We start from the raw sequence: 115,343 nt of genomic DNA, 5'->3' as shown, positions 1-115,343 counted from the left end.
AGGTCAAACTGGCCACCGAAGAAAATGTACTCGATTTTGGCCTCAAAGAAATAGAATGGGTAAGGGCTTAAACCTCACCCCATTTACCAAGGATCACCATCACCAGGGCGCATATGCCTAATCCCAGTGATTCTCTCGCCAGTTCGATATTCAGGCTGCGCATAGCTGTCTCGCCAAAGAAAATTCCTTCAAATTCCGGGGGCCATTGCAGGATACCTCCTACCAGATAACCGGCTGCCAAGACGTAAAATACCCATGCAGGCCAAAGCCCGCGAATACTCATAAAGCATGCAAGTGCGGCAAAACTATAAATGGCAATCCAAATGCCGGAATCAGGGTCATTGAGCTGCAAGTAGGCAAAAATGACAAATATGATCCCAAAGAATATCTTGAAAAGTCTCATGACAAAGTGGGTTTGAGTTTGAATTGTTCAAGGATACGTTAAAAAGCGGAAACCTGCATTTTATTAACTGTCCTATCGATGCTTTTAGCACACAGTTTACCGACAAAATTGAGCCAGTGCATTGGCTGCGTCACTATATCCCAGATTCAGCGCTTGTTTCAGACTGGTGCATCCGAGCTCTTTTTCGCCATCGTTCCATTGCGCGAGGCCTAATCCGTAAAATGCCTTTCCATACTGCGCATCGAGCTTCACGGTCTGCCGGAAAGCCAGGCTTGCTTTTTTGTAATCCTGCGAGCGGTAATAGGTGTTTCCCAGGTTGTACCAGGCTTGTTTGTTGTCATGGTCCAATTGAGTAGCCTTTTCGAAGTCCTGAATGGCTTCTGGTGTTTTGTCCATTAATACCAACAATTGTCCCCGGTTGAGAAATATATCGGCGGTGTCAGGTGCCAGCTGGGCTGATTTGTTGTAGTCGGCGAATGCGGAATCCAGCTTGTTTTCGTCTGTATAGAGCAATGCGCGATTAAAATAAGGGCGGTATGATGTGGGTTGAAGCCTGATGGCCTGCCCGAAATCCAGCAATGCATTCGGATATTCTTTTAGTTCGTAATAGGCGACACCACGGAGATTGAAGGCGTCTGCATTGGAGGTATTTTTTTCGATGGCCTTGTTGATGAAGTTAATGGCTTCCCGTGTCTTACCCTGTTGCATAAGTTCTTTGCCTTTTTGAAGAAATGCATCGGAGGATTGTGAGCAGGAATAAAGGGAGAAGAGAAAAAATAAAAAAAATAATCGGGGCATACTGGTTCATTTCTAGTTGATTCGCACAAAAGTAAGGCGAAACGTCACAGGAATGTTTTCTTTTTGTTAATAAAATGTCTTTATCTTTGCACCCGGCAAATCGGAACTACCAGCTCCTTCCGAATCCCCCAGGTCCTGACGGAAGCAAGGGTAGGTGGTCGATGCGGTGAGATTCTCGATTTGCCTTTTTTTATTTCTCTCCCCCTTCGATTCCCCCTTTCTTTCTTTTTGCTTTTGTTCAGGGTTTCCTACTTTTGTGGAATATTCTAACCAATAAATTTTCAATATGAAATTTTTCATTGATACTGCCAACCTGAATGAAATTCGGGAAGCGCAGGCACTTGGTGTTTTAGATGGTGTTACCACCAACCCATCATTGATGGCAAAAGAAGGAATTACGGGTAAGGATAATATAATGCGCCACTATAAAGCAATCTGCGATATTGTGGACGGTGATGTAAGTGCAGAAGTAATCTCGGTTGATTTAGAAGGAATGATTCGCGAGGGCGAAGAACTGGTTGAGATCGACGAGAAAATCGTGGTTAAAATCCCGATGATCAAAGAAGGTATCAAAGCGCTTAAGTATTTTTCAAGCAAAGGCGTTCGTACTAACTGTACACTCATCTTCTCTCCTGGACAGGCATTGGTTGCCGCGAAAGCAGGTGCAACGTATGTGTCTCCGTTCGTAGGTCGCCTCGATGATATCTCTACAGACGGTATCGCATTGATCGAGCAAATCCTGACTATTTACAGAAATTACGGATTCGATACGCAAGTGCTGGCAGCGTCTGTTCGTCACCCGATGCACATTATCCAGTGCGCAGAAGTTGGTGCAGATGTAATGACAGGCCCATTGAGCGCCATCGAAGCATTGCTGAAACACCCATTGACCGACATCGGTCTTGAGAAATTCCTGTCGGACTACAAGAAAGGAAATTCTTAATCAGTTTGTCACACTGAGCGAAGTCGAAGTGCAAATGCGATGTCGCAGCAATCCTTCGACTTCGCTCAGGATGACAATACTATGCACACTATCCATATTTGAGTGTTTTCGGCTCAACCCAATCATTACTTTTAGCACAATTATGACCACCGATTCGACGGAGCCAATAATCAGACTGGAAAGGGCAGATATTTATCAGGGTGATAGGCCTGTTTTGAACGACGTTCATTTCGAGATCAGTAAAGGGGAGTTTGTGTACCTCATCGGTCGTACCGGTAGTGGGAAGAGCTCACTTTTGAAAACATTATATGCCGATTTGTGGCTGCATACCGGTTCTGCCAAAGTGGCCGGTTATGAGCTCCACAATATCAAAAGAGCCGATATCCCGTTCCTTCGTCGCAGGATCGGTATCGTTTTTCAGGATTTTCAGCTGCTTTCTGACCGCTCGGTGGAGGACAATCTCGCGTTCGTATTGCGTGCGACGGGATGGGAACAGCAAGGCAAAATTTCCAAACGCATTGCCGAAGTATTGATGCAGGTAGGGCTGGGAACTGCCCAGAAAAGAATGCCGCATCAACTATCGGGTGGCGAGCAGCAGCGTGTCGTAATTGCGCGCGCCATGCTGAATGAACCACAGATCCTGATTGCCGATGAACCAACGGGTAACCTTGACCCGGAAGTGGGCGACCAGATCATGCAGGTTTTCAGGACCATCAACAATGCAGGTACTGCGATATTGATGGCGACGCACAACCACGACTTCCTGAAACGCTTCCCCGCGCGGGTGATCAAGTGTGAAAATGGCGGTATAACAATGAGCTAAGATATTTTTAAGTCAATAAAAAAGGCGCCTGAGTTGATCAGACGCCCTTTTTCGATATCTAAACTTCCTATTTCGCCTTCATGTCGATCACCGGGATGATCATCTCTTCGAGCGACACGCCGCCATGCTGGAATGTATCGCGGTAGAGGTTGACATATTGATTGTAATTGTTCGGATACGCGAAGAAATAATCCTCCTTGGTAAATACGTACGACGTCGATACATGCGGTTTTGGAAGGAATATCCGTTCCGGTTTCCGGCACACCATTAAATGGTTGTCATCGAACCCGAGGTTTTTGCCATGCTTGTACCGGAGGTTTGTGTTGGTTTCACGATAACCGATGATTTTTACCGGTTTCTGAACCCTGATCATACCGTGGTCGGTGGTAAGAATCAAACGGCCTTTCTTCTCGGCTACTTTCCTAATGAAGTCAAGGAGCGGCGAGTGTTGGAACCAAGAGCGCGTGATGGAACGGTAAGCAGCTTCGTCTGGTGCAAGCTCCTTGATCATCTGCACATCTGTGCGCGCATGGGAAAGCATATCCACAAAGTTGTAGACAACTACATTCAGCTGATTGGTCAGCAAATTGTTGAAGGTATCTACCAGTGCTTTTCCCTGGTTGGTGTTCAGGATTTTGGAATATGAAAATTTGATATTCAAATGGTTCATTTCCAGTTGTTTTTGGAGGAAATCCTGTTCGTGGTTGTTCAAGCCTTCTTCCCCTTCGGGCGTATTCTCGTCACTTACCCACCACTGTGGATGTTTGCGTTCCATTTCGCTGGGCATCAGGCCGGAGAAGATCGCGTTACGCGCGTAGCCAGTGGTAGTCGGTAAAATGGAGTAGTAGGACGATTCTTCCTCAATATTAAAATACTCCTGCAAAATAGGCTGGATCATCTTCCATTGATCGTAACGGAAGTTGTCGATCAGGAGGAAGAACAATGGCTCACTCGAACCTTTCAAGTGCGGAAACACCTTCTGTTTCATCAGTTGATGGGACAAAACGGGCTTATCTGAACGCGGATCGTTCAGCCAGTCTTCGTATTCGTCCTCGATGAACTTACAGAAATTGGCATTGGCTTCGCTTTTCTGCATACTAAAAACCTCGGCCATTCCCTGATCGTCGGAGCTTTCGAGTTCCAACTCCCAGTAAATGAGTTTTTTGTAAATATCCGCCCATTCCTCGTGGCCGATCCGGTCCTGGTATTGCATAGCCAGGCTGCGGAATTCTTGCTGGTAGCTGAGGGTCGTTTTTTCTGTTACCAGCCGTTTGTTATCCAGTATCTTCTTAACAGAAAGTAATATCTGATTGGGATTCAGTGGTTTGATGAGGTAGTCGTCGATTTTGGAGCCGATGGCATCTTCCATGATGTGCTCCTCTTCGCTCTTTGTGATCATTACCACAGGCAGGTTGGGCTGCTGCTGCTTGATCTGTGCGAGCGTCTCGAGGCCGGTCATACCGGGCATCATTTCGTCGAGGAAAACAATGTCAAACCTGTCGTTCTCTATGCGGTCCAGTGCATCCGCGCCGCTATTGACGGGCGTAACGTTGTAACCTTTATTGGTGAGGAACATGATATGCGGTTTGAGAAGATCTATTTCGTCATCGGCCCACAGGATGTTATATTGCATAAGACTCGTTTTCAAAAGTGGTAATTAGTTTAAAACAATAAAAGGCTAACGTATCGGAAGAAGCTGGTCGTATACGTAAAACGGTTTTAACGTTTTTTATGAAATATACGGCTAATCCTTATACGTTAACCTTCCTTGTAAAAAATGCATTCCACAAAGCCCTCTTACGGCAAAAATTTTCTGGTAACCCTGTCGAGGTCGTCGGGTGTGTCCACACCGTGTGAATCGTCGGATGTAACTACGGCCTTGATCGCGTAACCGTTTTCGAGCCAGCGCAGTTGTTCCAATGCTTCGGCTTTTTCCAATGACGAAACAGGAAGCTTGGTGATTTCGGCTAAAACGTCGGTTCTGTAAGCGTAAATGCCGATGTGTTTGTAAAAAACATGCGATTTCAGAAACTCCTCCTGGCTCTGGGCATTGCGCAAATAAGGGATCGTTTGCCGACTGAAATACATGACTTCGTTTCGTTTGTTCAAAACCGCCTTCGGTACATTTACATTGAAGAGAATTTCATCATTGTCAATGACTTTTACCAATGTAGCCAGTTCGGTTTCACCATTCAAAACGGAGGCCAGATGATCGATCGGTTCGGGGCTGATGAATGGTTCATCCCCTTGAATATTGATGACATAATCATATTTGCCGTCTGTCACGCCGAGCGCTTCAAAGCAGCGATCGGTGCCGCTTTGATGATCGGGTGAAGTCATAACCGCTTTTCCGCCAAACTCGAGGACGTGGTTCCTTATTCTTTCATCGTCGGTCGCTACAATTACCTGATCGAGTTGAGTAGCTTTGGACGCTTGTTCGTAAACCCGCTGGATCATGCTTTTTCCACCAATATCCACCAAAGCCTTGGCAGGGAAGCGGGTAGAAGCGTAACGGGCCGGTATTATTCCTAGAATGCGCACGAGGTCGTTGTCAGTTAAATTTGATTCAAAATAAAGGTAAAAAATTGCAAAATCTTTTTTCACACCGCTTTTCCGAAAACATCTGGCGCATTTTGCCCGATGCTGACCCCGAGAGCACATTGTGGGTCATTGAGTTACGCGACGCGGAAACGAAATCCGTCTCATTTGCGCTGGTGGACCTGGCCGCTCCGGCATTGGTCTGGATTAAGAAAATCGCGGAGACCGACTGGTGGACATCGCTCACTGCTTTTGCATATGGCCGGATTTACTTTCATCATTACCGGCGCCCCGAATTGCCAGAGCCCACCGATTTACTTGCTGTTGCTGCGGAGACCGGGGAAAAGAAATGGGATTTACCAAATTTCGTTCTCATAAGAACGATCGGTACAGACTGGCTAGAGGTAGCTACGAAGCCCGGCGGAGATCAGCCCAGGAAAATGGTATGCCTGGCCAGTTCCGGGGAGTTCGAAACCACATCGGATTCTGAGGAAGGAGAAAACTCAGGCCGGATAATTTTGAAAGAGCCGGTACGTTACAGGGAAGGTAATGTTTATTTCGACCGGCTATCACTGTTCATTGAAGAAATGGTGCCGGGACATAGGCCGATAGGCATTGATTATTTGGAGAAAAGACCCTATATAATCTTTTCTTACTATATTTACGATCAGGATAAAACTGTGCAATATCTCCTCATAGTGAACGATCAGAGGCAATTAGTCTTGCATGAAAAGCTATCGGATGAGCGTGAAGGAATGGGGCGCTCGACGATGATGCTGAAAGCGTCGACGCTGGTTTATCTGAGGAATAATAATGAATATTCGAGTTTAACGCTTTCATAAATAAATGAAATACATTTTTTGCCTGGCATTTTTGGCAGGATTGATGACAGGAATGGCGAGTGCCCGGGCCAGGGGAGAGAATGCTGTTGACTCCGTTGGGGTAGAGAAAGTAGGCGGGAAAATTTTCGTCCTGCATAAGGTTAACCAGGGGCAGACCATGTTTGCCGTTGTCCGCCAGTATGGTACTACCATCCATGCATTGCGGGAAGCGAACCCGGGAATGAGCGACCAGATTCAGTCGGGACAGACCATCCGTGTTCCCTACACACCCAGAACCAGCAAAAGGGAGGATAAAAAAGACGACAAAAAAGAACTCGTCAAAGCGGAGGTAAAGGAAACAAAACCTGCTCAGACGGCCCCCGTTGCTCCTGCACCTGCAACACCCAGTACATCGGCTCCATCGGCATCTTCGGCCGTGGCGTTACCAGCAAATGGTATTCATAAAGTGGAACCGGGACAAACCCTTTACCGTGTCGCCGTCAAATACGGTGTGCTGATGGCCGATCTCCGCAAATGGAATAACCTGGCGGATGATAATCTCAAAGATGGCCAGGAACTGATCGTTAGTGAAAAAGGGGCCGAAAAACCAGCGCCGACCGTTGCAGCCCCTGCTCCGAAAGTGACAACGACCACCGTTGTAAAAGACTCTGTCAAAGCCAAGGCGGTGGTTCCGGAGAAGGTAGTAAAACCTGTTGAAGAGGTAGCTGCCCCCAAGGTTGTGAAGAGCAAAAAGAAATCAGAATCAGGCTTAGCCGAAGTGATCGAGACGGACGAAAGTACCAGCAAGTTCCTGGGACTGCATCGTACAGCTCCCGTGGGTTCACTTGTTGAGGTTTTGAATGAATACAATCAGGAAAAAATTATCGTCCGCATTATCGGCCGCATTCCTGATACCAGCGTGAACGATGATATCGTCATCAAGTTATCGTCACGGGCATTTGAAAAAGTATCTCCCAATAGCAAACGATTCAGGGCCGTAGTGAGTTATCTTGAATAACAACGGCAATAGATATTATGAAACACTCACCGGAGTTCCGCTCGAAGAGAGAAGAGGAACGGGAAGCCCTCAAAAACACGCCCGGCTACAAGATATGGAGCGTGATGTTTACCTTGCTGTATCCGTTCATTGCGATATTTACCTTCTTGTTTTCCGGAATTGTGATGATTTTTTCGGGTATTTCACGTGTGTTGGCTTACCTGTTCGGAGGTAGTCATGCCAGACATTGAAACATCAGTTGTGCGCCTTTCTCCCTATGTAAGCGATTTATTGGAAGAAAAGTCAGCGCAGTACAACAAGCCCGATTTTATTCCATTCGATCCGATCAGCATTCCGCATCGTTTTTCTGTTAAGCAGGATATTGAAATCATGGGCTTCTGGGCCTCTGTGCTGGCCTGGGGGCAACGGAAAACCATTATCAATAAGTGCCTCGAATTGTCGGCGCTGATGGACCATGCGCCTTATGATTTTGTTAGAAATCACGAGGAAGGTGATTTGAAGCCATTTTTAAACTTCAAACACCGTACATTCAATTCCACGGATACACTTTATTTCCTTCACTTTTTTCAAGAATATTACCGCAAAAACGATTCGCTCGAACACGCTTTCAGCGGAAGTATGCAGCAAAGTGACGTGACGATCGAAAATGGTCTGATCGGGTTTCATGACTTATTCTCTGACTCTGAGAACTTCCCTACGCGTACACGAAAGCACATTGCTACGCCGGTGCGCAAGTCCTCCTGCAAGCGCCTGAACATGTTCTTGCGCTGGATGGTGCGTAAGGATAATAATGGCGTCGATTTCGGTATCTGGAACACGATCCGGCCCGCTCAGCTCGTATGCCCCTGCGACGTACACGTGGATCGTGTGGCGCGTTTGCTGGGCCTCATCAAGCGTCCCGTCACCGACTGGCAAACCGCCGTCGAACTCACCGCCTCATTACGCCTGCTGGACCCGAACGATCCTGTGAAGTATGATTTTGCATTATTTGGACTTGGGATTGAAGGGTTTGCGAAGTAAATGATTGAAATAATTGTACTTGTCAAGGCGCCCCGCTACAAATATTGCCGATTTGGAGTGTGATAACTGGTATTTTGTTTTAGTACAAGTTCATTGCTACGATTTTTCATATACTAAATACTTTGCAGTGTTTTCCTTTGACTAAACCCGGCTGACCCGTAAGTCATTTGTTACCTGTCTCCGTTTTTTTAAAGTTGAAATTGAGTTGGATTTAAATCTGAAAGACAACTTTTTTCACATTAAAAAACGATAACATGAAACAATTTTTCACACAACTTTTTGCTACGGCTGCAATAATAGGGTGCCTCGCTGATAATGTCGGAGCCCAAACTCACTATGGAACCGGTGCCGGAACCAATGGGTTCGGACATACATTCTATGGAACTGATGCGGGAAATGTAAACTCGGCAAATGGGAATGATGGGGCTTTTAACACGTACATCGGACATTTTGCAGGTAAAAATGCTACTACCGGGCAGTGCAATACTTTTCTCGGTAATTCATCTGGTTTGCTGAATGTTACTGGTAGCTTCAACACCCTTATAGGATTTCAGGCAGGAAAAGATAATGGGAATAATAGCTATAACACCTTGGTTGGATCAAGCGCAGGGATGGGAGCGACCGGCAATCAAAATTCCTATTTTGGACAACAAGCGGGTACGTGGAGTAAGGGTTCTAACAATGTTTTCATGGGATTTGGAGCCGGAAATTCCAATAACGGCGGTAGCGACAATGTTTTTTTGGGGGCGAAAGCTGGTTTTTTAAATAAAAACCATCACAACGTTTTCATTGGCGTAGAGGCTGGTTATAACTGCGAAACAAACGACAATGTTTTCGTCGGCTGGAAATCAGGCAATGGTAACACGTTCGGAAGTTTAAATACTTATATTGGCACGAAAGCAGGGTTCACATTGAATGGAGGAGCTGGGAATACCTTCATAGGACATGGAGCCGGTGAAAGTGCCGGTGAAAATAATGATAATACAGATGAAAACACCTTTGTAGGAACCTACAGCGGCAAGAAGGCAAAGGGACAAAATAACTGCTATTTTGGGGTTTCCGCCGGATGGGAGAGTGAAGGAGATAATAATATTATTTTTGGAGTCTCATCAGGTACTTACAATAAGGGGAGCAATAACGTGGTGATGGGATTCGAAGCCGGATTTATCAATAAAGGAAACGAGAATAATTTTATCGGAAAGGCATCAGGCTATTCAAACACGACCGGCGTAGGAAATATGTTCGCGGGTACAACTTCGGGCTTCAACAATGATAGCGGTACCGCAAATGCATTCTTTGGCAACAAGGCAGGATATTCCAATAAAAGCGGAAGCCTTAATACATTCCTGGGGCAAGGGGCTGGTTACGACAATACTACCGGCGAAAAGAACACTTACCTGGGCTATGGCTCGGGAGGAAAGGCCGACATCATCAATGCCACAGCAGTCGGAGCATCGGCGAAGGTAATGGCAAGCAACTGCCTTGTGCTGGGTAATAATGCCAACATAGGAATTGGGGTGTCTGCACCTGTTTATCAACTGCAAATGAGTAAAGGAACGGCCGCCAAAGCTGGCTCCTCAACTTGGATGATTATGTCGGATCGCAGATTGAAAAAGGACATCACCAGCTTCACGGACGGCCTGGATCTTCTCAAACAAATCAAGCCAGTTTGGTTTCAATACAACGGCAAAGCGGGAATTGAGACAGGAGATAAAAAATTCGTAGGTATCATCGCCCAGGACATGCAGAAAATAGCGCCCTACACCATCGGGACATTCAATTATCAGGATTCGCTGGGTAACAAAACCGAGTACCTGGATTATGACGCGAATGCGGTTACTTATATTCTGATCAATTCGGTGAAGGAACAGCAACGGGTGATTGAAGAGAAGGAGACTAAAATTCAGGAATTGTCCCGAATTCAGCAGGAATTGTCCGGCCAATTATTACAGTCCGAGAAAACGCAATTGGAACTGGCGTCACGTTTGGAAAAGCTCGAAAGGCTAATGACCTCTTCACCAGGAATGCTAAATAAAACTGGCGTGCATCCCGAAGGTGCCGTTCTGGAACAGAATGCTCCCAACGGTTTTTCAGATAAAACTTCCATTAAATACTTCATCCCTCAATCTGTGAAAATGGCGGTGATTGACATTTATACAGTTGACGGTGTAAAGGTCGCTACTCACCCGATATCCGAAAGAGGGGCGGGAGAACTGGTTATTTCGGCTGGCAAATATAAGAGCGGATTGCATGTTTATGATCTGGTAACTGACGGCCAAAGCGTGGGCGCGAGGAAGATGTTGGTGGAATGAGATTTTGAAGGTGGATAAATAGGGAAAGGGTTTCGGTTACGAAACCCTTTTTTGTTGGTTAGGTAATGGCAGGTGTTGCTATTTTATTCGATTCAATTCAATACCAAAATCACGGGCCCTGTTATTCCATATTGTAAAAATAGTTGACGATCATTTGTACCGGGTCAGCTGTATTTTCCGCTTAATAACCTTGGTTACACCGTTCCTTCATTGTTTTAGAAATATGGCTTTCGACCTCGCAAGATTTGTACCGGTTACAAAATAAATCGGGGTAAATCCTCTTCACAAGAAAATTTAAGAACATGAAGAAGTGGTACAAGATGGCGGGTACATTGCTGATGACGGCGTGTGCTTTGACGCAATTGAATGCGCAGACGCAGTATGGCGTTGGGGCCGGTATGGCCGGTGTTGGCAGGGCTTTTTTTGGCACAGATGCAGGTAAAATTAACACGGGTGGCAGTAATTCATTCGTCGGACATCAGGCGGGAGCAAATAATGGCTTGGCAACCCAGGGCACCTTCTTAGGTTTTCAGGCAGGGTACTCCAATGAAAGTGGCGGTGGCAATACATTTGTTGGGGCTTTATCGGGTAAGATGAATGTTGATGGAACAAACAATGCTTTTTTTGGTGCTAGGGCTGGGCAACAAAATACTTTAGGCAGTGGAAACATTTTCATTGGAGTTAACACAGGTTTTAGCAACGTTACAGGATCGTCTAACGTGGCGATTGGATATCAGGTACACGAAGAATCGTCGAATGCAATTGGCAACTGCGCTGTCGGATATCAAGCTGCATTCAAAGGAGGCGGTAATTATAATGTAGCGATGGGATATGAAGCGGGATTCAACAATACGACCGGTACTGAAAATGTCTTCATGGGACATTCGGCTGGTTATTTTAGCAACTCGGGAGGGTTTAATACCTTCGTGGGTTCCCAGTCGGGGTATGAAAACACCACCGGGCATCGTAATGCATTTTTTGGAGAAAAGGCGGGATACAACAACAAGGAGGGTTTTTTCAACACATTCCTCGGGGTAGAGTCGGGTTATTCAAGCGAAACTGGTGTTGGCAATGTATTTCTCGGCAATAAATCGGGCTATTCCAACACCAATGGACATAGCAATGCATTTTTGGGCTATGGTACCGGTTTTCATAATACAACGGGAGCGAGAAATACTTATCTTGGATATGCTGCAGAAGGGAATGCAGACCTGGAAAACGCAACAGCAATTGGCGCAGAAGCAAAGGTTACTGCAAGTAATAGTTTGGTGCTCGGGAATAATGCAAATGTTGGCATCGGCATTTCGGCTCCAACTTATCAGTTTCAGCTAAGTACCAACTCCGCCGCCAAACCAGGCTCTGCGGTCTGGGCCATTGCCTCCGACAGCAGAATCAAAAAGAATATCACCAGTTTCACGGACGGCCTGGATCTTCTCAAGCAAATCAATCCCGTCTGGTTCCAGTACAATGGTAGCGCGGGTATTGAAACCGGTGAGAAGAAGTTCGTAGGCATCATCGCACAGGAAATGCAGAAAATAGCACCTTATACGATTGGCACATTTACTCATCAGGATTCACTGGGCAACAAAACCGAATACCTGGATTATGATGCGAACGCGGTTACCTATATTCTGATTAATTCGGTGAAGGAGCAACAGGAGGTAATTGAAGAGAAAGAGGCGAAAATTCAGGAACTGGAAAATCGTCTGGAAAAGCTGGAAATGTTGGTGACTGCATCGCCGGGAATTCTAAATAAGGAATCCAGGGCTGCCAGGTTGGATCAAAATACGCCCAATGGCTTTGCTAACCAGACGACGATCCGATATGCTGTTCCCTTATCCGCAAAAACGGCTGTGATCGATATTTATACGATTGAGGGTATCAAAGTCAAATCCTTCCCGATATCGGAACGAGGTGAGGGAGAGCTGGTAATTTCGGCGCTCGAATATAAAAGTGGTTTACATGTCTACGACCTGGTTGTAGACGGTAAAAGCATGGGCGCGAAGAAAATGCTGGTCGAATGATAACGCGATTCTTTACACATGAATAGGGCTTGCATTTGCAAGCCTTTTATTTTACGGATATGCAAAAAATCGTCTATGCGATGCTTGTTAATTAATGGCCACTAGTATATTTCCTCCACCTGATAAATCAGGCAAAGTGGAGATGATAACTGTTCCATTGGGACATGCGCCGGCCAACACAACACTGGTTCCCGAAATGTGTTTCTGGGATCTTTTTGTGCAGTTAGCAGCTTTTTTACATCTGATAATTCCTTCATTGGCTACAAAGCGGGGTTAGTAAATAGCGGAAGTAGCAACATATTTGTCGGAGGGGAAGCTGGTTGGAAGTCGTTCAGGTTAGTCAAATACTTCCGGAACTTTTAATACATTATTGGGCATCGATGCCGGATATTCGAATACTGTTGGTTTTGAAAATGTGTTTTTAGGAGGTAAGTCAGGCTATTCAAATCTTAATCGACATAGTAACACCTTCCTAGGTTATCAAGCCGGCTTCGACGACATCAACGGTGCCCAGAATACTTATGTAGGTTATGCTGCCGGAGGTGGTCCAATTTTGGCGAACGCCACTGCAGTCGGTGCATTTGATAAGGTTTTATCCAGCAATTCTTTAGTACTGGGGCACAAGGCCAATGTCGGTATTGGAATTTCTGCCCCCGCATTCCAGCTCCACCTCAGTACCGATGCCGCCGCCAAAGCCGGCTCGCAGACCTGGACAGTCGCATCTGACAGCCGTCTCAAAAGAAACATCACCGACTTCACCGACGGGCTGGACCTTCTCAAACAAATCAAACCCGTTTTGCGAACGTGAGCGGGCAAAAGAATACATACCTCGGTACCAATGCCGATGGAAATTCTAATTTGATCAATGCCACCGCAATCGGAGCCAATGCCAAAGTGAAAACTAGCAACAGTCTGATATTGGGAAACAATGCAAATGTGGGAATCGGAACGGCTGCCCCGGTTTATCAATTGCACCTTAGCACTGCAAAATTAGGTTCACCCGATTGGACAGTTATCTCAGACGCACGACTAAAAAAAGACGTTTCTGACTTTACGGAAGGACTAACGGTATTAAAGCAAATACGGCCCGTATGGTTTCGATACAATGGCAAGGCGGATCTTCATTCCGACGACAAATTTGTCGGCATCATCGCCCAGGAAATGCAAAAAATAGCGCCTTACACGATCGGAAAGTTTATCCACCAGGATTCATTGGGTAACAAAACAGAGTACCTGGATTATGACGCCAATGCGGTGTTACATTCTAATCAACTCTGTGAAGGAACAACAGCGAGTCATAGCGGAGAAAGAAGAGAGAATTGCGGCATTGGAGAAGACTCAGCGGGAACTGATAGCCCGGTTGGAAGCTCTTGAGTTGAATAGGCCTTCTTCGACCAGTGGTTTTCAGAAAACAGAGCAAGGTGTGGATGTCCCCCTTCTCGAACAGAATAAGCCCAATGGCTTTTCGAACAAGACTTCCATTAAATATTTCATCCCTCAATCTGTAACCACTGCTGTAATTAACATCTACACCTCAGCTGGTGTGAAGGTTAGTTCGCATGCTATATCTGAGCGTGGAGCAGGTGAACTTGTCATATCGGCAGATAAATATAAGAGCTGGATACATGTCTATGATCTGGTTATGCATGGTAAGAGCATGGGAGCGAAGAAAATGTTGATAGAGTAGTGATCAGCAGGATTCTAGAGGGCTTTGGTAACGAAGCCCTCTCTCGTTTGTGAACGATAATGGGTCCAATCTATTAGTCAAATGCAATTCATGGCTAAACATCCGGTAAGTAACTGTGAATATCCGCTGCTTCATTGCTTTTCCGTTCTCTCGCAGCTTCCAGTCAGTTTTGTACCAGTTACAAAATCAATCGAGGTAAATCCTCACTCACTTAGAACATTATTGATTATGAAAAAATGGTACAGGGCTGTGGCAGCGCTGATGGTAGGTGCGTGTGCTACGATCCACGTGAATGCGCAGACGCATTATGGCGTGGGTGCTGGCACACAAGGTTTACAGCATGCATTTTTTGGAGTAGACGCCGGAAAAGTCAATACGGCTCAGTATAATACCTTTATCGGACAAACTACTGGAGCAAAAAACACTACGGGCACTAGTAATACGTTTGTCGGCAATAACGCTGGCTATTTAAGTAGTACAGGATCGTTAAATACATTTGTTGGAGGCGTCGCTGGTTATCTTAATAATGGGAATGATAATACATTCATCGGTTTTGCTGCTGGCAATGGAAACAAGGGAGGGAACGATAATACGTTTATCGGCGTCTCAGCAGGCAATAAAAACAAGGAAGGAAACCAGAATACATTCCTTGGTACCCTCGCTGCCTCTGCTAATTCTCATGGAAATGAGAATGTCGTAGTCGGATTCAAAAGTGGACAATTCTCAGGAGGAGTGGATACGGGAAATGCTTTCTTTGGCAGTTGGTCGGGATATGAGAGTAAAGGGAATTATAATTGTTTTTTTGGTTATAAAGCCGGGATTTTTAATACTACCGGAAGCCACAATACCTATCTGGGTTATAACAGTGGAGGAAGCGCTGCACTTATAAATGCCACGGCAATAGGGGCGAATGCGCTGGTTACAGCCAGTCATAGTATAGCATTAGGTGCCAATGCAAAAGTTGGCATCGGCTACTCTGCCCCCGCATTCCAGCTCCACCTCAGCACGGATGCCGCCGCCAAAGCCGGATCTCCTGATTGGACGGTAGCCTCCGACAACCGTCTCAAAAAGAACATCAGCGCTTTTACCGATGGATTGGAGCAGCTCAGACAAATCAAACCCGTATGGTTTCAATATAACGGCAAAGCAGGAATTGAGACGGGAGACAAGAAATTCGTTGGCGTCATCGCCCAGGAAATGCAAAAGATTGCGCCTTACACCATCGGTACATTCATCCATCAGGATTCATTGGGTAATAAAACTGAATACCTCGACTATGACGCGAATGCAGTTACTTATATTCTGATCAATTCGGTGAAGGAGCAGCAGCAAGTGATTGAGGAGAAAGATAAAGACCTGAAACAAATGAATGCGCAGATAGCGGAACTGTCGAAGCGGCTTGAACAACTGGAACGTATTATGGCTTCCAATACGGCAAAACCTTTGACAGGTAATGCAGCGCGGACAGAACCCAATGCCTATGGCGCGGTCCTTGAACAAAATGTGCCAAACGGGTTTTCAGGAAGCTCCGCGATCAAATACTTCGTACCGGAGTCGATTAAGGAAGCGGTGATCGATGTGTATACTGTAAATGGTGTCAAAGTAAACTCCTATCCGGTGAAGGAGCGGGGAGATGGGAAACTGACAATTTCAGCGGAAGATTTTCAAAACGGCGTTTTTCTCTATGATCTGGTAACTGATGGGAAAAGCAACGGCGTAAAGAAAATGGTAGTTCAGAAATAATTTATTGTTAATTACTTATATGCAAAAGCGGACCTCTCTCAAGAAGCCCGCTTTTATCATTTTTCAATGTAAACTGCCTTACAACACTGCGTTGTCAAACCGTACCGATTCAATCGAAAACAGTGGCTTATTGCCGGCTTCTGCATTTTTAAATACAAAATACACCTTGTGGAGCTTGCCATCGGCTGAGGCGTTCACAGGAATAGTGATAGTTTCGGATTTGTCGACTTTACCTTCCCCGATCTTCACACCAGCGACGCCGTCGAGACGAACTTCCAATGTTCCACCGGCAGATTGGCCTGCTTTGCTTGCTACGGATACCGACAGTTTTGAAATTTCTGTAAGATCAATGTCGTCAAATGCAATAAAACCGCCGTCTTTCATGCCTATTACCATTTCACTACCATTCTCGCTTTTGTACTTGAATGTATTTCTGGTCGTATCGGCCATGTTTGCCATCAACGTCGAAGGGCGCAGGGCAATGGTTCTCGATCCGGTTAATGGACCCATTTTGCCGTTCCCTTTGTCGGTGTAGCTGGCAGTGAAGATGTACGAACCGTCTTTTTTCTTGGCTTGTGTCACATATGAACTCTTCAATGGCTTTTTGTCCACGGCTTTGTCATTTGCCAGGCCAAGAATGTATTTGACCATTTCTTCCACCTCCTCGGGCTTATGCTGCGGGTGCCCTGGCATTGCCTGCTCACCCCAAACACCGCTGCCACCTTTCAGAACTTTGTCGGTCAGCGTTTTCAAAGAATTGCGTTCGCTCGCATATTTCTTGGCTACTTCGCGATATGCAGGTCCAATTGATTTTTTATCGATTGAATGGCAGGCTTTGCAATCGCTTAGTTCGATCATGCGCTTGCCCGTTTCGAAGCCCGTATTGGCTTGGTGGCCTTGTGCGAGTTGCGTTTTGTCGAAACCTTCCAGGTAATTGATGGTCAATGTGACCTCGTCTTCCGGAATCTTCTTGGTCGCCAGACTGCCATCCTCTTTGTCAGAAACTGACACCTCGTAGTTCACAGGCTTGTCGTTCCAATAGAAGGTCTTGTTGCCTTTAATCGCCACATCCACTTTTGGGACAGCATTACCTACTCGTACGATCACTTCGGAAGTATTCGAGTTGCCTGCATTGTCCGTCACTTTTAATCTCGCAGTATATTCGCCTGGCTTAGCATACGTAAAGCTAGGGTTAGCCAGCGGGCTTTTCGGCAGACCTTTACCAAACGACCATTCATATTTGATCGGATCGCCATCGTGATCCATTGAGCCTTTGGATGAGAAATTTACCTTTAAAGGCGTTGCGCCTGTGGTATTTGTGGCACTAGCCAGGGCTACCGGTACGCGGTTTCCGGCATTAAATGTAATGTGCGAAAGGCTGGCTTCGTCGTTTTGCGCAAACCAATTAGGCCCGTATTCCAATGTGTACAATGAGCCGTCATTCGCAAACTGCATATCGATCGGGTGACTGAATTTAGTACTCGGCATGAAACGCTCGATGTTTTGCAGGTCGCCCTTTTCGTTCATCGTCACGATATTAATGTAATCACGGATCCAGTCGTAAGCAAAAAACTTGCCGCTGTAATAGGTCGGGAATTTGCTTTTGCTGTCCTGGAAATCCGCAGCGTAATAAACCGGGCCAGCCATTGCGTTACGGCCACCTTTGCCCACGATAGGTCCAAATTCAGGCGAGTCCGCATAAGGGTAGTAAATGAATGCCGGCTGAGCAGGGGGCAATTCCTGTAAACCGGTGTTATGCGGCGAATTGTTGATCGGTTTCAAGGGATCAAACGGCTTGCCGGAAGTGCTATCTGCAAAATTGAAGTCGATATAAGGCTTGTTGTCGGCAATGAACAACGGGTAACCAAAATAGCCGGCTTTTCTGGCCTGGTTGACCTCATCGTAACCTCTTGGTCCGCGTTTTGGATTATCCACGGAGGCATCCGGACCCACATCCCCCCAATAGAGGTAACCGGTGTGCTGATCCACGGAAATACGGTAGGGGTTGCGCGTACCCATTACATAAATCTCCGGCCGGGTTTTGTCCGTACCGGGAGGGAATAGGTTGCCCTCCGGAATGTCATACAGGTTGGTGCCGCCAGGCATATCAGCGCGGCGATCGCCGTAACGTGGCTTGATACGCAGTACTTTTCCTCTCAGCGAATTGGTGTTGGAAGAAGAATGCTGACCGTCCCAGCCTTCACGTCCCGGGCGCTCGTCGATGGGGCCGTAGCCGTTGGATTGGAACGGATTTACGTCGTCGCCGGTCGAGAGGTAGAGGTTACCTTTGGCATCCCAGGCAATGGAACCGCCGGTATGGCAGCAGTCTGTTCGTTTCACGGGCACGGTCAAAAGTACTTCTTCGGTGCTCAGAAGCACGGTGTCCTTCACATCGTCATATTTGAATCTCGACAAATGCTGCGCGGTATCCTTTTCCGACGATGGCGGAGAATAGTACATGTATATCAGCTTGTTGGTCTTGAAATTCGGATCGATATTGAGACCCATCAGACCATATTCCTGCTTGGTATAAACGGGCACTTCGCCAACGATTTTTACCTTACCGGTTTTGGGATTGTATAGTTTTACTTTTCCTTTTCTTTCAGTAAAAAGCACGCGCTGATCGTCGAGGACTACCAATTCGGTGGGCTCGTCGAGTTTGGTAGCGAGTACCTTTTTCGTAAAGCGGTTTTCTTCAGGACGTGATTTGGAGTAATCCAGTTTCGTGGACATTACCCAATTAAGGCCTCCCGTAAGGTGTTTTACAAAAACGGGATTAACAAAAGTCGCGTCTTCATGACCGAAATTGGTGTAGAATGCACGGCCTCCGTCAAATTCGTGGTACCAGGACATGGGGTGATTGTCACCCATTTTACCATCCTTATAAGTCTTTTCGTCTATTTTGACGAGCACATTTACCTTCGGATTGAAGTTCTTGAAATCGTAAAATTCGTCCTTAATCTTCCATTTTTTTGGAAAACCATCCATAGAAGGGTGTTGGTCGTCCACAACATATGCTTCGCCTTCCTGCACATTTGGGTTGCCGGGATGGCTCAGGAATTGGGCTCCGGCGAGCTTGTTGTACCATTGCCAGTCGTATTCGGTATCGGTGGCCGCGTGGATGCCCAGATAGCCGCCACCTGCCTGAATATAGCGTTCAAATGCATCCTGCTGCTTATCGTCCAGCACATTACCGGTGGTATTCAGGAAAATTACCGCACTGTATTTTTGCAGGTTTTTATTGGTGAATACACTTGAATTCTCGGTAGTATCCACTGCAAAGCCGGTTTCTTTACCCAGTTTAATGATAGCTGTTCTCCCGGCCGGGATAGACGAGTGCCGGAACCCGGCTGTTTTCGAGAAAACCAGCACGCGTTTTTCCGGCGTTACCGTCTGGGCAGTAGCTATCAGACTGCAACATGACAGGGCCGCAACGCCGGCAATCCTGAAACGTTTCAATACTTTTCGAAAAGGGGATTCACTCATTATGATTGGATTGGTTAACGTAGAAAAAACCTACCTTCCATAAGGAAGATAGGTTTTTAATATACTTGTAGATTCGACAATTATAACCCTAAAACCTTGCGGTTGAATGCTTCATCTGCGCCGGTTCCCGCAAAGTCGTCGAATGCTTTGGTGGTCACTTCAATGATGTGGCTTTCGATGAACGGTGCACCTTCTGCCGCACCTTGCACGGGCGACTTGATACAGCACTCCCACTCGAGAACGGCCCAGCTGTCGTAGTTGTATTGCGACAGTTTGGAGAAAATACCGCCGAAATCAACCTGGCCGTCTCCTAATGAGCGGAAACGTCCTGCACGATCGGCCCAGCCGGCAAAGCCACTGTAAACGCCTTGCTTGCCGCTTGGGTTAAATTCCGCGTCTTTCACGTGGAATGCCTTGATACGATCGTGGTATAGGTCAATGAATTGGAGGTAATCCAATTGCTGCAATACAAAATGACTTGGGTCGTAGTTGATATTCGCACGCGTATGGCCGCCGAGGTAATCTACAAACATTTCGAAAGTAGTACCGTCGAACACATCTTCGCCCGGGTGCAATTCGTAAGCCACGTCTACGCCATTTTCGTCATACACATCCAGAATAGGCTTCCAGCGAGTCGCCAGTTCCTTGAATGCAGTTTCGACTAAACCGGCCGGGCGTTGCGGCCATGGGTAAAGGAATGGCCATGCCAATGCCCCGGAGAAGGTAGCGCTTGCTTTCAGGCCCAGCCGACGGCTTGCCTGCGCTACATATTTCAAATGCTGCGTAGCCCATTCCGCACGTGCCTTAGGATTGTTGCGAACCTCAGGCACCGCAAAACCGTCATACATTTCATCGTAAACCGGATGCGAAGCCACCAGCTGACCTATGATATGTGATGCCAGTTCAGTGATTTCAAGTCCTTTATCAGCCAGTTTGCCTTTCAGCTCATCCGCATAAGTCTGCGACTCGGCTGCCTGCTTCACGTCAATCACGCGCGGGTCCCAGGTGGGAAGTTGCAATCCTTTATAACCCAATCCCGCCATATAGTCGGCAATGGTATCCAATGAGTTGAACGGAGCTTCGTCGCCGAGGAATTGAGCGAGAAAGATGCCGGGCCCTTTTATTGTTTTCATAGATGTAAGTTTTAATGAGTGAATGTGTGAATGAGTGAATGAGTGAATTTTTAGGGTGTGAATTGTGAATATTTTTTAATGAGTGTTTTTTCGTGCTTTGGATAATATTTTGATGATTTCCTCTGCCTTTTGAATCAGTCAGCTGAGTTTTTCTGACGGAATTAATCCAGTCTCCTTGATGATTTCCAACCAGAAAAGTGATTCATCTGCTTCTTGAATGGTGATGCTGAGTTTGGAATAGAACTCTCTTTGACTTCTGGATCGACATGCTGCACGGTAATTAGCGCCCACGGATGACGAAGACCTTAAAAATTGACGTCCAATGATCTTTGCTTCCTCACTTCCGGGAAGTGATCGAAAAACACGAATAGAACGCAAAACAAAGTTCTTAGTCCTATCTCTTAGGGAATTTACAAATACCTCTTTACCAACGGCGTTATCCATTTTACATAGTGTGTTAATCCAAATCCAGCTTCTTTCATTAAAAATTCACTCATTCACTCATTCGCTCATTCAAAATTAAATTTTAACCCAAGCCTCTTTCTTATTGCTTTCAAGGATTTTCTCACAAATCAGCAACTCACGATATCCATCCGCGAACGTTGGGAAAGTTGGATTCTCAGGCTGTTTGCCGGCAGCGATTGCTGCGTAAACCTCCTTGAACATTTGTTTTGAGGTATCGGGGAAGCCTTCGTTGTGGCCGCCGGGGAAAGTGATGGTCGAACGAACATCCTCGTTCACGAGTGAAGGATCACGAAGGAGTACTTCGTTGGCTTTGTCGCGGTTACCGATCCACATTTCGTTAGGCGACTCGGAGCACCAGCTGAATGTTTTCTTCGAACCTGAAATTTCCAGTGACATGCGGTTTTTGCGGCCTGCCGAAACCTGTGAAACAGTGATGACCCCTTTGTTACCATTGTCGAAACGGAGCAGTACGTTAGCATGGTCCTCGGTGTTTATAGGGACATCCGCATAATCTTCCGGTTGAAGCAATTTACCTGAATAGGTTTCTACGGCCTTCAATGGCTTCTTGCGTGTTTTATGAACGGTGTTGAAGTCAGCCATAACCGCAACTGTTTTCAGGCCGGTAATGTATTCCAGAATGTCCATCAGGTGGGAACCAATGTCCGCGATTGCCCGGGAGTCACCGGATTTGTCCGGTTCGAGGCGCCAGTTGTAATCCGTGTTATAAAACAGCCAGTCTTGCAGGTAGGAGCCGATGAAAGAATAGATCTCGCCCAGTTCGCCTTTTTCGCGCATCGATTTCATCTGGCGTGCCAGCGGATAGTAGCGTAGATTGAAATGCACAGCATTGACCAGTCCGGTTTTGGCAGCCAGTTCCACCAGCTCTTCCGCTTCCGCAAGGTCTTTCGCCAATGGTTTTTCGCAAATCACGTGTTTGCCGGCCAGCAATGCGGCTTTGGACTGTGAGTAGTGGAGGAAGTTAGGTGTACAGATATGCACAGCCTGGATATCTTCCTGTTTCAGCAACTCATCGAAAGTATAGGAGCGGGCAATGCCGAGGGCATCTGCCTTTTCTTTGGCCAGTTCAGCGGTTACTTCGCAAAGCGCAGCAACTTCAACATTCGGAAGGCGTCTCAGGGCCTCGATGTGTGCAGGGCCAATGAAGCCTGTACCGACAACGCCAACTTTGATTTTGTTCATAAATGGGTATGGAATGATTGGTGAAAAACAGTCCGCTTTCGCGGGTTAAATTGAGATGTAGATTAATTAAGTTGAGTTAAAATCAGAAATCGGTCCACTTCGTGTCCGTTTTATTCGAAGCTATTACAGCATCGATGAATTTCATGCCCCTGAGGCCGTCCTGCGCACCCGGGAAATCGTAGACCGGGTCGGCTTGCTTTCCTTCCCAGTATGCTCTTACGTGAATCGCGAAGTTGCGGTAGAGATTGGCAAAGGCTTCGAAATAGCCTTCGGGGTGTCCCGCGGGGATGCGGGTGTGTACCTGTGCAGCTTTGGACAGGTTACCCACGCCTGTACGGATCATGCGGGTTCCCTGATTGGTTTTATGGATCAAGGTATTAGGCTCCATTTGCTTCCATTGCAAACCGCCTGTTTCGCCGTAGACGCGGATATTGAGGTCGTTTTCCTCTCCGTTGGCGATCTGGCTGTTTTGCAGGATACCTTTTGCACCGTTGTTGAAGCGGAGTAGAATATTGGCATCATCGTCCAGCAAACGGCCTTCCACAAATATCGTAAGGTCGGCGCAAATCTGTGTGATTTTGAGCCCGGTAATGTATTCGGCCAGGTTTTCGGCATGAGTACCGATATCGCCGAGGCCTCCCGCTGCGCCGGAACGCTTCGGATCTGTACGCCAGGCAGCCTGCTTGTTGCCTGTGACTTCTACCAATGTAGCCAGCCATCCCTGCGGATATTCCACAATTACCTTTCTCACTTCTCCAATGGCGCCAGAGGCGATCATATGGCGGGCCTCCTTTACCATAGGGTAACCAGTGTAGTTGTGGGTAAGGCAGAAAACCAGGCCGGTTTTTTCGACCACGGCCAGAATTTCCTCGGCTTCCTGGGTATTCAGTGTGATGGGTTTGTCACAGACAACATGAAATCCGTTTTCAAGCGCGAGCCTGGTAGGCGCGGCGTGCACGTGGTTGGGGGTCACGATGGCTACGAAGTCCATCCTTTCGCCCTCCGGCAACTGCTTTTCTTGGAGGATCATCTCCTCGAAGTTGTTATAAACCCTGTTTTCAGGGAGATAAAGCGCTTTGCCGGTTTCTTTTGACTTGGCTGGATCGGAGCTGAAAACGCCACAAACCAGTTCAATTTCTCCATCCATGATCGCTGCACGGCGATGGACCCCACCAATAAATGCATCCAGGGAGCCGCCGACCATGCCCATTCTGATCTTTCTTGACATTCCAGTTGGTTTAAGGTTTTGAAAAAGATTTTTACAGTAACAAAGAGTAGTAGGAAAGACTCTTACTACTTACAAATATAAATTTAAGACATAAAAAACACTCCTAAGGGATAATTAAAACCAGTAGAATTACCCTAAGTTTGTTTTTTCTGTGAAAATCTTAAATAAAAGCGTTACCCCTAAGGTTGTCATTCATCTAATTCAAATAATCAAACCCGTTAAGTCACATGACCCAATCAGTTAACAGCGGAAGGCTCTTCAATGCAAGTTGTTTTGCGCTCATAACCACTGCATTCTCATTCAGTATCCGTGCAGGGATCCTGCCCCAGCTGGGCACCGAATTCAACCTTTCAGCTGAACAGCTTGGCTTTATCAACTCGATGTGGTTCTTCGGATTTCCGCTGGCAATGATTATCGGGGGGCTCGTGTATCACACAATCGGTCCGAAAATAATTATGCAGGTGGCATTCGTCTGCCACGCCATTGGTATCATTATGACAATCTATTCGGGTGGCTACACCGGCCTTCTGATTTCTACATTCCTGATCGGGGTAGGTAACGGCTGTACAGAAGCTGCCTGTAATCCTATGATCGCCGACTCTTACGAAGGGCTGCAAATGAGCAAAATGCTGAACCGCTTCCACATGTGGTTTCCCGGCGGGATCGTGGTAGGTAGTTTGATCTCTAAATTTATGACGGATGCCAACCTCGGCTGGCAAGCGCAAATCTGGGTGATCCTCATTCCGACATTCATCTACGCATTCCTTTTCTGGGGACAGGCATTCCCGAAACCGCACGTTGCAGGTGTAACTTCGATCGGTGAAAACGTGAAAGCGATGTTTACACCCTTGTTCATTTTCATCTTCGTTTGTATGGCATTTACCGCTATCAGCGAATTCGGCCCGCAACAATGGACAGGTCTGATCATGAGCAAGAGCGGGGCAAGCCCGATGCTGATCCTGGCATTGGTGACGGGCTTGATGGCGATTGCGCGCTACTTCGCCCACCCGATCGTTGCGGCAATCGGTCAAACCGGTATTCTTTGGGGATCATCGATCCTGGCTGCGGCAGGTATTTACCTGTTCAGCACGGTAACTGGTCCCGCGGCTTATGCGGCAGCTGTGATCTTCGCAATGGGTGTCGCATTGTTCTGGCCTACCATGATTGGTTTCGTGGCTCAGAACGTGCCTTTGAGCGGTGCATTGGGTATGTCTATCGTCGGTGGTATCGGAATGTTCTCGACGGCGATCTGGCAGCCGGTAATCGGTAAGTGGCTGGATGACGCCAAAGCAGAAAAGCTGGCAGCGGGTCTGACAGGAGATGAAATGGAGCTGGCGGCCGGGCAAGCCACGCTGAGCACGATGGTGATGTTTCCCGCGCTCCTGATCGTGGCATTCGGTATCCTGTATTTCTGGATGAAAGGACGTAAAACAGTAACCGCTTCTTCGGCTGCAGTTCACTGATAACTGAGATAAGTCAAAAACGAAAGGGCGCCTCATCGGCGCCCTTTCGTTTTTGATATGGTTTGCCGTTATTTCAGTTTGACGAGTGTCACGCCTGCGCCGCCGCGATCCGCGTGCTCGTCATGCATGCTCGCTACCTGCCGGTATCCACGCAAATGATTACGAACCAACGTACGCAGGATGCCGTCGCCCTTACCATGCACAATCCGCAATTCGTCGTACCCGAGCATGATGGCGTTGTCCATGAACTGATCGACCATTCCGAGAGCTTCTTCACCACGTTTGCCGCGCATGTCGAGGTTGAAGCTGAAATTGAGCATTCGCTCATTCAGGTCGACACCCTTCGCGGCTGTTTTGAGCTTTTTCTCGCCAGTAGCCGCGCGATAGGTTTTTTTTGAAACCTTTTCCAGCCTGTTCAGCTTCACATTCGATTTAAGGTCGCCAATGCGGATCTCTGCATCTTTCCCCTTAAGGGCAAGGACTTCGCCGATAGCGGTTTGGCCGGTGATCCTGACGTAGCTGCCCGGAACAATGTCGCCACTCTCAGGCTCATACACGTCTTCGGGAGGGGTAGTTTCCGACACTTCTTCCAGTGCCAGGTTTTTCTTGCCAAAATCTTCAAGGCTTGTCCGTACGGTTTTGGTCTTTTCCTTTTCCGCCTTGTTTTCCTTGATTTCCCGGATTGTATTTTCGATGAGCTGGTTGGCGTCTGAAAGCAGGTTTTTAGCCTTCTGCTTAGCATCATTGACGATCTTCTTCTCATTGTTTTCGAGCTTTTCCTTCAAGGCAGTATAATCAGCCAACTGTCTGGTTAGCTTTCGCTCCTTGATGCCGATTTCGATGTTTTTCTCCGAGAATACCCTTCTTTCAATGTCGAGTTCTTTCAGGAGTTTTTCAAAGCTTACCTGCTGCGTTCCCAGTTTTTCCTTAGCCCGGTTGATGACCGCATTCGGTAAACCTATTTTGGAAGCGATTTCAAAAGCAAAAGAACTGCCCGGACGACCGATTTCCAGCTGATAGAGCGGTTCGAGGTGTTCGCCGTCGAAGCGCATGGCGCCGTTGACCAGCCCATCGGTTTTGTCCGCCAGTACTTTCAGGTTGGTATAATGTGTGTTGATCATCCCGAATGCGCCCGATTTCGTCAGGTTTTCCAAAATAGCTTCCGCGATAGCCCCACCCAACCCGGGTTCGGTTCCCGTACCGAACTCATCGATGAGGAATAGGGTCCGCTTGTTGGCCATCGAGAGAAAATGCCGCATGTTCGTTAAATGCGAGCTATATGTACTCAGATCGTTCTCCAACGATTGTTCGTCGCCGATGTCGATGAAAATGTTTTGGAAAAATCCCATAGATGACCCTTCTGCCATCGGTACCAGCAACCCGCATTGGAACATGTATTGGATCAGCCCGACGGTTTTCAAGGCCACCGATTTACCACCCGCATTCGGGCCTGAAACAATGAGGATGCGCTGTTTTTCCTGCAATTCAATATGAAGCGGGACAACCTTTTTCCCTTGCTTCTGGAACGATAAATGCAGCAGCGGATGCCGGGCTTCCCGCCAGTCGATAAACTGCCGGTTTTCAAACGGCGGATTGATCGCCCCCATTTCACCTGCCAGCCGCGCCTTGGCGCGGAGGAAATCCATCAGCCCCAGAAACAGGTATGCCTTCTGAAGATCGGGAACAAAGGGTGCCAAATAGGCGGTCAGTTCCAGCAGGATCCTGTTGATCTCGCGACGTTCTTCATATTCGAGCTCCCGGATCTCATTGTTGGATTCGAACACATCGGTAGGCTCTATGAATACGGTCTGTCCGGTAGAGGACTCGTCGTGGATAAATCCGCGGAGCTTACGTTTGTGTTCGGCGGCTACGGGTATCACCATCCGGCCGTTTCTTACGGTGAGCGATACATCATCCCCGATCCAGCCGTTGCTTTTGGCCGATTTCAGGATGGTATCCAGCTTCTTTCGAATCCCGGATTGTTCAGATATCAGTCGTTTGCGAATGCGTGAGAGCTCCGGCGAGGCCGAATCACGGATTTGCCCTCTGTCGTCGATAATGCGGTCGATCCCGTCGGTAATCGCTTTTTCGACACGGATTGTCCTGGCATATTCGCCCAGGATGGGGAAGGATCCGGGTTCCTGGCTTTCAAAGAAGCGCAGGCACAGGCGGATTGTCAGCAATGAGACCTTTAAATCCGAAAATTCGGATTGGGTCAGCAGCATCCCTTCGATGGTCGCGCGTTTAAGGTAGGGCGTAGCATCGATATAGTTTTGGGCCGGGAAATTTTCTCCGAGTTCGAGAATGCGTTGCATTTCGGCGGTCTGGCTGACGAGCTTTTCAACCATGCCGAAATTTTCGGAAAAGCGGATTTTCTCGACATAACTCTGGCCAAGCGTGCTGATGCAGTTTTCTTTTAACCGCTCCCGCAGCTTATCGAAACCCAGTTTTTGTTCGATTGTATTTGGGTAAAGCATTTTCTAATTGGAGCTCGCGGCGTTCGTCCGTAAGCCCTGCGATGTTGTTTATGTTTTAAAAAATATTTCTAACCTCTTCTTTGAGTATCTTCAATGCATGAGTTGAAGGTTGTATCTCCCTTTCGATTACATGGGAAAAGACCTTTTTGGCGAGATCAGCCGGTGCCGCTTCGCCATTCAGTTCGCCGGCAGCCTGGTTGATTACTGCTACCGTTTCATTCATTGCATTGACGATCTGCTCCCAGGCATGTGTGCTGACGTACAATTGCTGCGCCACATTGTGGTTATATTCCTCTCTGATTTCATGCAGCAGAATCTGGTGCAGTTCCAGTGCGCTCATGGCTGAAGGGACCAGCCGAAGCAACAGATTATTAGGTGTAATACGTTCCAAAAACAGGCACATACGCTCGTACGCCTGCAAACGGAGTGGCAATGTGATCTCTATGTTTTTGCTTCTGATATCCCAGCGCTGTTTTTCGAATATTTTATTGGCTATGGTCGTAATGGTCAGATACATGCCAAAAGTAACTATGATGCCAAGTATTAGGACGGTCAGAATGAGGTAATATTCCATGATGTGAAATGTAATTTTGTACCAAAATGCGGCACAAAATTAAACGATTAGCCGCATTTGGCAGATATTTATTTCAAAACGCGAATGGAACTGCACCGGTTTGTGTTAACCCGTTTGTCGTAGTCAGAAAAAATAGCAGGATGGATAACCCGATTCAACTTACCGAGAAAGCGAGGCTGGAAATCAGAACAACGCTCGATGCCAACAAAATCCCCGACACCTATGGGTTACGGGTGGGGCTAAGGGGAGGAGCATGCAGCGGATCTTTCCTGCTGGGCTTTGACACAGCCACAGAGCATGATCAGTCATACCTCATCGAAGGAATTAAGGTACTGATTGACAAGCGCCACCTGATGTACGTGATTGGCGTTTCTGTAGACTTTGAAGATGGTGCGAACGGCAGCGGTTATACGGTTTCCGCGGCAGAAAAACCAAAATAAGTATTTCGATTAGTCCTCAATGGTTACATGCTTCCAGTTCTCTCCTGATCGGATACGGTTGAGCTGTGTATGCGTAATACCGAATTGTTTGGCGATCATCTTCAGACGGTTGTTATCGTTCTTAAGAAGTTTCTTGATGATGCGCACCTTGCTTTCCGTTAGCTTGTAATTTTTGGTCCTGCGAGGAATGACGCGGTTGATAAATGCAGGGTTTTCCCGGTTGTGATCGATCATCTCCGTCTTCGTGACCCATTTGAGGTTCTCGAAGTAATTGTTTTGCTTATCGAAATCCAGGTGAATAACAAAATTGTGATCCTGGCTTGGCTTCTCCGCAAAGTGTTCTGCTACCAGCTTGTGTACATAACGGTTGATGGTCTTACCTCCCGTTACACGGATATTAAGTGATCTATAACCCTGAATTACAGAGCCTTTGATCACGACTCCCTCTTTAGGGTTATTCTGGAAACTTTTCAGTCTGCCATAGTTTGATACTTCATAATGAGGAGCGTTCTCGATTTCGTCGAATATAATCTTTGCCCACTTTTCGTTCCAGAAGCTCCGGCTTACATTTAACTCATTCATTTTGATAAGGATATATAATTAATTTTCAACATCATAATATTCGGATCCATGCATTCCAGCAGTGCTGGTATAGCTGAAACATTTTGGCAAGCTTTTAATGTTTCCATGGGTGTGAGGGGAGAAATTCCCCCGATTGTTCAACAAACCAAAACAAAGATGAAACGTACACTCATCATCGGAGCCACTTCCAATCCATCCAGATACGCTTATCTGGCCGCGCAGAAACTCAGGCAACATGGTCATCCCATTCTACTCATCGGACGCAGGAATGGTTTTGCATTAGGAGAAGAAATCAACAAAGACAAAACTGACTGGAAAGATGTAGATACGGTCACCTTGTATATCAATCCGAGCCATCAGCCCGAGTACTACGATTACATTGTTTCTCTAAGTCCTAAACGCGTTATCTTCAACCCTGGTACAGAGAATCCTGAATTTAAGGATATTTTAATCGATAAAAATATCATACCAATCGAGGGGTGTACATTGGTAATGCTGTCGACCGGACAATTCTAGGCTCGCGAACCTACCATCTGATCAATGCCGATGCCCATGTGAACCCGCTTCCGAATGCAGCAAGGCATATCAGCTTTCCGTGCTGAACTTTTCCATCTTCCCAGGCCTCAGTCAGTGCAATCGGAATGGAAGCTGCAGTTGTGTTTCCGAATCGCTGCAGATTGTTGACAACCTGTGATTCAGACAATCCCATCTGTTGCCGTACGTAATCGCTGATCCTGATATTGGCTTGATGCGGTACCAGTAGGTCGAGGTCGGCGGCCGTATAGCCATTGGCATTGAGTGCTTCCGTAATTACTTCGCCAAATCGGACGATCGCGTGTTTGAAAACGGCATTCCCGTTCATATATACATTATACCCACCTGCGTCGAGCAGTTCCTGGCTAACGGGGCGGCCTGGACGGCTGCTGCCTGGATCTTTTACATAAAGCTCTTCCGCGAAGCGCCCGTCGGCGTGTAAGTGTGTAGATAGTATACAATGTTGTGGATCTTCAGTAGCGGTAACCACAGCGGCTCCCGCGCCGTCCCCGAAGATCACAGCCGTATTGCGCCCTGCCGTACTCTTGTCGATCCATGACGACTGAATTTCCGATCCCACTACCAGTGCGGTTTTGTACATGCCCGATTTGATGAACTGATCGGCAATGGACAGCGCGTAAACAAAGCCCGAACATTGCTCCCGGACATCGATGACCGGTTTACCATCCATCCCGAGTTCACGCTGCATCAGAAACGCGGATCCGGGGAAAAAATAGTCCGGAGTAATGGTAGCGTACACGATCACATCGATATCGTTGGATGTCAGGCCGGCGCGCTCCAGCGCTTGCCGCGAAGCGGCCGCGGCCATGCTGTAATTGGTGTCTTTCCCATATTCGAAATAACGCCGTTCCTGGATCCCTGTACGTTCGCGGATCCATTCATCCGACGTTTCCATCCATTGGGTCAGGTCGTTGTTGGTAACAATGTTTTCTGGGACGTAATAACCTAGGCCTGTAATGCGGGAGAATGTCATGCTATCGGAAAATGTTCAAATGCTGCTGAGGGTTAAGGGGCGGTCTTGAACAGGTTTTTTATTCTAAAATGATAATTATAAGCAACATACGTTGCCGGAACAGATTGTAAAATTGCAATAAAAAGTCCTGCCTACCAATTCATATACTCTTTTTCCTGACATTATCGATCAGCGACAGCAGGATATAGAGGATCAAAAGCGCGGGTACAGCCAATATTTTCAATGTGGCGAGGAGGACAAGCGAAGCTATTATCAATATGAAGCGCGCCTCATTCCCTTTCCAGCCGAAGCTTTTGAATTTAAGCGCTATCAGGGGCATTTCCATCACCAGCAGATAGGACATTACCACGCTCAGGATCAGTAAATTGTTGGTGTTGATGATCAGATCTTTCCAGAAAGTGCCCTCAGTATGCACTATGAGTGGTAATGAGGCGATCAGCATCGCATTGGCCGGTGTGGGAACGCCTATAAAAGAATCGGATTGTCTCGGGTCATTGTTGAATTTCGCAAGCCTGATCGCCGAGAATACCGCAATAATAAACGCCGGATAGGCCTTCCATATCCCAAGCAGATCAGGAATACTCTGCATAAGCAGCTGAAATACGATAATGGAGGGTAAGAGGCCGAATGTGACCATATCGGCAAGCGAATCCAGGTCCCGGCCGATCGGCGATGTTACTTTCAGAAGCCTGGCGACGAAACCGTCGAAAAAATCGAAGATCAGGGCAACGCCAATAAGCAGACAAGAAAGGAGCAGGTTATTGTGGAATGCTTCTACTACGCCAATACAGCCACAAAGGAGGTTTCCGCAAGTCAGGGCATTGGGGATGTTGCGACGGATCATAAGCGCATTTATTTGAAGAAGGGATTGTTTTTCTTTTCAAAACCGATGGTGGTGGGTTCCATGTGGCCGGCGTAGACGGTATAATCGTCCGGAAGTGTAAATAGTTTGGACCTAATGCTGGTCATAAGCGTCGAATGGTCGCCACCCGGCAGGTCGGTCCGGCCAATACTCATCCTGAACAGCACATCGCCACCGATGACAAACTTGTCGTCATCGCTGATGATCGCAATATGCCCGGGCGCATGGCCAGGGACAAAAATGATTCTCAATTTAGTATTTCCGAATGCGATCATATCGCTCTCCGATACAAAACGGTCGATCTGCGGCTCTTCGAAGGACGAGAAACCATAATTCGGCGCATAAGTTTTCACTGCTTTCAGAACCGGTTCATCAAGTTGGTGTAATGCAAACGGTATCCCATATGTTCTTTTCAGTGCAGCAACACCCAGTACATGATCGATGTGTGCGTGGGTGTTTACGATCTGAACCGGTTTTAGCCCGTTCTGCCCTATAAAAGAGGTTAGTTCGTTCAATTCCGACCTGTCGTAACATCCGGGATCAATGATGATCGCCTCACGGGTTTCATCGTACAGTAAATAGGTATTTTCTGAAAACGGGTTGAAAATGAATGCTTGTACCTGTACCATTCCGGTAGGTTTATGTGGGTTGTATAATGGGGTAAATCTACGAAACACTTTGCAAAGGCTTGCCTTTTTGTGTTTCGGGAGCCTTATTGTTCCTTGATCGTTGCGATGATCCGGTCATAGTAAAAAATAGTAGAGTCCCGGTAGGTCGATTCGGTGCCGACAAAGAACCAAATTTCTCCCGCGTTGTTGGCAGTGATCTCAAATGGCTGGCCTGCATTAGAATGTCTTACCGTCGCATATCGGGTGTCCGTACGGCCGCTGGCGACACTTCCTGTCAGCGCCACATCTTTCCCGGCCTGGGAACCCGAGCCTTTGTCCAAATTGAAGGTGTAAATTTTATTAGCCAGCTTGGTGACCGGCTCTGTGCCGGATGCCCCGGCCTTCAATGTAACAGCGCTGGCTGGCGACCCGGTTGCTGTTTCGGGGTAGTTGGTGCCAAGGTCGATGTCGAGTACGAGTTGGTAAGTTCCGTTTGGGGCGAATCCCGTTACTTTCTTTTTCAGGTAATTAAACATATTTTCCTTGGTATTCCGTGCAAATACCCGGACCGCGTACCGGGTAGTATCCAGGCCGCGGGGAAGTCGTGCGAGCGCAGCCAGCGTATCCAGGGATGTACTGTCGGCGGTGGAGGAGTAGCCCGAGAATTCTATGTCCCATCCGTCGAGAGCGGTTTCGAAATTGGAATCCACCGTAATGATGGCATCGAGGCTGTCATCATTACAGCCCCAGAGCGAGGCTATGGACAGTAACGCGACGAGTAATATGTTTTTTTTCAAGTCAAATAGTGATTTTTAGAAAACAACGAAAGGACAGTCGATATCTTTCCTTTCACGGGCGCGCAAAATTAATGCGGTCTGCGTCAAACACCTATCCGATCAGAAAAATTGCGGGCTTTTTATGCAGATCTGGCTTTTGAGCCTTCCATTTTCTGACAGACATTGTCCTGATAAACTCGTCGGCCGCCGTCACATTGGCGGCAATGCACAGGGAAATATCCGGTGAACAACTTTCGATCACAGCATCCAGAAGCTGGTTGTTGCGGAAAGGTGTTTCCATGAATATCTGAGTCTGCTGCAGTTGCCTGGCGTTTCGTTCGAGGTTCTGCAAGGTTTTCTTCCGTTGCATTTTGTCAATCGGCAGGTAGCCGTGGAACACAAACGATTGGCCGCTCATCCCTGAGGCCATCAGTGCCAGCAGAATAGAAGATGGCCCCACGAGCGGTACCACTCTGATACCGGCTTCATGTGCGAATCGTACCGCAACGGCACCGGGATCGGCAACGCCGGGAACTCCGGCCTCCGATATTACACCGGCGCTGCGGGTAAGTCCTTTTATGGCTGCTGCGGTGTCCGCTTCCGGAGTGTCTTTGTCCAACTGAATAAACGTAATTTCATCAATCACCTTACCGAGCCGGAGACCGCTGATGAAACGTCTTGCAGTGCGGATGTTTTCGACAAAGAATATTTGCAGATCCAGAATGGTATCTTTGATCTGAGGCGTGAGTACTATGTCTTGGGTACCTTCCGCCAGAACAGTTGGGATTAAATACAGGGAAATCCCGGAATCATTCATAAGCATTTCATTTTTTTATTCTTTTCCAACCAATAGGCCTGAATGTGAATCTACGGGATAAATAAATTTATTTAATAAGTATGAAAAGACTATTATACATACCCGTGGTCCTGGTGTGGTTATTGTCTTGCCAGAAAGATGCCGACAGCGATCCAACGGCGATGCTATACTTTTCGACGATCTCGGGTCCATGGCACTCCATAGAGGCTGAACGATCGTCCCTGGATAACAAAAGTGTGTGGGAACCTATTCCCGCCACGCAATCCGATACGTTGATTTTCCGCAATGACGGTGTTATCCTGAATGCGGACGGGAAGCCGCGATGCTGCGCTCCCGGTACGCTCACGATCAACGGGACGTTACGGGATGTTAAACCCCAGACCGCCTTACCGGGCAATCCCGAATGCGCGCTCTTAAACTGTGTGACTTGCCCGACCTGGGAAATATCCTGGAATGACGATCAGTTGATCATCAGTACCTGCAATACACCAAGAATCAAATACGTCAGATAGTTTTGTTCAGAAATTCCAGCAGGGTGCTGACGAACGCCTTCGGTTGTTCAGCTTGCACCCAGTGCCCTGCTCCCTCGATGGTCTCGAGCACAGCGTTGGGGAACAAATCCAGGATTCCTTCCAGATCTTCATCCAAAATGTAATTTGAGTTTGCCCCCCGCATAAACAGTGTCGGTGTTTCCACGGGAGTCCCGGATTTGATTTGCGCTCCCACATTGGCCATGTCCGTGATAAGCAAAGGCAGATTGAACCGCCAGGCAAAACCGCCTTCTTCTTTCCTGTACAGATTTTTTAATAAAAACTGCCTTACTCCCAAAAGCGGTTCGTATTCGGCCAGGATTTCATCGGCCTGGTTCCGGTTTTCGATATCGTTTACCGGGACCGCATTCAATCCTTTCAGAATTTTGGTATGATGGATGGGATAGGCCTTAGGGCCGATGTCTACCACCACCAGCGCATCAAAAGTCCCCGGATAGGTGACAGCATATTGCATAACCGTTTTACCGCCCATGGAATGGCCCAGCAATACGGGAGATTCGATACGCTGCTGATCCAGGAAGTCTTTGAGGTCGGTCGCCAGCGTCGGAAAATCAAGCGGCGCTTCGTGAGGTGACCGGCCATGGTTACGTTGATCGACGAGATACACGCGGAAGCCTTGCTCAGAAAGTGATTTGCCGATGCTGAGCCAGTTGTCGAGAAAACCAAAGACGCCATGCAGAATGATCAGCGGCTTCCCTGTTTCTCCTATTTGTTTGAAGTTGAGTTGCATAAATTGGGGTATACCAATAACTACGGATTGAAATATAGAAATACTTTTACGTTCTTAGCTGTGATTGTCTCATGTATGCCGGGTTGCAAAGTTGCGGAGTATTTTTAATACGAAAAAAATGCACAACACCGGAAATTAACAATTTGATCATCCAGTCCGTGCCCAGGTGCGGAAATCTCCTCTCTCAAAAAGCTGAAAAGATCTTTTTTTGCTCCCAAGAACAAAATTAAGAGCCCGGGACAACCCGGTTGGTTTGTTAATGATTTGATAATAATGGAAATATTGAAGTATTGGCACACGAATCTGTATTATTTCAATAAATCAAGTAGTTACGAAGATTAGTATTGTATTTTAGTAGGATTTAGCCTTTTGTTTCTGAATCGAAAAAGGTATTATTTTGCAATAATTATTCATCCTTCTTGGAATGAAACTGCTAGTTTTCTTACAAACCAAATCACCAAATTTATGAACGGGAAAAGTTTACTTTTCAGGGCTTTTACGGCCGCGTTACTACTCTTTTGTTTTTCGATTAGTCTCGATTCATGGGGGCAGGTGACCACTTCATCAATCAGCGGCGTGATCACAGATGCCAGTGGCGAATTTTTGCCGGGAGCGACTGTAACCGCCATTCATGAGCCTTCGGGTACAACCTACGGTACCGTTACAACTGAGGCAGGTCGGTACACTTTTCCTTCCGTTCGAGTGGGAGGGCCTTACAAAATTACGGTAACATATGTTGGTTTCGCTGAGCAGAGCAAAACCAACATCTTTGCTGAATTGGGCCTGGCAGCCAGCGCGAACATTTCACTCAAAGAGGGGGGGACGCAACTGGAAGAGGTCTTGATTAGGTCGGATGCAGCGCAGTTGTTCAATGGAGAGCGAACTGGCGCAGCCACTTCAATCAATACGGAGCAGTTGAGGACATTGCCGACGGTTACCCGCAGCATTTCCGATTTCACACGCCTTAGCCCTCAGTCCAATGGAGGCAACAGTTTCGGTGGGCGCGACGGACGTTACAACAACTTCCAGGTAGATGGTGCCAATTTCAATAATGGTTTTGGATTGAACGACAACCCGCTTCCCGGCGGAGGAGGATTGTCCATTGATGCGATCGAAGAAATACAAGTTAATATCGCTCCGTTCGATGTAAGGCAAAGCGGTTTTTCAGGGGCAGGTATCAATGCGGTCACCAGGAGCGGGACCAATAAATTTACAGGTTCGGTGTACGGATTCTTTAGTAACCAGGATCTCCAGGGAAAGAAAGTGAATGATGACGAAATAATACGTCCCGATGCTACCAGCCAGACGCTCGGTTTCAGATTGGGCGGGCCACTGGTTAAAAACAAACTGTTCTTTTTTGTCAATGCGGAGCACATTAAAAAAACCGGTTCAGGGGTAGGTGCTGTTAATTTGTGGAAGGCCTCGGAAAATGGAGTGGCCGATCCAGGTAAAAACATTTCCAGAACCAAAAGAGCAGACCTGGAAGCGGTACGCAATCACCTGGTCAACCAATGGGGATACGATCCGGGTGCCTATGAGGATTATGCCAATGATAACAGCGAGAAAACAACTTCTTTTCTGGCGCGCATCGACTGGAACATTAATGCAAAAAACAAGCTGGCTGTTCGCTACAACCAGGTAGAAAGTTCAGCCCCTTCACTGGTTAATGCAAACTCGGGAGCCTACCCGCGTACACCGTTCGAGACCGGGCGTGTAAGCTCACTTTCGATGTCGTTCGCCAATACCATGTATACGACGAAAAACATCGTGCGTTCGATTACAGCCGAATTGAATAGTGAAATTACGCCACGACTATCCAACCAGTTCCTGGCAACATACAGCCGTATCCAGGCAACCCGTAGCTCTTCGAGCTCAGAATTTCCGATGATTGATATCGGTTTCGCTGGAGACAGTCTCAGGAAGACGGGTGTAACCACCTATCAAAATTACATCAGCGCAGGTTACGAGCTGTTTACCTATGGGAACGATGTTTTGAATGATAACTTTACTATTACCAACAACCTAAACTATGTGGTAGGCAGACATAATTTTACGGGAGGTGTAAGTTTCGAAATGCAGAAATTCGGAAACAGATACCTTCGCAATGGAACATCTTACTACCGTTATGCTTCCGTGGAGGAGTTTCTGAAAACCGGAACTCCTAACGAAGTAGCGCCCTTGCAGTTTGCGTTGACTTATCCGTACGAAGGCCAGGACCCATATGCACCTATTAAATACGGGTTGCCGTCTATTTACATCCAGGATAAATTTGACATCACCGACCGTTTTACCCTGACGGCAGGTATAAGGGCCGAAATGCCGGTGTTCCTGAATGACCTTACCCCGAATACAACGGTCGATACCTTGAAGTTGCAGGGCGTTGGCGGAGGTGTCCGTACATATGACACTGGCTCATGGCCCAAGACACGCGTGATGCTTTCTCCACGCGTTGGTTTCAGATGGGACGTCAAAGCTGACAATTCCCTTATTCTTCGCGGAGGTACCGGCATTTTTGCGGGACGCGTCCCCTTTGTTTGGTTAACCAATATGCCATCCAACCTGGGCGTGATCCAGAACACCGTAGAACCGGGAAGTTATGCGGCGTCTGCCCCTTGGATTGGTGATATACGTTTCCAGCCCGACAAATACTATTGGCTGAACAACACCCCGGAAAGTGCGAAGAACGTCTTCATTAAAAACCCACGTGCGGGGCTGCCTAGTACGCTCGCGCTTGTGGACCAGGATTTCAAAATGCCGCAGATCTGGAGAACAAGTTTTGGTGTCGACTATAAGATCCCCGGAACGCCATTCGCAATTACAGGTGATGTAATTTATACGAAGGACATTCAGGCCGTGTATCAGTTTGGCGCCAACCGGAAGGCAGCTACGCAAAAAATGAATTATAGCGGTGATGACCGTGAGTTCTATCCTAACACCGGATCTTACCAATACAACAGTAAAATCGGCGCGAACTCCGTGAGCGTATTGACCAACACTTCCAAAGGGCATTCGATCAATGCAACCATTGGTTTGACAATGCAAGCAAGACGTGGATTTTATGGCTCGCTTTATTATTCCCATACTTCGGCCAAAACGACAACGGATAACCTTGGATCCAATGCGAGCTCGGCATGGGGAGCAACACCAAACATCAACAACCCGAATGACCTGAGGCTGTATAGCTCTGAGGGCGCACTTCCAAACAGATTGATCGGTACAGTATCTTATCGTATCGAATACGCAAATCACCTGGCGTCCACCTTCTCCCTTTTCTATAATGGCGCGAATCAGGGACGCCTTTCCTATACCTATAATGGTGATTTGAATGGAGATGCCATTGGAGCCGACATGTTGTATGTTCCTAAGAACGCCTCTGAGCTCAACTTTACCAATTCCACAGTGAGCGGTGTAACATTCAGTGCTGAACAGCAACGTGACGCTTTCGAAGCATATATTCAGGGTAATTCTTATCTTAAAGAGAACCGAGGTAAGTATGCAGCGCGTAACGGTGATCTGATGCCTTGGCTCAATCGCTTCGACTTCAAGTTCTTGCAGGACATTTTTACAAATATTGGAGAGACAAAGCATACGCTACAGTTGAGTGTAGATATTATCAATGCCGGAAACCTTTTGAACTCGAAATGGGGTGTTCGTCAGGAAATCATATCGGGTGCAAACATGCCTCTGCGTCGTGCAAGCGCAACGCCTGATGGTGTTCCCACTTTTACGATGAACGCGGTTCAGGTAGGTGGTAAAACCGTATTGCCTGACAAGGTATTCCGGGATATAACCACTACCGCCACGACCTGGAGTATGTTAGTGGGTGTCAGGTATTTGTTTTAGGCAGTTTTTTAAGATTGCAGATTAATAAGGTGTCTGATTGTGCCATCTTTCAATAGCGTATAGCCTTTGGGAGATACGCAATTCAGGCACTTTTTTTGTTTTTCGACAAAATACTACTAGTTTTTAAATTAATTAGTTGGATAAAAAATGTTTAATATATTTGGTAGTGAATAAATTTTTATTTTAAAACTAACTCAAAAATATGAAGACATTATTTATTCGATTAGTGCTGAGAAGATGTTTTTTGATTGCTTCGGTTATTTTTTTATTTGGTTGTGAACGTGCTCAGGAACTAGCTACTGAAAACACAAACAAAGGAGGTCCGGTATCTAGCCAGCAATCCGGGCAAACTTTTCCAGGAGAAGAAGGGGAAACAGTTAAACTTAAATACAATGGCGAAGATATTCATGTGAGGAAAATTAATAACGAGTATGTTATGATGGGAGACATAACGCTATCGGAGGAGCAAGTAGCTAAGCTAAGGGGAGATGAAAATGCCCGGGCGGCAACTACCGAGTTTACAAAATACTGGCCATCAGGAATAGTGTATTATACTATAAATTCCTCGCTTCCAAACCAACAAAGGGTGACGGAAGCAATTACTCACTGGGAAATTAATACACCCATCGATTTCCAGCTCAGGACCAATCAAAGCAACTATGTAGAATTCGTGGATGCCGGTAGCGGTTTATGTAAATCTGATGTTGGGCTAACAGGAGGTCGTCAGGAAATTAAGGTGGGAAGTAGTTGTGTTAGAGGGGATGTGGTTCATGAAATCGGACATGCCATCGGTTTTTATCACGAGCAGAGCCGACCAGATGCCGGCAACTTTATCAATGTGTATTTAGAAAATTTACCAAACGATGATTATATCAGGGATCAGTTTAAGTCTTATACCGCAATAGGAAGGCCGGGTTTTTATTTCGGAGCCTTTGATTTTGGTTCAGCAATGCTTTACCACTCCTACGCATTCAGCATCAATGGTCTCCCTGTAATGAAGAGAAAAGACAATAATCAAACCTTCAATCAAAGTGAGTGGCTGTCGGCGGGGGACATCGAAACGGCAAAAGCTATTTATGGCCCGCCTTATGCAAAGGTTAGAAAAGTCCAAATATCGTATGATGGAAACTCTTCCGGCACTACTTCTTACTATTATGAAGAGGCGGATTATTTTGTAGATTTCTATAATGATAAGCAATGTACATCCCCTTACACCGGGAATGCACCCAGGGTTGTCACTGTAAATAAGCAGCTGAATCAAGCTAACGCACAGGGAGGATACAGTTCGTCGCTGAGCAACCAACAATATCAGAAGATAAACGGAGAGTCGGGATCAATTTGGCTGGGGAGATATACCAACTACGAGAATACGAATTACGGGGATATTACTTCTGGTGAACATGTAAATTTTGGCGTAACAAGCCCTAATAAGGGAAATTATTAGAAAATTGTAATGTAAGAGGCAAATTCAATTTACCTCTTACTTTTAAGTAATCGTTTTTACTCCGAAACTTTCTCCGTCTTCAAAATTGACTCTACGCCCGCGCGGTAGCCTTCTATAATCAACCGGGAAATATCCTCGGAATTGAAATGCTGTAAATCCAAAAATAGGGGTGTTGCCGGTCGGATGACAGTCAGCTTCATAGGTTTACCTCTCAGATTGGAACGGTCGACATAAGATTCTGCCCAGGCAATATTGCTGTTAACGATCTGGTTGACAGTGATATCCCTGACCCGCTCGATGAGAGTGATCAGATTGCGTGTGTTAATGTCTTCGGGCTGGTAAAGTAGAGGAGAATGGCAGGCGATGAGCACAATTTCGGTTGCACCGTCATCGATGGCCTCACGGATGGGGGCTACTTCGCGAAGTCCGCCGTCGAGATATAGCTGATGCTCAATTTCTACTGCGGGCATCAGCATGGGTATCGACGAACTGGCAAACACAAAATCGATATAGGTGGGATCTTTTGTGGAGACATACTTCATCTCCCCCGTTCCGATATTTACTGCTCCAACTTTGGTTTTAATGGGCGTATTGATCAGGTAATCGTCGTGCAGGTGCCTGCGGATGAGCTGATGCAGGGGGACAGGGTCTACGATGCCGTCGAACCGGCTCATCAGTGTATTCATCCCCAGCATCACGCGGGAGCGCAGCGTGGAAATATCCTGGGGCTGGGTAATATTCTTGATCCAGAATTCCAGGAGTTTGCGGCCTGCAAGCGGCCATTGAATTTCCTGTTGTTCAGCCTTTTGCCGGCCTGCTTCGTTGGCCAGGAACGTCGCATTCAATGCGCCAACTGAAATTCCATATATCATCTCAGGCTGAAAGCCATTTTCCAGGACTGCCTGGATCACTCCCACCTGAAATGCTCCCTTCATAGATCCTCCGCCGAGGACGAGTGCTTTCATATCGACTGGTTTACGCGGATTAATTTAAACTTCGGCCATCGACCGTTGGCTTCCGGGCATTTTTTGTTCCTCAGCCTTTCTCAATTCTAAACATTTTCGGTTTAAAATTGATATAAACAGAAGATTTTATTCCAAATTTGAAGATCAGTATTCAGAGGTTCTGACGAACACTATAACGGATCACTTCCCCTTGTTCGCGTCCTTTTATTATCAGGAGGGAGCTTTTAGCCCTCGTACATGCATATGACCCTTTCAATAAAGGATATCCAGGCTCCTATTGCAGATGAAATGAAAGCTTTCGAGCATAAGTTTCGTCAGTTTATGAAAAGCGAAGTAATGCTCCTGGACCAGATCATGAACTACATCGTGAGGCGGAAAGGGAAGCAACTGCGTCCGATGTTCGTTTTTCTCTCTGCCGGAGTCTGCGGCACTATTTCAGAATCTACCCATAGAGGCGGTGCCCTCATTGAACTATTGCATACAGCCACATTGGTCCACGACGATGTGGTCGATGATTCGAATTACCGCCGGGGCTTTTTTTCTGTCAATGCATTGTGGAAAAACAAGATCGCGGTGCTCGTGGGCGATTACCTGCTTTCCCGCGGCCTGCTGCTTTCGGTGGACCATCAGGAATTCGATCTGCTTAAAATTGTTTCAACTGCCGTGCGTGAACTGAGTGAGGGTGAATTGTTGCAGATCGAAAAGGCGAGGAGACTCGATATTAACGAGGAGGTGTATTACCAGATCATCCGTCAGAAAACAGCATCGCTGATCGCTTCCTGTTGCGCCGTTGGGGCCAGTTCGGTTGGAGCGGTTCAGGAGGTAGTCCAGAAAATGCACGCATTCGGGGAAAAGGTCGGGATGGCATTTCAGATCAAGGACGATCTTTTCGATTATGGAGAGGATGAAATCGGCAAGCCGCTGGGCATCGACATCAAAGAGAAAAAAATGACTTTGCCGCTGATTTATGCACTGAACCACGCGCCGTGGCTGGAAAAACGGAGGATTATCAACATCATTCGGAACGAGAGCCACAAACCGAAAAAGGTAAGCGAGGTCATCGCATTTGTGAAGGAATCAGGTGGATTACATTACGCACAGCAGGTCATGGAACGTTATGTGCAGGAAGCATTGATCCTGCTGCATGAATTTTCAGATTCACCACACCGGCGTTCGCTCGAGCACCTGGTGCAGTACACAATAGAAAGAAGCAAGTAGGACGCCAGTTCCGCATTATAACGAAATTTTTAGTTAAGGTAGAAAATATATAAGTAAGTATAATAAATAAACTAACATTTTAGTTATGTTTGTGTGCTCACTTAATGCTGCCTGACATGAAAATATTCCTCACTACGCTATTTTTAGTTGCCGGCCTCGGATTGTCGGCGCAGCCCGTGGTGCTTAACCGCAAAGATGCAAGCTCAAAAGCGCTTTGGCACAAGCTCGACAAGGATTATAAAACCGAGAACGAGGTACTGACCGAGACTCCCTACAGCATTCACAAGGCATTTCAGAATATTTACGAGCAAATATTCGATAAGGAGAAATTGAAGGATTTTTCTTCGTGGAATACGCTGTACCTGAACGCGGAGGGGAAGATCGACTATCTCATTTTTGACATTGGTGGCGGAACATACAGGATTGTGAACGGAAAGGAGGAAGAGCCGCGCGGAGCCGATTCGCTTGCCGCTATTATCGTTTCGAAAATTACGCCATATCTTACGAATATCGTTTCTCGCAGGACTATCGGAACTAAAACGGTGATCACTACGCTTGTCAGTTTCCAGCAACCTGCTTCCAGGGAACCGAAGATGAAAAAGGACAGTGTTATCAACGGACTGGCGGAGGCATTGGAAACAAAGGACAGCTTGAAAGTGAAATCACTTGGCCTGAATCAAAGTTTACTGACTGCCATCCCGGATGTGATTTACCGCTTCCCCAATCTCGAACAGCTTTTTCTGACTGATAATGATATTGAAACAGTCAATCTGGACATGTCGCGCCTGCCCAAATTGCGGCATTTGGACCTGAGCCGGAACATATTATCTGAACAAAGCATTGTAATCAGCCGGAACAAGTCACTGAAACTGCTGAACCTCCAAAAGAACCTGATCACCGACATTCCGCGTGCAGCCCGTAACTGCAAAGGGCTCGAAACATTGTGGCTTGGAAATAACCATTTAAGCGGTTTGAACAACAGTAGCTTCAAGAAACTGAAATCTGTCAAAGACCTGAATTTTTACAAATCCGGTGTTGCGGTCTTGCCTCAGGGCATTAAGAAAATGCGCAGGTTAGAGGTGCTGGATTTGTATTATAATAAACTGGAAACCTTGCCGAAATCGATCACAAAGTTGAAGCGCCTGACCCATTTTGCCGTTTCGTACAATCAGCTCGCCGCATTACCAGTGCGGATCGACCGGTTGAAACGCGTGCATACGCTTTATGCGCACCATAACCATTTGAGCAAACTGCCCCAACGGATCACGCGCATGACAGCACTCCGAATTGTCGACCTGGGCTATAACTGGTTAACCACATTTCCTTCTGAGCTTGTGGCTTTTACAGATCTGCAAGAGCTCGATCTGTCGGGAAATAACTTTCCTGATTTTCCCATGCAGCTATTGCAAATACGCAAACTCGACAAGCTGCATTTACGCGGCAATCCTTTCCTGGGAGCGGATGCCGAGCGTAAATACAGCGAGCAGTTGAGCCAGCTCAAAAACCGGAATATCGAAGTTTTTTATTGAAGCCTACAAATTCCACCAGTAAGTGAATTTAAGCACGATCGCCCGATTTTTGACGCGGAAGTTTTCCGGCAGGTAGTTGTCGGTATACACGATAAAAAGGTCGGATGCAGGCTTATATCGCCATTGCAAACGCGCATTCAGGTTGATATTATCCGCCTGGTTATTGTATTGCATAAATGTGGTAAAAAACAGGCTGTTCGTAAACGTCACGTCCACGCGCGGGCCCACAAGCCAAAGCTGGGTGCGTTTCCAGGGTTCTGGCAGGCGGATATCATTGTAGTTACCGGCCATGGTAATAGCGACATAGGGTTGCACGCGGTAGCCGAGCTCGGCTTTCAGGTTGTTGCGCTTGCCGTTCTGATAATAGCCGCCCAAAATGCCGGAAGCCAGGTAAGTAAGCCTGTTTTGCGGACCTGAAACGATGTCAAAACCAACGGCTTTCCAGTTGTGCTCACTTCCGGTTGCCAATGTGGCTCCGCCGAGGTTCGTAGGGTCGAATGGACGTAACAGGCGGACGTAATTGCTCGAACCCCATACCGCCACTGTGGCGCGGTTGATGAAGTTGAGGTTATAGGACAGAATAAACTCACGGTCGCTCAAATCGACCTTTTTATCCCAGTATACATTACTTACCAGTTTGGGGCCATGGCTGATGATTTTTGGGTTTTTTACGAAAAACAGGTAGGCGATGTTGGGACTGATCTTGTAATAACCCATTCGAACCGCATTGGGGACATAACCTACTTCTGCATTGTAATTTTTACCCACATACTCGTGCTGCCATTGCCAGGAGAAGTTGGCCTTGGTAAATTTGAGGTCCGCCGCGTGCGTAAAATCATCCGAAGACTTGCCGGGTGTAAATGATTTCAGGAACATTACCTTGCCTGTCCACATGTTTTTAGCGCTGGCTAAGTTAAACTCCGCGCCGATGTTGCGGTTGTAGCGACTGGTAGCCGAATGCCGTTCCAGCGTGTAATTGGTTGCATCCTTATTAACGAATATGAAGCGCACATTTGAACGCGCCAGCAGTTGCCGCTGCAATGCGAAAACAGCATAGTTGTTATGGGGCGTAATGCTGTCGTTAGAGCCCGTTTGTACATCCAGCACGCCTATTCGCCAGTTCTTATTGATCTTCCCGCTCATCCGCGCCCCAAACTGAATGGGGACCCCCAGGCCTATGCGTCGTGAAAAGAACGGCCGGATGGTAGCGTACCCGAAATTGGCAAAGAGGTCGGCGTTTTCGAGGAAGAACTGTCGGCGTTCGGGGAAGAAGAGTTCGAAACGGTCCAGGTTGGTCTGTTGAACGTCCACATCGACCTGTGAAAAATCCGGATTTACGGTAAGGTCGAGGTTCAGCGAAGGGGTAAGGCCGATCTTGACATCCCCGCCGATGGTGGGTTTATACTTTGTGGGAAGGTCCTTCTGATGGTCCTTGGTCATACGCATGGCGGCATACGGGATCACCGAGATGTTCGGGCCGGGATTTGGCGGTGGCACGTCCCACACGAGCACGCCCGTATAGGCGAGCGAAGCCGAAGGGAATTGCCTGGGGACCGGAGCCCAGGATGACTTTTCGGAGATGGTCAGATCCTGGCGGCTGAAATTGATTCCCCAACGGGTAATGCCGGGCTTGTAACGGATACTTTTAAATGGGATGGCTGCTTCCCAAACCCACTTGTCGTCCTCGTTCTTGACCGCGCTCACCCATTTGTTGTCCCAGCTGAGATCGACGGTTCCGCCATCACCTTGCTGACCGTCCCAGGGAGCACCGGCCGCATTTGCCCCGAACGAAAAGCCATTGGTTTTGTCGTCGAAAGTATCCATGAACAGCAGGAAATTGTCATTCTTGCCGAACGCAAAATCCCTTTTAAGCGACTCCACGATCAGCGAACCTTTGATGGGTTTGTAGTTGACAACCAGTATGTAAAGATTATGTTTGTCATAACACAGCTTTACATCGGTCAGCGCCCGGGAGAAGCTGGTATCCATCGGGGTGATCATGAAAAAATCCTTGGCCGTTTCGGCGTTGGTCCAGGCCTCATCGTCGGCCACGCCGTCGACATGGACTGGCGACGTAGCTGAATGGATATGGTACTGATAATTTTCGTTCGGTTTCTGCGCGATACTCTGGGAAATGATGAAACAGAAAATAAAAAGGGTTAGGATAAAATTACGTTGCACTTGATTTAAGGGGTGTAGGAATTTGGAAAATGAAAAGGGAGGCGGTACTTAATTTCTGAACCAGCGGGAATCAGCATAAAATGTTCCGAACGGTACCAGCGAGGATACGAATGACAGGGCCGATTTTTTGAATGACCAGCTTTTTTCGGTGGCAACCTGGATCAGCAGAATCACAAAAAGAACAAACAGGACCCCATGCGCCATGCCTACGACGCGAACCGCATGCGGGAGTCCGGCAAGGTATTTGAGGGGCATTGCAATGCCCAAAAGCACGAGATAGGAGACGCCTTCCAGAAAGGCAACAATACGCAAACGGCCCAATGCCGATTTGATCAGTTCAGACACCATAGGTATGCAGGGAATTAAGAAAAACACAATTTTTGGACAAAGATAAGCACCAAGTTGCTTGGAATGCAGGAAGTTCGGAAAGCTTTCTCGTGGAATTGTTATGTTTTGTAAAATGTAACCGAATGTTTAATTGTGGCAGCTGGACCTGCTTCGCCTACCATGGCCCGAATACAGCTTCTATTTGGCCAATGGATTAAGCCAATCACCAACGGCAGGATCCGGACAGCCCCTCATTGTCCGGGTTCGAATGGGATTTCGTTTCTGACCCTCATGAACCGATTATTTCCATGGCGGCTGCTTCGCCCGTCACAATGGCACCTTCCATGAATCCCTGCCAATCGGCCAGATGTTCTCCGGCGAATGCGGTGTGCAGAAAGGTTTTTTGCAATGCAGGCCGGAGTGTGTGCCATTGGTTGATGCCGTACATCGCATAGGCCCCCTGTGAAATCTGATCGGTCCCCCAGTAGTAATTGGCTTGTGATTCGATCAGCTCGCTGGCTCCGGGAAAATGAGTCTCGAGCGTATGTCGAATCATTTCTTTGCGCCATTCGTCGTTTTGATTAGCCACGACATCTGCTTTGTCTCCGATCGTATAGGAAATCAGCACGCCCTTAGTGGAAGGTTGGTTTTTAGTAGCGTGGTAAAAGTAATGCGGGAGCTGGTCGGTAATGAGGTCGAAGCTTTCGTCCTGCCAGAACCGCTTGTTGAAAAGCAACGCATTTTTGTTGATCCGTGCATACTGCAGTTCGTTCAGAGCCCTTTGTTTGTTGTCAGGCAGACCAGGTTCCCATTGGATATTTTTGATCGCTAACGTCGGAATGGCGCAAATGAGTTTGTCGGCCTCAAAGGTTTTTCCGTTGTCACAAATCACTTTTACCTGCGTAGTCTGCTCAATGCGCTTGACCCGGTGCCCCATCAGTATATTATCCTGGCCGATTTTTTCAGCGAGCCTCCGGGCTAGCTGTGTGTTACCTCCTTTCATTTTGAGGTCCATTTCATTCTTTTCACTGCTTTCTGCAAACGTGGAGAGTGCAATGAGTGCGGACACGTGCCTGATGCTTTCGCCGAAATCGGTGCTGTCGAGGAGCTCGCGCAGCAGCAGGTCGCGGCCCTCACAACCATTGTTGACGAGAAACCGCCACCAGTCGATACGGTCCAGGTCCAGCTTATCCTGATCATTCAGCTGGCGATAGCCATCCAGCAATACCTTGAACCGGGGTTTCCAGTTGTCCGAAAAGTCCCATTCATTGCTGCGGGTGTATCTGTTTTGGTAGATCAGGTGGGTGTCAAACTGGTTATTCATTAGCGGAATGCCGAGCGTGTCGCATAAGGTTCGTACACGCGTGTGGGAATTGCCTACCCATTCGGCACCTAGCTCAACAGTGAGGTTTTCCTTTGGATCGATCAAATGTGAGAATACCCGCCCGCCGATCCGGTTACGCGATTCGAGTACCGTAACATCCATCCCTTTCTCGCGCAACGCATGGGCAGCGGCCAAACCGGCAAATCCTGCGCCGATCACGATGACCCTGGTTTTTTTGGAAAGGAGAACATTTCCTAATGTGTCGGAAGTCGTCAGTGCAGCACCGGCCAGTAGTGCGGATTGGCGCAGGAACGCACGGCGTGATGCGGAGGTGTGGAGAATGTCTGTCATGATATAGAGGTTCGAATGAGTATACCAAAAATAACGGGGTATATACGCAGCTCAAACAAACCTTTAGCGAGAGGCAGACATTCTTAGTTTTTGGTTTAAATAAAAAATGGTTCAGCAAATGAATTGCGGAACCATTTGATTAGCAGAAGATTACTTTTAAACTGTCTGGACTTTCGGTTTCGCAGCTGTTTTGGTCGCATTATCTGCGGCAGCTTCTTTGTTACGCATTTTAACAAAATCCTTAAACCTGCGAACGGTCGCCATCACAAAACCGATCACGAGTACGAATGTACCCAGCCAAAGGATGTTGATCAATGGCTTTTCGGTAGCTTTCATGACAATAAAGTCGCGCTGGGTGGTGTTGATACCAAATGTGAATTTGCCTGTCTGCGGGTTGATTTCCTGGAATTGAATGCGCATTCCCAGTTCATTACTCACTTCCGGCTTACGCGCCACCATGCGGTCGCGGATCACGAAGGACGGTGTTACGACAAATTCCTTATCCTTGTCGAGTACCCGGATAATAGCCTTGACAGCGGCGTCACCGGCGCCCAGCTTGACGCCTTCGACCTGTTCCGTCCGCACGACATTGTCGAGAACAGCAACATAGTCGTTCACAAAGAAAGTGTCACGCAGATTCACTGTGAAGTTTTCGGTCTGGCTCCATACCGGTTCCGCAGTAGGATTGGTCACCATCGAAACATAGGTGTACAAATCTTTGTCGACCTTGCGCTGGATATCCGGCGAAGACACGATGCCACCCATGCGGGGGTTGATCTGTACCCGCGGGAACAGGGAGAAAATCTTACCGGATGGCTCACGGTATTCGATCTCGTAATAGAAGTTTTCCGGGAAGATTTCGATCGTGTCGCCCTTTGCATTGTATTTTTTGTCGTTCACAACAATATCACGTAATGCAACGGCGTGGAAATCGCCTTCCACAATATCCACCCAGCTTTTGGGGATATAACCGGGAATATGGCGCGGCTCCACACGGACATCGCGCCAGGTAAGCATATAGTCGCCCATTTTCTCCGGCTTGTTGAGCCAAAGCGTAATGTTCTCTTTGTTTTCCTTGTTGTCGTTGGCTGTAAACTCCTCACTACGCGAGATCATCAGCCCTGAATTATTGATGGAGACAACTTTGGTATAGGCAGAAGAAAAGAGGATACCGATCAGCATTAACGCCACACCGATGTGTGTAATTGCTCCACCGGAAAGGTTGTAGTTCCCCCGGATGATGTTAATCAGGATAGTGCCATTGGCCACAATGGCAAAGACACCTGTGGTGAGCAGCACGATATATTGGATGTCCCGTACTTGTTCAAAAGTTATCACCGCAGCGCTGATCAGCAGCGCTACCAGTAATGGGTTATATAATGCCTGCAGGTTGCCTTTGCCAGTCCGTTTCCACCAGAAATACTGGCCAATACCTGTCAGGGCAATGATGAGCGAAAAGAACCAGAGCTGAAATTTGTTGTAATGGGCGACCTGGTCGGCTGGTAACGCCATGTTCAGAACGGTTCCGAATGCTTCTGCTATTTTATTATAAACAGGGATGGAAGTGGTCGCAATGATCTGGAAGCCGGAAAGGCAAAGTAACGTGGCTCCAATGAAAATCCAGAATTCCTGAGAATACGTCGATACTTCCTCTTCATCGCTCGGGAGCGACTTCCAGCGATAAACCAGCAATCCGACCGAAACAATCGTGAAAGTGAAGAGGTAAATGAGTAATTGGCCCGAAAGACCGAGGTCGGTAAATGAATGGACCGACGCATTACCCAATACCCCGCTCCGCGTCATGAATGTCGAGTAAAGTATCAGGATAAACGTGGCGATCGTCAGAATGAATGACGTTTTGAGCGCAGTGGCATTTCTCCTTCCGATGATCATCACGTGTACCGCGGCCACTAATACGAGCCAGGGTACAATAGACGAGTTCTCAACGGGATCCCAGTTCCAGTAGCTGCCGAAGTTCAATGTTTCATAGGCCCAATAGGCACCCATGAGAATACCAACGCCTAAAACCAATGCCGAGAATAAGGCCCAGGGCAATGCGGGGCGTATCCATTCCTGGATTTTTTTATTCCACAGGCCTGCGATTGCAAAAGAGAACGGTATCAATGTGCTTGCAAATCCCAGGAACAACGTAGGAGGGTGGATCACCATCCAGTAGTTCTGCAAAAGTGGATTTAGTCCGTTACCGTCTTTGGGAATAAAATTGGGGTCCATCTTGTATACAGGCAGGTCGGGCATGACCTCTTTCAGCAACAAGAATGGCGTCGATCCTATTTTCAGGTCCAGGCCAGGAATCACGACCCCGAGAATCATGGAGGTAAGAAATGCCTGTACCAGCGCAAAAACGGTCATGACCGGTGCCTCCCATGAACGGTTGGTGAAGATCAGCGTTGCGCCGAGCAATACGTTCCAGAAGATCCAGAGCAGAAAGCTGCCCTCCTGATCCTGCCAGAAACTGGAAATAGTGTAGCCCGTTGGCAAGGATAACGACGAATTTTTCCAGGCGTAATGGTATTCGAAATAATGGTTACCAATGATCCAGTAAAGTGAGAACACTACCCCGATCACCGCCGCTAAATGCATCCAGAAAACGAGCCGCGCAAACTTTTTCCAGCTCTGCGTATCTTCCAGACTACTTGCACCGATACCCGCCTTGAAATAGGCGAAAGTGGCCAGAATGGCTGTAACAAATGAGACTATAACCAGCAGGTGCCCTGCATTTCCGATCGTACTGTGAATCATGATTTTGTTGCAGTATGTTCCGTGGTTTCCATTTTACCGTTCTCGTATTTCGACGGACACTTCATGAGGATCTTTTCGGCTGAGAATGCCCCGTCTTTCATTTTACCCACGACAACGACTTGCTCTGATTTGTCGAAATCCTGCGGTTTGGTGTTTTTATAGACTACCTTTTGTTCCACATTGTTGTTGTCAACCAAGGTGAAAACAAAGAGATTAGGATCTATCTCAGGCCGGTATTCCATTTCCAGGATTTGTCCGGTGGGGTCTTTTTTTAGTTTACCTACAACGTGAATACTCTCATTATCACCATCCTGGGCCATTTCTTTGGCTTTGGTGAAATCCACATAAGTGCTCGCGTCACCGGCAGTTGAAACGATAATGCCAATTGCAACCGCGATGATCACCAATCCGAATATCTGTATCTTTTTCATAGAGGCTTACTTGATATTGAGTTCCTTTTCAATCTTTTTCAGTTTGGAGTCGATGCGGAGCAGGTTGATTGCTATTCCTGCAAAAACAACGGCTACTACCGCTACCACGACCCAGATTTTACCGTCGGCGCGGAGCTTGTCGGCCATCTCTACGGACGTATCGCCCGCCTGCGCGAACAGGTTGCCGGAGACCGCCAGCAACGTCAGGAGGATGAGGGAAATTCTTTTCATTGTATATATGAATGGACTAAACCTTAACGAAATTTTACTTTGAAACGTTTGTAATATGCTCTGATCAGGCCAAAATGATTAGATTCTGCCGGATTCAGTCAATGCGTCTTCGCGAACCCGGTTGATCTGCTTAATCCTGATCCTTAGCTCAGCAATCCATAGCCCCAACAGGATATATCCGATCACGGCCGGGTAAAAAACGCGGCGGATATTGTTGTCAAAATCATAGGAACCGAATGTGCTGTTGCCGCCGCTGCCGGGGTGTAAAGAGTCGGTGAGGCGCGGCAGGATGTAAATGATCGGGATAAAAACGGCGAACGCGAAAATGTTGTATACCGAAGAAATCCGGGCACGGCGCTGCTCGTCCTCGAAGGAGCTTCTCAGCAGCAAATAGGCAAGGTAAATAAGGATACCGACGGCGGCCCCATTTAGTTTCGGATCATTCGGCCATGGATCGCCCCAGGTGTAATTGGCCCACACAGAACCGGTAAGACAACCGAGAATTCCAAAGAAAATCGCCGATTTGGCTACTTCGCTGGCGATATCATCGTCTTTGATATTACCCTTCATTAGATAACGGATTGAAAATACCATCGACAGCAGCAGCAATGTGGTCATGGCAAGCCATAGCGCCACATGGAAGTAGGTATTACGGATACTTTCATTGATAATGGCAAGCCGAGGAACGGGACCGATAAATCCCATGATGATCACGTAGAATATGATCACAATGCAGAGGATTTTCCACCAGATCTTTCTCATTTTAAAAACTAACACTTTAAAGTTGAGCCCTTTAACCTGCTGTATTTAGCTTCTCCATAAGTAAGGAAAAAGCAGGTAGCTGAGCGTAATTACTATCAGATCGATCGATAATAGTGTGGTGATTTCATCGGTGCTGACCGACCAGTCCAAACCATCCAAAGCATTCTTTGCCAGACGGATCGTCATCAGAAGCATTGGCAGGATGATCGGGAAACTGAGCACAGCCATGAGTGTGGCACTGTTGTCGGCCTTCGACGCGATACCCGCAATAAGCGTGAGCACGGACGCAAAGCCGGTGGACGCAAGCAGGATGCAAATGGCGAAAAGCCCGTTATCCTGAATGGGGTTACCCATGACAAATGCATAAAACAGGAAGCCCATTCCCGAAAGCAGGACCATGATCAGCGAATTGTAGATGATCTTGGAAATGATAATCGCCTGCGGACTGCACAGGTTATAATAGTAAAGTAACCTTCCGTGACGTTCCTGTGAAAAACTCTTGGCAATGGCGTTGACCGCCGTGAAAAGGAGAATAATCCAGAACAATGTATTCCAGACGATCGGAGTGAGCTGGTTTCGGCGGAGATTGAAGCTGAGGTAACACACAAAAACGGTGCTGACCACGTAAAGCATCATGCCGCTCAACGCGTACTTTTGGCGCCATTCCAGGGTTACTTCTTTCCAGATCAGGGTTTTAATCTCGTTCAAGGTGATTGGTGCGGGCCGTCGGCTTTCGACTTTCGGCTTTCGATTTACGTGTTGATTGTAACCAGTGCCACTTTTCCCGGCTCCGGGACTTCGTTTCGTGCTGCAAAAGTACGACAGAAAGCCTGAGGGAAATAATAAAACGATCATGATTTTGTATGATTTGACGACCGGTGGGCACAATTGAAAAGGTAATGTTTGATTTACGGTCTGAGAGTGCTTTATTTGCAGTTTAAATAAAATGAATCTAAATAAGGAACGTATGTCGGCTCGTACGGTTTCACACCTCAAAAAGGGTGAAAAAGGCATAATAAAGTCATTTACAGATCGAGAGATGTCATTGAAACTGCTTGAAATGGGCTGTTTGCCGGGATGTGAAGTGCGGCTGGATGCGATTGCCCCGTTCGGTGATCCGATCTGCATCAACGTGGGCGGATGTTATAGTCTGTCGCTGCGCCTGAACGAAGCATCGGTGATTGAATTAGAGTAAAGAATACGTTCCGCTTACAGCCTCTCCATTGAAACAGGGAAACATAAAAGTTGCGCTGGTAGGTAACCCGAATGCCGGCAAGTCTACACTATTCAATGCGCTCACCGGTCTGCGTCAGAAAACGGGTAATTTTCCCGGTGTGACAGTTGAAAAGAAATCAGGAACGTTCCGGATTGCCGCCGCTGACGGGCACGACGATCAGCACGTAATGCTGGTTGATCTGCCCGGAACTTACAGTATTTATCCGAAATCAAAGGATGAAACAGTGGTGATGGACATCCTGGCCAACCCGAAACATCCCGATTTTCCCGATGTGGTGATCATTGTGGCCGATGCTTCCAATCTGCAACGCAATCTGCTGTTATTTACCGAAATAAGCGATCTGGGCCTACCTGCTGTTCTTGCCTTGAATATGCTGGATGTGGCAGCTAGCATGAACCTTTCTGTGAATGCCGTACAGCTCGCCATGCACCTGCGTGTACCGGTAGTCCGCATCAATGCACGCACCGGTGAGGGAATCAAGGGATTGAAAGAGGCGATCCGCCAGGTGGCTGAAAAGAACGGAAAAGCAGCACTTCAGTACTTCTACGAACCCCAGGGCAACGAAATCGGTCTGATTGAAGAAGTGAAGGCGCTGCATCAGCTTGATAATGACTACGTCGCATTGCAGTACGTTTGCCAGCACGACAATTTTTCCTTCCTGGCGCAGCCGGTGAGGGCGAAACTGGATGCGCTGATCGAGAAGTACGGATTCGACGAGAATGACTTCCTTGCCAAAGAGACCGTAGCCCGGTACGAAAAAATAAAACCCATCGTTTCTAAAGCCGTCAAATCGGAGGGAGTCACCGAGCAACCCTATTGGACACGGAAGCTGGATGCGGTATTACTGCACAGAGTTTGGGGCTATGTGACCTTCGCATTGGTTTTGCTGGTCGTTTTCCAGGCCATCTTTGCCTGGGCTTCCTATCCGATGGACATGATCGATGCCGGCACGGCCAGCCTGATCGAATGGACCAAAGGAGCGATGCCGGAAGGTATTTTGAATGACCTGATTACGGACGGTATCCTGGCGGGAATCGGGGGGATCGTCATATTTATTCCGCAGATCGCCATTTTGTTCGCATTGGTCGCGATCCTGGAAGAGTCGGGCTATATGGCACGTGTGATGGTGATTATGGATAAGCTGATGAGACGTTTCGGGCTGAATGGACGCAGCGTTGTCCCGCTGATTTCAGGAGTGGCGTGCGCGGTTCCCGCGATTATGACCACGCGGAGTATCAGCAGCCGTTACGAGCGTTTGCTGACCATTCTTGTAACTCCGCTCATGAGCTGCTCGGCCCGTCTGCCGATCTACTCGATCCTGATTGCATTGGTAGTGCCTGCCACGAAGGTGTTTGGCGTGTTCAATATGCAGGGGATTGTTTTGTTTGGACTGTACTTGCTGGGCCTCGTTGGTGCATTGTTTTCGGCATGGGTGCTCTCGTTGTTTATTCCAAGAAAGGAGCCAAGCTATTTTATGCTGGAAATGCCTTCCTATAAATTGCCCCGCTGGGGACATGTGGGCTTTTCGATGTATGAAAGTGTCAAATCATTTGTTCTGGAAGCCGGTAAGGTCATTATGGCAATATCTATTATCCTCTGGGTGTTGGCATCCTATGGCCCGGGTGACAATATGGAGGTGGCCGAGCAGCAGGTAGTAACAACAATGGGTACGCTTCCACAAGCGGAGCTCGATGCTGCGGTTGCGTCGGCAAGACTGGAAAGTTCTTATGCAGGACAGTTTGGTCGTTTTATAGAGCCGGTCATCAAGCCATTGGGCTACGACTGGAAAATTGGTATCGCATTGCTGGCATCGTTTGCTGCCCGCGAAGTATTTGTGGGAACGATGGCTACGATTTATAGTATCAGTGGTGATTCGGAGGATGTACTGACGGTCAAGCAACGGCTCGTTCAGGAAAGGAATCCCGAAACCGGCGGCGCGATGTTTACCACTGCGGTTTGTTATTCATTGCTGATGTTCTACGTATTCGCTATGATGTGTATGAGTACGATCGCGGTTGTCTATCGCGAAACCCACGGCTGGAAGTGGCCGATGATCCAGCTCGCCTACCTGATGGTGCTGGCTTATGGTTCAGCATTTGTGGTTTATCAGTTGCTGAGCTAACAAACAAGTTACCAACCCAGGTGCTCAACCACATCCGACGCGATCAGCGCCGTCTGTCCACGCGCTTCCGCGGCGCGGTCACCGGCAAGGCCATGCTGGTAAACACCCAGGATGGCGGCGTCGGCCGGCGCGTATTTTTGGGCCAGCAGGCTAGTGATAATACCGGTTAATACGTCGCCGGTACCTCCCGTGGCCATGCCGGGATTACCGGTGGAATTGAAATGGACTTCGCCATTGGGAAGAATTACAGCGGTATTTGCGCCTTTGAGGCATATGATTACCTTGTATTTTGAGGCGAAGGCACGCCCGTCTTCCAGCCGCTCATACTCGTTGGCACTTTGCCCGGCAAGTCGCTGAAACTCCTTTGGATGTGGTGTCAGAATGGTTCCCTCGGGGAGTTTATCGAGCAAATGGCGATTTCCGGAAAGGATGTTCAATGCGTCGGCATCGATGACTAACGGTACTTTTACTTCATTCAGTAATTTTTCCAAAACCTTCACAGTTTCCGGCGCCTGACCTAATCCGGGACCGACACCGACAGCCGTTGCTGACGCCAGATCGGGTAATCGGGTAATCTGTCTGTCTGCGTCATCCACCGTAGCCATTGCTTCGGGGACGGAGATTTGCGTGATTTCATATCCACAGGCCGGAACGTGCATTGTGAGCAGACCCGCACCGGAGCGCAGGCACGCCCGGCCGGATAGTACCGCGGCCCCCATTTTGCCGAAACTGCCGGCAATGATCACCGCGTGGCCGTATGTGCCCTTGTGCGAAAATTTTTGCCGCGGCCTGATCCGCTTTTCGGCCGACCGTTTGTCGGTGTAGTAGAAGGGCGTAGGCGTGTTGCTGATGTAATCCTGGCTCAAACCGATGTCGATGACATGCCATTCACCTACATACTGCGCATTCTGTGGGAGCATGAATGCCAGCTTGGGTAACTGGAAGGTAATGGTATAGTCGGGTTCGATGATGGTATCACTGTCGCTGTTGGGCCGGTCAGTATACAGCCCGCTCGCAATGTCCACCGAAACGACCCTGTTGGGCAATGCATTGATCCGATTGATGACATCGGCCAGTAAACCGTCCACCGGGCGGGACAAGCCGGATCCCAGCAGGGCATCGATGCAAACGACGCTTTTTGCGATTTGGGGTACATCATCCTTTGAGTGGATGTGCGATGGGCTCAAATGTTGATTCAGGCGTGTCAGGTTGGCTTGAAAATCGGCGGAGGCTTGGGTGGAGTATTCAATTATATAAGCGGAAACGTCGTACCCGCATGCGCTCAGTATCCGTGCGATTGCCAGACCGTCACCACCATTGTTGCCTTGGCCGCAGAAGACCGCGATAGGGCGGGTATTGACATATAAGTTGCAGAACCATCTCACAAAGGCCTGAGAGGCACGCTCCATCAAATCAATGGAAGAGATCGGTTCGCTGGCGATCGTGCAGGCATCCATTTCGCGGATCTGCGCCACATTGAATATTTTCATAACTCAGAAAAGAACTTAATTCAGACTTTTGGCATCCGTGCTTCCATCTTCATGCCAGATGTTTTGCAGCGATCAAAGCAGAACAAAATTGCGGGTAATATTTTAGCTATAAACGTGGTAAAGACTTTTACATGAAGATAAATAATGCTAGCTTTGCACTCGTTTTCTCAAAGGTTGTTTTGAATGAAGGGGCGTCACCCCGTCCGCTGGAAGCAAGCTATCATTTTAAATCCATAAAATCACTCGTCATGAGCGAACTTATTAAACTCGTAGAAGCTACGATTGAAAATCGTAAATCCGAGTATCCTGATTTCAAATCAGGCGACACGATCAATGTTCACGTGAAGATCCGTGAAGGTAACAAGGAGCGTATCCAGCAATTCCAGGGTACGGTTATGCAGCGTCGTAACGTTAACGGAAGCGGTGAAACTTTCACTGTTCGTAAAATTTCCAACGGTATCGGTGTAGAACGCGTTTTCCCAATCCTGTCACCCAGCATCGCGAAAATCGAATTGATTCGCCGTGGTAAGGTACGTCGTTCACGTCTGTTCTACTTGCGTGGCCGTCAGGGTAAAGCCGCTCGTATCAAAGAGCTTAAAGTATCGAAGTAAGAAAATAAATCTTCGGACCCCAATTTTAAAACCCTGCAAGCGAATTTTTCTTGCAGGGTTTTGTTTTGGAGGAAGGCCGTAAGTAGTGAGCAGTAAGCCATATGCTTATAGTTTAGCGCATGCAGGTTAAAGTTGATAATGATTATGAACATTCCATTCTATAAATACCAGGGCACCGGAAACGATTTCGTGATGATCGATGACCGCGACCTGCAATTTCCCGTCTCCAGGGAGTTGATCGCTTCCATTTGCCATCGTCGCTTTGGTGTGGGAGCCGATGGACTGATCTTGCTGCAAAATGCAGACGGATATGATTTCCGCATGGTGTATTTCAATGCAGATGGCGGAGAAGGCAGCATGTGCGGCAATGGAGGCCGATGTGTAGTGCGTTTTGCCAGTGACCTGGGCCTTTTTGAAGGACAAACAAGGTTCATTGCGGTAGACGGGGAGCATGAAGGCACCGTGTCGGGAGATACGATTCGCCTGAAAATGTCAAATGTGAATGGAGTAGAGCAATATGAGGAGTATGATTTCATGAACACAGGCTCGCCACATTATGTGACCTATGTCGATGCCGTCGAAGAAACGGATGTGGTCGGGATCGGGAGTGAGATTCGTTACGGTTCGGTTTATGGCCCGAAAGGGGGTACCAATGTGAATTTTGTAGAGATTATCGAAGACAATCACCTGGGTGTGCGCACGTATGAGCGCGGGGTGGAAGATGAAACCTATTCCTGTGGAACAGGTGTTACGGCCTGTGCATTGTCTGCGCACATCCGGAAAGGCTGGGGAAGTCCCGTGAAAGTAGAAACGATTGGTGGGTCGCTAGAGGTAGCTTACCGCGAGGCAGGCGAAGGACGGTTCGAGGATGTGTTCCTGATAGGTCCGGCAGTGCGGGTGTTTGAAGGAAATCTGATCATATAATAATAAACCAGGCAGGCCATTACAGCCTGCCTGGTTTACTCTGATTCAATAATGCCACCTTTTACGTGGTATATTTCTTTGTCGGCCCATTCGGGAATGCGGCAATAATCCATGGCCGCCACTTTACTCCGCACGCCATTGGTACAGATCACCACAATAGTATGATACGGCGCCACGATCTGGCGTTTCTCCCTTATTTCGGCCAGCGGGATGTTCAGCCCGCCTTCGTTGAATTCCTCAAATTCCCAGTTCTCTCTCACATCCACCAGGATGGCATCCGGGCGTTTGGATATTGCCAGAGCCTCCCGGAGATCGATATCTGCGAAATTCTTTCTCGCCATGACGGGTGTTATTATCTGCCTATTGCGTAGGGATGGTCGTTCACTACTGGTATATTCTTCGCGATCAGCTTGTGAATGTCGCGCAGAAACACCTTCTCTTCCCGGTCGCAGAATGACAATGCAATGCCTTTCGCTCCCGCGCGCCCTGTACGACCGATCCGGTGCACATAGGTTTCGGGGATATTTGGGATTTCGTAGTTGATCACGTGCGTCAGGTCATCCACGTCGATCCCCCGTGCAGCAATGTCCGTTGCCACCAGTACACGCGTAGTCTGGCTTTTGAAATTCTTCAACGCATTCTGACGCGCGCTTTGTGATTTGTTACCATGAATCGCCTCCGAAGTCACGCCTGCTTTTCTGAGTACTTTCACCACTTTATCAGCACCATGTTTGGTGCGGGTGAAAACCAGCGCAGTAGCGATGTTTTCGTCTTTCAGAATATGCAGCAAAAGCGAATTTTTATCGGATTTGTCTACAAAAAACACCGACTGGCGAATGGTATCGGCAGTCGAAGACACGGGCGTTACTTCTACTTTCGAAGGGTTTCTCAAAATTGTCCCTGCAAGTGTTACAATGGCCGGAGGCATCGTAGCCGAGAAAAACAGTGACTGGCGTTTTGCGGGAAGCAATTTAATCACCTTTTTGACGTCGTGTACAAACCCCATATCGAGCATACGGTCTGCCTCATCGAGGACGAAGAATTCGAGCTGGTTGAGCTTGATGAATCCCTGATTGATGAGGTCGAGCAAGCGGCCTGGTGTAGCGATAAGCACGTCCACGCCCTTCTGCACTGCATCTGTCTGTGGTTTCTGACCAACTCCGCCAAAAATAACGGTGTGCTTTACGCGTGTATGTCGTCCATATGCAGCGAAGCTTTCTCCGATCTGGATGGCCAGCTCCCGGGTAGGCGTGAGTATCAAAGCACGAATACGGCTTCGTTCAAATTTCCCCACAGGGTTTTCATGAAGCAATTGCAGCATCGGAATGGCAAATGCAGCCGTTTTTCCGGTACCTGTTTGTGCACAGCCCAGCAGGTCTTTACTTTCAAGAATAATTGGAATGGCTTTGGCCTGAATGGGTGTGGGAGTGGTGTATCCTTCTTCTTGAAGAGCCTTTTTGATCGGCTCAATGAGTTCTAAATCCTGAAATGTCATCTGGTTTTGTTAAAAGGCCGCGCACACAAAAAATTCGTTTCACCTGCGGCCTGAGTAATATGTCTGAGCCTTTTGGCCCCCGGTATAACAGAAGTATATTTGGAAACGTTCAGTGTATATACTTCGCAAAAGTATTCACTAATATTTACATTTGGCTATTATTCATCAACACAGTATTGCTATGGGCAGATTTACTACACTTACATTCCTGTTGTTACTCCTGTTTGCGGGAGCAAATGCGCAGGACGTTCTGGTTAAGAAAAACGGGGCCATTATCGAAGGAAAGGTCGTCGAGGTGGGTATCGACCGTGTTTTGTACAAAATCAGCAAGGATGAAAACAGCGCCAATTTCGTGGTGCGGAAGAGCGAACTGAGCCGGATCGAGTTTGGAAACGGGCAGACGATCTGGATCGACAAGCGCGCCGAGCGCACCCGGAAAGAGAAGGCCGTGGAGGTCGACCCGGAATATGGCAAAAATATGATCAATGTGTCGCCGTTCAAGGCATTGGACAGTGGGCCCGGTTTTGGGATCAGTTATGAAAGGTTGTTAGATAAAAATGGCTATTTCGGCCTGCTTTTGCCATTTACCATGACTATTCCAGATAGCTACTACATACCGGTCGGTACGGAGGGTAAAGATAATAGTGAAATGTACTATTTCTCGCCCACGCTGAAAGTGTATCCTTTCGGGCAGAAACGTGTCACCTATGCCGTTGGCCCGACGCTCTACGCGGGAGTTGGCAAAAGGTGGAACAACTACACCGACTATAATCCCACAACCGGTGTGTATATCAGCCGCGAAGAACAATGGGAGCGTTTCCGCATGGGAATGATCGTTAATAACTTTGTCAATTTCCAGATCACATCCCGGTTTCAGATCGGTTTAAATGCAGGTGTCGGGCCGCGTTACATCGATCGGCAAACATACGACTCCCGTACCACCCGCACAAAAGGTTTTGAGATCACCGGCGAGTTCAATTTTAATCTGGGATTCAGATTCTGATTTATATTACTTAATAGCCCTGAATACGGGGTAACGCATGTACTCGCGCTCACTGTAAGCGGAATGCTGATAAACGAAATCAAGCTGGGCGTTGGGATTTTTAGCAAATTCAGGATCTGCCTTGCGTTTTTCGTCCAGCTTTGCTTTCAGGTCCGGTGACTTCTTTAACAGGTCGGAGGCCAGATCTTCAAACACATAGCCGGAGTAATGTTCCTTGGCTTGCAGGATCGTATCAAAGAAATTCCATTTGAAGAAGGAGTCCACGCCCTTCGGTTCCAGGGTTTCGACAATGTACCGGTTCGTCCATTGGTTTACAGGAATGTACCAATCGCCTTTTTTGAAGACAATTTTCTGCTTTTCAGTCCGCAGTTTTACGGATGTATGCCAGTAATGTCCCTCAAAAGGTTGCCTGGGTGTTTCGAGCTCATCTATATAGTAAACTTCGACGTCCATTTCGGTGTCCTTATCCAATGTTTTGACCTGCACCCCATTTAATTTCAGGAGAGCTGCCACATTGTGCCAGCCCTGGGGGATCACGTAAGCCTCGGGCCGCGATACTTCGTCCACGGGTACATAGGTATCGTAAAAAGGAATGTCTTTGGTAAATGGCCTGGAACGATCATAATGCAGCCGGGGAAGCCCGCTTACCTCACTCGTAATGTACTCGGGTTCGTAGCCTTTGAACGCGATGGTCGAGTTTTTAGACTTGTCGACCTGCCAGGTGATTGGGAATTTGGCTTGTGTCTTTACAGCTTCCTTTGTTTCCTTGCGCAGTTTCAGCAACCTGCTGCGATGGGCGGCCAGAAACCGGATATTTCCGTGCAGATAGGCATATGTGGATTTAACCCGCTGATCGTAGGGTTTTAGCATGTGGGTTTCGGTCATGACGCCGATGGTATGGAATAAAGCCGCATAGCCGGTGGAGTACCGTGGCCAGTCCGGGAATTGCACGAAACCCTTGTCAGGTGTTTGTCCATATGCATTTACGTAAGGTGTCGCCTCGAATCCTGCTTCTTTCAGATGCTTGTACATGTAAGGCAGGAATACCTGATCGTTAAAGTCGCCCAGAGGGCCGCCCAGCTTGTCTTTTTGAGCATAGTCGAGTGTCATGACGTATTGATAATCGGCGCCGTTGCTGACGTGTGTATCCGCAAAGAGATCGGGATCCAATTCATGGAAAATGGCGGCGAAACTTCTTGCATTCCGGGTATCGCTTTTGATGAAATCCCGATTGAGGTCATAATTCCTGGCGTTTCCCCTGAACCCATATTCTTCCGGGCCATTCTGATTGGTCCTTGTTGTGCTGTTGCGGTTCAATGCGCCGCCGATGTTATAGAAGGGGATAATCGCCACCACGACACTGTCGAGTTCCGGAAATTGGCTGGGATTAACGAGCATATCCCGTAGCAGCATCATCGAGGCATCCACACCGTCGGGCTCACCCGGATGAATGGCATTGTTGATCAGGAGAATAGCTTTACCCTGCGCTTTGAGCTTTCGGATGTCGAATTCTTTGTTTTTGGAATACAATACCAGGTGAAGAGGTTTTCCGCTATCCGTAAGACCCTTTTCCTTCATCTGGATCTGAGGGAAATGTTGGGCGAGGAGCTTGTAATAGGCAATGCCTCCCTCGTAAGTCGGTGTCTGTTTGCCACCGCTGGTTTCAAAGCGGGTCTGGTACTGGGCCGACGCCTGGAATGCAACGACCCATAAAAGAATAATCAGTGTCTTTCCCATGAATGGACTAAAAATCAGTATTTGTATTGTTCAACCAGATGCAGATAGGGAGACATACCGTGGTGGACAAAAACCTGCTGGTCCGAGTCGGGAAATTGCTGATAATATGCCTGATCCGCCAGGAGCATGATGGTGGGCCCTATTCTTACGTAATTACTGCTTTTGAAATAAACTGGTGACTGGTATTCCGGCAGGTTTTTTACGACGATCTTACCCGCGTATTTGCCGAGGTACTTCTCATAATTACGTTGCGCCTTTTCACTCGGTTTTTTCAACCCTTTGTACGCATGTCTGAGTCCGATGCGTGCGATCAGCTTCTGTTTTTTGATGATCCCGTCGATGTTTTTGAATGGGTTGGTCGTATTGAAATCATCGAGCGTTTGCACCGAGAACGGAACTTCCGGTACCCAGTCGGCCGAATTAATGACGTTAAAACCCCAGCCACCTGCCACTAGATTTTCATATTCATAGGCAAAATAGGTATTGCCGACTTTCGGACTGGCGCTGCAATAAGTTTTGAAGCGGATGTCCTGCGGTAATTTTCCGAGTTTTTTAAGCGAATGCAGATGGGAGGTCATCAGGTAGCAGATCGCGCCGCCCTGGCTGTGACCCATAATGATGAAATCCCGGGTGCCGTTTTTGTACAGGGAGTCGATTTTGGGTACTATATCTTCTGCCAGATAAGCGGTGCCCAAAAGCCAGCCTATGTGTACTGCGGCCCTGGGATGATCGGCCAGGTCGTAAGAAAATGTGTGCGCATGGCTGAGTTTGAGCTCTCCCCTGGCCGGTACCATGGCCGCATAGAAGTTTTCCAGCCATCCTACTGCGTTGGTGGTCGTACCCCGGATATTGATCACCGCGATCGAGGCGTCATTTTTCCATAATTCCCATTTGTTATCCAGCCCCATCACCGGCGATCTATAAATGGACGTGAAAAGAGTGGGTTTCGGGATCGGGAACTTATTCCGGTTGGTCATGGCGGTATCATAGAGCAATACATGCATGTACATCAGTTCCTTGTATTCGGCTTTGTTAAAGCCCGGTTTGAGCTTGCTATCCTGTGCGTAGGCCTGCCCGGGCGACCATGGACATGCGTAGAAAAGGACTATACAAATCAATGTGATGGGTTGCCAGCGGAAATGAGTAAATGTCTTTTGCATGAATGATCGCGTGATGGTGAATGACGAAGCGCACTTTCAGTTACTAATGTAGGAAAACAATCGCTTTCAGGCTCTTTTTCGAGGTTTGTATTGTAATGTCGGGCATGATTTTCAGGCGTTTCCTGAAATTAGAATACCATTAGAGTTTGCCGCTGGCAGGCTATCCGCCTTGAATGCCGCCCGGAAATTTTGTATTTTTGACTAGTCTAAAAAATATTTTCATGGAGTTGTATTATTCCTTTTCCGCCTTAATTGTTCTCTCTGCGGTATTTTCTTATCTCAATTCCCGGTTCCTGAAATTGCCGCCATCCATCGGTGTGATGGTTATCGCATTGATGGTTTCGCTGGGGTTGATCGCGACAGACAGCATATTTCCCCGGACGTTCATACGCATTTCAACGCTCATCGCCAGTGTCGATCTCACGGAGATCCTGATGGGCGCGATGTTGAATTTCCTGCTTTTTGCGGGAGCCATTCACCTGCACCTGGAAGACCTTCGGGAGCAACGGCTGCCGGTCATTATATTTTCCACAGTCAGCGTAGTGATTTCGACATTTGTGATCGGTTTTCTGATTTACTATATCTTACCATTGGTTGGTTTCCAGATTCCTTTAATCCAATGTCTGGTCTTTGGTGCGTTGATTTCTCCTACCGATCCCATTGCTGTTTTGGGTATTCTGAAACAAGCGGGAGTCCCCAAATCGCTTGAAACCAAGATTGCCGGCGAATCGCTTTTTAATGACGGTATGGCGGTTGTTGTGTTCATATTGATGCTGGCGCTGGCCAGGGGCGAAGAGGTGAATACCTCGTTTACAGGCATAGCAGGCCTTTTTGTGAAAGAGGCCATAGGAGGGATTTTGCTCGGCTTACTACTTGGGTTCGTAGGATCGAAGATGATGTACCGGGTGGATGGCTACAATGTCCATGTGCTAATTACGCTGGCGATCGTCATGGGCGGGCATTTGGCTGCGCAGGCATTGCATATGTCGGGGCCGCTCGCAATGGTTGCGGCGGGTCTGGTTGTGGGTAATTATGGTAAAAACCCGGGGATGGTGTCGGATACCGAACGCGATTACATTGATAAATTCTGGGAGCTGGTCGACGAGATCCTGAATGCGATCCTGTTCCTGATCATCGGGTTCGAGTTGTTGCTGATTCCCGACATGAAACAATACGGCTGGGCCGGACTGATTGCTATCGTGGTAGTGCTTTCGGCACGCTTTATCTCAATTTACATTCCGGTTAAACTCATTCCTTTCAAAACGCGCTTCGGCAAGAAATCCATTACAATCCTGGTTTGGGGAGGGCTGCGCGGAGGCGTGTCTATTGCCCTGGCATTATCGATCGATCAGGATCTGAACAAGGATTTGCTGCTGGCGATCACCTATTTTGTCGTGCTCTTCTCCATTATCGTACAGGGACTAACTGTCGGGAAGCTGACCGACCGGTTTGCGAACGAAGAGGAGGCGGCAGGGTAATCAGGATGTGGGTTGAGCGACCAGTTTATTGAGCAATGCATTGATTTTATTGAGCCATAAAGCCTGGCCTTCACAGGTCCAGTGCGAGTCGCCTTTCATATAAGAACTCCTGCCCATGTGGCGAAAATCATCCAGGACATCGATATAAGGGATAGTCATCTTCGGATGCCGGTAGACTTTTTCGATAAGCCTGTTGTAGGGCCCATATTCGGGACTGATCACCGACACTTTGTTGGGGATAATCGACAGGACTACGTGATTGAAGCCCAGCGAATCCGCAAATGCACGGCTTGCTTCCAGATTGGTCATGATCGAGTCCAGTTCCGTGGGGCGCACCGGAGTGAAAGACGAAGTAACTTCGGGCGTGTCTGTATCCAGGTAGTAAACAATGTCGCGGTCGTCGTTCACTAGCGTAACACTCGGGTTGACACGCTGGAAAAGGCGATGGTTGAAATCGGATTTCCATTCTTTTATCCGTAATGCGAAGTCGTTCTGGAAAAGAAACCCATCGAGCCGATCAGCCGTAAAGGAGCCTCGGAAAGCGTCATCGAGGCGATGAACAAATTTACCCGACGTGAACTTCTGGACGAACGTAGCCGTATCGGGAACGAGTACCTGTATTTTGGTTGCAAGGTGTTGCCGGAAGTGGCGTTCTACGCTTTCAATGAGCAGGATATTATTTTCGGTGGTATCCAGTTTAATGTGCGCGAACTCTGCCCAATTCACATAAGTGTAATTGTCGACCGCAAAGTTCTGTGAACCTACGCGTGCCGTTTCGGTAAAGCTATCCCCGATAATGTACAAATGCACTTTACGCGTGGAGGGCGTGCGCGCAGGCGGGGTGTAGTCAGTACATTGCTTACGCGGGTCGCGGAATTCAGAAAGGGTCGAAAGGCGATAAAGGTCTCCGTATTGATAGCCATCTTCTACCAAACCCTCTTTCCAGAGCGCCGGGAGGATCGGCGGAGTCAGGCCCACTATCCAGATCCCGCAGGCAACGAACAGAACGATATATCTTAAAATCTTCATAGCTATTTAGCGCAACTTCACAGACCAGACCTGAATCTTTTTCTCGGATCTACTGAAAATCAACAATTTATAATAACCAGGCTGATAAGTCAACTGAACCGGCATTTCGGATGGGATTGCTTTATCGCCCAAACGTCTCCCGGCTATGTCGAAGACTGTTGTGTAACTTCCTGATTTGATGGTAATAAACCGGTTGTCTGCCCCAAAGAAGTGATATTGGATTACTGCATTCGGCAAAATGTCCTTGATTTCAAAAAGCTCCCGTCCGTCCTTGGTTATAATGGCCGTTTTGGAATTGACCGACCGCACCAGAATCCAGTCCAGCGAATTACGGTCAAAAAGGATCTTGAATCTGGATCCCGGTTCAGGGCGCAATAACTGTTTGCGGGAAGTGATTTTGCCGTCGAGATTGATCCGGATGAGCTCTCCGGATACGCTTACACCGACCAGCTCAGGCTGACCTGTGCCAGGATTTTGTGCCCAGGTGAACGGACTCTCGGCCCTGGTCAGAATATCGACAGGGAAGCCGGGTTTGACGGTGCCGTTTTCTTTCAGCAAATAGATTTTTCCATTTTGCTGTGTCACTATAAATCCTCTGTTTCCGATCTGATTCAGCGCTACCACCGGGCCGATGATCTTGTCAAACTGCACGGAATGGTTCAGCCTGCGCAACGGCCTCATTACATTCTCCCAGACAAACAGTTCTTCGGCCGAGCTTTTGACAATGAATCGGTTACTGCCGTCATCATCACCGTCAATGAGGTACAATGCAGAAATAGCATCAGTAGTCGGCAAATGTCCCTGGAATCTTGTTACCATCGTAGAATCGTCCTCGTCGAGCGCATATACCGTTCTGTTGGTGGCAAAAATGCGCTGTTGCCTTCCGATGTTCAGGAAATCGACCTTATAGGCGGACGTACTGATGGGGCCGTTTAGTTTGGCAATGGTCTCGGTTTTCCCTTCACGCAGGTTATTGGTGCGCAGCAGGTTATGCTCTTTATCGGTGAGCAGGATCTCCGAACTGCCATCGATCGGATTTTGCAATGCAGCAAGGCCCGTATCAAAAATTTCCGGCCATTCGATATCAATGTTCAGGAAGGTCCGGTTCAGTACCTTGCTTGCGGTCTGACGTTTTTTGGGATGGAATGTCAGTTCCGGATAGGCTTCGCTGCCATCAAAGTGGCATTGCAGCGTAATCGACTCCATTTTGGCCGTCAGGTCGTTATACTTGGTATTGGCCGAAGTAGTCTCACCGGATTGCGCTTTCCGCAGGTTAACGATCAGAGAGAGTTGTGCCTCCATATTGGCGTTCGTGAGTACGCTGTCATATTCCGGGGACTGTTTCCACGTGATCTGGTTCTCATAATCCACAATGTAGTTTTGCAACACCTGGGAGTTGTTGCTGATCACCAGATACGGCGCAATATATGTGATATAACTCCTTGGAAAGCCGGTGAACAACGGCCCGTACAGTCCTGTCGGCAATTCGGGAATTGGGACGGAATAAATGTCATAGCCCTGGTACTGGTCTGCCGAGACATTGGTTTCCTGGTTGGCCAGCCGCGCCAGTTTTTGCAGCACGGGGCGTAGTTTTTCGTAGTTGGAGAACTCGGCGAGCAGGATCTTACCGTCGGTAATGCTATTGTTTTCTTCAAGCTGGCAAAGGATCAGTTCGGATCCCAGGTTGTCGATGAGCAGATTGCTTTCACCCGTGATGTAGTAATTGAGTTTATCCCAGGCCGGCGATTTGTATTTGTTATGCCATTTGAGAAATGCGGCCTTGAACGCGGCCTTATCAGACGCCGCCGATCGGTAGAGAAAGGAGGTTTGTTGTGAAATATGTTTGTGTCCGGTGAATGGTGCACCCGGGATATCTTTCAGAATATCAGCCAGGTAATAATCCGGTGCATCAGTGCCATCCGACTTGACCACGAGATTGCCTTTGTCCTTCGCAGTTTCTATGTGAAAATCCTGGTAGGCCGGAAAGCCTTTCCCAAACTCGGTCAATGTGCCGGCGTCATTCACCGAGACCACGGATTTCCACGCGTCCGAGCGCAGGTAAACGCTGGTTCCATAATCCGAGTCATCGCTGTTGGAAAAACGCGATCGAAGCCTGAATGAACCGATGTTCAGAGAAGAGGCCCGTACGGCATCTTCGATCAGGTCGCCGTAATAGCTGACGATCAGATAATGGTCTTTGACCAGATATGAAAACAATGGCCGGGAATTGGCATCGATCGCGTCGGTGATGCGGTGATCCTGGAAGTTGTGGTGCAGCAGGCGGATATTGGCATGTTGAGGGCTGGAAAGCCATTTGGTCTCCTCCTCATTCACGGGAATGTACATGATCACCCCCCATTCGGTACTGGTGCGCGGATGATAGGAGTAGGAGAGGGTTTTGCCCTGGAGGAATTGCTTCCACTTTTTCTGATCCTTGGTCAGCAGGTTGAGCAGGGTAAGATTGTCACTGGCAATGTCGAGCAGCGGTAGTCTTTTGAGATCGAGGCTGGCATCCGTCGCGGTGTAGGCGGAGTCCTGAAGGTGCTCACTGGTAATGACTACTACGGCATTGGACGGGATGAACTGCCAGGCTGCTGACGAACCCCTCGACCATTTGAACAGGAAATATCCTGCTGATGCGACAAATACGATCAGCAGGATAGCAATCAGTTTTTTTTTCGACACAAGCCTGTTTTTTAAGCGCGGATCGCTTTCACTTTATCATTCAGTTCGAGGCGAAACCGCAAGAGTTCTTTAAAGCTTCGTATACAAACTTTCCACAGGTTCCATTTCACGATTGAAACGGTGCCGGTTTCCCGGTCTTTGTGGGTGATGGGGATATCGAACAGCTCCTGTCCTGATTTTTTAGCCATCACGGCCAGGAAGATATTCGGAGCGAAGGGTTCCGGATTCGGTAATTGAGCCATCAGTTTTTTCAGGAAAGTGCCCTTGATCAAACGGAATGGGATGTTGCTGTCCATGATGAAAGTACCATAAACAGTCGAGATGGTTCCGCGGAGGAATTTGGTAATGAACAGGCGTACACCTGCGTCATGCCTCACTTCGCGATAGCCCAGTATGAATTGGGATTGGGAGCGTTTGCTCCAGAGTTTATCAAAATCATCAGAAACGAACTGATCGTCGCTATCCGTCTGGAATACGTATTCGGAGTTCAGTTCCAATGCTTTACGGTAACCATTTACCACCGCATTGCCATGACCGCCGTTTTTTTGATGAACCACCGTCAGATTGGAGATTTCGGTACCCAGCTTATCGAGCAGAACCTGAGTATTGTCCTTAGACCCGTCGTTGATTACAATCAGTGTAGTGTTATCGTTAGGGAATTTGGTTTTCAGGAAGTTTGTCCAACTGTAAACTACTTTTTCGATACAATCCTGTTCATTGTATGCGGGCATTACTATACTCAGAAGATATGACATGCAAAAGCGTATTTGGTATGGTTGCGCGAAATTAATAAATAAAGCCTGTAACCGGGCTATGAGGTTTCATTATTTAGTAAGCGTACTTGTCTTTCAGAGCGTTAATGGGTTTCTCGAAAAAGTGCCATGACACCGACGCTACAAGGATCGTGAGAGAAACCACTATCAGTGCTTCGAAGGCAATATTGCCTTTCAGGTCGGGTACATACTGATAGATTTTCCTGAAAAGACGTACCGTCGGGTGCATCGGGCCGCTATGGAAATGATTGTAGACAAAATTGTGATACAAATACAACCCATAACTGATTTTTCCCAGATAAATACATACCGGATTTTCAAGAAACAAGGCCATTCCTCCTCTGAAACCCATCACAGCTCTACCTATGAGCAGAAACCCAAAAATGGAAGACATGGTTCTGTCGAGCACCACGTACGGAAAATTGAACGGTTGAGCCAGCGATTTGGCCCACCATTGTATCAGTGCCCAGCCCACCAGCCCCAGCAACACGGGCCATGATTTGTTAAAGAATCTGACAAACAGATCGTTCTTGTAAAGCTGCATCCAGGCCATTAACCCGCCCAATGCGAATGAATCGAAACATGCAGGCGTAGAAACATATGTGACCGTCCATTCGCCCATGGTGACGAAGTTGGTGCCCGGTATTCTGCCCGTATAGAAAATGAAGAAACGTAGTAAGATGCTGAGAACACCCATAATGCCCAAAACGGGCACCAGTTTGTTTTTCGGGATGAAAAAGATCAGGAAAGGGAAAAAGAGATACACCTGCTCTTCCACCGCCAGCGACCACAAATGGTCTACCGAACCCATCCAGGTTTTGTGCAGGGCTATGTAAATGTTCGTTCCGTACAATGCGAGCCAGGCAAGCTTATCGCGCACCGGCGGCACATTGAATATGAATAGCAATGCGATGATCAGATAGTAAACCGGGAATATCCGGATTGTCCTTCTAATCAGGAATTTGCGTAGGTATTTCTTGAAACCACCCGGCGTCCCGTACGTCTTTTCCTTGCTTTTGAGGAGAATACGTGAAATCAGAAAACCGCTGAGCACAAAAAAAATCGTCACTCCCAAGGCCCCGAACGGGATGATATTGATCTCTACGATGAGGTGGTCGAGTAGTACCAGTCCCACTGCAATAAAGCGCACGCCGTCGAGCTGTATAATGTGTCCTTCCGAATTGGTGCGCATGGTTACCAGTTAACTTTCACTTCTTTTTTACGCATTTCTTTAACCGTCACACGCTGATCTTTGAACAGAATGCCGGTTTGATCGCCCTGCTGATGGATCAGCGCGACTTTGTAGGTGCCCTTATCCATTTCAGAGAAAGGAATGTCGGCATAGAAGCCGGGGGCGAAATAATATTGTTTGAGAAACAGCTGTTTACGGCTGGTATTTCTTGTCCGTAATGCAGGGAAGATATAATAGCACTTTTCCGAACTCAAAAGCACATACACACCGCTGTCTTGCAACCGCTGGCTGGTGAATGTGGAATTGGTTATTTTAATGGATGCGGTATCGGTTGTAAACTTCGTCTTATCATACAGATCGACCATTCCGCGGGAGCTTCCGGCATAATTCTGGCGGTCTGCAATGGCGATGAGGGGCAGCCATTTATCGTAGATCACCGGCGTTTTTTCGACGATATTAGCGGCGAACGACGTGTCGGATGGATATTTCAATGATTTATCCGTAAACGTCCAGTTGAATTGCCACGTTACCAGCTGCTTTCTAAAATTGTAAGCATCCACAAGATGGTAATGGTAACTGAACACATTGAATGTCACCGCCAATGCGATAATCGCTGTAATGTAAGGCGAAAGAAAACTACCCCGGATCGGGACCACGACGTAGATATAGGCGATGATCAGCAAGAGAACGGAATAGATCTTGTACCGGCTTGTAATGAGGACATCGAATCCAAAACCTGCGCGTCCCTGAACGACAATGGCCGCAGTACCCAGGATGAAGAGTATTGCTCCCAGACAGAACAGGTCGGTAGTCCGCTCGAATTTGTTTGTATACTTGTTCCTGATGATCCGGAAAAGTGTGGTTGAACCGATAGAAACAGCAACGAGAAATAGTACGACACCGAGGAAAATGCAAACTTTGGTGTGATCGAGTACCGGAATACATTCTGCAAACGAGCCCAAAAATGCCATATAGCCCTTTACAAGCTGTAAAAGCGACGCTTTCGATTCGGGGTTGGATTCTGGTTTGGTATACCAATAAAAGTAACAGAATATCTCGGCGACGCTGATAACGGCCCACAATGCAAACCGCTTCCGGTTTCCTGCCAGGAAAAGCAGCAATGCGCCCAACGGCAACACAGCCAGTCCGTTACCACTTGTCAGTACGGTGACTATGCTTAACAGTATGGCAATCGAAAATGGCAGTACTTTGGGATTGATAACTAAATATAACGTCCAGAGCACGAGTGTAACTATTCCGAAATTCTGCACGGCCGACATCCCCCAATACATATTCTCCCAAAACGCCAGCGTCATCCAGAGGAATGGGATGGGCACCAATGCAAAAAGCGGTTTTTTGTTCTTTTTGAGCAAATCATACCACAAAGGAATCACCGCCAGGAGCAGCAAATTGCCCGTGGTCATTAAATGCCGGTAATTGAGATGCCCGAAAACGGCATAGTCGATCCAGGCAAAGAGCCTGGTCAGCGCAATGCGGTGCTCGTTATGCTGTCTAAAAAGTGCTTGTATTTTTCCTTGCCAGTCACCGGCTTGCGCGTATTCGGCTATGAATTTCTTTAGCGCATGGTCATCCCATTTGGGAATATTGATGGCATAGTAATCCCAGACCGTGAAATAAATAGCGACGGGTAACAGCAGGAGCAGGCTCAGGATAATGGTTAAAGCCTTTTTCGTCATGCTGTAATCATTAGTTGGCTGATGCTCGACAGGATCGAATCCGGGTCAAGTCCTGAAAGTTTCTGGTGATAGCTTTGGCTGCCATAGCGGCCATTGGGATATCCTTCCGCTTTGAGACTTTTAAACACCGAAGGGAAAATACCTCTTTCCAGCAATTGAACGGTGAGTTGCTGCGCGAGGCCACCTGTGCTGATATGTTCTTCGGCCACCAGGAGGGCCGGAGCTTTCTTCACCAGAGAGGCAAGCTCATCGGTAATTTGTAATGGAAAATGGAGTGCAGTGACGACATTGACTTTTTCCGCCAGTTCGGGTGCCAGCGTTAGGGCCGAGAGCACATTGTTGGCAACCGGTCCCAGTGCAAAAACCGTAATTTCTGCATGCTTCGGCCGGTGTATTACTTTGAATGAACCGGTTAGATGGCTGTCGGAAGGTGTCGTTTTCCCCGCGCCCAGGCGCAGGTAGGCAGGGCGTGCGTCCTCAGCGATCTGACGTACAACAGGTCCTACTTCATCGGCAAAAGCCGGTACCCATACCTGTGCATTCTGCTGGCCGCTCAGGCAGGCCAGGTCTTCGATCGTGTGGTGGCTGCTGCCCATGATGCCGTATCCATAACCACCGCCATTGCCTACCAGAAATACAGGCAGGTTGTTGAAACAGACATCGTTACGGAACTGTTCGAGGCAGCGATAGACAATAAATGGCGCAATGCTGTAACAAAATACCTTGTAGCCTTTGTGTGCAAAGCCGGCGGCTACACCCACCATATTTTGTTCGGCAACACCCGCATTGATAAACCGCTTACCCATTTGGGCCTGAAGGTTTTCCAGTGCATTATATCCGAGGTCGCCTGTGATAAAAACAATGGAGTCGTCCTCCGCTGCTAACTCTTCTATGGCTGTTGAAAATTCTTTTCTCATTTTAAGTGGGCTCTGAGCCGATTGATTCCTGACTTAAAAAGATTAGTTATGCTAATCAGTTGATAGTATGCAATTTAATGAAAACAGCAACTGGCTTTAAAGGCCATTAACAATTTTACTTTCTCAATTGCTTCACCAGTGCCCGGATCTCATCGGCTGTTTTATAGGCTTTTGATCCACGCCGTATGCGGGTACGGATGTATTTAGGCCTTTTCTTGGTTTCTTCAAATATCTTGGTAATGTATTCTCCCAGAAATGAAATGCCGAGAATCGTGAGTCCTCCGAAGAACACGATCAGGACAATAACCGTGGAAATTCCGCGTGGCGTATCCGGGAAAAAGAAAACTTTGGCCAGGATCTGCCAGATGATTCCGAGAATAGACAGGGCGGTCAACCCGAATCCGGCGTAGCTCATCAGTTCGAGCGGCGCGAAGCTGAAAGAGAAAATCGCCTTCTTTGCCCACCAGATATTCTTGGTCCAGTTATTGGTAGATACGCCAAACATACGCTCCGGACGAACATAAGGCACACCGGTTTGCTTGAAACCTACCCATGCGCGTAAGCCGCGGAGGAATTGTTCCGTTTCGGGCAGGTCCACAAGTTCTTTCACAACCTTCCGGTCGATCATCGAGAAGTCGCCTGCGTCGCGCGGGATAGGTATATAACTGAGGCCCTGGAAGATCTTGTAAAACGATTTGTAAAAGAAATGGATATGCGGCTTCATTTCGCGCTGTACACGCACGCCGTAAACTACGTCGTTGCCGTCCATCCATTTTTCATAAAACGCCGGGATAATTTCCGGCGGATCCTGCAAGTCCCCGTCCATCAGCACCACACAGTCACCCGTAGCGATCTCCATCCCGCTCAGGAATGCCGATTGTGAACCAAAGTTTCTGGAATGGCTGATCCCGACCACATTAGGATCTTTATCACAAATACCATTGATCACTTCCTCCTGATTGTCAGGGGAGTTGTCGTTTACGAAAATAATCTCGTAACGTACTTTCAGTTCATTGAAGGTCTTGACGAGCCGCTGATACATGAACGGAATAGCCTGGGCATCCTTGTAGCAGGCGACAATGGCCGTGATGACGGGGTTGAGCTTCGGATTTTCAAAAGCCGGGATCAGGCGTTCCTCGTAACCGATCGCTTCCTGCCACTGGCTGTAACGGGCGAGACCATCTTCCAGTGAAGTGGTAGCTTTCCAGCCGAAATCATTTTCGAAAGCCGTAGGATCGCCATACCATTCGGCCAGGTCCCATTTGCGGTTCGACATGCTCCCCCATTGTGGTTCCTTCGCGATGTCAAAAGTTTTCCGGGTGGTGTCCACCAGGTCGCCCATTGTGGTTTTACGTCCGGTAGCAATATTATACGACCTTCCGGATGTAGTTTCGTCGATCTTCAGAGCCGCATCGAGGAACGCTTCGACGCAATCCTCCACAAAAACGAAGTCGCGGCTGATATCTGGGGAAACCAGGGACGGTAAATCCTTTTTTCTTGCATTTTCGATCAGTCTCGGAATGAGGCGATCGGGTTCTTCCCAGTATCCATAAATTGAATAGAGCCTGAGGTTCAGTGTTTTGAGATTGGCTACCTTGGCGTAGTATTCCAGCAGGTAAGCTGCGGAGACCTTGGAAACCGCGTAATGGCTATTGGGTTCCACCCGGTCGGTTTCTTTCGGAGAGGTACAGTTAAAGCCGTACTCGGAGCTGCTGCCGGCATGGATGTAAACCATGTCTTTCGTACAGTTCTGCAGGATATTTACCGTTCCCAGTACGTTGGTTTCGTACGTCAGGTTTACATTGCTTTGTTTGCTGTAAGCGCCGTAAGCGGCCAGGTTGAAAATGGTTTGTGGCTTGTATTTGCTAAAAACTTCCTGTATCGAATTATCGGAGAGAATATCGCAGTGGATAATATTCTCGAAGGGTACATTCAGAAGTTTCAGGCGCCATGCTTTGGTGGCGTCGTGCGTTACTGCATAGCAGTCTTTGCGGATTTTGAATATATCATTGAACAGATTGGCGCCGATGAACCCACTGGCACCGAAAACAAAAACTGGCCCTTTTAATTTCTCTATTTTATCGCGGTAAACCGGTAAATGGTCAAGCATTCGTCAATTCATTAAAATAGCGTTCCTTTATTTCAAGCGTAGCTTGCTCGTACTGGTCTTTATTCATCGGCAGATAATGCCATTCCAGCTTGTTTTCCATATAAGAGACACCCTTCCCTTTCACGGTATTCGCGATAATGGCTTTGGGCAGGCCGTTTTTATGTTCTTTCAATTCATTGATGACCGCGCTGATGGCGGCAATATCGTGGCCGTCCACTTCCACTGTCTCGAACCCGATCGCATTCCACTTTTCTACGGAAGCAGTTTCTCCCAGGACTTTGTCAGTAAAACCAAATCCTTGCAGGCCATTTTTGTCAATGATCATAAAAAGATTGTCCAGCTGATTCTGGATGGCATAGTGCGCAGCTTCCCAGGTGGTACCTTCGTTTGTCTCTCCATCAGACAGCAGTGCAAATGAATATGTTGCACCGTCACCGATTTTGGCGGCATGTGCAATGCCGGTTGCAATGGGCAACCCGTGACCTAACGACCCCGTCGCAAAGGGTATTCCCTTGTATTGGCGGGGAGCGGGGTGCGCTGGCAAGGTGGTACCATCAAGATAGAATGTGGCAAGCTCTTCGTCGGTGATTTCTCCCAGTGAATTCAGGCAGGCATAAAGCGCTGCCGCGGCATGGCCCTTGGAAAGAATAAAGGTATCATCCGCCGATTTTTGAAGAAAAAGAATGGCAATCATCAGATCGACACAGCTAAGTGAACATCCGATATGGCCTGCATTGGCCTGGTGGTATAGGCCCAGTATTTTCAGGCGGAGTTCACCGCTGATCTGTTTCGGGTCATTCAATATGTCTTCTGCAGTCATGCCAGTTGTTGTATGTCGATGTAAGAAATTGCTTACAAAATAATGGCCTAATCTTGGGTTTTAAGTCCGCAATATACGAAATCTTATTTGACGGCTCCGTGAGAATACTGGTGCCGGCTACTCAAACCCGTAACGTTTTCCGGTCAGTTTCATGATTTCGAGCGGTCCTGCTCCACTTGCTTTTTTGATCCATATCCTGTCGGTCTGCGTCGTATCCATGGCCTGAACATACTGCGCATCTTTGGGGAAATAGAGGTTGGTCAGCTGTGCATCGTGGATCGAGTAGGGGAGAAACGTTCTGTCCATTTCGGAGGTTATCTCATAACGCGGTGCGGGATAAAAGACGGTATCTCCTGGCTGGTAGCTCGCCTCTATTTTCGCCGCGGCTTCGATGTAAGGGTTCGGGGCTCTTGGCACGGAGAAGTAGCCATATTTTGGCGAGCGATCTTCATAGAATTCATTCAGCCTTATTCCGACAAAATAAAGCTGGGCTGCAAGAAATACGAAAATTAGCACCCTGAACTCCGACTGCAAAGTGGAGTAATATTGAAGCAGCAAACTGAGCAGGATGATCACATAAGGAAACGAGAAGCCCGAGTATCGCTGCGTGATGCCGTAGGTATGCCCGTTTTTGAACGACATCAGGATTAGGAATAGCGAAGGTACCAATGCGATGATGTAAAGCAGCCAGAGCCTTTTCTTCTGTTCAGGACTGGCGGCTTTGTGCAGGTCGGGAATAAATGATAATGCAAACAGGCTGACGCTCAGAATGCAGAACTGCAATTTGTGATTATTGTAGAAAAATGAAACTACAATGATCAGTAAATAAGGAAACCGCGGTGCAAGCCAGGCCGGCGCATTGATCTTGCCTTTGAACCGGTACCAGCAGATTAGGATCAGGGCCGTCAACAAGGCAATGGCGACATTCTTTTTCCCTCCCAATGCATCCGAAAGGCCATTGGTGAACAATATCAGATCTGTAAACAGGGGAAGCGATTTATTGAACACATTCAATGGTGTCGCCGGAAGGATATTCCCGAAAGTACCTGCGCCGGTTTCGGCCATTCTGCGATAGAGATCGGCCTGATGTTGAAGTGACGATAAGGTGTAAACACCGCCGCCGGCGACCAGCCACCAGGTTACGCCTGAAAGGGCAAGTACCGCCGAAATTGCCATTCTGATCCAACCTTTCCATGTTCTCAGGAAAAACAATGCATATAATGCATGCGCTAGCAACACTGAAACGGCGAGGAAATGACAAAGCAGGCTAAGTCCGGCAGTAAGAATGTAGCCGATATAGAGCCATATTGTATTGCGCTTGTCGGCCTTATTTTCAATGATTTGTAAAAACAGGTAGGTCGCCAAAAGCATCATGAAGAATGTCATCGAGTAATTGCGGGCCTGGTGGCTGTATGCAATAAAGAAGGGCTCGATGGCCGTAATTCCTGCCGTGATCAGCGCCGTTTTTTCATCGAAGAAACGTTTGGCAAATAAGTAGCTCAGACCGATAATCAATACGCTGAAAATAACCGAGAAAAAACGGATTGAAAAGTCGGAAAGGCCGAACAGGTCCATCCACGGATGCAAAAGCAGATAATAGAATGGGCTGTTGCCAATGTCGCTTCGGGTCATGGCCTCGTAATAGTCCTGAATGGACTTCGGCGCCCAGAACTCGGCTGGCGTGAAGGATTTCGGATGATAAATCTCATTGACGATAAAACTGCGCAACACCTGCTTCTGAGGATGTTTTGGGGTTTCCCAAAAGCGTGAGCTCACAAATTCACGGGTCGAAAACGCCTCTTTCTGATTCGCGCCCTCGAGTACGATGCCCTGGCTGACGAGCAGTGTGCTGGCTTCATCCAGGAAAATGCTGTAACGGTCGAGATGGTAAAGTCTTAACGCGGTACCCGCAATCAGGATAAAACACAGAAGGAGTCGTGACCGCAGACTTACTTGGATTTGGTTTGGAGACATTAGATGTTCGCTGTTGATGGCTGTTTTTCGCTTGTTTATGATTGTAAACGAGTTTAAACATATCAAGACGGCGCGAAAATAAGGAAATTTCCCGTGACAGGATATTTTTTAGATTTTAAGAATCGTAAACTCTACCCTGCGGTTTTTTTGCCGGGTTTGTTCCGTGAGATTACTCGCTATCGGCCTCGCAGGTCCCCAGGCCTTGGTTTGAATGCGTTTCCCGTCGATGCCTTTCGATAGCAGATATTTCTTGACCTGCTCGACACGGTCGGCTGACAGCTGGACGTTTTTCTGGACTTCGCCCTGGTTATCGGTATGGCCTTCGAGCAGTATCTCCATGGTGGGATAACTATTCATGGTCTCTGCAATCCTGTCGAGTTCGGCGAATGAGGAGGTTGTCACTTCGGCGCTGCTTTGGGAAAACATCGTATTGCTAAGCCTTATCTGCTCACCGGCTTTGATGGGCTGGAGATAAATGTTCTTTCTGATATTGCGGGCCTCTATTTCGGAAGAAAGGTCGATCTCCTCCGAAAAGGGGAAATAGCCTTTCCCGGAAGCGGTTACCATGTAGGTCTCTCTGGCAGGGAGGATCAGCTTGTAGTCGCCGGACTCCGGGTCGAAAAGTGCCTGGGCAAATGAATGTCCCGTTTTCTTGACGGTTGCAACGAGGTCCGATTGGATGGTTTTGTTGGTTTCAGCTTCCAAAACAGCCCCGGAAATGATAGCGACTGGCTCGGGCTTGATCTCAGGGGTCATTCTGATCCGGAAAATATCTTCCTGCCCCATTACTTTTTCGCTGGCGCTGAAATAGGCAAAATCGCCGGTGGCGGGAGCGTTAAAAAATGCATCCCACAAAGGAGAATTGATCGCCGGACCGAGGTTCTCTGGTTTGGACCAGTTCAGCCAGGTATCATCGAGCCGTCGTGAAACAAAAATATCGCCTTCTCCGTACCCTGCGTGGCCTTGCGAAGAAAAATAGAGGGTTTTGTTATCAAATGCGAGAAAAGGCGTGCCTTCATAATCAGCGCTGTTGATCACACTGCCAAGATTGAGTGGATCCGACCAGTCGCCTTCTTTTTGGAGAAATGAGACATACAGGTCCTTTTCTCCTTCGGAGTCGCTACGAATGACAGAAAGGACCGCAACATTCTCATAGGGGGAAAGTGTTGCTTCAATACTTAATGCGGGTCGCGTTATGTTGGCCATTTTAGACTCCCGAGGGAAGCTCCACCCATTTTTGGTTTTGAATGACTTGGAAAAGCCGAATGCCATTGTACCATCCGGCTTGTAGATGTTGATCAGATAAAGCGTTTTGCCGTCGGTAGAAATGCTTGTAGCGGCATTATGCTCACCATTGTTGATCGGGGCGCCGATGTTAACAGCATTAGTCCATTGGCCCTTCTCGTTCATGGTTGAATACCAGACATCCTCCTTGGGCGAACCAATGTTACCTTCATACTTGTCCCTAGTAAAATACAGTGTCTTCCCGTCCGGCGAAATGATCGGGGCTACCTCCTGGGCGTTGGTGTTGATGGCCTTTCCAAGGTTTTCTTTCTGGGCTTTCACCAGGGAAGGCGCAAAGTTGATTTCAGCCTCTATCGGAGCAGTTTGGGAAGAAATGGCTATTGCATCGATCTGATTCGCTCCCGAGACCTTGTCCGGTTGTAAAACGATCTTGATTGCATTGGCCCGGATATCCTTTTCAGGAAAAATTCTGAACATCCTGCCGCGGACGGTCTGTTGCCCCGGCTTAGTTTGAGCGATCAGATATTCTTTGCCACCCTCGTCGTACGCGTATACACGGGCGATGGCGCCGGGATTGAAATTCTCACCGATGGCAACCTGTTTTAATGGAATAGCCTTCTCATAACCTACCTTGATCCACTCCTCGTTGCGGCCGTCCGCATCTGCTGGTGTCCATGCACAGGGGCTGTCGCCGAATGCGGGAAGTTTGTTGGGAATGCCGAGAATCTGTTTGGCACGATATCCGTGCCCGATCTGCTCAGGCCTGTATTCGGAGGAATACCCCAGCACTTTACTTGCCCATAAAGTCTCCTGACAGTAAGCGTATGAGGGAGCAACTGCCATCAGCAGACCAAATGCAATTCTTTTAAAAGGTAAATTCATGGGGTGATCCTATACCGGCCGGGCTATCCAACATCCAGTAATATTATTAAGAATATGAAAGAATGTCAATCCTACTGTTTTGTGCCGATCAGAAGGATCCAGTCCCATTCGGGTTGGGAGTCGGGAGGTTGTACGATGGCTTCTTCTGTGGAACTGAGATTTCCGCCGGCCCATCGTTTTCCGGTCCGTGGGCTGTACCACACCGCGCTGAAATCGGTCCCCGCAAGATGTTTCAGGTCCAGTTTGACTTGCCGGGATGATGGGATATACAACATCGCCATGCGTTTGTTCGACAGGGAAATAATGCCGATCTCCGCTTTGTCAGTGGAATCCACCAGCATATCCGGCGTATCGGGTTGCATATATTCCCAGGGAATGCCTTTCAGGATCTTCACCAATTGATGAATGTACTCAGCCCCGTCTTTGTTGATATTGACTTTCCAGGTCGGATTAAAATTCTTGATCGTACTCATGTGGCAGAAGCCTGCAGCTGAGCTGAGTATCGACTGGTAAGCCTGGTTTCGGATGAGCGTAGACTGGTCGGTGATTTCCTTGGGAAACTCCGAATTGGCTATAAGAAAGGGCCTTAATGCTGTTTCCGCCGAATTTTTCTGCCAGTTAGCCAGCGCTGCGTATTCCGCAGGGGTTACCGTGGAATCGGGAATGATGAATTTGAGTTCCGAATGATTGGGAGAATTGTCGTTGACGCTGGTAGGGGAGCAGGTATTGAGGGATGCCAGGATCTGTCCGTCCGACTCTTTTCGGATGCCTTCGGCTATGGCCTTGAATTGTGAAACACTCTGGTATTCTTCTTCGCTGACGATCCAGATAATGTTGGCATATTTCGCAAACCGCTTGCCTACGTAGGTTCCGTAAGTCCGCCAGGCATCTTCCTTCTGAGTGTCGAAGACAATATTCCAGCTCTGCCGCGATACTACGATCCCGACTACGAGGTTCCGCTCCCTCGCTGCGATAATAATCTTTTCGAGGTGGTCGAAATAGGGTTTATTGGGTTTTGTCAGATCATTGTTATCCAGAAAAGGGGAAACTTTGTTCACATTTTTCTGGGTCGGCAGCATGGGTAGCAAATGTACCAAAAGCGTGTTGAATGACTGAGATTTGCGGATATCCATGTATTGGATCGCCTCGGGATACGTCAGCTTTCGCAGCAACTGCCACGACACATCGGCAACCATGAGAAATGGAGTCCCGTTATTATCGGTAATATGCCGGCCGTTGGGGCTGATTTTCAATGGGAATCTCGGCGGAGCCTGGTCTTCATTCCGAAAAGCAAACCCTGCCAAAAGCAGGCAACATGCCATGATCAGACCGCAGGCGAGGAATTTATTTCTTTTCATTAATGGTTTCAGAAAGGACTAGACCTGACTGTTTTGAGTTGGGCAATGGTTTTGACGGGGTCTGCCGAATTAAATACAAAACTGCCCGCGACCAGCATATCAACCCCTTCCTGGACCAGCAGCGGCGCATTCTTGAGGTTTACACCGCCGTCTACTTCTATTTTAAAATTGTATCCAAACTTTTCGCGCAGACTATTCAGTTTGTTGATTTTCCTGTAAGTGTTCTCAATAAACTGCTGTCCTCCGAAGCCCGGATTGACGGACATGATCAGAACAAGCGAAACATCGCCGAGGATTTCGGTCAGAACTTCTACCGGTGTATGTGGATTGAGTGCGACGCCAGGCTGGATGCCCAGTTCCCTGATATGCTGAATCGTGCGGTGCAGATGAGGGCATGCTTCATAGTGCACGGTCAGGCCCCATGCTCCCGCATTCCGGAATGCTTCCAGATATCGGTCGGGCTGCTCGATCATCAGGTGTACGTCGAGCGGCTTTTGTGCATGCCGGTGAATAGCTTCACAGACGGGTAAACCGAACGAAATATTGGGGACAAACATTCCATCCATGATATCGACATGGATATAGTCGGCCGAACTCGCATTCAGCATTTCAACGTCGCGTTGCAGGTTTGCAAAATCCGCGGCTAATATGGAAGGGGCAATTTCAGCCATGAAAATCAGGAACTAGTAATGATTAATGAGGCCGAAATTAACGAATTTATGGGCAAAGAGGGTAATTTGAAGGATTTGTGTTGGTTAAGTGGTTGGTAATCATTTAATAACGGTATCCGCAGGGAACGATAGCTTGCCGAGCACTTGTGAATGTACCAACTGCTGATCCGCGAATAACCCAAGCAAAGCGTATTTACCTTCCACGAGGGTGTAAACTTCAATGCAAACCTTTTCCGGGAATACCAACCAGCATTCCGGTACGCCATACCGCTCAGAAATTCCCTTCTTGATAACAGCGTCCATCTTTTCAGAACCCGGCGAGACGATTTCAATGACCAGATCGGGTACGCCACGTACCCAGTCCTGCACCATTTCCTTGTTTTTGTTGGAAATAAATTGGAAATAAAAAGGATATCCGGTTGAAGGTGATTGAAATTCCCTTCAAAGATGACGTCGAAAGGCGCGTGATAGATCTCGCCAAGCTCTTTATCGACCACAAAGTTCATCAGCATTCGCAATAGCCTCGCCGAAGCGATTTGATGCGGTTGTTTCGGACTAGGCGACATAATTTCCTCTCCATTGATGATCTGCGTCAGGTCCGGATTGTAGTAAATGGTCGGTTCCAGGGTTTTCATGGGCGTGTCCGTTTTAAACGAAAATACAAAAAATGCGCGACATCCTCGGTATGTGGCTGATAGGTGAATGTCCTGTTGATACGTTGGGATTTGCAAATGGTCACATGCCATCGATTACATGCTCAAAATTTGGAATAAGTCTTAAATTTGGGCCGAATCATTAAAGCCGCCGTGATCATCATGAATCCCGAACAAAGAATCCAGGAGCTGTCCGAAAAGCTACACTATTATAACAACCGCTACTATCAGGATAGCGAGTCCGAAATATCGGATTACGATTTTGACCAGTTGCTTAAAGAGTTGCAGGCGCTGGAAGCAGAATATCCCGAGTTCAGGCAGGACGATTCCCCTACGCAGCGGGTTGGTGGGGCGGTAACCAAAACATTCAATGCGGTTTACCACCGATATCCGATGCTGTCGCTCGACAATACTTACAATGAGCAGGAGCTTCGCAATTTCGATGATCGCGTGCGTCGGGGGCTTGACGGAGAGGCTTTCGAATACATTTGCGAGCTCAAATTCGACGGGATATCGCTCAGTTTTACTTATGAAAACGGCATCCTCGTACGCGGCGTAACGCGGGGCGACGGTACGCGTGGCGACGAGATCACCAATAACGTAAAAACGATCCGTTCACTGCCGTTGCGCGTCAAAGCAGATAATCTGCCTCCGGTATTCGAGATCCGCGGTGAGGGTTTTATGCCCATCACTTCTTTCCAAAAATTGAATGAAGAAATGGATACGCTGGGCGAAAATCAGTACGCGAACCCACGCAATGCGGCTTCCGGCTCATTCAAATTGCAGGATTCTGCCGAGACGGCACGACGCGGTCTGGATTGCTATCTCTATTATTTTTTAACGGATAATGATGTTTTTCCAAGCCAGGAAGAAAGTTTACTGGGTATGAAAGCCTGGGGCTTCAACGTTTCGCCAGGCTGGAAAAAGGTTTCGAATATCGACGAGGTAATCGAGTATATTCATGAATGGGAGGAAAAACGTACGCACCTGCCGCTCGCCACGGACGGTATCGTGATTAAAGTAAACTCGTTCGCACAGCAGCGGGAACTCGGTTTTACTGCCAAAAGCCCGCGCTGGGCCATTTCTTATAAGTACAAGGCGGAAAACAAGCCGGCCGTGCTCAGGATGGTTACTTATCAGGTGGGACGCACGGGGGCGGTTACTCCGGTCGCGAATCTTTGTGATCTTTCAGAGCGTGCATTGCCCTACAATCAGGTGAAAGGCGTGCATTTGTCGGGCACCCGCGTGAAACGCGCAACGTTGCATAATGCGAATGAGCTGCTAAGGCTGGGCATCCGTATAGGCGATACGGTTTTTGTGGAAAAGAGCGGGGAGATCATTCCGAAAATCACGGGTGTGGATGTTTCGCAACGTGAAAAATATGAAACCGAACCGATCGCATTCCCGACGCATTGCCCTGAATGTAACTCCGAATTGCAGCGAAATGAGGGTGAAGTCGCATTCTTCTGCCCGAACGACAGCCATTGTCCGCCGCAATTGAAAGGCCGTATTGAGCATTTCATTCACCGGAAGGCGATGAATATCGAGAGCTTGGGTGAAGGTAAAATCGAGCTGCTCTTCGATCTCGACCTCGTGCGCACACCCGCGGACCTGTATGATTTGAATTACGACAAACTGCTCGGCCTCGAAAAGAACCTTTTAAATGAGGAAACCGGTAAAGTTAAAAAGATCAGCTTCCGTGAAAAAACGGTAGATAATATCCTGAAGGGTATCGACTTGTCGCGGACTGTGCCGTTCAAGAACGTGCTTTTTGCATTGGGTATCCGTTTTGTCGGCGCTACCGTTGCAGAAAAACTGGCTGCCTATTTCAAATCGATGCGGGCACTGCGCGCAGCCACTTATGACCAGCTCGTTGCGGTACCGGAGATCGGCGGGCGCATTGCATTGAGCATCGAATCGTTTTTCAGCGTACCGGAAAACCAGCTTTTGGTAGCGCGTTTGGAACAGGCCGGCCTGCAAATGGAGGGCGACGAAAAGCCTGTTGAAATCGAAAGCGATCTGCTGGAAGGCAAGACATTTGTGATTTCCGGTGTTTTCGAAAACTTTGAGCGTGACGAGCTGAAAGAAAAAATAGAAGCCAACGGAGGAAAAGTGCTGAGCGGGGTTTCCGGGAAACTCAATTACCTGCTCGCCGGCGCGAATATGGGTCCCTCCAAATTGGAAAAAGCGCGGAAACTGGGTGTGACTATCCTCTCTGAGGAAGAATTTTTAGCAATGATTGGCAATTAAGTAAAGAAAAATGCCCCCGGAAGGCTAACTTTGTGTTTTAAAATCTAACAATTATATAAGTAAATAATGCCATTGGACCAACGTTTCAAAGGGGTAGGCGCGGCGCTGATCACACCTTTTGATGAGCAGAATGAGATTGACTATCCGGGTCTGAAAAGACTGATCGACCTGGTTACCGAAGGTGGTACAGACTACCTGGTTGTACAGGGAACAACCGGCGAATCGCCTACCGTGTCCTCGAAGGAAAAGCGTGATATCCTGGCATTTACCATCAAGCATAACTACAAGTCGCTGCCGATCGTCTACGGTATCGGCGGCAATGATACCAAGGCCGTACTCGACACGATCCAGGAAACTGATTTCCATGGCGTCGATGCGATCCTGTCTGTTTGTCCTTATTATAATAAACCTACTCAGGAAGGTGTTATCGCGCATTTTACAGCCATTGCGGACGCTTCCCCGGTGCCTGTGCTGTTGTATAATGTACCCGGCCGCACGGTGATCAATATGAAGGCCGATACGATCGTCAAGCTGGCAGCGCATCCGAATATTATCGGTATCAAGGACGCGGGAGGCAGTATCGAACAGAGTATGGAACTTGCCGCGCGCGTGCCCGGCGATTTTCTCTTGCTGTCGGGCGACGATAATCTCGTCACCACGATGGTCAGCGTAGGCTGGCACGGCGTGATTTCGGTGATCGCCAATGCATTCCCGAAAGAGTTTCATGAACTCACCTGGCATGCACTGGAGGGTCGTTTTAAGGAGGCCGCCAAATTACAACTGGCATTCCTGGAGTTCGACACATTGCTGTATATCGAATCCAACCCGGTTGGGATCAAGAAGTGTCTGGAAATCAAGGGTGTTTGTGGCGCTGATGTACGTTTGCCATTGTTGAAAGCATCGAAGGAACTGGGCGAGAAATTGGAGAAAGCCATGATCCGCGAAGGTTTTATGTAATTGATCTGCCCATGGCAGTATATCGGACATCACAGGTTGGGGGACTAAATTCTCACCTGTGATGTTTTTTGTTTAAATCAAAAACAGGAAGTTATGGTCACGTTTTATCCCGGTCCGTCCAAGGTATATCCGCAGGTTGAACAATATATCCGCGAGGCATTTGAAAGCGGGCTGATCAGCGCCAACCATCGCAGCGAAGGCTTCATGCAAATGCTGGCACAAACAATAGCCGACCTGAAACTGAAATTAGACATTCCGGCCGGCTACGAGGTCTATTTTGTTTCATCGGCAACGGAATGCTGGGAAATTATCGCGCAGTCACTGCTCATCGATTCCAGCCTGCATATTTATAATGGGGCATTTGGTGAAAAATGGATGGAATATACCCACCGGATTTCGCTTCGCACCAGCGACGCAGCTTTCGGGCTCAATGATACGTTTCTGATGGATCGTTCTGCCGCCTTTTCCCGTAATGAGTTGATCTGCGTAACGCATAACGAGACTTCGAACGGTACCAAAATACCCGAAGATTTCCTGCTGGATATTCGTAAGAAGGTGGATAACCTCATTGCGGTGGATGCTACTTCCTCCATGGCAGGGGTTACTTTGCCTTGGGAGAATGCCGACATCTGGTATGCTTCCGTACAGAAATGCTTCGGATTGCCGGCAGGCATGGCTGTTATGGTTGTTTCACCCAAGGCGATCGATCGAGCCATACAGATCGGGGAGAATAAACATTACAACAGCCTGCTTTTTATCCGTGACAATTTCCTCAAATTCCAGACTCCGTATACACCCAATACGCTGGGGATATACCTGCTGGGCAAGGTGATGCAACAAGTGCCCGGTATCGAGGAAGTCGATCGCCAGACCCGGCAAAGGGCTTCCGAATGGTACGCATTTCTAATGGAGTACGGCTACGAGCTGATGGTGGAGAACAAAGCCGTCCGTTCGGACACGGTTGTGGCCGTCAGGGGTACCCGAGAACGGATCGCGGAACTGAAAAAGACGGCGAAGGAGGAGGGCATCACGCTCGGAAATGGTTATGGGAAAGAGAAGGAGACCAGTTTTCGCATTGCGAATTTCCCGGCGATCAGTTCGGATGAAATAAGTACATTGAAGCGGTTCTTGGCGAGAATGGCTCTTAACGAAGCAAATGAGTAGTAAATGCCGCTCATTGTATTTATAACTAAAAATAAACCTACTCACCCGCGGCTTAATAAATTGTGCGATTAGATATTTTAAAGCAATACCAGGCCCAGACCAAATGTCTGGTTGCATTGGATTCCATTATTTTCGGTTTTGACGGCGAGGAACTCAAATTGTTGCTGGTTAAGAGAGGTATTGAAGACGAGCATCACACCTGGTCGCTGATGGGCGGATGGGTCCAGCCCGACGAAAGCCTCGAAGGAGCGTCTTCCCGCATACTCTTCGAACTAACCAACCTCACTGACATTTACCTCGAACAACTCCATACTTTCGGAAGCCCGCAACGGGATCCGGTCGAAAGGACGGTGTCGGTCGCTTATTTCGCGTTGATCAATGTGGAAGATTACGATCACAAGATTTCCAAAAATTACGAGGCACAGTGGTTTTCGATGCAGGAGTTGCCCAAGCTGCTGTTTGACCACGGCACGATGGTCGATCTGGCGATACAACATTTGAGATACAAAGCATCCCAGCATCCGATTGGTTTTGAGCTATTGCCGGAAAAATTTACGATTCCGCAGTTGCAAAAGCTGTACGAGGCTATTTTTGGTACGGAGCTGGATAAGCGAAATTTTAGCCGTAAGTTACTTTCTACCAACCTTTTGGTAAAGCTGGACGAAAAGCAGAAAGGATATTCCAAAAAGGGGGCATACTTCTATAAAATCGACGAAGAGAAGTACAAAAAGCAGTTTAATACATTTCTGAACTTCCTGCCCGGAAGCGCTACCTGAACGGCTTGATTTCCCGGCCTGGGAGATTAAAGGTTGTGTAAACAGTCCGTTTTGAGCAACTTTGCGGGATAGAAACGCCCCAAAGTGTATGCTCAAGTTCAATTTCAAGGAAATCGTCTCCGTCACACTGATCCTCTTTTCGGTGATCGATGTGCTTGGCTCATTGCCGGTTATCGTCGATTTCCGGCGGAAGCTCGGTAAGATCGAATCCGAAAAAACCACGCTGGTTGCCGGATTGATCATGGTCATTTTCCTTTTTTTGGGAGAGCGGTTGCTGAGCCTTTTCGGGGTTGACATTGCATCTTTTGCTATTGCCGGAGCCATTATCCTATTCCTGCTCGGACTTGAAATGATCCTGGGGCGGGAAATTTTCAAACATGGTAACGTCGATGTAAGCGTGGCGTCGATTGTCCCGATCGCATTTCCGATGATCGCCGGGGCAGCGACGATGACAACGTTACTGTCGCTCCGTTCGGCGTATCAGATCCAGAACATCCTGGTAGGTATTCTGCTGAACCTGTTTTTTATTTACCTGGTATTGAAATCTTCGAACTGGCTGGAAAGGAAACTCGGGCAGGGCGGTACCGATATTCTCCGGAAGGTGTTCGGTATCATTCTCCTGGCGATTTCGATCAAGTTGTTCAAGACGAACCTGTCGATGTAAATGCCTGCTAACAGGCCTGTTTTTCAATTAAGACCAATATTTAATCAATTATAACAATGCAACAACTGGATAGCCTTAATCAGGTCGCGGATTTTCACAAAACATTCAAACATCCGATCCTGGATACCCCGACGATCCCTTCGGAAGATAGAAGCCGCCTGCGCGTGGCATTACTGGCCGAGGAGTTGAAGGAGCTGGAAGTTGCGATCCTGGAAAAGGATATCGTGGAAGTAGCCGATGCGCTTTGTGATCTGCAATATGTATTATCCGGAGCAGTGCTGGAATTCGGGTTGGGGGAGAAATTCCGAACGCTTTTCGATGAGGTGCAAAGGTCCAATATGTCGAAGGCGTGCCTGACAATCGCGGAGGCGGAAGCAACCGTGGCACATTACCAGGCCAAAGGCACGGAATGCTATTACAAGGAGGATAACGGCAAGTACCTCGTATACCGGACAGCCGATGACAAGACTTTGAAGAATATCAATTATTCTCCTGCGGATCTGGCTTCCATTATCGGTTAATATCTCATTGTAAAACCATTTCAAGGTTATGAGCTCTGTTCTCGAACGATTCCTGCGCTATGTGCAGATCGACACCCAGTCGGACCCTAATTCGGAAACATTTCCCAGCACGGCAAAGCAGCGAAATCTGAGTAGCCTGCTTGCGGAAGAATTACAACTGCTCGGTGTCGCGGATGCACACGTGGATGAGCACGGGTACGTGTATGCGACCATTCCATCGAATTCCGACCGAAGTGATGTGCCCGTCATTTGCTTTTGCTCCCACGTGGATACCTCTCCGGATGTTTCTGGCGAGAATGTAAAGCCGGTCGTGCACCGAAACTGGGACGGTTCCGATATTATCCTGCCGGATGATCATTCGCAAGTTCTGAGAATTGGCGAGTTGCACGATCTCGATCAGCAAATTGGGAATGATATCGTGACCGCCAGCGGAACAACGCTGTTAGGAGCTGATAATAAGGCCGGAGTAGCTGAAATTATGGCTGCTGCCGAATATTTACTTGCCAATCCACACATCAGGCACGGGGATATTAAAATCCTGTTCACGCCCGATGAGGAAGTGGGCAGAGGAACGGAGCGGGTAGATCTGAAAAAGCTCGGTGCTGACTTTGGGTACACGGTCGATGGCGAGGCCATAGGTACATTGGAAGATGAAACCTTCTCTGCCGATGGTGTCAAAATTACGTTGCATGGCGTTAGTACCCACCCCGGCTATGCGATTGGTAAGCTGGAAAATGCACTGAAGATCGCAGCAGAAATACTCGCGCGCCTGCCGAAAGATCAGCTGTCGCCTGAAACGACGCAGGATAAGGAGGGGTTTATCCATCCGGTTCAAATGGAGGGTATTCAGGAGAAGGCCGTTTTGAGCTTCATCATTCGCGATTTTACGGTAGCGGGCTTGCACGAAAAGGAGGCGATGCTGAGACGTATTATGGAAGATGTGATGAAAGACTTCCCTAATTCTTCGGCCGAATTCAAAATCACAGAGCAGTACCGGAACATGAAAGAGGTACTCGATCAACATCCGGAAGTGCTCCGGAACGCATTGGTGGCGATGGAAAGGTCCGGCCTAAAACCTATCCAGCGAAGCATTCGTGGCGGGACGGACGGTTCGAGACTGTCGTTCATGGGGCTGCCATGTCCCAACATCTTCGCCGGAGAACACGCCTTTCATTCAAAACTGGAATGGGTGTCCGTTCAGGATATGGAAAAGGCGGTTGAAGTCATTGTTAATTTGGCGCAGGTGTGGGAACAAAAATAATTTTGAATGACCGACCGGGTCGCGGTGCGATGATGGAATAGGGCTTCATCAATCATTCGGTCATTGATATAGATTCAATTATTCAGAGTTGAAAAAAAGCAAATATTACGTAGTGTGGCAGGGCCGGAAAACGGGTGTTTTCACGGACTGGAAAGAATGCGAGGCGCAGATTAAAGGCTTCGAGGATGCACGCTACAAGTCGTTTGATTCTTTACAGGAGGCGGAGGCTGCTATCCAGCGCAATTATTGGGAGTTTGTCGCTAAGAAGGATTCCAAACCGGCTATTCAGGAGCCGCCGGCGAATGTAGGCAGGCCACTCAAGAATGCGATTGCCGTGGACGCAGCCTGGAATACCGCGACCGGCGATATGGAATACCAGGGCGTGTACTATGCCACTGGTGACCGTATTTTTTTACAAGGCCCTTTTAAGGACGGCACCAATAATATCGGGGAGTTTCTGGCGATCGTGCATGCTTTGGCCTATCTGCAGAAGAAAGAAAGCGATCTGCCGATTTACACCGATTCCAAAACGGCGATGGCCTGGATCAAGAAGAAGCATGCGAATACCAAACTGGCCCTGACGCCGCGGAACAAGCCATTATTTGAAATGTTGCAACGCGCGGAACGCTGGCTGGCAACAAACAGTTACCCCAACAAGATATTGAAGTGGGAGACGGAATATTGGGGGGAGAATCCGGCTGATTTTGGACGAAAATAAATAGCAATATGCCTCGTAACGCCCATTTCCGGTTCAAGCAGTTCACGGTCCGGCAGGATCAGTGTGCTATGAAAGTATGTACGGACGCCTGCGTGCTGGGCGCATGGGCGGATGTGGCAGATGCCGACCGTATCCTGGATATCGGTGCAGGGACCGGCCTGCTTTCCCTCATGGTGGCGCAACGTAACACCTATGCCATGATCGATGCGGTAGAGATTGATGCCGAAGCTTTTTACCAGGCTGGTGAAAATGTAGAGCAAAGCCCTTTCCACGACCGTATCACATTGTTTCACTCGGCGGTTCAGGAGTTTGTTTCGGATCATCAGTATGATGTAATCATCACCAATCCCCCTTTCTTTCAATCCGACCTGCTTTCTCCGATTGATAAAAAGAATATGGCACATCATGCCAAGTCACTCGATTTCAGTGAATTATTGACTGCGATCGATAGATTGGCGAAGCCGGAGGGGAAAGTGAATGTGCTATTTCCGGTGGACGAAGCTAACCAGTTTATTGAAAAGGCAGAAAATGCCGGTTGGGTATTGACACGCAAACTGACGTTGTTTCATCAGGAAGACAAAAAAGCATTTCGTGTTCTGATGCTGTTCCAGCGTGCTGAATTTGCTCATAATGTGCACGTTGATTCAGATTTATATATTTATGAAAAGGACGGTGTTACGCATGATCCTCGTTTCAAGGAGTTGCTTAAAGCTTTTTATTTGAAATTTTGATCAGGAAAACACGAACTTTGCGGCAAATTAACGGCGCAAGCATCGTTACCAGCATTGTACATGACCGACCAAGTTATTCAGATATCCGTAGTAGTCCCGCTTTATAACGAAGAAGAGTCCCTTCCCGAACTCTGCGAGTGGATTGCGCGGGTGATGGACGAGAACGGGTTCTCTTACGAAGTCCTGTTCGTCGACGACGGCAGTAAGGACCGGTCCTGGGAGGTGATCACAGAGCTTTCTGTGCAAAACCCGCATGTGAGAGGCTTTCGTTTTGTACGCAATTATGGTAAAACCGCGGCATTGCAAACTGGTTTTCAGGCAACGAGGGGTGAAGTGGTGATTACCATGGATGCTGATCTTCAGGACAGTCCCGACGAAATTCCGGACCTTTACGACATGATCGTTAAAGACCGCTATGATCTGATCTCGGGTTGGAAAAAGAAACGCTTCGACCCGATCACGAAGACGATTCCTACCAAGCTTTTCAATGCGGCGACCCGGAGCATTTCCGGTGTATTTTTGCATGATTTTAATTGCGGGTTGAAAGCCTACCGGAAAGAGGTTGTCAAGAACATTACCATTTATGGGGAAATGCACCGCTACATACCGGTGATCGCAAAATGGAATGGTTTTGGGAAGATCGGAGAGAAGGTAGTACAGCATCGCGCGCGCAAATACGGTTACACAAAATTCGGTTTGGAGCGGTTCATTTTTGGCTTCCTGGATTTGCTTTCGATCGCCTTTGTGAATAAGTTTGGACGAAGGCCCATGCATTTGTTTGGCAGTCTGGGAACCCTTATGTTTTTTCTTGGAAGCCTTATAGCTGTGTGGCTGATCGGGAAAAAGATATATAACATTTACAATTTACTGCCCTACCGGAATGTCACCGAAAACCCGATGTTCTTTCTGGCATTGGTGGCGATTATGGTAGGTTCTCAATTGTTCCTTGCTGGATTTTTAGGAGAATTGTTTGTGAAGCAATCTGTTTCGAAAACAGGGGATTACACTATTGCGGAAAAGGCAGGCCAGTGAAGAGGCCGGAGAAAAAGAAATTTTAGTTTAAGTTATTACATTACACAACTAATGATCGCTAACGTACACAAAGCACATCCGTGGCACGGAATTCCAATGGGTGACAAGGCACCCGAATTAGTAACTGCATTTATTGAGATTGTTCCTACCGATACAGTAAAATACGAAATTGACAAGGTGACCGGTTACCTCAAAATCGATCGCCCTCAGAAGTATTCCAACATTGTTCCTGCATTGTACGGGTTTATTCCAAAAACCTACTGCGCGGAAAAGATCGCGTTGCTGGCAAGAGAGCGCTCAGGCCGAGACGTAACAGAAGGCGATGGTGACCCGCTGGATATCATCGTATTATGTGAGAAAATTATTTCACATGGTAACATCATGTGCGAAGCTAAGCCTATCGGTGGTATCCGCCTGATCGATGGCGGAGAAGCAGATGATAAAATTATTGCCGTTTTAAAAGGCGACGAAGTGTACGGAGGCTATTCCGACCTGAGCGAACTTCCCGAAGGGATTGTGGAGCGTCTGAAACACTACTTTTTGACCTACAAAAACCTGCCGGGTGAAAAAGCGCATATCGAGATCACCAATGTTTACGGAAGGGAAGAAGCACACGAGGTGATCCTTACTTCGGTTGAGGATTATAAGCATTCTTATTACTGAGATCAGCAGATATATAAGCTCCACTCAGGTGCTATTAATTTAGAGCCGTCCCGATGAAGGGCGGCTCTTCTTTATTCTTATCTTTGTGCAAATTTTGCTATTTTGTCACAACAGGCTTAGAGAAAGCAATGCTTTGAAATAAAAAGCATTAGGCTACTTTCCTGATAAATTCCTGCCTGAATGGGGCAGCTATGTATGAGTAATTTACAAGAAATAAAGAAGCGCCGCACGTTTGCGATCATCAGTCACCCGGATGCGGGGAAAACCACACTGACGGAAAAGCTGCTGCTTTTCGGCGGCGCGATCCAGACGGCGGGTGCGGTAAAATCCAATAAGATCAAGAAGACGGCAACCTCCGACTTTATGGAGATTGAGAAGCAGCGGGGTATTTCGGTAGCAACTTCGGTGATGACTTTCGAATATAAGGATTTGCTGATCAATATCCTCGATACACCGGGTCACAAGGATTTCGCCGAGGACACTTACCGGACACTAACCGCCGTGGATAGCGTAATCCTGGTCGTGGACTGTGTGAAAGGCGTCGAGGAGCAGACCGAGCGGTTAATGGAAGTATGCCGGATGCGTAATACGCCTGTGATCGTGTTCATCAACAAGCTCGACAGGGAAGGACAGAATCCGTTCGAACTGTTGGATGAGCTGGAAAGCAAGCTGAATATTCGCGTGCGTCCGCTTACCTGGCCCATCAACATGGGTGCCAATTTCAAGGGAGTTTACAGCCTGTACGAGCAAATGCTGTATTTCTTCAAGATCAATAAAACCAAAATCGAGAACGACGTGGCGAAGGTGAGTCTGGAAGACGCAAGTCTCGCAGAATTACTGGGCGAACGGGATGCGAACCAGCTTACAGAGGATGTGGAGCTGGTGGAGGGCGTTTATGATGTATTCTCCGAGGAAGCTTATCAGAAAGGGCAACTGGCGCCTGTATTCTTCGGTAGCGCGATCAACAACTTTGGTATTAAGGAGCTTCTGGATACATTCTGTGACATTTCGCCGATTCCTCAGCCACGGCCTACGGATGTGCGCGAGGTGGAGCCTATGGAGCCGAAGTTTACCGGTTTCGTATTCAAAATACATGCTAACCTCGATCCGCGTCACCGCGACCGCATTGCGTTCCTGCGTATTTGCTCGGGTAAATTTGAAAGGGGCAAGTTCTATAAGCATGTACGCCTGGGTAAAGACGTTCGTTTTTCGAGCCCATTTACGTTCATGGCCTCTGATAAAAGCGTCATGGACGAAGGTTTCCCGGGTGATGTGGTAGGTCTCTATGACACGGGTAACTTTAAGATAGGGGACACATTAACAGAAGGTGAAATCCTGAACTTTTCGGGTATTCCGAGTTTTTCACCGGAAATATTCAAGGAACTGATCAATATGGATCCGATGAAATCCAAGCAATTGGAAAAAGGTATTCAGCAGCTGACGGATGAAGGTGTAGCTCAGCTCTTTACATTGGATCTTGGAAATCGTAAGATAGTGGGCACTGTGGGCGAGCTTCAGTTTGATGTGATCCAGTATCGGTTGGAACATGAATACGGAGCGAAATGCCGCTGGGTACCCATGAATGTCTCCCGTGCCTGCTGGCTTACTGCGGACGAAAAACCGGCTATGGAACAATTCATTCGTTTGAAAGGTAATCAGATTGCCTATGACAAGGACCGTAACCCGGTTTTTCTGGCCGAATCTGAATGGATGATCCGGATGAACCGCGAGAATAATCCCGCAATCCACTTCCATTTCACGTCTGAGTTTAAGACAGAAATGGCGATCTGAGATAGGCTTCTCAAATCGAAAGTATAATTTAGAATTTGATAAAAACAAGAAGGCTGCCACATCCGAAATGGGCAGCCTTCTTGTTTTAACGCTTTTAGTTCCGGGGGTCTCTTCCACCGCCACCACCTCCGCCGCGGTTATTGCGGCGATCTTCCAGCATGGTTTTGTATTTTTCCTGCTGTTCAACGGTCAGGATCTTGGCGACCTCGGTATTGAAAGTTTCCATGGACGCCCTCATTTGCTCGCGATCGATGTTCTGAGCCTCCCTCATCTCCTGCATTTTCTGCGCGCGCGCCAGGCTCAGATTATACACTTGCTTTTGCTGATCTTCCGAAAGTTTTAAGTTTTCGGTTAATGTTTTGGTTTGGTTTTCGGCACGCTGCTCGGCCGTCATATTGCCGCCACGTTGGGCGTAGGTTGTGAAGCTTGCAAATGCCAGTAATATGGCCAACAATGTTTTCTTCATGGTCAAAAAAGTTTAGATACCGGGGTTAGATGCAAAAGTGATGAGTAAGTTTAACCGTGCTGCCGGATTTTTAACTCAGCATGCGGACGATCAGCGCGACGGCAATGGCGCAGGTGTAACTCATGAGCGTTCCGACCAGTACATATTCAGATTTTTTGCTGATATAGGCCGGCGGGATTCCTGAATCGGACGCTTTGTCGTTGTAACGCAGTAGTGATTTGGCGGCAATCAGAAAGCCGATTGCGGAAAATTGGTTGACCAGCACGAAAACAAAAATGAGCAGTCGTTCCGACATACCTATCCATCGGCCTGCATTGGCGAGATTGTCGTCGGCATTCGGGGCCAGTCGGCTTAATTCTTCGCGCCAGGGTTTCGTCAGGATACCCACCAGGAATGAGATGGGGGAGAGGGAAAGCAGGGCTCCGGATAGCGTGGCGAGCGTTTTTGTGGTATAAAACCATACTATGAACGTTTGAATGCCGGGTTGCAGGTGTTTTGTAAGTACCAATGCCGTAAGTGCAATGGTTGCAATATGTGCGGCTTGGTCTGCGATAAACCAGGTTAGTGATCCTTTTTTATCCAGTGAAATTTTGATCAGATCGATAATCCCATGCGCGATTCCCAGTGCAATGGCAGGCAGAGGATTTTGCCACTGGCCTAATGCGACATAGGAGGCCAGGATGACCAGTAATATATGCAAGTACAGGTATTTCGATTTGTATGTTTTCTCCCTTTTGTCAACAACCCATACGGTAGGCTGCCAGTAAAAATCCACGAGCACGTGTGCCAGGAGTAACAGCAAAAATTCGGTCATAATGGTTAGCGTTTGGTGTATAGTGATAGATGCTTTGGAAAATTAGTAAGAAAACTTTCAATGGCCCACCATTTAGAGGCGATAACCCGCTGGCTTGTTGCGGATTGGCTGATGGACAGCATTTCTGCGATCTGTGTGATATTTTTTCCCTGTAATAAGGCCACCACTACTTCGCTTTGCGCCATAGTCCAGTTTTCAATCAGGGCTTCCAGCAGGTCAAGCGTCGCATTCAATGACTCTGACGGAACCGGCAATGCAATGCCGATCTTTGCTTTTTGTTTACGGATATGGTCGGCGAGGTGTCCCGAGAGCCTGAATGCCTCACCGTCGGAAGTCCCGGCACGGTCGGTGAGCTGCTCGGTTTTTCCAATACCTATTGCAATGCGCAGATCTGCATTGGGCGATTGCGCACGCATAAACGCGCGCGCGAGAATAGCAGCCCGCATCGCCTGATCTGTATTTTTCAGTACAGCCTGAAAGCTGTCACCCCGGTATATTTCCGGATTGAGCGTCCATTTAAAAGATGGATCATTATGCAATAAGGCAATCATTTCTTCGATCCATCGTGTAGCCTCATCCCGCGGGAATAGGGTGTAATTGACCATGTCTGCTGTAAAAACAGCCTGTAATTTTCCCATATCATATAAGCTTTTTGCCTTATAATTAACAAATATAAGCAAAAAGCCTTATATTTTTAATATATAAGCTAAAAACCTTATGTTTGACTAATATAAGGTAAAAGACTTATATTTTGTTGAGAAATTTTTGAGCCAAATGCGCCCATTCTTCTTTCAAAGAGCCTTTAAATACTTCTGAACCAGCACGCCGATACCAGTATCCGGCATTCCAGGCATCGCCTTCAACCCGGTGAAGATATGCATGCAGGCGGTCATAAGGCTGGGTTCCTTCTTTGCTCTGGGCAATGTTATGGGCTGCTTCCCAATCTCCATTAGCGTCATACCATAATGCTTCCAGAAGGATGGGAAGGCCTTTGGGAGGGGAGGGAAGCGTTAGCGAATCATGGAATTGTTCGAATGTCATAGGGAGAAAGTAATGATAGGAAAGCGATCAAAATGGATTGCAAGATGCTAATAAATCAAAACAACATAAAAATTTCGCGGGCTAATTGCAACTTCCCCCGAATCGTGTCTTCTAACCCCTATTTCATGATTTTACTTGTATATTGTCATGCACAACTGTAATTAAAACAACGATATATGTTTAAACAATTATCCATGATACTGGGCTGTATGGGCATAGCGGTCTACTGTCAGGCACAGGAAACTTTCCCGCGAAACGGGGCTTATGATGAAAGACCAGGCAGGTACGCTTTTACCAATGCCACCATCGTGGTGGATCCCAAAACCAGGCTGGAAAATGCCACCATGCTCATCGCGGATGGGGTGATCCAGGAGACGGGAAAGCAGGTAAAAATACCAGCCGGAACCGTTACCATCGATCTGAAAGGGAAGTTTATCTACGCATCCCTGATCGACCTCGACTCTGACTATGGTATGCCGGACGTAAGGAGGGTTCAGGGGGCGCCCGGCAGACAGACGCCCCAATTGGAGTCCAATAAGAAAGGGGCATTTGGCTGGAACCAGTCTGTTCAGCCGGAAACCGATGCTGGTATGCTTTTCTCGCCGGATGCGAAGAAGGCGGGAGACCTCCGGAAGATCGGTTTCGGGACTGTGCTTGTTCATGCACACGATGGTATCGTGCGCGGGAGCGGCGCATTACTGACCCTGACTGACGAGTCAGCCAGCAAAGCCATGCTCAACAGCAAGGCTTCGGCCCATTTTTCATTCAGTAAAGGAAGTTCTTCCCAAACCTACCCATCGTCTACAATGGGCGTTGTCGCATTGTTGAGGCAAAACTATTATGATGCCGACTGGTATGCGAAAGGCGGCAAAAAGAAAGAGACAAACCTATCGCTAGAAGCATTCAATCAAATCAAGGGATTACCCTCATTTTTTGAAACCAGCGATAAATACAGTGTGTTGAGGGCCGACAAGATCGGTGATGAATTTGGGATACAATATATCATCAAAGGAGGAGGAGACGAGTACCAGCGCATTCGTGAAATCAAAGAAACCAAAGCCACGGTATTGCTTCCGCTGGTGTTTCCCGACGCCTACGATGTAGCTGATCCCTGGGACGCAGAGGTTGTCACCATGACCCAAATGAAACACTGGGAACTGGCGCCGCGTAACGCATCGGAAGTCGAGAAGGCCGAAATTCCGTTCGCATTCACCACAGCAGGCCTGAAAAACAAGGCGGATTTCTGGAAAAACCTGAGAACGTCGATTGAATATGGTCTGTCGAAAGAAAAAGCGCTCGAAGCTCTCACCACTTTGCCCGCCTCGTTAATCAAAGCCGCGGATAAGGTTGGAAGCCTGAAACCAGGAATGCTTGCCAATTTTATCATTACCTCTGGGGATCTGTTTGCAAAGGAAAATGTGATTTATGAAAACTGGATCCAGGGCAAGAAGTTTCCCCTGACGGCACTGGATGCGCCGGATTTGAGAGGTACCTATGCCTTATCATTAAATAATCAGCCAGCAGGAAAATTACAGATCAGCGGTACTCCCGAAAAGCCCGAGTATAAAATCACGGTACAGGATTCCATAAAAATCACACCGAAAGCGATCCTTTCCAACGCATTGCTGACATTGACTTATCAGCAGGATAAAAAAGAGGGAGGAACCACCCGGCTGACGGGATGGCTAAGTGGAAACGGATTGGCCGGGGAGGGCGTGTTGCCAAATGGTACAGTCATTCCCTGGAATGCAACATTGACGGAAAAAAGTGTTGCCGTCGCGGTCGCAGATACGGCGACCGTCAAAGTGAAGGAAACAGGGCCTGTTCTGTATCCGTTTGTAGGTTACGGAAATGAAATTTTGCCCGTAAAGGAGACCATTCTGATCAGGAATGCTACGATATGGACGAATGAGAAGGAAGGCATTTTGCAAAATGCAGATGTCATTGTTCAGAATGGAAAGATCACCAAGGTAGGAAAGGGATTAGCGGCACCAGCCGGAGCCAGAACGATCGACGGGACAGGGAAACACCTGACAAGTGGTATTATCGACGAGCATTCGCATATAGCACTTTTTACGATTAATGAGGGAGGGCAGTCCAGCTCTGCCGAAGTGCGGATGAGTGACGTCATCAATCCGGATGACATCAACATCTACCGCCAGCTGGCCGGAGGGGTTACAGCTTCGCATTTATTGCACGGTTCTGCCAACTCGATTGGCGGACAAAGTGCCCTGATCAAACTCAAATGGGGTACAAACGCGTCGGAAATGTTGATCCCTGAGGTCAAAACGATCAAGTTTGCGTTAGGTGAAAATGTCAAGCAATCCAACTGGGGGGATGTTCAGCGCGTGCGTTTTCCTCAAACCAGAATGGGCGTGGAGCAGATCTATTTCGACCATTTCCTGCGTGCCAAAGAATATGCAAACAATTGGAAAGTCTATCAGGCGAATTCCAAAAAGTCGAATGCAGTCGCGCCTCGGCGGGATATCGAGCTCGATGCGCTGGCCGAAATTCTTGCCAATGAGCGGTTTATCACCTGCCATTCGTATGTACAATCCGAAATTAATATGCTGATGCATGTGGCAGACTCATTGAAATTCAAGATCAACACATTTACGCACATCCTGGAAGGCTACAAGCTTGCCGACGGAATGCAGAAGCGGGGGATCGGAGGTTCGACGTTTGCCGATTGGTGGGCATATAAAATGGAGGTGAAGGAAGCCATTCCTTACAACGCCGCATTGATGTACCATGAGGGAGTGACAGTGGCGATCAACTCCGACGATGCCGAAATGGCAAGGCGTTTGAACCAGGAGGCTGCGAAAACGGTCGAGTATGGCGGTGTGCCCGAAGAAGAGGCCTGGAAAATGGTCACGCTGAACCCGGCGAAGCTGTTACATGTAGATGACCGGATGGGAAGTGTCAGGGCTGGAAAAGATGCAGACCTGGTGCTCTGGAATGCCAGCCCCCTGTCGGTCTACGCCCGGCCTGATTTTACGATGGTGGAAGGCGCAATTTATTTTGATCGCAAAAAGGATGTAGAGAAACAAAAGACGATCGCCATAGAGCGTGAGCGACTGATCCAGAAAATGCTTGGAGACAAAGCGGAGGGCAAGCCTACCCAAAAACCCGAAGCGACCAAGCCCCACATGTGGCATTGCGAAGACGTAGCAGGGATTCATACGGAACACGGCGATGCCAGGTAAATTCTGTTTCAAGATTTTCAAAACCAATACAATGAAAAAACATATTCTGATTGCAGGTTTCTTGCTGGGACTTACTTACGGATCCCGTGCACAAAACCCGGCACCCGCGACACCACAGACCAGGCCGATCGTGCTGACAGGGGCGACGATCCATGTCGGAAACGGGGAGGTTATCTCCAATGGCGCTATCGCGTTTGATAAAGGCGTAATTGTGCAGGTTGGCCCGGCCGCTACTGTAAAGGTCCCGGGCGGCGCCGAAACGGTGGATGTAAAGGGGAAACATATTTTCCCGGGTATTGTATCACTGAATACCACCGTCGGTTTGCAGGAAATAGCTTCTGTACGGGCCACGCTGGACTATCGTGAAGTAGGGGAGATCAATCCCCACGTGCGTGCGCTGGTGGCATATAACACTGATTCCGAGGTAATCCCTACTTTAAGGGGCAATGGAGTCCTGCTGTCACAGGCAGTCCCGCAAGGCGGCGCGATTTCCGGTTCGTCCTCGGTATTTTACAGCGACGGGTGGAACTGGGAGGATGCCGTTTTGAAAAAAGATGATGGGGTCTGGCTGAGCTGGCCTCCCTTCCTGGCTGGTAGTTTCAATAATGAAGACTTCACTTACTCTGTCAAGAGGAATGATAAGCGGCAGGAAGTTATTGACCTCTTCAAACTGACTTTCACGGAAGCAAAAGCTTACAATGAGCTTAAAGACCCTAGCCCGGTGAACCTGCGTTTGGCAGCAATGAAGCCGCTTTTCAATGGCACTGCAAACCTGTACATCCGGGCAGACTACGCCAAAGATATCATTGAGGCGGTCAACTTTGCGAAGGAAGCGGGTGTGAAGAAGATTGTGATCGCAGGTGGTGATCAGTCTTACAAAGTCGCGGCATTCCTGAAAGACAACCAGGTTCCTGTTATATTAAACACGACCCACCGGCTTCCGGGCGGCGTCGATGAGAACGTCTATCTGCCGTACGAACTGCCGGGTTTGCTGCACAAAGCGGGCGTGAAAGTTGCGATTACGTACGCGGATGAATGGTGGCGTACGCGCAACCTGGGCTTTCTGGCTGGAACAGCCTCGGGCTTTGGTGAAGTAACGCCGGAAGAGGCATTGCAATTCATTACCAAAAATGCGGCAGACATTATCGGGGCAGACCAGGTCGGGACTCTTGAAAAAGGCAAGCAGGCATCATTGCTTGTTTCTGACGGAGATATCCTCGATATGCGCGGGAATGTGATCAATATGGTTTACATCCGCGGTGGCAAGGTTAATCTGGACGATAAACAGAAACGGCTCTACGAAAAGTACAAGGACAAGTACGGGAAGTAGCAGAACCCGAAAAGGAATAGCCATCTGTCTCTGCGGCAGATGGCTATTTTCTTACTAAGCCAGATAAATTCCCTCGTCGGCAATTCTGATGCGGCCTTGCTTGTACAGCCCGCCAATGGCTTTTTTGAAAACTTTCTTGCTGATTTTAAGTCGCTTGTATATTTCCTCAGGCGATGAACTGTCAGAGAGACTCAGGAAACCTTCGGACTTTTGTACTTCGTCCAGAATTTGTTGCGCCACCGGTTCTACAACTTCATAACCGGTTTTTTGCAGACTGATATCGAGCTTATTTTCTTCCCTTATTTTTTTGACGTAACCCTTCAGAGAATCGCCGATATGAAGTTCACGGAATACTTCATTGGCATATACCAATCCCTTGTGATACTGATTCACCACCACATTGTAACCCAAGTCTGTCTTTTGCCATACCAAAAGATCAACCTCGTCGCCTTCGCTAACGGTGAGCCGTTCATTTTCAAGGAATTTATCAATTTTAGCAGAGGCCAGCAGGCGTGATGTCTTCTGGTCGAGGTAAAGAAATACCACGTGCCACTCAGCCACTTCCATTGGAGGGTTCTGTTCCCGGAATGGCACGAATAAATCTTTGATCAGCCCCCAATCCAAGAATGCGCCGTATTCAGAAACATCTTTGACTTCGAGGAACGCAAATTCGTTGCGGATGATTTTCGGGGTCTGAGTAGTAGCTACCGGCCGATCTTCTGAATCCAGGTACACAAACACCTTGATATTGTCGCCCACCTGCATCTCATCCGTGATATATTGATTGGGTAGAAGCACTTCTTCACCTTCTACATCACTGAGAAACATCCCGACGCTGGTTACCCGCTCGATCGTCAGGTAATTATATTTTCCTATAAAAAGCATTGTTAAAAAAACGAAGTTCGGCCGCAAAGGTAGCGCTTTCGGGCCGACATTTACTCTTCCTCTCCGGAGTCGCTCTGTTTGTCTAAATTTTGCTTTTCCTTCGAGCGGTTCAGGCGATAGGAAAATGTCAGGAGGAATTGCCGGGGGCGCCATTGGAATACCGAACTGGAATAATAGCCCGCATTCTCGGTAATACTTCTTCTTTTTTGTGAATTCAATAAATCTCTGACACTCGCAGTGAGCGTGCCGCGGCCTTTCAGGATATCCTTGGAAAACCCAAGGTCGATGAAGTAAATCGCCAGATCTTTACCCTGCGTGGTTCGCCTGGGAGCACGGTAGTTAAATGAGCTCTGAAAATCCACGGAGCTGAAAAGCGTAATCCGGGAAGAGAAGCGGCCGGTCCACGAATAGGTGTCGCTTTTGTAAAGTTTGTCGTTGTAAAAGCCCTCGTTCATGGCCCTGAAAATATTCGCATTGGCTGTTAGCTTCCACCAGGGGGCAGGGTCGTAGGTCAGGTTGAACTCGAAACCGTAAGAATCACCGGTTGAGAGATTAATGGGTGTTATGGTTGTGAAGCCGGTCGAATCTACGGAGGTGATGTTTTCAACTACGCCCAATCTGCGACGATAGTAAATGCTGGAAAGGAACGTACCTTTTTCCATATTCAGCAAATGTCCTGCTTCGAATGAATGCGTGAACTCGGGATTAAGAAGCGGGTTTCCTGACCTGAAAACACGTGAATCGCTGAAATTGGAAAACGGCAGCAAATCGCGGAACCCCGGCCGGCTTAACCGGTAGCTGTAACTCAGTTGTAAAGTCTGGCTGTCTTCCAGTTTGTAGGAAATATGAATGCTGGGAAACAGGTTAAAGTATTTTCTGTGATTGGTCTCCGCGGTTTTTTTGAGTTCCGTGAGAATGTCGGTGTACTCTCCGCGCAGACCGGCCTGAACGAAGAGTTTATCAAACTGATTACTGGCCATCAGATATGCCGCATGGATTTTCTCGTCGTAGGCAAGTCTGTTGTCGTAGTCGGGGAGAATAATCCAATGCTTTTGTTCATTCTGCTGGTGGACAGAAAAGTCGTTATCGAGCATCCGGATCGAGCTTTTCAGGCCCGCCTCTATTTTCCCATTTTTTCCGAATGGATGGATGTAGTCCAGCTGCGCCAGGAAATTCTTTTCATCTTCGGTGTTATACGATCTCTGCATGATATCGACTGAGCCATTGTTGGCCAGTTCGTGGTAACGCGACGATTCCGTTTCGTCGCTGAGAATATATTTCGCGTCGAACGACAGGCTTTGGCCCTTTCGCTCGAAGTTTTTTTTATAATTCAATGCTACCTCGATGTTCGTCCGGGGTTCCGTTTCGTTTTCGGAACGGGTTACGGTGCGGGTGAGGGTATTGTTGAAGTCAAAATCCCGGTACTCCAGGAGCGATTTATTGTCGTTCTGAGAATTGCGGTACGAAAGGGTAGTTGTGATTGTATTGTTGTTATTTAAAAAATAATCCAATCCAACCCGGATATTATTGGAGTAGCCCGACCGGGTTCTGTTGTTGGTTTGCTCGTATACAAAACTGGTATCTGCGCTATTATATTCCTGTCTTGAATGGCCTTTGCCGGGGCCTTCGCGATACATCCATCCATAGTTGGCGATCAGGTTGACTTTTTTCTTCCTGTAATTCAAATTGAAGGAAGTGCCGAAATTGGACGGATATCCTGCAGTACCCGTGAATGAGCCATTCAGCCCATACCGGATATTTTTCTTCATCACGATGTTCAGGATGCCAACTTCCCCTTCCGCATCGTAGCGCGACGAGGGGTTCGTGATGATTTCTACGCTCTCGATCAGGTCAGCGGGAATTTGCCTTAATGCCTCCGCAGGGTTCAGCCCCACCATACCCGATTGTTTGCCGTCGATCAGTATCCGCACATTCTGACTGCCTCGTAATGCAACGTTACCTTCCACGTCCACGGTCACGGACGGCATGTTGTTGAGAATGTCGGAAGCATTACTGCCAATGTTGCTGAGGTCCTTCCCCACATTGAAAACGCGTTTATCCAGTTGCAGGTCCATCTGGCTTTTTTCACCCTGTACCACGAGTTCTTCCAGCAATCGCGAGCTGGCTGTGAGCGAAATTGTTCCCAGGGCGACAGGCTGATTGATAATGCGGATGTCCGCGACGATTTTTTCGTCTAATGCAAGGAATGTGATTCTGAGAAGATAAGCGCCTGGTTCGGCAGGAATGCTGAACATGCCGTTTTCATCGGCAGTTCCACCGCCGAGTAATGCAGAGTCTTTGGCAGCAAGCAGCGCGACATTCGCAAAAGGGACCGGCTTTTTGTCCGGATCTTCGAGTTTGCCGGTAATGGGGTAAGTTACTGAGGGCTCGTCCTGCGCGTGAAGCCGGACGACCAGGGTGGTTAGGAGTGAAATAAGCAGTAGTAACTTTTTCATGACGGCATTAAACATCCCTGTTGACTTGGAAGGTCTGCAAGGATGTGTTAAATTGAAGGTGAGCCGGTTAGATCAGAAAGCCATTCAAAAGTTTAATGACTTTTTAATCTTCATGAAAAAAACCTGTGCCAATCCGCGTAACGGATGTGGCGTATAGAATTTTATTGTAGGGTATTGCCTAATCTTTTCAGCTCGATCTCAGCGGCTTTGGCTGCGTAGTTGAGGTTGATCAGCCGGTATCCGGCCTCCTCGAAGCTGCGTTGCGCTTCGCGCACGTCGATAATTGTTGCCTGGATCAGTTCGAAGCGTTGGAGCGTCAGGTCCAGCAGCTGTTTGCTCAATGCATAGTTTTGCTTCTGGTTTTCAAGCTGCTCAATCGAACTCTGGTAGGTTTGGTACATTTTGACTGCGTTGGCACTATAATCGCGCAGGATCACACTTTTTTGCAGCTCAGCATTGGAGGTATTGATCTCCGCGGCCTGTAATTGTCGTTTAAATGATGAACCATTGTAGATCGGGATCGCGAGGGTAAGGCCTGCCTGAGGGCCCAAAACGCGGTTGAGTAGCGTAAAACCAGCGGCTGTCTGGTTACGGGTGTAATTGTAGGCGGCATTGAGTCGAACCGTTGGATAACGCAGCGCAGCTGTTTCTTTCACGACGAGCTCGTTAATTCGGATCTGATGATCCGCCGCTTTCACATCCGCATTCGCGGTGAGGCGATCGATTATGGGAGCAAGTTGGATGTTGTTGTCGACGGTAATGGTGTCTTTGATTGTCACAGCCGATTTGGGATCCATGGTGATCGTTCTGAGTAGTTCTGTTTTGGCCACCTGTGCAACCATTTGCTGGTTCAGCAATGTCTGGTTGAGTGTGTTCAGATCGATCTGAGCCTGAAAGATATCTGCATTGTTGGCCATACCAGCTTCTTTCCGGACTTTCAGGATTTCGAGCCGTTTCTCGGAAGCCTGTATCGACGTACGGATTGTATTGACATAGCTGAGCTGGCGTACTACATCGAAGTAGCTGGTCATCACGAGCGCGATGGTGTTCTGGATCTGTGAGTTAAGCACTTCCGCGCTTTGGTATTGAAGTTCTGCCAACCTCTTTTTAGTGGCTACCACGCGTTTGCCGTTATACAACAGCATTCCGACTGAGAGGTTGGCCTGTGTATTATTACCGGCAGCTGCGTTACGGCTGATCTCGGTCCCGTTGTTCAGTTTCTGGTTTACCTCTGTGATCTGCTCGGTATTGGAAGCGTTGATAGCAACCGTCGGCAAGCCTCCGGCAACGCCATAGTTGTTGAGAATCTTGTTCGCCTCCACAGTATTTTTGGCTATTTCGATCTCATAGCTATTCTTCAATGCGGCGGCTATGGCCTGGTCCAGGGAAAGTGTGAGCGTATCGGCCGGATCACCGGCAATCGCCGTACCAGAGCAAAATAAAAGAACAATAAAAGGGTTTCTGTATTTCTTCAAAAAGGTGAGCGAGCCCATGTACAAGAACAATATTTTAATTTTATGAATAATTCCTGGTATCAGGAGTAATTAGCTGAACGACGTCAATTATGCGACAAGCTCCTCTGCCATTTTCTGTTCTTCCGTTACCTTGTGCTTTTTTGGGGAAATGAACGTGTAAATCGCGGGAATTACGAACAAGGTAAGGATTAGTGAAAACATCAGCCCCCCAACAATCACCACGCCCAGCGGAACACGGCTTGTCGCGGCGGCCCCAAGGCTTAATGCAATAGGCAATGCACCAAATGCTGTGGCCAGACTGGTCATCAGGATCGGGCGCAGACGTTGCGTGGCGGATTCGACTGCCGCTGCCATTCTGCCCATTCCCTGTTCGCGTTTCTGGTTCGCAAACTCTACAATAAGGATACCATTTTTCGTCACAAGCCCGATCAGCATGATCATACCGATTTGAGAGAAGATATTGATAGTCAGATCGAACAGGTAGAGACTCAACAGTGCGCCTGCTAATGCCAGCGGTACGGTGATCATGATGATAAATGGATCGGTGAAGCTCTCAAATTGTCCTGCAAGAACCAAATACACCAGTAACAACGCCAGTCCAAACGCAAAACTCGTGTTGGAAGAGCTCTCCTCAAAGTCACGGGAAGGACCTGTCAATGAAGTTTGGAATGATTCGTCCAGTAGTTTGGTGCCAATCCTGCGCATGGCCTCCACGCCGTCCCCGATGGTCTTTCCTTCCACGAGGGAGGCTGAAATTGTAGCGCTTTTGTACCGATTGTAGTGATAGATCGTCGGCGGGCCGCTTTCTTCCTCCATCCGGACAACAGCTGTCAATGGAATGTTTTCGCCCCGACTGTTGCGTACATAAAGCTTTTCGATATCGGCTGGTTTGTTACGTTCCTCACGCTCCACCTGGCCGATTACCTGGTACTGCTGCCCATTCATGATAAAATAGGCAAGGCGGCGTCCGCTGAATGCAGCCTGGATGGTGGCAGCGACGTCGGTGGTGGACAATCCCAAATCTTTGGCTTTAAGCCTGTCAATGGTCAGACGAACTTCCGGTTTGTTGAATTTGAGATTCACATCCACATTTTGGAAAGTGGGATCCTGCCGTGCTTCATCCAGAAATTTCGGAAGAACCTCGCTGAGCTTATCAAAGTCAAGGTTTTGTAATACAAACTGAACAGGCAACGAGCCCCGGGAGCCTATACCGACAGAGATGGTTTGCTCTTGGGTAGCAAAGATCCGCGCATCATTGAACCTGGAAAGTTTCTTATTGATTTCCTGTGCGATTTCATTCTGGCTTTTTTTGCGCTGATCGGAAGGTACAAGCCCGATTCGGCCCGTGGCGCTATTCACACCGCCTCCACCGAAACCAGGTGTAGCTGAGAAGGTAAATGCTTTTTCCGGGATCGAGTCGTTCAGGAAATTACTCAGCTCGTCTGAGACACCTTGCATTTGATCAAAGCTGGTTCCTTCCGGGGCTGAGAGATTGAAGCGGATGCTGTTCCGGTCTTCCATGGGTGCAAGCTCGCTTTGCAAATGCGAATAAGTAAACCAAATGACCACACCGCACGCCAGCACGAGCACCCAGGCTACCCATCTGGCCTTCATAAATCCACGGAGCGTACGGTTATAACCGTCTTCCATTCCGGTGAAGAACGGTTCAGTCTTATTATAGAACCAGCCATGGCCGGCGTCTTTGCGATTCAGCACCACATTCAGAACGGGGGTGATCGTCAGCGAAACAAATGCGGATATTAATACGGCAGAAGCTACGACGATCCCGAACTCGCGGAAAAGACTTCCAACAAACCCTTCCAGAAATATCACCGGGAGGAACACCACTGCGAGAGTCAGTGAAGTAGAAATAACGGCGAAGAAAATTTCCCGGCTACCTTCCAATGCTGCCTGCCGGATCGGCAAGCCGCTTTCGAGCTTCCTGAATATGTTCTCGGTGACTACAATGCCATCGTCGACCACCAGACCTGTTGCAAGGACAATACCCAGCAACGTGAGGATGTTGACCGAAAATCCGCATAAGTACATGACGAAAAACGTCGCTATCAGGGAGATGGGGATATCGATAAGCGGACGGACGGCGACCAGCAGGTTACGGAAGAAGAACAGGATTACGATTACCACCAATGAAAATGCGATGAGCAATGTTTCTTCTACTTCCTTGATCGACTGGCGCACAAGACGGGTATTGTCGATCAGTACATTGAAGGTGATGTCCGATTTATTGGATTTCTGGATTTCTTCCAGACGTTTGTTGAATTCATCTGAAATTTGCACGTAGTTGGCGCCGGGCTGCGGAATCACCGCCAGGCCGACAGCGTACATGCCATTGTATTTCCAGCTCTGCTCTTCATTCTCCGGGCCCAGTTCTACTTTGGCCACATTGCTTAGCCGGATGATGCCCGAGCTGTCGTTCTTGATAACCAGGTCATTGAATTCCTTCTCGCTTTTCAGCCTTCCCATGGTCCGGATTGTCAGTTCCGTATTGTCACCGTAAATCTTCCCGGCTGGTAATTCTACGTTTTCGGAGGCTAATGTGGTGGTAATGTCATTGAATGAAATATTGTAGGAGCTCATCTTATCCGGGTTCAACCAGATCCGCATCGCATACCTTTTTTGCCCGAATATGTTGATCGCACTTACGCCGTCGATCGTCTGCAAGCTTTGCTGCAGTACATTTTCGGCATACTCACTTAATTCAAGCAAACCTTTGGAAGGGCTTTGCACGGCAAGAAGCAGAATGAAGTCTGAGTTTGCATCGGCTTTGCTTACCACCGGCGGGGCATCGATGTCCTGCGGCAGGTTACGGACTGCCTGGCTTACCTTGTCACGAACGTCGTTCGCGGCACCTTCGAGGTCGGATTTGAGGTTAAACTCCACCGTGATGTTACTCGACCCGATCTGGCTCGACGAACTGATGCTTTTAATGCCGGGAATACCATTGATACTCTTTTCAAGCGGCTCGGTGATCTGACTTTCGATAATGTCTGCATTGGCGCCGGTGTAGCTGGTCCGGACGTTTACGATCGGCGGATCGATAGCCGGGTAGTCTCTCAAAGACAGGAAGTTATATCCTACTACACCAAAAAGAATGATGAGCAGGTTCATCACGACCGCCAGGACGGGCCGTTTCAGGGATAATTCTGAAATATTCATAAGCTGGGGTTCAAGGGAATAGTCATTGCAACGATTTTCATTGCGAATCCGTCACTTACTTGCTTTCATTCAAGCTTCTTACACTTCTCACTTTCACAGGAGCATCGGGACGGGCAAAGAGTACACCCGAAACAACTACCGTATCGCCTACATTCAGGCCCTTCGTCACCTCCACCACATCCTCCCTGCGGTCACCGGTTTCGATTTGTGTAAAGACAGCTTTGCCCCCCTTAACCAACACTACCTTTTTGCTGCGGGCCTCGGGAATAATGCTGTTGGAAGGGATCATGATGCTGTTCTTGTTGCTGCTTGCATTGAGATATACTTTTGCAAATGACCCGGGGCTGGTGGAACCGGAATTCAAAACAGCCCTAACCGTTAAGTTTCGGGTAGTTTGATTCACTTGCGGTTCGATAGCCAAAATCCGCGCTGTTTCGTACTTCCCTGAGGCCTGGTCCAGCAGTACTTCCACAGAACCGCCCTTGGTGACGTATTGCTGATAGCTTTCAGGAATAGTAAAGTCGATTCGCAGATTGGAGAGTTGCTGTATGGTGGCAATCACGCTTTGGGGGGTTACATAGGCGCCTGCGCTGACTTTTCGCAAACCGATGACGCCTGTAAACGGGGCTTTGATAATTGTTTTATCGATCAGTGCCTGCGTGTAGACCATGTCTGCTTTGAGCGTATTCACATTGTTCGTCGCCAGATCGTAATCTGCCTGATTGATCCCATTGACGGCAATGAGTTGTTTGAGCCTTTTTTCCGTTGTCTCGGCGAGCTCCAGTTGTATTTTCGACCTGTTAAGTTGTGCTAAAAGGTCGGCGTTGTTGATTCGGGCAACAACCGTGCCTTTTTGGAGTGTTTTTCCTTCAGGTACATCCAGAAAGGTCAGCAATCCGCTTACTTCGGGCCGCAATTCAGCATATTCATTGGCCACGACAGTCCCATTCACTTCCACCTTGTCGCTGACTTTTTCCGATTTCGCGATGATCACGTCAACAATAGTGGGGCCTCCACCGCCCTTCTGCTGAAAAGTATCCTTTTTTTCTCCGCACGAAAAAGTAATAAAGAGCGAACCGGCAATGAAAAGTGAAGACAGAGGTTTGGTTAGATGATGTAGTACGTCTGCACGGGCAGATCTGGCGATAAGATTCATAGGGTTCAATAATCCTGGGCTTAGTGGTTTAGGAGTCCTGAGGACTAAATGCGTCCATTTCAGAGTGTTGTTCAAAATTATATATTAATCTCGAACGGATTAGACTTTTTTCTCCTTTAAAAGTTTAAAGCAGGCTAATTTTTTTATAAGGACGTGCCTATCACTTTGAGCAGGGTATCACACTTCAGTTCGGTTTCAAACCATTCGAGCTCCGGAACAGAATCCTCCGTAATACCGGCACCGGCAAAAAAGGTGGCGATACCATTCTTGAAACGAACCGTCCGGAGGTTGACAAAGAGGTTTGTGTTTCCCCCCACCTGAACAGGCCCGAGAAAGCCGCTGTAATAGGAGCGGTTATAGCCTTCTATGTCGTTGATGAATTGGAGGCTCGGTGTCTTGGGTACACCGCAGATAGCCGAGGTGGGATGCAGAAGTTTTAGCATGACCGACGCCAGCTCAGGGAAATTGAGTGAGATCGTGTCTACCTCGAAAACGGTCCGCAAATGGTATAGATTACCTGCCAGAACGGTTCTGGGGCCAGTTTCGAGATATTCCCGCAGACGGATTTTTTTGAAGCATTCAATGATATACCGGCTAACGAGTGCCTGCTCTTCGATCTCCTTTTCACCCCAGCGGATGTCGTATTTTGGGATAAGTTCGCCTGATGCATTTCGGGCACTTTGCGTGCCGGCAAGCGACATCGTTTTAAAAGTACCATCGGACACGTGCTCCACCAATCCCTCCGGGCTTGCTCCCAGCCATATTTCGTTTTCCTCGGGCAGATTGACCAATGAAACAAATGCGTGCGGGTACGCGTACACCAGCTTTTGGAAAGCCCTGGCGGGCTGAAACGCGTCGGTATATTGCAGGTCCTTTGTACGCGAAAGGACGACCTTTTTGAAACGGTTTTGACGGATTGCTGCAACTGCCAGTTCAACCGTGCGTTCAAACCGTGCTCGGGCGTCGGGATGATCCGTTGGCGGAACAAGCGGGAATAACTTTGCTTCAGAAGCTGTCTCTTTCCCGCTGAACGATTCTGCCAATTGTATCAGCTTTTTAACCTCAGTATGTTCCTCGCCCAGTTTATTTTCAACTCGGGCAATGCGATTGTCTTCAGAGAATGTCAGAATAATGTCTCCTTCAAGAAACAAAACATCCTGATCGCTTTCCCAGTAAAAGGAACTCATGACAAAGCCGGGACTCATTTTTTCGAGTTCTGGACTACATTTGCGAATCCCATCCTGAATGGAGATAAGCAGTTTGATTTCGTTTGTGTGCGGGAGTCGCCATAGTGCGGATGGGAACCCCAAAATATTGGATGCACGCCATAGCTCCTGAATTTGTAATCCTTCAAATATCGAAATCCCGGTGTCGGTTTGTACTGATAGCATTTAACGAATGGGCAACGTCCCGTTAGGTCAATTTTCTGCAAATTAATGTTGGCGGTCTGCATTCACAATAGCGACCGTAAGTCTACTAATGCAAACCAGTTTGTTTTCTTCATTGGTGATGCGAATGTCCCAGATGTGGGTGGTCCGGCCGACATGTATGGGCCTTACCGTTCCGTAGACGTATCCTTCCTTCACCGGCCTGAGGTGGTTCGCGTTGATTTCGAGTCCTACTGCGTGCTTGTTTTCAGATTCCGGAATGCAGAGAAAAGAGGCAATGCTGCCGAGGGTTTCGGCAAGGACCACCGAGGCGCCGCCATGCAGGATACCGAAGGGTTGATGCGTCCTCTGGTCGACTGGCATTCGTGCTGAAACATAATCTGTTCCGATCTCTGTGAACTCGATTCCAATGTGGTTTGCAATGCTCTTCTTTCCGAAAGCATGAAGTGAATCAAGGGTAGCGGTTTTAACAAACATATCTAAAAAATGTATAAATTTGTATTGGCTTTATGAAGAGAAAACAAGGTATTTGCAAATTTAATATTTAAATTATCCTATTATTTTGAAAAGAAAATCGATATACCTCATTCGCCACGGTGAAACCGACTTTAATCGCAGGGGAGTAGTACAGGGAAGTGGTGTAGATTCCTTGCTGAATGAATGGGGAGAAGCGCAGGCCGCCGCTTTTTTTAATGCTTATCAACATGTCCCTTTTGACAAAATTTATACCTCTGATTTAAAGCGAACACAGCAAACTGTCCGTGGGTTCATCAGGCTCGGGATACCACATGAGAGCTACTCCGGGCTGAATGAAATTTCGTGGGGGGCCAGAGAGGGCCGCGAACCGAATACGGGCGATAACAACTATTACCGGGAGTTAGTAAATGCCTGGAAAAACGGCCTGGTTGAGCTAGCAGCCGAAGAAGGCGAAAGCCCGGTGGACGTAAGAGAGCGCCAGATCCCGGTGATCGATACGATTTTATCCCGCCCGCACGAAAGGAATATCCTCATTGCCATGCACGGAAGAGCCATGCGCGTGTTGCTAACCACCCTGTTTAATCAGCCATTGATCAAAATGGACGACTACGAGCACAGCAATCTGTGTCTTTACAAGATCAATTATTCCTACGATACCCAGCAGTTCGAGCTGGAAGTTTCCAACGATATTACCCATCTGCTTTCCATCGAAATTCCGCAAACGATATAGTAGCCGTTTGTGTATATTCGTTTCCATTGGTGTATAAATGTACTCTTCGTGGTAGTGCATTTATACATTTGTGGCTTTTCCATATATCATCAGCGTTTCTAAGTTCATGTCCAAAAAACGCATCTATTGGTCTCTGCAGATACTTGGCTGGACATTGCTAATCATGTTCGAATACATTCCATATGCGTTGGAATACGGTTTCGAAATGAGGGAGTTCTATACTGCATTGGCCAACATCCTTCTTGGGATCTGTCTCACACACGTATACCGGTTAGTTATCAGACGATGGAACTGGTCGTCACTTCCACTACCCCGGCTCGCTTTACGGGTGATCGGCTCGGTGCTTTGGCTGGGACTCATCATGGCGATGATCAACCAGCCCATGGACCGGGAAATCCTGGAACATAATTTGCTCAATCAACCATTGGTCTTCTGGGGCTACTATGCCAACTGGTGTAAAAACCTGCTGGCATGGATACTGTCTTACACCGTTTATCATTACGTGGAGCAGACGCGCCTCGCCAGTTATGAGAAG

The 115,343-nt window shown here is 48.0% G+C and carries 98 protein-coding genes (2 of these 98 cut by a window edge); 42 read left to right on the top strand and 56 right to left on the bottom strand.

The genetic code is table 11. The features are described from left to right. Nucleotides 1-71 carry the 3' end of a biotin--[acetyl-CoA-carboxylase] ligase gene (locus BP71_RS34425; protein WP_496386217.1) on the top strand. Its footprint begins 697 nt before the window's first position, so 71 of the gene's 768 nt are visible here — the last part of the coding sequence; the start codon falls outside the window, past its left edge; its stop codon occupies nt 69-71. On the opposite strand, the gene BP71_RS34420 is transcribed toward BP71_RS34425, so the two are convergent. Further along, on the bottom strand, nt 68-403 hold the full coding sequence (locus BP71_RS34420) for a transmembrane 220 family protein (RefSeq protein WP_496386216.1): 336 nt from the start codon (nt 401-403) through the stop codon (nt 68-70). The genes BP71_RS34425 and BP71_RS34420 overlap by 4 nt on opposite strands. 96 nt (nt 404-499) lie before the next feature. After that, nucleotides 500-1,201 carry a tetratricopeptide repeat protein gene (locus BP71_RS34415; protein ID WP_496386215.1) on the bottom strand — a complete coding sequence of 234 codons (702 nt, stop codon included), beginning with the start codon at nt 1,199-1,201 and terminating at the stop codon, nt 500-502. A gap of 286 nt (nt 1,202-1,487) precedes the next feature. On the opposite strand from BP71_RS34415, the gene fsa reads away from it, so the two are divergent. Next, nucleotides 1,488-2,144 (top strand): fructose-6-phosphate aldolase, encoded by a 657-nt coding sequence (gene fsa / locus BP71_RS34410; RefSeq protein WP_090373535.1) that lies wholly within the window; start codon nt 1,488-1,490, stop codon nt 2,142-2,144. A gap of 142 nt (nt 2,145-2,286) precedes the next feature. Next, the gene (locus BP71_RS34405; RefSeq protein WP_496386214.1) at nt 2,287-2,967 is read left to right on the top strand and encodes a cell division ATP-binding protein FtsE; all 681 of its coding nucleotides are present in this window, start codon (nt 2,287-2,289) and stop codon (nt 2,965-2,967) included. A gap of 67 nt (nt 2,968-3,034) precedes the next feature. Here the strand turns inward: BP71_RS34405 and porX are convergent, their stop codons facing one another. Together porX and kdsB are read right to left on the bottom strand one after the other, a co-directional pair. After that, a complete protein-coding gene (gene porX, locus BP71_RS34400) occupies nt 3,035-4,600 on the bottom strand; it encodes a T9SS response regulator signal transducer PorX (RefSeq protein ID WP_496386213.1) in 1,566 nt (521 codons plus the stop codon). A gap of 164 nt (nt 4,601-4,764) precedes the next feature. Further along, on the bottom strand, nt 4,765-5,508 hold the full coding sequence (gene kdsB / locus BP71_RS34395) for a 3-deoxy-manno-octulosonate cytidylyltransferase (RefSeq protein ID WP_496386212.1): 744 nt from the start codon (nt 5,506-5,508) through the stop codon (nt 4,765-4,767). A gap of 44 nt (nt 5,509-5,552) precedes the next feature. On the opposite strand from kdsB, the gene BP71_RS34390 reads away from it, so the two are divergent. The 9 genes from BP71_RS34390 to BP71_RS34350 all read left to right on the top strand — a co-directional run bounded on the left by BP71_RS34390 (nt 5,553) and on the right by BP71_RS34350 (nt 16,130). Next, nucleotides 5,553-6,347: a DUF4905 domain-containing protein gene (locus tag BP71_RS34390; protein ID WP_496386211.1), complete on the top strand. Its 795-nt coding sequence runs from the start codon at nt 5,553-5,555 to the stop codon at nt 6,345-6,347. A 4-nt stretch (nt 6,348-6,351) separates the two neighbouring features. Further along, nucleotides 6,352-7,344 (top strand): LysM peptidoglycan-binding domain-containing protein, encoded by a 993-nt coding sequence (locus BP71_RS34385; protein ID WP_496386210.1) that lies wholly within the window; start codon nt 6,352-6,354, stop codon nt 7,342-7,344. A 17-nt stretch (nt 7,345-7,361) separates the two neighbouring features. After that, on the top strand, nt 7,362-7,574 hold the full coding sequence (locus BP71_RS34380) for a hypothetical protein (RefSeq protein WP_295930403.1): 213 nt from the start codon (nt 7,362-7,364) through the stop codon (nt 7,572-7,574). Then, the gene (locus BP71_RS34375; RefSeq protein ID WP_496386209.1) at nt 7,561-8,364 is read left to right on the top strand and encodes a TIGR02757 family protein; all 804 of its coding nucleotides are present in this window, start codon (nt 7,561-7,563) and stop codon (nt 8,362-8,364) included. Before BP71_RS34380 ends, BP71_RS34375 begins: the two co-directional genes overlap by 14 nt. A gap of 254 nt (nt 8,365-8,618) precedes the next feature. Beyond that, on the top strand, nt 8,619-10,676 hold the full coding sequence (locus BP71_RS34370) for a tail fiber domain-containing protein (protein WP_496386208.1): 2,058 nt from the start codon (nt 8,619-8,621) through the stop codon (nt 10,674-10,676). Between the two features lie 302 nt (nt 10,677-10,978). Next, nucleotides 10,979-12,700, top strand: a complete 1,722-nt coding sequence (locus BP71_RS34365; protein WP_496386207.1) for a tail fiber domain-containing protein — start codon at nt 10,979-10,981, stop codon at nt 12,698-12,700. A gap of 370 nt (nt 12,701-13,070) precedes the next feature. Further along, nucleotides 13,071-13,508 (top strand): tail fiber domain-containing protein, encoded by a 438-nt coding sequence (locus tag BP71_RS34360; RefSeq protein WP_496386206.1) that lies wholly within the window; start codon nt 13,071-13,073, stop codon nt 13,506-13,508. Further along, nucleotides 13,505-14,074 (top strand): tail fiber domain-containing protein, encoded by a 570-nt coding sequence (locus BP71_RS34355; protein ID WP_496386205.1) that lies wholly within the window; start codon nt 13,505-13,507, stop codon nt 14,072-14,074. Before BP71_RS34360 ends, BP71_RS34355 begins: the two co-directional genes overlap by 4 nt. A gap of 541 nt (nt 14,075-14,615) precedes the next feature. Next, nucleotides 14,616-16,130: a tail fiber domain-containing protein gene (locus BP71_RS34350; RefSeq protein WP_496386204.1), complete on the top strand. Its 1,515-nt coding sequence runs from the start codon at nt 14,616-14,618 to the stop codon at nt 16,128-16,130. A gap of 78 nt (nt 16,131-16,208) precedes the next feature. On the opposite strand, the gene BP71_RS34345 is transcribed toward BP71_RS34350, so the two are convergent. The 5 genes from BP71_RS34345 to BP71_RS34325 form a co-directional block, all read right to left on the bottom strand. Next, nucleotides 16,209-19,616 carry a ThuA domain-containing protein gene (locus BP71_RS34345; RefSeq protein WP_496386203.1) on the bottom strand — a complete coding sequence of 1,136 codons (3,408 nt, stop codon included), beginning with the start codon at nt 19,614-19,616 and terminating at the stop codon, nt 16,209-16,211. Between the two features lie 80 nt (nt 19,617-19,696). Continuing rightward, nucleotides 19,697-20,749 (bottom strand): sugar phosphate isomerase/epimerase family protein, encoded by a 1,053-nt coding sequence (locus BP71_RS34340; protein ID WP_496386202.1) that lies wholly within the window; start codon nt 20,747-20,749, stop codon nt 19,697-19,699. 138 nt (nt 20,750-20,887) lie between these two features. Further along, nucleotides 20,888-21,193: a four helix bundle protein gene (locus BP71_RS34335; RefSeq protein WP_496386201.1), complete on the bottom strand. Its 306-nt coding sequence runs from the start codon at nt 21,191-21,193 to the stop codon at nt 20,888-20,890. A gap of 75 nt (nt 21,194-21,268) precedes the next feature. Then, the gene (locus BP71_RS34330; protein ID WP_496386200.1) at nt 21,269-22,414 is read right to left on the bottom strand and encodes a Gfo/Idh/MocA family protein; all 1,146 of its coding nucleotides are present in this window, start codon (nt 22,412-22,414) and stop codon (nt 21,269-21,271) included. Between the two features lie 82 nt (nt 22,415-22,496). Then, a complete protein-coding gene (locus tag BP71_RS34325) occupies nt 22,497-23,624 on the bottom strand; it encodes a Gfo/Idh/MocA family protein (RefSeq protein WP_496386295.1) in 1,128 nt (375 codons plus the stop codon). Nucleotides 23,625-23,869: 245 nt separating this feature from the next. On the opposite strand from BP71_RS34325, the gene BP71_RS34320 reads away from it, so the two are divergent. After that, nucleotides 23,870-25,105, top strand: coding sequence for an MFS transporter (locus BP71_RS34320; protein ID WP_496386199.1), 1,236 nt, complete (start codon nt 23,870-23,872; stop codon nt 25,103-25,105). Nucleotides 25,106-25,173: 68 nt separating this feature from the next. Here the strand turns inward: BP71_RS34320 and BP71_RS34315 are convergent, their stop codons facing one another. Further along, entirely contained in the window at nt 25,174-27,582 is a 2,409-nt protein-coding gene (locus tag BP71_RS34315) for an endonuclease MutS2 (protein WP_496386198.1), read from the bottom strand. A gap of 55 nt (nt 27,583-27,637) precedes the next feature. Next, the gene (locus BP71_RS34310; RefSeq protein ID WP_496386197.1) at nt 27,638-28,156 is read right to left on the bottom strand and encodes a DUF7935 family protein; all 519 of its coding nucleotides are present in this window, start codon (nt 28,154-28,156) and stop codon (nt 27,638-27,640) included. Between the two features lie 140 nt (nt 28,157-28,296). Here BP71_RS34310 and BP71_RS34305 point away from each other — a divergent pair, with 140 nt between their 5' ends. Then, nucleotides 28,297-28,596, top strand: a complete 300-nt coding sequence (locus tag BP71_RS34305; protein WP_496386196.1) for a HesB/IscA family protein — start codon at nt 28,297-28,299, stop codon at nt 28,594-28,596. A gap of 9 nt (nt 28,597-28,605) precedes the next feature. Here the strand turns inward: BP71_RS34305 and BP71_RS34300 are convergent, their stop codons facing one another. Continuing rightward, a complete protein-coding gene (locus BP71_RS34300; protein ID WP_496386195.1) occupies nt 28,606-29,178 on the bottom strand; it encodes an NUMOD4 domain-containing protein in 573 nt (190 codons plus the stop codon). Nucleotides 29,179-29,334: 156 nt separating this feature from the next. On the opposite strand from BP71_RS34300, the gene BP71_RS34295 reads away from it, so the two are divergent. Beyond that, nucleotides 29,335-29,694 carry a CoA-binding protein gene (locus BP71_RS34295; protein WP_496386194.1) on the top strand — a complete coding sequence of 120 codons (360 nt, stop codon included), beginning with the start codon at nt 29,335-29,337 and terminating at the stop codon, nt 29,692-29,694. A gap of 10 nt (nt 29,695-29,704) precedes the next feature. Here the strand turns inward: BP71_RS34295 and BP71_RS34290 are convergent, their stop codons facing one another. The 5 genes from BP71_RS34290 to BP71_RS34270 form a co-directional block, all read right to left on the bottom strand. Then, nucleotides 29,705-30,706, bottom strand: a complete 1,002-nt coding sequence (locus tag BP71_RS34290; protein WP_496386193.1) for a 3-oxoacyl-ACP synthase III family protein — start codon at nt 30,704-30,706, stop codon at nt 29,705-29,707. Between the two features lie 139 nt (nt 30,707-30,845). Next, a complete protein-coding gene (pssA, locus tag BP71_RS34285; protein ID WP_496386192.1) occupies nt 30,846-31,550 on the bottom strand; it encodes a CDP-diacylglycerol--serine O-phosphatidyltransferase in 705 nt (234 codons plus the stop codon). An 8-nt stretch (nt 31,551-31,558) separates the two neighbouring features. Next, nucleotides 31,559-32,197, bottom strand: a complete 639-nt coding sequence (locus BP71_RS34280; protein ID WP_496386191.1) for an MBL fold metallo-hydrolase — start codon at nt 32,195-32,197, stop codon at nt 31,559-31,561. A gap of 83 nt (nt 32,198-32,280) precedes the next feature. Next, on the bottom strand, nt 32,281-32,973 hold the full coding sequence (locus BP71_RS34275) for a hypothetical protein (RefSeq protein ID WP_496386190.1): 693 nt from the start codon (nt 32,971-32,973) through the stop codon (nt 32,281-32,283). Between the two features lie 91 nt (nt 32,974-33,064). After that, nucleotides 33,065-33,769: an SAM-dependent methyltransferase gene (locus tag BP71_RS34270; RefSeq protein WP_496386189.1), complete on the bottom strand. Its 705-nt coding sequence runs from the start codon at nt 33,767-33,769 to the stop codon at nt 33,065-33,067. A gap of 80 nt (nt 33,770-33,849) precedes the next feature. On the opposite strand from BP71_RS34270, the gene BP71_RS34265 reads away from it, so the two are divergent. After that, nucleotides 33,850-34,281: a hypothetical protein gene (locus BP71_RS34265; RefSeq protein ID WP_496386188.1), complete on the top strand. Its 432-nt coding sequence runs from the start codon at nt 33,850-33,852 to the stop codon at nt 34,279-34,281. Here the strand turns inward: BP71_RS34265 and BP71_RS34260 are convergent. Beyond that, nucleotides 34,274-35,050, bottom strand: coding sequence for an alpha/beta fold hydrolase (locus BP71_RS34260; protein WP_496386187.1), 777 nt, complete (start codon nt 35,048-35,050; stop codon nt 34,274-34,276). The two genes, BP71_RS34265 and BP71_RS34260, sit on opposite strands and share 8 nt — an antisense overlap. A 465-nt stretch (nt 35,051-35,515) precedes the next feature. Between BP71_RS34260 and BP71_RS34255 the strand changes: the two genes are divergently transcribed. Together BP71_RS34255 and BP71_RS34250 are read left to right on the top strand one after the other, a co-directional pair. Continuing rightward, nucleotides 35,516-38,893 (top strand): TonB-dependent receptor, encoded by a 3,378-nt coding sequence (locus BP71_RS34255; protein WP_496386186.1) that lies wholly within the window; start codon nt 35,516-35,518, stop codon nt 38,891-38,893. Between the two features lie 202 nt (nt 38,894-39,095). Beyond that, entirely contained in the window at nt 39,096-40,337 is a 1,242-nt protein-coding gene (locus BP71_RS34250) for a M12 family metallopeptidase (protein WP_496386185.1), read from the top strand. A gap of 56 nt (nt 40,338-40,393) precedes the next feature. Here the strand turns inward: BP71_RS34250 and BP71_RS34245 are convergent, their stop codons facing one another. Next, the gene (locus tag BP71_RS34245) at nt 40,394-41,302 is read right to left on the bottom strand and encodes a patatin-like phospholipase family protein (RefSeq protein ID WP_496386184.1); all 909 of its coding nucleotides are present in this window, start codon (nt 41,300-41,302) and stop codon (nt 40,394-40,396) included. 243 nt (nt 41,303-41,545) lie between these two features. Between BP71_RS34245 and BP71_RS34240 the strand changes: the two genes are divergently transcribed. After that, nucleotides 41,546-42,520 carry a polyprenyl synthetase family protein gene (locus BP71_RS34240; RefSeq protein WP_496386183.1) on the top strand — a complete coding sequence of 325 codons (975 nt, stop codon included), beginning with the start codon at nt 41,546-41,548 and terminating at the stop codon, nt 42,518-42,520. Nucleotides 42,521-42,636: 116 nt separating this feature from the next. Next, the gene (locus BP71_RS34235) at nt 42,637-44,049 is read left to right on the top strand and encodes a leucine-rich repeat domain-containing protein (protein WP_496386182.1); all 1,413 of its coding nucleotides are present in this window, start codon (nt 42,637-42,639) and stop codon (nt 44,047-44,049) included. A 3-nt stretch (nt 44,050-44,052) separates the two neighbouring features. On the opposite strand, the gene BP71_RS34230 is transcribed toward BP71_RS34235, so the two are convergent. From BP71_RS34230 to BP71_RS34195, 8 genes are all read right to left on the bottom strand, one after another. Next, nucleotides 44,053-46,230, bottom strand: coding sequence for a DUF5916 domain-containing protein (locus BP71_RS34230; RefSeq protein WP_496386181.1), 2,178 nt, complete (start codon nt 46,228-46,230; stop codon nt 44,053-44,055). Between the two features lie 48 nt (nt 46,231-46,278). Beyond that, nucleotides 46,279-46,578, bottom strand: a complete 300-nt coding sequence (locus tag BP71_RS34225; protein WP_496386180.1) for a DUF3817 domain-containing protein — start codon at nt 46,576-46,578, stop codon at nt 46,279-46,281. 268 nt (nt 46,579-46,846) lie between these two features. Next, nucleotides 46,847-48,232: a flavin monoamine oxidase family protein gene (locus BP71_RS34220; RefSeq protein ID WP_496386179.1), complete on the bottom strand. Its 1,386-nt coding sequence runs from the start codon at nt 48,230-48,232 to the stop codon at nt 46,847-46,849. A gap of 156 nt (nt 48,233-48,388) precedes the next feature. After that, the gene (ccsA, locus tag BP71_RS34215; protein WP_496386178.1) at nt 48,389-50,992 is read right to left on the bottom strand and encodes a cytochrome c biogenesis protein CcsA; all 2,604 of its coding nucleotides are present in this window, start codon (nt 50,990-50,992) and stop codon (nt 48,389-48,391) included. Then, nucleotides 50,989-51,423, bottom strand: a complete 435-nt coding sequence (locus BP71_RS34210) for a cytochrome c maturation protein CcmE domain-containing protein (RefSeq protein WP_496386177.1) — start codon at nt 51,421-51,423, stop codon at nt 50,989-50,991. Before BP71_RS34210 ends, ccsA (BP71_RS34215) begins: the two co-directional genes overlap by 4 nt. A gap of 6 nt (nt 51,424-51,429) precedes the next feature. After that, on the bottom strand, nt 51,430-51,654 hold the full coding sequence (locus BP71_RS34205) for a CcmD family protein (RefSeq protein WP_496386176.1): 225 nt from the start codon (nt 51,652-51,654) through the stop codon (nt 51,430-51,432). Between the two features lie 78 nt (nt 51,655-51,732). Further along, a complete protein-coding gene (ccsA, locus tag BP71_RS34200; protein WP_496386175.1) occupies nt 51,733-52,416 on the bottom strand; it encodes a cytochrome c biogenesis protein CcsA in 684 nt (227 codons plus the stop codon). A 45-nt stretch (nt 52,417-52,461) separates the two neighbouring features. Next, complete coding sequence (locus BP71_RS34195) at nt 52,462-53,271, bottom strand: heme exporter protein CcmB (protein ID WP_496386174.1); 810 nt, start codon at nt 53,269-53,271, stop codon at nt 52,462-52,464. A gap of 112 nt (nt 53,272-53,383) precedes the next feature. Here BP71_RS34195 and BP71_RS34190 point away from each other — a divergent pair, with 112 nt between their 5' ends. Both BP71_RS34190 and feoB read left to right on the top strand, forming a co-directional pair. Continuing rightward, nucleotides 53,384-53,611, top strand: a complete 228-nt coding sequence (locus BP71_RS34190) for a FeoA family protein (RefSeq protein WP_295930466.1) — start codon at nt 53,384-53,386, stop codon at nt 53,609-53,611. Nucleotides 53,612-53,639: 28 nt separating this feature from the next. Then, on the top strand, nt 53,640-55,775 hold the full coding sequence (gene feoB / locus BP71_RS34185) for a ferrous iron transport protein B (RefSeq protein ID WP_496386173.1): 2,136 nt from the start codon (nt 53,640-53,642) through the stop codon (nt 55,773-55,775). Between the two features lie 8 nt (nt 55,776-55,783). On the opposite strand, the gene BP71_RS34180 is transcribed toward feoB, so the two are convergent. Beyond that, nucleotides 55,784-57,265: an NAD(P)H-hydrate dehydratase gene (locus tag BP71_RS34180; protein ID WP_496386172.1), complete on the bottom strand. Its 1,482-nt coding sequence runs from the start codon at nt 57,263-57,265 to the stop codon at nt 55,784-55,786. 248 nt (nt 57,266-57,513) lie between these two features. Here BP71_RS34180 and rplS point away from each other — a divergent pair, with 248 nt between their 5' ends. Together rplS and dapF are read left to right on the top strand one after the other, a co-directional pair. Continuing rightward, nucleotides 57,514-57,876, top strand: coding sequence for a 50S ribosomal protein L19 (gene rplS / locus BP71_RS34175; RefSeq protein WP_496386294.1), 363 nt, complete (start codon nt 57,514-57,516; stop codon nt 57,874-57,876). Nucleotides 57,877-58,020: 144 nt separating this feature from the next. Then, the gene (gene dapF, locus BP71_RS34170) at nt 58,021-58,800 is read left to right on the top strand and encodes a diaminopimelate epimerase (protein WP_496386171.1); all 780 of its coding nucleotides are present in this window, start codon (nt 58,021-58,023) and stop codon (nt 58,798-58,800) included. A gap of 35 nt (nt 58,801-58,835) precedes the next feature. Here the strand turns inward: dapF and BP71_RS34165 are convergent, their stop codons facing one another. Beyond that, entirely contained in the window at nt 58,836-59,141 is a 306-nt protein-coding gene (locus BP71_RS34165) for a rhodanese-like domain-containing protein (protein WP_496386170.1), read from the bottom strand. A gap of 11 nt (nt 59,142-59,152) precedes the next feature. After that, a complete protein-coding gene (locus BP71_RS34160) occupies nt 59,153-60,295 on the bottom strand; it encodes a DEAD/DEAH box helicase (RefSeq protein ID WP_496386169.1) in 1,143 nt (380 codons plus the stop codon). A 181-nt stretch (nt 60,296-60,476) separates the two neighbouring features. Here BP71_RS34160 and BP71_RS34155 point away from each other — a divergent pair, with 181 nt between their 5' ends. Further along, nucleotides 60,477-61,298 (top strand): hypothetical protein, encoded by an 822-nt coding sequence (locus tag BP71_RS34155; protein WP_496386168.1) that lies wholly within the window; start codon nt 60,477-60,479, stop codon nt 61,296-61,298. 6 nt (nt 61,299-61,304) lie between these two features. Here BP71_RS34155 and BP71_RS34150 read toward each other — a convergent pair whose 3' ends face one another. Together BP71_RS34150 and BP71_RS34145 are read right to left on the bottom strand one after the other, a co-directional pair. Further along, complete coding sequence (locus BP71_RS34150) at nt 61,305-63,035, bottom strand: M14 family metallopeptidase (RefSeq protein ID WP_496386167.1); 1,731 nt, start codon at nt 63,033-63,035, stop codon at nt 61,305-61,307. A gap of 14 nt (nt 63,036-63,049) precedes the next feature. Beyond that, a complete protein-coding gene (locus BP71_RS34145) occupies nt 63,050-64,195 on the bottom strand; it encodes a lipase family protein (protein WP_496386166.1) in 1,146 nt (381 codons plus the stop codon). 221 nt (nt 64,196-64,416) lie between these two features. Between BP71_RS34145 and BP71_RS34140 the strand changes: the two genes are divergently transcribed. Then, nucleotides 64,417-65,673: a cation:proton antiporter gene (locus BP71_RS34140; RefSeq protein ID WP_496386165.1), complete on the top strand. Its 1,257-nt coding sequence runs from the start codon at nt 64,417-64,419 to the stop codon at nt 65,671-65,673. On the opposite strand, the gene BP71_RS34135 is transcribed toward BP71_RS34140, so the two are convergent. The 13 genes from BP71_RS34135 to BP71_RS34075 form a co-directional block, all read right to left on the bottom strand. Next, entirely contained in the window at nt 65,674-66,702 is a 1,029-nt protein-coding gene (locus tag BP71_RS34135; protein ID WP_496386164.1) for a hypothetical protein, read from the bottom strand. Between the two features lie 6 nt (nt 66,703-66,708). Beyond that, entirely contained in the window at nt 66,709-69,387 is a 2,679-nt protein-coding gene (locus BP71_RS34130) for a DUF3352 domain-containing protein (RefSeq protein ID WP_496386163.1), read from the bottom strand. 11 nt (nt 69,388-69,398) lie between these two features. Further along, the gene (locus BP71_RS34125) at nt 69,399-70,142 is read right to left on the bottom strand and encodes a glycosyltransferase family 2 protein (RefSeq protein ID WP_496386162.1); all 744 of its coding nucleotides are present in this window, start codon (nt 70,140-70,142) and stop codon (nt 69,399-69,401) included. A 73-nt stretch (nt 70,143-70,215) separates the two neighbouring features. After that, a complete protein-coding gene (locus tag BP71_RS34120; protein ID WP_496386161.1) occupies nt 70,216-71,352 on the bottom strand; it encodes an acyltransferase family protein in 1,137 nt (378 codons plus the stop codon). A gap of 2 nt (nt 71,353-71,354) precedes the next feature. Then, entirely contained in the window at nt 71,355-73,049 is a 1,695-nt protein-coding gene (locus BP71_RS34115; RefSeq protein ID WP_496386160.1) for a hypothetical protein, read from the bottom strand. Further along, nucleotides 73,046-73,966 carry a transketolase family protein gene (locus tag BP71_RS34110; protein ID WP_496386159.1) on the bottom strand — a complete coding sequence of 307 codons (921 nt, stop codon included), beginning with the start codon at nt 73,964-73,966 and terminating at the stop codon, nt 73,046-73,048. The genes BP71_RS34115 and BP71_RS34110 overlap by 4 nt, the downstream gene beginning before the upstream one ends. A 115-nt stretch (nt 73,967-74,081) precedes the next feature. After that, complete coding sequence (locus BP71_RS34105; protein ID WP_496386158.1) at nt 74,082-76,076, bottom strand: NAD-dependent epimerase/dehydratase family protein; 1,995 nt, start codon at nt 76,074-76,076, stop codon at nt 74,082-74,084. After that, nucleotides 76,069-76,896 (bottom strand): transketolase, encoded by an 828-nt coding sequence (locus tag BP71_RS34100; RefSeq protein WP_496386157.1) that lies wholly within the window; start codon nt 76,894-76,896, stop codon nt 76,069-76,071. Before BP71_RS34100 ends, BP71_RS34105 begins: the two co-directional genes overlap by 8 nt. A gap of 117 nt (nt 76,897-77,013) precedes the next feature. Beyond that, nucleotides 77,014-78,870, bottom strand: a complete 1,857-nt coding sequence (locus BP71_RS34095; protein WP_496386156.1) for a glycosyltransferase family 39 protein — start codon at nt 78,868-78,870, stop codon at nt 77,014-77,016. Nucleotides 78,871-78,978: 108 nt separating this feature from the next. Then, nucleotides 78,979-80,997: an OmpA family protein gene (locus tag BP71_RS34090; protein ID WP_496386155.1), complete on the bottom strand. Its 2,019-nt coding sequence runs from the start codon at nt 80,995-80,997 to the stop codon at nt 78,979-78,981. A gap of 71 nt (nt 80,998-81,068) precedes the next feature. Then, nucleotides 81,069-82,355, bottom strand: a complete 1,287-nt coding sequence (locus BP71_RS34085) for an apiosidase-like domain-containing protein (RefSeq protein ID WP_496386154.1) — start codon at nt 82,353-82,355, stop codon at nt 81,069-81,071. Nucleotides 82,356-82,363: 8 nt separating this feature from the next. Further along, nucleotides 82,364-83,026: a ribulose-phosphate 3-epimerase gene (rpe, locus tag BP71_RS34080; RefSeq protein ID WP_496386153.1), complete on the bottom strand. Its 663-nt coding sequence runs from the start codon at nt 83,024-83,026 to the stop codon at nt 82,364-82,366. A gap of 99 nt (nt 83,027-83,125) precedes the next feature. Continuing rightward, complete coding sequence (locus tag BP71_RS34075; protein WP_496386152.1) at nt 83,126-83,398, bottom strand: Uma2 family endonuclease; 273 nt, start codon at nt 83,396-83,398, stop codon at nt 83,126-83,128. Between the two features lie 443 nt (nt 83,399-83,841). Between BP71_RS34075 and ligA the strand changes: the two genes are divergently transcribed. From ligA to BP71_RS34015, 12 genes are all read left to right on the top strand, one after another. Further along, the gene (gene ligA / locus BP71_RS34070) at nt 83,842-85,929 is read left to right on the top strand and encodes an NAD-dependent DNA ligase LigA (RefSeq protein WP_496386151.1); all 2,088 of its coding nucleotides are present in this window, start codon (nt 83,842-83,844) and stop codon (nt 85,927-85,929) included. Between the two features lie 66 nt (nt 85,930-85,995). Beyond that, on the top strand, nt 85,996-86,886 hold the full coding sequence (gene dapA, locus BP71_RS34065) for a 4-hydroxy-tetrahydrodipicolinate synthase (RefSeq protein WP_496386150.1): 891 nt from the start codon (nt 85,996-85,998) through the stop codon (nt 86,884-86,886). Between the two features lie 93 nt (nt 86,887-86,979). Further along, nucleotides 86,980-88,050 carry an aminotransferase class V-fold PLP-dependent enzyme gene (locus tag BP71_RS34060; RefSeq protein WP_496386148.1) on the top strand — a complete coding sequence of 357 codons (1,071 nt, stop codon included), beginning with the start codon at nt 86,980-86,982 and terminating at the stop codon, nt 88,048-88,050. Nucleotides 88,051-88,112: 62 nt separating this feature from the next. Further along, the gene (locus tag BP71_RS34055; RefSeq protein WP_496386147.1) at nt 88,113-88,826 is read left to right on the top strand and encodes an NUDIX hydrolase; all 714 of its coding nucleotides are present in this window, start codon (nt 88,113-88,115) and stop codon (nt 88,824-88,826) included. Nucleotides 88,827-88,914: 88 nt separating this feature from the next. Continuing rightward, nucleotides 88,915-89,490, top strand: coding sequence for a MarC family protein (locus BP71_RS34050; protein ID WP_496386146.1), 576 nt, complete (start codon nt 88,915-88,917; stop codon nt 89,488-89,490). 56 nt (nt 89,491-89,546) lie between these two features. After that, nucleotides 89,547-90,011 carry a pyrophosphohydrolase domain-containing protein gene (locus BP71_RS34045; RefSeq protein WP_496386145.1) on the top strand — a complete coding sequence of 155 codons (465 nt, stop codon included), beginning with the start codon at nt 89,547-89,549 and terminating at the stop codon, nt 90,009-90,011. 28 nt (nt 90,012-90,039) lie between these two features. Then, nucleotides 90,040-91,272, top strand: a complete 1,233-nt coding sequence (pepT, locus tag BP71_RS34040) for a peptidase T (RefSeq protein ID WP_496386143.1) — start codon at nt 90,040-90,042, stop codon at nt 91,270-91,272. An 88-nt stretch (nt 91,273-91,360) separates the two neighbouring features. Beyond that, a complete protein-coding gene (locus BP71_RS34035; RefSeq protein WP_496386142.1) occupies nt 91,361-91,990 on the top strand; it encodes a ribonuclease H1 domain-containing protein in 630 nt (209 codons plus the stop codon). Between the two features lie 8 nt (nt 91,991-91,998). Next, nucleotides 91,999-92,721: a tRNA1(Val) (adenine(37)-N6)-methyltransferase gene (locus tag BP71_RS34030; RefSeq protein WP_496386140.1), complete on the top strand. Its 723-nt coding sequence runs from the start codon at nt 91,999-92,001 to the stop codon at nt 92,719-92,721. A 60-nt stretch (nt 92,722-92,781) separates the two neighbouring features. Then, nucleotides 92,782-93,753: a glycosyltransferase family 2 protein gene (locus BP71_RS34025; protein WP_496386139.1), complete on the top strand. Its 972-nt coding sequence runs from the start codon at nt 92,782-92,784 to the stop codon at nt 93,751-93,753. A gap of 51 nt (nt 93,754-93,804) precedes the next feature. Continuing rightward, entirely contained in the window at nt 93,805-94,416 is a 612-nt protein-coding gene (locus BP71_RS34020; protein ID WP_496386138.1) for an inorganic pyrophosphatase, read from the top strand. A 195-nt stretch (nt 94,417-94,611) separates the two neighbouring features. After that, nucleotides 94,612-96,207, top strand: a complete 1,596-nt coding sequence (locus BP71_RS34015; RefSeq protein ID WP_496386136.1) for a peptide chain release factor 3 — start codon at nt 94,612-94,614, stop codon at nt 96,205-96,207. Between the two features lie 94 nt (nt 96,208-96,301). Here BP71_RS34015 and BP71_RS34010 read toward each other — a convergent pair whose 3' ends face one another. The 4 genes from BP71_RS34010 to BP71_RS33995 all read right to left on the bottom strand — a co-directional run bounded on the left by BP71_RS34010 (nt 96,302) and on the right by BP71_RS33995 (nt 98,528). Further along, nucleotides 96,302-96,673 (bottom strand): DUF4890 domain-containing protein, encoded by a 372-nt coding sequence (locus BP71_RS34010; RefSeq protein ID WP_496386135.1) that lies wholly within the window; start codon nt 96,671-96,673, stop codon nt 96,302-96,304. A 70-nt stretch (nt 96,674-96,743) separates the two neighbouring features. Then, the gene (locus BP71_RS34005) at nt 96,744-97,487 is read right to left on the bottom strand and encodes a DUF3307 domain-containing protein (RefSeq protein WP_496386134.1); all 744 of its coding nucleotides are present in this window, start codon (nt 97,485-97,487) and stop codon (nt 96,744-96,746) included. A 5-nt stretch (nt 97,488-97,492) separates the two neighbouring features. Then, nucleotides 97,493-98,125 (bottom strand): hypothetical protein, encoded by a 633-nt coding sequence (locus BP71_RS34000; RefSeq protein WP_496386133.1) that lies wholly within the window; start codon nt 98,123-98,125, stop codon nt 97,493-97,495. A gap of 106 nt (nt 98,126-98,231) precedes the next feature. Beyond that, nucleotides 98,232-98,528 (bottom strand): hypothetical protein, encoded by a 297-nt coding sequence (locus BP71_RS33995; RefSeq protein ID WP_496386132.1) that lies wholly within the window; start codon nt 98,526-98,528, stop codon nt 98,232-98,234. A 176-nt stretch (nt 98,529-98,704) separates the two neighbouring features. Between BP71_RS33995 and BP71_RS33990 the strand changes: the two genes are divergently transcribed. After that, nucleotides 98,705-101,734 (top strand): amidohydrolase family protein, encoded by a 3,030-nt coding sequence (locus BP71_RS33990; protein ID WP_496386131.1) that lies wholly within the window; start codon nt 98,705-98,707, stop codon nt 101,732-101,734. Between the two features lie 31 nt (nt 101,735-101,765). After that, nucleotides 101,766-103,064 carry an amidohydrolase family protein gene (locus BP71_RS33985; protein WP_496386129.1) on the top strand — a complete coding sequence of 433 codons (1,299 nt, stop codon included), beginning with the start codon at nt 101,766-101,768 and terminating at the stop codon, nt 103,062-103,064. A gap of 54 nt (nt 103,065-103,118) precedes the next feature. On the opposite strand, the gene BP71_RS33980 is transcribed toward BP71_RS33985, so the two are convergent. From BP71_RS33980 to BP71_RS33950, 7 genes are all read right to left on the bottom strand, one after another. Beyond that, nucleotides 103,119-103,949, bottom strand: a complete 831-nt coding sequence (locus BP71_RS33980; protein WP_496386128.1) for a CvfB family protein — start codon at nt 103,947-103,949, stop codon at nt 103,119-103,121. A 50-nt stretch (nt 103,950-103,999) separates the two neighbouring features. Continuing rightward, entirely contained in the window at nt 104,000-106,405 is a 2,406-nt protein-coding gene (locus BP71_RS33975) for a TonB-dependent receptor domain-containing protein (protein ID WP_496386126.1), read from the bottom strand. 161 nt (nt 106,406-106,566) lie between these two features. Next, nucleotides 106,567-107,898 (bottom strand): TolC family protein, encoded by a 1,332-nt coding sequence (locus BP71_RS33970; RefSeq protein WP_496386125.1) that lies wholly within the window; start codon nt 107,896-107,898, stop codon nt 106,567-106,569. Nucleotides 107,899-107,967: 69 nt separating this feature from the next. After that, nucleotides 107,968-111,057, bottom strand: coding sequence for an efflux RND transporter permease subunit (locus BP71_RS33965; protein WP_496386124.1), 3,090 nt, complete (start codon nt 111,055-111,057; stop codon nt 107,968-107,970). 55 nt (nt 111,058-111,112) lie between these two features. After that, the gene (locus BP71_RS33960; protein WP_496386123.1) at nt 111,113-112,213 is read right to left on the bottom strand and encodes an efflux RND transporter periplasmic adaptor subunit; all 1,101 of its coding nucleotides are present in this window, start codon (nt 112,211-112,213) and stop codon (nt 111,113-111,115) included. Between the two features lie 143 nt (nt 112,214-112,356). Beyond that, entirely contained in the window at nt 112,357-113,400 is a 1,044-nt protein-coding gene (locus tag BP71_RS33955; RefSeq protein WP_496386122.1) for a chorismate-binding protein, read from the bottom strand. A gap of 246 nt (nt 113,401-113,646) precedes the next feature. Continuing rightward, a complete protein-coding gene (locus tag BP71_RS33950; RefSeq protein WP_496386121.1) occupies nt 113,647-114,078 on the bottom strand; it encodes a hotdog fold thioesterase in 432 nt (143 codons plus the stop codon). Between the two features lie 85 nt (nt 114,079-114,163). On the opposite strand from BP71_RS33950, the gene BP71_RS33945 reads away from it, so the two are divergent. Both BP71_RS33945 and BP71_RS33940 read left to right on the top strand, forming a co-directional pair. After that, nucleotides 114,164-114,808 (top strand): histidine phosphatase family protein, encoded by a 645-nt coding sequence (locus tag BP71_RS33945; RefSeq protein WP_496386120.1) that lies wholly within the window; start codon nt 114,164-114,166, stop codon nt 114,806-114,808. 106 nt (nt 114,809-114,914) lie between these two features. Further along, on the top strand, nt 114,915-115,343 hold the start of the coding sequence (locus tag BP71_RS33940; protein ID WP_496386119.1) for a sensor histidine kinase. It continues 669 nt past the right edge of the window; the window shows 429 of its 1,098 coding nt (coding positions 1-429); its start codon is at nt 114,915-114,917; its stop codon lies beyond the right edge, outside the window.

The organism is Dyadobacter ginsengisoli DSM 21015 (assembly GCF_059568735.1).
Note: the sequence above shows the minus strand (reverse complement) of the source record. Positions and strands in the feature narration are given on the sequence as shown.

Bases quoted from the DNA above. Each gene is read 5' to 3' on its own strand.
- BP71_RS34145 (WP_496386166.1), bottom strand. From the start codon at position 64,195: ATGCAAAAGACATTTACTCATTTCCGCTGGCAACCCATCACATTGATT.
- BP71_RS34295 (WP_496386194.1), top strand. From the start codon at position 29,335: ATGAAACGTACACTCATCATCGGAGCCACTTCCAATCCATCCAGATAC.
- BP71_RS34300 (WP_496386195.1), bottom strand. From the start codon at position 29,178: ATGAATGAGTTAAATGTAAGCCGGAGCTTCTGGAACGAAAAGTGGGCA.
- BP71_RS34245 (WP_496386184.1), bottom strand. From the start codon at position 41,302: ATGAAAGCACTCGTCCTCGGCGGAGGATCTATGAAGGGAGCATTTCAG.
- BP71_RS34205 (WP_496386176.1), bottom strand. From the start codon at position 51,654: ATGAAAAGAATTTCCCTCATCCTCCTGACGTTGCTGGCGGTCTCCGGC.
- BP71_RS34260 (WP_496386187.1), bottom strand. From the start codon at position 35,050: ATGCAACTCAACTTCAAACAAATAGGAGAAACAGGGAAGCCGCTGATC.
- BP71_RS34250 (WP_496386185.1), top strand. From the start codon at position 39,096: ATGAAGACATTATTTATTCGATTAGTGCTGAGAAGATGTTTTTTGATT.
- BP71_RS33955 (WP_496386122.1), bottom strand. From the start codon at position 113,400: ATGAGTTCCTTTTACTGGGAAAGCGATCAGGATGTTTTGTTTCTTGAA.
- BP71_RS34270 (WP_496386189.1), bottom strand. From the start codon at position 33,769: ATGAATGATTCCGGGATTTCCCTGTATTTAATCCCAACTGTTCTGGCG.
- porX (WP_496386213.1), bottom strand. From the start codon at position 4,600: ATGCAATATAACATCCTGTGGGCCGATGACGAAATAGATCTTCTCAAA.
- BP71_RS34310 (WP_496386197.1), bottom strand. From the start codon at position 28,156: ATGGAATATTACCTCATTCTGACCGTCCTAATACTTGGCATCATAGTT.
- BP71_RS34290 (WP_496386193.1), bottom strand. From the start codon at position 30,706: ATGACATTCTCCCGCATTACAGGCCTAGGTTATTACGTCCCAGAAAAC.
- BP71_RS33965 (WP_496386124.1), bottom strand. From the start codon at position 111,057: ATGAATATTTCAGAATTATCCCTGAAACGGCCCGTCCTGGCGGTCGTG.
- BP71_RS34030 (WP_496386140.1), top strand. From the start codon at position 91,999: ATGCCTCGTAACGCCCATTTCCGGTTCAAGCAGTTCACGGTCCGGCAG.
- BP71_RS34045 (WP_496386145.1), top strand. From the start codon at position 89,547: ATGCAACAACTGGATAGCCTTAATCAGGTCGCGGATTTTCACAAAACA.
- BP71_RS34180 (WP_496386172.1), bottom strand. From the start codon at position 57,265: ATGAAAATATTCAATGTGGCGCAGATCCGCGAAATGGATGCCTGCACG.
- BP71_RS34125 (WP_496386162.1), bottom strand. From the start codon at position 70,142: ATGTCATATCTTCTGAGTATAGTAATGCCCGCATACAATGAACAGGAT.
- BP71_RS34335 (WP_496386201.1), bottom strand. From the start codon at position 21,193: ATGGATAACGCCGTTGGTAAAGAGGTATTTGTAAATTCCCTAAGAGAT.
- BP71_RS34350 (WP_496386204.1), top strand. From the start codon at position 14,616: ATGAAAAAATGGTACAGGGCTGTGGCAGCGCTGATGGTAGGTGCGTGT.
- BP71_RS34090 (WP_496386155.1), bottom strand. From the start codon at position 80,997: ATGAATTTACCTTTTAAAAGAATTGCATTTGGTCTGCTGATGGCAGTT.
- BP71_RS34155 (WP_496386168.1), top strand. From the start codon at position 60,477: ATGGGCAGATTTACTACACTTACATTCCTGTTGTTACTCCTGTTTGCG.
- BP71_RS34315 (WP_496386198.1), bottom strand. From the start codon at position 27,582: ATGCTTTACCCAAATACAATCGAACAAAAACTGGGTTTCGATAAGCTG.
- pepT (WP_496386143.1), top strand. From the start codon at position 90,040: ATGAGCTCTGTTCTCGAACGATTCCTGCGCTATGTGCAGATCGACACC.
- BP71_RS34160 (WP_496386169.1), bottom strand. From the start codon at position 60,295: ATGACATTTCAGGATTTAGAACTCATTGAGCCGATCAAAAAGGCTCTT.
- BP71_RS34375 (WP_496386209.1), top strand. From the start codon at position 7,561: ATGCCAGACATTGAAACATCAGTTGTGCGCCTTTCTCCCTATGTAAGC.
- BP71_RS33985 (WP_496386129.1), top strand. From the start codon at position 101,766: ATGAAAAAACATATTCTGATTGCAGGTTTCTTGCTGGGACTTACTTAC.
- BP71_RS34345 (WP_496386203.1), bottom strand. From the start codon at position 19,616: ATGAGTGAATCCCCTTTTCGAAAAGTATTGAAACGTTTCAGGATTGCC.
- BP71_RS34320 (WP_496386199.1), top strand. From the start codon at position 23,870: ATGACCCAATCAGTTAACAGCGGAAGGCTCTTCAATGCAAGTTGTTTT.
- BP71_RS34225 (WP_496386180.1), bottom strand. From the start codon at position 46,578: ATGGTGTCTGAACTGATCAAATCGGCATTGGGCCGTTTGCGTATTGTT.
- BP71_RS34210 (WP_496386177.1), bottom strand. From the start codon at position 51,423: ATGAAAAAGATACAGATATTCGGATTGGTGATCATCGCGGTTGCAATT.
- BP71_RS34265 (WP_496386188.1), top strand. From the start codon at position 33,850: ATGAAAAGACTATTATACATACCCGTGGTCCTGGTGTGGTTATTGTCT.
- BP71_RS34140 (WP_496386165.1), top strand. From the start codon at position 64,417: ATGGAGTTGTATTATTCCTTTTCCGCCTTAATTGTTCTCTCTGCGGTA.
- BP71_RS34000 (WP_496386133.1), bottom strand. From the start codon at position 98,125: ATGGGAAAATTACAGGCTGTTTTTACAGCAGACATGGTCAATTACACC.
- BP71_RS34305 (WP_496386196.1), top strand. From the start codon at position 28,297: ATGGATAACCCGATTCAACTTACCGAGAAAGCGAGGCTGGAAATCAGA.
- BP71_RS34075 (WP_496386152.1), bottom strand. From the start codon at position 83,398: ATGGTGCAGGACTGGGTACGTGGCGTACCCGATCTGGTCATTGAAATC.
- BP71_RS34085 (WP_496386154.1), bottom strand. From the start codon at position 82,355: ATGAAAAGAAATAAATTCCTCGCCTGCGGTCTGATCATGGCATGTTGC.
- BP71_RS34020 (WP_496386138.1), top strand. From the start codon at position 93,805: ATGATCGCTAACGTACACAAAGCACATCCGTGGCACGGAATTCCAATG.
- BP71_RS34255 (WP_496386186.1), top strand. From the start codon at position 35,516: ATGAACGGGAAAAGTTTACTTTTCAGGGCTTTTACGGCCGCGTTACTA.
- BP71_RS33950 (WP_496386121.1), bottom strand. From the start codon at position 114,078: ATGTTTGTTAAAACCGCTACCCTTGATTCACTTCATGCTTTCGGAAAG.
- dapF (WP_496386171.1), top strand. From the start codon at position 58,021: ATGAACATTCCATTCTATAAATACCAGGGCACCGGAAACGATTTCGTG.
- BP71_RS34330 (WP_496386200.1), bottom strand. From the start codon at position 22,414: ATGAACAAAATCAAAGTTGGCGTTGTCGGTACAGGCTTCATTGGCCCT.
- BP71_RS34115 (WP_496386160.1), bottom strand. From the start codon at position 73,049: ATGACGAAAAAGGCTTTAACCATTATCCTGAGCCTGCTCCTGCTGTTA.
- ccsA (WP_496386175.1), bottom strand. From the start codon at position 52,416: ATGAGAAAGATCTGGTGGAAAATCCTCTGCATTGTGATCATATTCTAC.
- ligA (WP_496386151.1), top strand. From the start codon at position 83,842: ATGAATCCCGAACAAAGAATCCAGGAGCTGTCCGAAAAGCTACACTAT.
- BP71_RS33990 (WP_496386131.1), top strand. From the start codon at position 98,705: ATGTTTAAACAATTATCCATGATACTGGGCTGTATGGGCATAGCGGTC.
- BP71_RS34120 (WP_496386161.1), bottom strand. From the start codon at position 71,352: ATGCGCACCAATTCGGAAGGACACATTATACAGCTCGACGGCGTGCGC.
- BP71_RS34325 (WP_496386295.1), bottom strand. From the start codon at position 23,624: ATGGGCATGGTCGGCGGCTCCCTGGATGCATTTATTGGTGGGGTCCAT.
- rpe (WP_496386153.1), bottom strand. From the start codon at position 83,026: ATGGCTGAAATTGCCCCTTCCATATTAGCCGCGGATTTTGCAAACCTG.
- BP71_RS34025 (WP_496386139.1), top strand. From the start codon at position 92,782: ATGACCGACCAAGTTATTCAGATATCCGTAGTAGTCCCGCTTTATAAC.
- BP71_RS34220 (WP_496386179.1), bottom strand. From the start codon at position 48,232: ATGACAGACATTCTCCACACCTCCGCATCACGCCGTGCGTTCCTGCGC.
- BP71_RS34015 (WP_496386136.1), top strand. From the start codon at position 94,612: ATGAGTAATTTACAAGAAATAAAGAAGCGCCGCACGTTTGCGATCATC.
- BP71_RS34340 (WP_496386202.1), bottom strand. From the start codon at position 20,749: ATGAAAACAATAAAAGGGCCCGGCATCTTTCTCGCTCAATTCCTCGGC.
- BP71_RS34385 (WP_496386210.1), top strand. From the start codon at position 6,352: ATGAAATACATTTTTTGCCTGGCATTTTTGGCAGGATTGATGACAGGA.
- BP71_RS34010 (WP_496386135.1), bottom strand. From the start codon at position 96,673: ATGAAGAAAACATTGTTGGCCATATTACTGGCATTTGCAAGCTTCACA.
- BP71_RS34370 (WP_496386208.1), top strand. From the start codon at position 8,619: ATGAAACAATTTTTCACACAACTTTTTGCTACGGCTGCAATAATAGGG.
- BP71_RS34095 (WP_496386156.1), bottom strand. From the start codon at position 78,870: ATGTCTCCAAACCAAATCCAAGTAAGTCTGCGGTCACGACTCCTTCTG.
- BP71_RS34190 (WP_295930466.1), top strand. From the start codon at position 53,384: ATGTCGGCTCGTACGGTTTCACACCTCAAAAAGGGTGAAAAAGGCATA.
- rplS (WP_496386294.1), top strand. From the start codon at position 57,514: ATGAGCGAACTTATTAAACTCGTAGAAGCTACGATTGAAAATCGTAAA.
- BP71_RS34150 (WP_496386167.1), bottom strand. From the start codon at position 63,035: ATGGGAAAGACACTGATTATTCTTTTATGGGTCGTTGCATTCCAGGCG.
- BP71_RS33980 (WP_496386128.1), bottom strand. From the start codon at position 103,949: ATGCTTTTTATAGGAAAATATAATTACCTGACGATCGAGCGGGTAACC.
- BP71_RS33970 (WP_496386125.1), bottom strand. From the start codon at position 107,898: ATGGGCTCGCTCACCTTTTTGAAGAAATACAGAAACCCTTTTATTGTT.
- BP71_RS34195 (WP_496386174.1), bottom strand. From the start codon at position 53,271: ATGATCGTTTTATTATTTCCCTCAGGCTTTCTGTCGTACTTTTGCAGC.
- pssA (WP_496386192.1), bottom strand. From the start codon at position 31,550: ATGATCCGTCGCAACATCCCCAATGCCCTGACTTGCGGAAACCTCCTT.
- BP71_RS33960 (WP_496386123.1), bottom strand. From the start codon at position 112,213: ATGAATCTTATCGCCAGATCTGCCCGTGCAGACGTACTACATCATCTA.
- dapA (WP_496386150.1), top strand. From the start codon at position 85,996: ATGCCATTGGACCAACGTTTCAAAGGGGTAGGCGCGGCGCTGATCACA.
- BP71_RS34110 (WP_496386159.1), bottom strand. From the start codon at position 73,966: ATGAGAAAAGAATTTTCAACAGCCATAGAAGAGTTAGCAGCGGAGGAC.
- ccsA (WP_496386178.1), bottom strand. From the start codon at position 50,992: ATGATTCACAGTACGATCGGAAATGCAGGGCACCTGCTGGTTATAGTC.
- BP71_RS34405 (WP_496386214.1), top strand. From the start codon at position 2,287: ATGACCACCGATTCGACGGAGCCAATAATCAGACTGGAAAGGGCAGAT.
- BP71_RS33995 (WP_496386132.1), bottom strand. From the start codon at position 98,528: ATGACATTCGAACAATTCCATGATTCGCTAACGCTTCCCTCCCCTCCC.
- BP71_RS34060 (WP_496386148.1), top strand. From the start codon at position 86,980: ATGGTCACGTTTTATCCCGGTCCGTCCAAGGTATATCCGCAGGTTGAA.
- BP71_RS34365 (WP_496386207.1), top strand. From the start codon at position 10,979: ATGAAGAAGTGGTACAAGATGGCGGGTACATTGCTGATGACGGCGTGT.
- BP71_RS34135 (WP_496386164.1), bottom strand. From the start codon at position 66,702: ATGAAGATTTTAAGATATATCGTTCTGTTCGTTGCCTGCGGGATCTGG.
- BP71_RS34165 (WP_496386170.1), bottom strand. From the start codon at position 59,141: ATGGCGAGAAAGAATTTCGCAGATATCGATCTCCGGGAGGCTCTGGCA.
- BP71_RS34050 (WP_496386146.1), top strand. From the start codon at position 88,915: ATGCTCAAGTTCAATTTCAAGGAAATCGTCTCCGTCACACTGATCCTC.
- BP71_RS33975 (WP_496386126.1), bottom strand. From the start codon at position 106,405: ATGAAAAAGTTACTACTGCTTATTTCACTCCTAACCACCCTGGTCGTC.
- BP71_RS34380 (WP_295930403.1), top strand. From the start codon at position 7,362: ATGAAACACTCACCGGAGTTCCGCTCGAAGAGAGAAGAGGAACGGGAA.
- BP71_RS34280 (WP_496386191.1), bottom strand. From the start codon at position 32,197: ATGGTACAGGTACAAGCATTCATTTTCAACCCGTTTTCAGAAAATACC.
- BP71_RS34105 (WP_496386158.1), bottom strand. From the start codon at position 76,076: ATGCTTGACCATTTACCGGTTTACCGCGATAAAATAGAGAAATTAAAA.
- BP71_RS34415 (WP_496386215.1), bottom strand. From the start codon at position 1,201: ATGCCCCGATTATTTTTTTTATTTTTTCTCTTCTCCCTTTATTCCTGC.
- BP71_RS34420 (WP_496386216.1), bottom strand. From the start codon at position 403: ATGAGACTTTTCAAGATATTCTTTGGGATCATATTTGTCATTTTTGCC.
- BP71_RS34005 (WP_496386134.1), bottom strand. From the start codon at position 97,487: ATGACCGAATTTTTGCTGTTACTCCTGGCACACGTGCTCGTGGATTTT.
- BP71_RS34100 (WP_496386157.1), bottom strand. From the start codon at position 76,896: ATGACTGCAGAAGACATATTGAATGACCCGAAACAGATCAGCGGTGAA.
- BP71_RS34240 (WP_496386183.1), top strand. From the start codon at position 41,546: ATGACCCTTTCAATAAAGGATATCCAGGCTCCTATTGCAGATGAAATG.
- BP71_RS34235 (WP_496386182.1), top strand. From the start codon at position 42,637: ATGAAAATATTCCTCACTACGCTATTTTTAGTTGCCGGCCTCGGATTG.
- fsa (WP_090373535.1), top strand. From the start codon at position 1,488: ATGAAATTTTTCATTGATACTGCCAACCTGAATGAAATTCGGGAAGCG.